The organism is Caproicibacterium lactatifermentans (assembly GCF_013315815.1).
Taxonomy (GTDB): Bacteria; Bacillota; Clostridia; order Oscillospirales; family Acutalibacteraceae; genus Caproicibacterium; species Caproicibacterium lactatifermentans.
Genome location: NZ_CP046051.1, coordinates 1,885,172 through 1,967,500, shown reverse-complemented (window position 1 = coordinate 1,967,500; position 82,329 = coordinate 1,885,172). Strand labels below are relative to the sequence as shown.

Annotated in this window: 84 protein-coding genes and 1 riboswitch (2 of these 85 only partly in view); of the genes, 53 read left to right on the top strand and 31 right to left on the bottom strand. The window is 52.9% G+C overall.

The window, feature by feature from the left end:
- The 21 genes from aroF to GJQ69_RS09480 all read left to right on the top strand — a co-directional run.
- Nucleotides 1-599 carry the 3' portion of a 3-deoxy-7-phosphoheptulonate synthase gene (gene aroF, locus GJQ69_RS09580; RefSeq protein ID WP_086036763.1) on the top strand. It extends 415 nt beyond the left edge of the window, so 599 of the gene's 1,014 nt are visible here — the last part of the coding sequence; its start codon lies beyond the left edge, outside the window; its stop codon occupies nt 597-599.
- A 130-nt stretch (nt 600-729) separates the two neighbouring features.
- Nucleotides 730-942, top strand: coding sequence for a zinc ribbon domain-containing protein (locus tag GJQ69_RS09575; protein WP_086036762.1), 213 nt, complete (start codon nt 730-732; stop codon nt 940-942).
- Between the two features lie 110 nt (nt 943-1,052).
- Nucleotides 1,053-1,622 carry a biotin transporter BioY gene (locus GJQ69_RS09570; protein WP_086036761.1) on the top strand — a complete coding sequence of 190 codons (570 nt, stop codon included), beginning with the start codon at nt 1,053-1,055 and terminating at the stop codon, nt 1,620-1,622.
- A complete protein-coding gene (locus tag GJQ69_RS09565; RefSeq protein ID WP_086036760.1) occupies nt 1,603-1,998 on the top strand; it encodes a DUF1284 domain-containing protein in 396 nt (131 codons plus the stop codon). Before GJQ69_RS09570 ends, GJQ69_RS09565 begins: the two co-directional genes overlap by 20 nt.
- A 248-nt stretch (nt 1,999-2,246) precedes the next feature.
- Entirely contained in the window at nt 2,247-2,675 is a 429-nt protein-coding gene (gene rplM, locus GJQ69_RS09560) for a 50S ribosomal protein L13 (protein WP_086036759.1), read from the top strand.
- A 20-nt stretch (nt 2,676-2,695) separates the two neighbouring features.
- Complete coding sequence (rpsI, locus tag GJQ69_RS09555) at nt 2,696-3,097, top strand: 30S ribosomal protein S9 (RefSeq protein ID WP_086036758.1); 402 nt, start codon at nt 2,696-2,698, stop codon at nt 3,095-3,097.
- A 795-nt stretch (nt 3,098-3,892) separates the two neighbouring features.
- Nucleotides 3,893-5,113 (top strand): G5 domain-containing protein, encoded by a 1,221-nt coding sequence (locus GJQ69_RS09550; RefSeq protein WP_086036757.1) that lies wholly within the window; start codon nt 3,893-3,895, stop codon nt 5,111-5,113.
- 224 nt (nt 5,114-5,337) lie between these two features.
- On the top strand, nt 5,338-5,697 hold the full coding sequence (locus GJQ69_RS09545; RefSeq protein ID WP_174193603.1) for a hypothetical protein: 360 nt from the start codon (nt 5,338-5,340) through the stop codon (nt 5,695-5,697).
- Between the two features lie 214 nt (nt 5,698-5,911).
- Nucleotides 5,912-6,550, top strand: a complete 639-nt coding sequence (gene rpe, locus GJQ69_RS09540; RefSeq protein ID WP_086036755.1) for a ribulose-phosphate 3-epimerase — start codon at nt 5,912-5,914, stop codon at nt 6,548-6,550.
- 137 nt (nt 6,551-6,687) lie between these two features.
- Nucleotides 6,688-7,221: a stage V sporulation T C-terminal domain-containing protein gene (locus tag GJQ69_RS09535; protein ID WP_086036754.1), complete on the top strand. Its 534-nt coding sequence runs from the start codon at nt 6,688-6,690 to the stop codon at nt 7,219-7,221.
- A 147-nt stretch (nt 7,222-7,368) separates the two neighbouring features.
- Nucleotides 7,369-7,872 (top strand): ribosome maturation factor RimP, encoded by a 504-nt coding sequence (locus GJQ69_RS09530; RefSeq protein ID WP_086036753.1) that lies wholly within the window; start codon nt 7,369-7,371, stop codon nt 7,870-7,872.
- Nucleotides 7,859-8,977 (top strand): transcription termination factor NusA, encoded by a 1,119-nt coding sequence (gene nusA, locus GJQ69_RS09525; RefSeq protein ID WP_086036752.1) that lies wholly within the window; start codon nt 7,859-7,861, stop codon nt 8,975-8,977. Before GJQ69_RS09530 ends, nusA begins: the two co-directional genes overlap by 14 nt.
- Nucleotides 8,978-9,091: 114 nt before the next feature.
- Nucleotides 9,092-9,367 carry an RNase P modulator RnpM gene (gene rnpM / locus GJQ69_RS09520; RefSeq protein WP_274379840.1) on the top strand — a complete coding sequence of 92 codons (276 nt, stop codon included), beginning with the start codon at nt 9,092-9,094 and terminating at the stop codon, nt 9,365-9,367.
- Nucleotides 9,354-9,662 carry a L7Ae/L30e/S12e/Gadd45 family ribosomal protein gene (locus GJQ69_RS09515; RefSeq protein WP_086036750.1) on the top strand — a complete coding sequence of 103 codons (309 nt, stop codon included), beginning with the start codon at nt 9,354-9,356 and terminating at the stop codon, nt 9,660-9,662. Before rnpM ends, GJQ69_RS09515 begins: the two co-directional genes overlap by 14 nt.
- A 21-nt stretch (nt 9,663-9,683) precedes the next feature.
- Nucleotides 9,684-12,131, top strand: coding sequence for a translation initiation factor IF-2 (gene infB / locus GJQ69_RS09510; protein WP_086036749.1), 2,448 nt, complete (start codon nt 9,684-9,686; stop codon nt 12,129-12,131).
- 111 nt (nt 12,132-12,242) lie between these two features.
- Nucleotides 12,243-12,611 (top strand): 30S ribosome-binding factor RbfA, encoded by a 369-nt coding sequence (gene rbfA, locus GJQ69_RS09505; protein WP_086036748.1) that lies wholly within the window; start codon nt 12,243-12,245, stop codon nt 12,609-12,611.
- Entirely contained in the window at nt 12,592-13,548 is a 957-nt protein-coding gene (locus GJQ69_RS09500; protein WP_174193599.1) for a DHH family phosphoesterase, read from the top strand. Before rbfA ends, GJQ69_RS09500 begins: the two co-directional genes overlap by 20 nt.
- The gene (gene truB, locus GJQ69_RS09495; protein WP_086036746.1) at nt 13,545-14,483 is read left to right on the top strand and encodes a tRNA pseudouridine(55) synthase TruB; all 939 of its coding nucleotides are present in this window, start codon (nt 13,545-13,547) and stop codon (nt 14,481-14,483) included. Before GJQ69_RS09500 ends, truB begins: the two co-directional genes overlap by 4 nt.
- A complete protein-coding gene (gene ribF / locus GJQ69_RS09490) occupies nt 14,452-15,378 on the top strand; it encodes a riboflavin biosynthesis protein RibF (protein ID WP_157659004.1) in 927 nt (308 codons plus the stop codon). Before truB ends, ribF begins: the two co-directional genes overlap by 32 nt.
- 124 nt (nt 15,379-15,502) lie before the next feature.
- Entirely contained in the window at nt 15,503-15,766 is a 264-nt protein-coding gene (rpsO, locus tag GJQ69_RS09485) for a 30S ribosomal protein S15 (RefSeq protein ID WP_086036744.1), read from the top strand.
- 188 nt (nt 15,767-15,954) lie between these two features.
- Entirely contained in the window at nt 15,955-18,126 is a 2,172-nt protein-coding gene (locus GJQ69_RS09480) for a polyribonucleotide nucleotidyltransferase (RefSeq protein WP_086036743.1), read from the top strand.
- A 55-nt stretch (nt 18,127-18,181) separates the two neighbouring features.
- Here the strand turns inward: GJQ69_RS09480 and GJQ69_RS09475 are convergent, their stop codons facing one another.
- Nucleotides 18,182-18,403 (bottom strand): DUF378 domain-containing protein, encoded by a 222-nt coding sequence (locus GJQ69_RS09475; protein WP_086036742.1) that lies wholly within the window; start codon nt 18,401-18,403, stop codon nt 18,182-18,184.
- A gap of 148 nt (nt 18,404-18,551) precedes the next feature.
- Here GJQ69_RS09475 and proB point away from each other — a divergent pair, with 148 nt between their 5' ends.
- Complete coding sequence (gene proB / locus GJQ69_RS09470; protein ID WP_174193597.1) at nt 18,552-19,358, top strand: glutamate 5-kinase; 807 nt, start codon at nt 18,552-18,554, stop codon at nt 19,356-19,358.
- A 45-nt stretch (nt 19,359-19,403) separates the two neighbouring features.
- Nucleotides 19,404-20,654, top strand: a complete 1,251-nt coding sequence (locus GJQ69_RS09465) for a glutamate-5-semialdehyde dehydrogenase (protein ID WP_086036740.1) — start codon at nt 19,404-19,406, stop codon at nt 20,652-20,654.
- Between the two features lie 7 nt (nt 20,655-20,661).
- Here the strand turns inward: GJQ69_RS09465 and GJQ69_RS09460 are convergent, their stop codons facing one another.
- From GJQ69_RS09460 to GJQ69_RS09450, 3 genes are read right to left on the bottom strand one after another with little or no spacing between them, the layout of a single operon-like run.
- Entirely contained in the window at nt 20,662-21,009 is a 348-nt protein-coding gene (locus GJQ69_RS09460) for a hypothetical protein (protein ID WP_174193595.1), read from the bottom strand.
- A 29-nt stretch (nt 21,010-21,038) separates the two neighbouring features.
- Nucleotides 21,039-21,413, bottom strand: coding sequence for a hypothetical protein (locus GJQ69_RS09455; protein WP_086036738.1), 375 nt, complete (start codon nt 21,411-21,413; stop codon nt 21,039-21,041).
- 3 nt (nt 21,414-21,416) lie between these two features.
- A complete protein-coding gene (locus GJQ69_RS09450; protein ID WP_086036737.1) occupies nt 21,417-21,629 on the bottom strand; it encodes a hypothetical protein in 213 nt (70 codons plus the stop codon).
- A 78-nt stretch (nt 21,630-21,707) separates the two neighbouring features.
- Between GJQ69_RS09450 and GJQ69_RS09445 the strand changes: the two genes are divergently transcribed.
- From GJQ69_RS09445 to GJQ69_RS09430, 4 genes are all read left to right on the top strand, one after another.
- The gene (locus tag GJQ69_RS09445; protein ID WP_086036736.1) at nt 21,708-22,175 is read left to right on the top strand and encodes a metallophosphoesterase family protein; all 468 of its coding nucleotides are present in this window, start codon (nt 21,708-21,710) and stop codon (nt 22,173-22,175) included.
- Nucleotides 22,176-22,261: 86 nt separating this feature from the next.
- Nucleotides 22,262-23,962: a phospho-sugar mutase gene (locus tag GJQ69_RS09440; RefSeq protein ID WP_086036735.1), complete on the top strand. Its 1,701-nt coding sequence runs from the start codon at nt 22,262-22,264 to the stop codon at nt 23,960-23,962.
- Nucleotides 23,963-24,294: 332 nt separating this feature from the next.
- Nucleotides 24,295-24,837 carry a GNAT family N-acetyltransferase gene (locus GJQ69_RS09435; RefSeq protein WP_174193593.1) on the top strand — a complete coding sequence of 181 codons (543 nt, stop codon included), beginning with the start codon at nt 24,295-24,297 and terminating at the stop codon, nt 24,835-24,837.
- Nucleotides 24,838-24,878: 41 nt separating this feature from the next.
- On the top strand, nt 24,879-26,156 hold the full coding sequence (locus GJQ69_RS09430) for a chloride channel protein (RefSeq protein WP_086036733.1): 1,278 nt from the start codon (nt 24,879-24,881) through the stop codon (nt 26,154-26,156).
- A 104-nt stretch (nt 26,157-26,260) separates the two neighbouring features.
- Here GJQ69_RS09430 and mnmA read toward each other — a convergent pair whose 3' ends face one another.
- Nucleotides 26,261-27,361: a tRNA 2-thiouridine(34) synthase MnmA gene (gene mnmA, locus GJQ69_RS09425; protein WP_086036732.1), complete on the bottom strand. Its 1,101-nt coding sequence runs from the start codon at nt 27,359-27,361 to the stop codon at nt 26,261-26,263.
- Entirely contained in the window at nt 27,358-27,900 is a 543-nt protein-coding gene (locus GJQ69_RS09420; protein WP_086036731.1) for a hypothetical protein, read from the bottom strand. Before GJQ69_RS09420 ends, mnmA begins: the two co-directional genes overlap by 4 nt.
- Nucleotides 27,901-28,161: 261 nt before the next feature.
- Between GJQ69_RS09420 and GJQ69_RS09415 the strand changes: the two genes are divergently transcribed.
- On the top strand, nt 28,162-28,815 hold the full coding sequence (locus tag GJQ69_RS09415; RefSeq protein WP_086036730.1) for a CpXC domain-containing protein: 654 nt from the start codon (nt 28,162-28,164) through the stop codon (nt 28,813-28,815).
- Between the two features lie 97 nt (nt 28,816-28,912).
- Here the strand turns inward: GJQ69_RS09415 and GJQ69_RS09410 are convergent, their stop codons facing one another.
- Nucleotides 28,913-29,212 carry an RNA polymerase sigma factor gene (locus GJQ69_RS09410; protein ID WP_086036729.1) on the bottom strand — a complete coding sequence of 100 codons (300 nt, stop codon included), beginning with the start codon at nt 29,210-29,212 and terminating at the stop codon, nt 28,913-28,915.
- Nucleotides 29,209-29,412, bottom strand: coding sequence for a hypothetical protein (locus GJQ69_RS09405; protein WP_157659002.1), 204 nt, complete (start codon nt 29,410-29,412; stop codon nt 29,209-29,211). The genes GJQ69_RS09410 and GJQ69_RS09405 overlap by 4 nt, the downstream gene beginning before the upstream one ends.
- 746 nt (nt 29,413-30,158) lie before the next feature.
- On the opposite strand from GJQ69_RS09405, the gene trpB reads away from it, so the two are divergent.
- The 6 genes from trpB (at nt 30,159) to pflB (ending at nt 37,077) form a co-directional block, all read left to right on the top strand.
- Entirely contained in the window at nt 30,159-31,343 is a 1,185-nt protein-coding gene (gene trpB / locus GJQ69_RS09400; protein WP_086036728.1) for a tryptophan synthase subunit beta, read from the top strand.
- Nucleotides 31,340-32,116, top strand: a complete 777-nt coding sequence (gene trpA / locus GJQ69_RS09395) for a tryptophan synthase subunit alpha (protein ID WP_086036727.1) — start codon at nt 31,340-31,342, stop codon at nt 32,114-32,116. The genes trpB and trpA overlap by 4 nt, the downstream gene beginning before the upstream one ends.
- 108 nt (nt 32,117-32,224) lie before the next feature.
- Nucleotides 32,225-32,539 (top strand): hypothetical protein, encoded by a 315-nt coding sequence (locus GJQ69_RS09390; RefSeq protein ID WP_157659001.1) that lies wholly within the window; start codon nt 32,225-32,227, stop codon nt 32,537-32,539.
- 165 nt (nt 32,540-32,704) lie between these two features.
- Entirely contained in the window at nt 32,705-33,898 is a 1,194-nt protein-coding gene (locus tag GJQ69_RS09385) for an aminotransferase class I/II-fold pyridoxal phosphate-dependent enzyme (protein ID WP_404352896.1), read from the top strand.
- Between the two features lie 51 nt (nt 33,899-33,949).
- A riboswitch (ZMP/ZTP riboswitch) is annotated at nt 33,950-34,028 on the top strand.
- Between the two features lie 59 nt (nt 34,029-34,087).
- Nucleotides 34,088-34,849, top strand: a complete 762-nt coding sequence (pflA, locus tag GJQ69_RS09380) for a pyruvate formate-lyase-activating protein (protein ID WP_086036725.1) — start codon at nt 34,088-34,090, stop codon at nt 34,847-34,849.
- Entirely contained in the window at nt 34,846-37,077 is a 2,232-nt protein-coding gene (gene pflB / locus GJQ69_RS09375; RefSeq protein ID WP_086036724.1) for a formate C-acetyltransferase, read from the top strand. Before pflA ends, pflB begins: the two co-directional genes overlap by 4 nt.
- A gap of 80 nt (nt 37,078-37,157) precedes the next feature.
- On the opposite strand, the gene GJQ69_RS09370 is transcribed toward pflB, so the two are convergent.
- The gene (locus tag GJQ69_RS09370) at nt 37,158-37,376 is read right to left on the bottom strand and encodes a hypothetical protein (RefSeq protein ID WP_086036723.1); all 219 of its coding nucleotides are present in this window, start codon (nt 37,374-37,376) and stop codon (nt 37,158-37,160) included.
- A gap of 57 nt (nt 37,377-37,433) precedes the next feature.
- Complete coding sequence (locus GJQ69_RS09365; RefSeq protein WP_174193591.1) at nt 37,434-38,489, bottom strand: hypothetical protein; 1,056 nt, start codon at nt 38,487-38,489, stop codon at nt 37,434-37,436.
- Between the two features lie 118 nt (nt 38,490-38,607).
- On the opposite strand from GJQ69_RS09365, the gene GJQ69_RS09360 reads away from it, so the two are divergent.
- The 8 genes from GJQ69_RS09360 (at nt 38,608) to GJQ69_RS09325 (ending at nt 46,770) form a co-directional block, all read left to right on the top strand.
- Nucleotides 38,608-38,898, top strand: a complete 291-nt coding sequence (locus tag GJQ69_RS09360; RefSeq protein WP_086036721.1) for a YabP/YqfC family sporulation protein — start codon at nt 38,608-38,610, stop codon at nt 38,896-38,898.
- A complete protein-coding gene (locus tag GJQ69_RS09355; protein ID WP_157659000.1) occupies nt 38,895-40,082 on the top strand; it encodes a sporulation protein YqfD in 1,188 nt (395 codons plus the stop codon). Before GJQ69_RS09360 ends, GJQ69_RS09355 begins: the two co-directional genes overlap by 4 nt.
- Before the next feature lie 223 nt (nt 40,083-40,305).
- Nucleotides 40,306-41,295: a PhoH family protein gene (locus tag GJQ69_RS09350; RefSeq protein ID WP_086036719.1), complete on the top strand. Its 990-nt coding sequence runs from the start codon at nt 40,306-40,308 to the stop codon at nt 41,293-41,295.
- A complete protein-coding gene (gene ybeY, locus GJQ69_RS09345) occupies nt 41,267-41,773 on the top strand; it encodes an rRNA maturation RNase YbeY (RefSeq protein WP_086036718.1) in 507 nt (168 codons plus the stop codon). Before GJQ69_RS09350 ends, ybeY begins: the two co-directional genes overlap by 29 nt.
- Before the next feature lie 57 nt (nt 41,774-41,830).
- Nucleotides 41,831-42,316, top strand: coding sequence for a diacylglycerol kinase family protein (locus tag GJQ69_RS09340; protein ID WP_086036717.1), 486 nt, complete (start codon nt 41,831-41,833; stop codon nt 42,314-42,316).
- A 55-nt stretch (nt 42,317-42,371) separates the two neighbouring features.
- Entirely contained in the window at nt 42,372-43,295 is a 924-nt protein-coding gene (era, locus tag GJQ69_RS09335; protein ID WP_086036907.1) for a GTPase Era, read from the top strand.
- A 270-nt stretch (nt 43,296-43,565) separates the two neighbouring features.
- Nucleotides 43,566-44,330, top strand: coding sequence for a DNA repair protein RecO (recO, locus tag GJQ69_RS09330; protein WP_086036716.1), 765 nt, complete (start codon nt 43,566-43,568; stop codon nt 44,328-44,330).
- Nucleotides 44,331-44,394: 64 nt separating this feature from the next.
- Nucleotides 44,395-46,770 carry an endonuclease MutS2 gene (locus GJQ69_RS09325; protein WP_086036715.1) on the top strand — a complete coding sequence of 792 codons (2,376 nt, stop codon included), beginning with the start codon at nt 44,395-44,397 and terminating at the stop codon, nt 46,768-46,770.
- Nucleotides 46,771-46,830: 60 nt separating this feature from the next.
- Here GJQ69_RS09325 and GJQ69_RS09320 read toward each other — a convergent pair whose 3' ends face one another.
- The 3 genes from GJQ69_RS09320 to GJQ69_RS09310 form a co-directional block, all read right to left on the bottom strand.
- Complete coding sequence (locus GJQ69_RS09320; protein WP_086036714.1) at nt 46,831-47,781, bottom strand: L-lactate dehydrogenase; 951 nt, start codon at nt 47,779-47,781, stop codon at nt 46,831-46,833.
- Between the two features lie 267 nt (nt 47,782-48,048).
- The gene (locus GJQ69_RS09315) at nt 48,049-48,258 is read right to left on the bottom strand and encodes a hypothetical protein (RefSeq protein ID WP_086036713.1); all 210 of its coding nucleotides are present in this window, start codon (nt 48,256-48,258) and stop codon (nt 48,049-48,051) included.
- A 206-nt stretch (nt 48,259-48,464) separates the two neighbouring features.
- Nucleotides 48,465-49,841: an MATE family efflux transporter gene (locus GJQ69_RS09310; RefSeq protein ID WP_174193590.1), complete on the bottom strand. Its 1,377-nt coding sequence runs from the start codon at nt 49,839-49,841 to the stop codon at nt 48,465-48,467.
- Nucleotides 49,842-50,003: 162 nt separating this feature from the next.
- Here GJQ69_RS09310 and GJQ69_RS09305 point away from each other — a divergent pair, with 162 nt between their 5' ends.
- Genes GJQ69_RS09305 through GJQ69_RS09295 form a run of 3 tightly spaced genes read left to right on the top strand, consistent with a single transcriptional unit; the run spans nt 50,004 to nt 51,975 of the window.
- Nucleotides 50,004-51,005, top strand: a complete 1,002-nt coding sequence (locus GJQ69_RS09305; RefSeq protein WP_086036712.1) for a CPBP family intramembrane glutamic endopeptidase — start codon at nt 50,004-50,006, stop codon at nt 51,003-51,005.
- Nucleotides 51,002-51,502 (top strand): tRNA adenosine(34) deaminase TadA, encoded by a 501-nt coding sequence (gene tadA / locus GJQ69_RS09300; protein ID WP_086036711.1) that lies wholly within the window; start codon nt 51,002-51,004, stop codon nt 51,500-51,502. Before GJQ69_RS09305 ends, tadA begins: the two co-directional genes overlap by 4 nt.
- On the top strand, nt 51,475-51,975 hold the full coding sequence (locus tag GJQ69_RS09295) for a VanZ family protein (RefSeq protein WP_174193588.1): 501 nt from the start codon (nt 51,475-51,477) through the stop codon (nt 51,973-51,975). The genes tadA and GJQ69_RS09295 overlap by 28 nt, the downstream gene beginning before the upstream one ends.
- 73 nt (nt 51,976-52,048) lie before the next feature.
- Here the strand turns inward: GJQ69_RS09295 and rbr are convergent, their stop codons facing one another.
- From rbr to GJQ69_RS09275, 4 genes are all read right to left on the bottom strand, one after another.
- The gene (gene rbr / locus GJQ69_RS09290; protein ID WP_086036709.1) at nt 52,049-52,591 is read right to left on the bottom strand and encodes a rubrerythrin; all 543 of its coding nucleotides are present in this window, start codon (nt 52,589-52,591) and stop codon (nt 52,049-52,051) included.
- A 111-nt stretch (nt 52,592-52,702) separates the two neighbouring features.
- Entirely contained in the window at nt 52,703-53,797 is a 1,095-nt protein-coding gene (gene ychF / locus GJQ69_RS09285; RefSeq protein WP_086036708.1) for a redox-regulated ATPase YchF, read from the bottom strand.
- 207 nt (nt 53,798-54,004) lie between these two features.
- The gene (locus GJQ69_RS09280; RefSeq protein WP_174193586.1) at nt 54,005-54,700 is read right to left on the bottom strand and encodes a TM2 domain-containing protein; all 696 of its coding nucleotides are present in this window, start codon (nt 54,698-54,700) and stop codon (nt 54,005-54,007) included.
- Nucleotides 54,701-54,727: 27 nt separating this feature from the next.
- Nucleotides 54,728-55,456, bottom strand: a complete 729-nt coding sequence (locus tag GJQ69_RS09275; protein ID WP_086036706.1) for an HAD family hydrolase — start codon at nt 55,454-55,456, stop codon at nt 54,728-54,730.
- 146 nt (nt 55,457-55,602) lie between these two features.
- On the opposite strand from GJQ69_RS09275, the gene GJQ69_RS09270 reads away from it, so the two are divergent.
- A complete protein-coding gene (locus tag GJQ69_RS09270) occupies nt 55,603-55,989 on the top strand; it encodes a thioesterase family protein (protein WP_157658997.1) in 387 nt (128 codons plus the stop codon).
- A 71-nt stretch (nt 55,990-56,060) separates the two neighbouring features.
- Here GJQ69_RS09270 and GJQ69_RS09265 read toward each other — a convergent pair whose 3' ends face one another.
- The 7 genes from GJQ69_RS09265 to GJQ69_RS09235 all read right to left on the bottom strand — a co-directional run bounded on the left by GJQ69_RS09265 (nt 56,061) and on the right by GJQ69_RS09235 (nt 64,731).
- Nucleotides 56,061-56,723 (bottom strand): DUF4230 domain-containing protein, encoded by a 663-nt coding sequence (locus GJQ69_RS09265; protein WP_086036704.1) that lies wholly within the window; start codon nt 56,721-56,723, stop codon nt 56,061-56,063.
- Nucleotides 56,724-56,881: 158 nt separating this feature from the next.
- Nucleotides 56,882-58,132 carry a polysaccharide biosynthesis tyrosine autokinase gene (locus GJQ69_RS09260; RefSeq protein WP_174193584.1) on the bottom strand — a complete coding sequence of 417 codons (1,251 nt, stop codon included), beginning with the start codon at nt 58,130-58,132 and terminating at the stop codon, nt 56,882-56,884.
- Complete coding sequence (locus GJQ69_RS09255) at nt 58,129-59,331, bottom strand: glycosyltransferase (RefSeq protein ID WP_086036702.1); 1,203 nt, start codon at nt 59,329-59,331, stop codon at nt 58,129-58,131. Before GJQ69_RS09255 ends, GJQ69_RS09260 begins: the two co-directional genes overlap by 4 nt.
- 157 nt (nt 59,332-59,488) lie before the next feature.
- A complete protein-coding gene (locus GJQ69_RS09250) occupies nt 59,489-60,745 on the bottom strand; it encodes a tyrosine-protein kinase domain-containing protein (protein WP_086036701.1) in 1,257 nt (418 codons plus the stop codon).
- Nucleotides 60,746-60,764: 19 nt separating this feature from the next.
- A complete protein-coding gene (locus tag GJQ69_RS09245; RefSeq protein WP_174193582.1) occupies nt 60,765-61,952 on the bottom strand; it encodes a glycosyltransferase in 1,188 nt (395 codons plus the stop codon).
- Nucleotides 61,949-63,178: a glycosyltransferase gene (locus tag GJQ69_RS09240; protein ID WP_086036699.1), complete on the bottom strand. Its 1,230-nt coding sequence runs from the start codon at nt 63,176-63,178 to the stop codon at nt 61,949-61,951. Before GJQ69_RS09240 ends, GJQ69_RS09245 begins: the two co-directional genes overlap by 4 nt.
- Entirely contained in the window at nt 63,175-64,731 is a 1,557-nt protein-coding gene (locus GJQ69_RS09235) for an O-antigen polysaccharide polymerase Wzy family protein (protein ID WP_086036698.1), read from the bottom strand. The genes GJQ69_RS09240 and GJQ69_RS09235 overlap by 4 nt, the downstream gene beginning before the upstream one ends.
- A 258-nt stretch (nt 64,732-64,989) precedes the next feature.
- On the opposite strand from GJQ69_RS09235, the gene GJQ69_RS09230 reads away from it, so the two are divergent.
- Nucleotides 64,990-65,508: a TIGR04002 family protein gene (locus GJQ69_RS09230; protein WP_086036697.1), complete on the top strand. Its 519-nt coding sequence runs from the start codon at nt 64,990-64,992 to the stop codon at nt 65,506-65,508.
- A gap of 83 nt (nt 65,509-65,591) precedes the next feature.
- Nucleotides 65,592-66,914: a lipopolysaccharide biosynthesis protein gene (locus tag GJQ69_RS09225; RefSeq protein WP_174193580.1), complete on the top strand. Its 1,323-nt coding sequence runs from the start codon at nt 65,592-65,594 to the stop codon at nt 66,912-66,914.
- 110 nt (nt 66,915-67,024) lie between these two features.
- Here GJQ69_RS09225 and GJQ69_RS09220 read toward each other — a convergent pair whose 3' ends face one another.
- From GJQ69_RS09220 to GJQ69_RS09200, 5 genes are all read right to left on the bottom strand, one after another.
- Nucleotides 67,025-67,816 carry a DUF975 family protein gene (locus tag GJQ69_RS09220; RefSeq protein ID WP_086036695.1) on the bottom strand — a complete coding sequence of 264 codons (792 nt, stop codon included), beginning with the start codon at nt 67,814-67,816 and terminating at the stop codon, nt 67,025-67,027.
- A 171-nt stretch (nt 67,817-67,987) separates the two neighbouring features.
- Nucleotides 67,988-69,001: a ketol-acid reductoisomerase gene (ilvC, locus tag GJQ69_RS09215; RefSeq protein ID WP_086036694.1), complete on the bottom strand. Its 1,014-nt coding sequence runs from the start codon at nt 68,999-69,001 to the stop codon at nt 67,988-67,990.
- A gap of 153 nt (nt 69,002-69,154) precedes the next feature.
- The gene (gene ilvN, locus GJQ69_RS09210; RefSeq protein WP_086036693.1) at nt 69,155-69,634 is read right to left on the bottom strand and encodes an acetolactate synthase small subunit; all 480 of its coding nucleotides are present in this window, start codon (nt 69,632-69,634) and stop codon (nt 69,155-69,157) included.
- 14 nt (nt 69,635-69,648) lie between these two features.
- A complete protein-coding gene (gene ilvB / locus GJQ69_RS09205; RefSeq protein WP_236849688.1) occupies nt 69,649-71,301 on the bottom strand; it encodes a biosynthetic-type acetolactate synthase large subunit in 1,653 nt (550 codons plus the stop codon).
- 151 nt (nt 71,302-71,452) lie between these two features.
- Nucleotides 71,453-72,730: a DUF1015 domain-containing protein gene (locus tag GJQ69_RS09200; RefSeq protein ID WP_086036691.1), complete on the bottom strand. Its 1,278-nt coding sequence runs from the start codon at nt 72,728-72,730 to the stop codon at nt 71,453-71,455.
- 344 nt (nt 72,731-73,074) lie between these two features.
- Here GJQ69_RS09200 and GJQ69_RS09195 point away from each other — a divergent pair, with 344 nt between their 5' ends.
- The 4 genes from GJQ69_RS09195 to GJQ69_RS09180 are packed head-to-tail and all read left to right on the top strand — an operon-like array spanning nt 73,075 to nt 77,990.
- Nucleotides 73,075-74,163 (top strand): ATP-binding cassette domain-containing protein, encoded by a 1,089-nt coding sequence (locus tag GJQ69_RS09195; protein WP_174193578.1) that lies wholly within the window; start codon nt 73,075-73,077, stop codon nt 74,161-74,163.
- A gap of 1 nt (nt 74,164) precedes the next feature.
- Nucleotides 74,165-74,869: an ABC transporter permease gene (locus GJQ69_RS09190; protein ID WP_086036689.1), complete on the top strand. Its 705-nt coding sequence runs from the start codon at nt 74,165-74,167 to the stop codon at nt 74,867-74,869.
- A 17-nt stretch (nt 74,870-74,886) separates the two neighbouring features.
- Nucleotides 74,887-76,518 (top strand): motility-associated ABC transporter substrate-binding family protein, encoded by a 1,632-nt coding sequence (locus GJQ69_RS09185; protein ID WP_174193570.1) that lies wholly within the window; start codon nt 74,887-74,889, stop codon nt 76,516-76,518.
- Nucleotides 76,518-77,990 carry a DUF4340 domain-containing protein gene (locus GJQ69_RS09180; protein WP_086036687.1) on the top strand — a complete coding sequence of 491 codons (1,473 nt, stop codon included), beginning with the start codon at nt 76,518-76,520 and terminating at the stop codon, nt 77,988-77,990. The genes GJQ69_RS09185 and GJQ69_RS09180 overlap by 1 nt, the downstream gene beginning before the upstream one ends.
- Before the next feature lie 83 nt (nt 77,991-78,073).
- Here the strand turns inward: GJQ69_RS09180 and GJQ69_RS09175 are convergent, their stop codons facing one another.
- The gene (locus tag GJQ69_RS09175; RefSeq protein WP_086036686.1) at nt 78,074-80,086 is read right to left on the bottom strand and encodes a PTS fructose transporter subunit IIABC; all 2,013 of its coding nucleotides are present in this window, start codon (nt 80,084-80,086) and stop codon (nt 78,074-78,076) included.
- 212 nt (nt 80,087-80,298) lie between these two features.
- Here GJQ69_RS09175 and argH point away from each other — a divergent pair, with 212 nt between their 5' ends.
- Nucleotides 80,299-81,678: an argininosuccinate lyase gene (argH, locus tag GJQ69_RS09170; RefSeq protein WP_086036685.1), complete on the top strand. Its 1,380-nt coding sequence runs from the start codon at nt 80,299-80,301 to the stop codon at nt 81,676-81,678.
- A 71-nt stretch (nt 81,679-81,749) separates the two neighbouring features.
- Here argH and hydF read toward each other — a convergent pair whose 3' ends face one another.
- A protein-coding gene (hydF, locus tag GJQ69_RS09165) for a [FeFe] hydrogenase H-cluster maturation GTPase HydF (protein WP_174193568.1) crosses the window boundary here: on the bottom strand, nt 81,750-82,329 show its 3' end. Its footprint extends 659 nt past the window's final position; the window shows 580 of its 1,239 coding nt (coding positions 660-1,239); the start codon falls outside the window, past its right edge; its stop codon occupies nt 81,750-81,752.

Here is an 82,329-nt window from a genome sequence, read left to right as displayed (position 1 = left end):
TTCAGGGGCTGGAGGACGAGGGTTACCGCCTGCTGCGTCACGCGGCGGATGCGGTGGGACTTCCCTGTATCAGTGAGGTGGTAGACCCACAGGATTTAGACGTGGCGGCAAAATACTGCGATATGGTACAGGTCGGCGCGCGGAATATGCAAAATTTCCGTCTGCTGCGGGAAATCGGCCGCTCTGGTATGCCGGTACTGCTGAAAAACGGCATTTCCTCTACCGTAGAGGAATGGCTGGACGCCGCGGAATACATACTCAGTGAAGGAAACCCCAATGTTGTGCTGTGTGAGCGCGGAATTCGGACATTCGAAACGGCAACACGAAATACACTTGACGTTTCAGCGGTACCGGTTGTCAAGGAGCGCAGCAGCCTTCCGATTATTGTAGACCCTTCCCATGCGGCAGGAAAACGCAGCTTGGTCACACCACTGGCAATGGCCGGTGTCGCTGCCGGTGCAGATGGCATTATCGTAGAAGTACACCCGAATCCGAAGACCGCTATGAGTGATGCAGCGCAGCAGCTGACGCTGCCAGATTTCCAGCAGTTCACACAAGAGGTGCGCAAAGTGGCGGAGGCTGTGGGACGCATCCTGTAGTCCTTTTGACAAAGACTTGTATTTTCTTCCGGAATCAAGTATGATAGGACTTGTTTCCACGGATTTCTCCGTTTCTATTATATATAGTATAGAGAAAAGGAATAACAGATTCCCCGCGAAAGGAGAAAATATGCAGCAAAGACAATATATTTGCCCAAAGTGCGGATGTATGCAGTACGAAACCGACCAGTTTCAGGCAACTGGCAGCAACTTTGCCAAGCTGTTTGATGTACAGAATAAACGGTTTATTACCATTACCTGCTCACAGTGCGGTTATACAGAGCTGTATCGGGCTCAGACCAGTGCCGGTATGAATATTCTGGATTTTTTGATTGGAAACTAATTTACTCTACAGGAAGAGAGCAGCGATGGGATTACTCCATCGCTGCTTTTCTGCCTGCTTTTTAATAAAGGGGATAAAAGATACATTCAAAATGCTGGAGAGGAATTCTTATGAAACAAAAAACGAAACAAATGGCACTATGCGCTCTGTGTGCGGCGCTAACTTGTGTGATGGCTCCGCTGTCCCTTCCGATTGGACAGGTGCCCATTAGTCTGGCAACTTTTGCGGTTATGTTGAGTGCAGCTCTGCTTGGCCCGAAACTGGGTGCTCTTAGTCAGGCCGTTTATTTGCTGCTGGGCTGCATCGGTATACCGGTCTTCGCTGGCTTTAATTCCGGCTTTGCCTGCATTGTAGGCCCAACAGGTGGTTATCTGTTGGGATATTTGGTACTGGCAGCGGCAGAAGGTCTGCTGTATCGCATCTTGAACGGTGGAAAACAGGCGTTGCTGAAAAAATCTGCCGCACTGGTTATTTCCATGTTGGTCGGTACGGCAGCCCTCTATACATTAGGAACCTGTTGGTTTATTCTGGTTACACATACACCGCTGCCGGCCGCGATGATGACCTGCGTAGTGCCGTTCCTGCCTGGGGATGCTGTTAAGATTGCTGCTGTTACCGTTTTGGTGCCGCAGCTGGAGCGCGCATTGGGACGCTTAAATCATGGCTGCCCGGCAGAATGAACCGCTGCCCCTGCGGCCGCATCACGGCCTGTGCCTATTACATTATATAGGAAGAGGGTACAGCGACGCTTTTACACAAAATATGAGTAAAAAAGCAGTCCATCTGCGGGAAGAACCGGACACGGAAATCGTCCTGTGTACACAGACGGACAGCCTTTGCGACAGCTGCCCCAATCGATGCGGCACGCATTGCAGCAGTGAAAAACCAAAGAGGTATGATGAGGCGGTCCTGCGTTTGTGCGGTCTGCAGGCCGCACAAACGCTTCCGTGGCGGGAACTGCGCCGTCGGTGCAGACAGCTTGCACAGAGCGGCATGGAGAGCGTCTGTGGGGACTGTCAGTGGTTTACACTCTGCCGAGAGGTAGAACGCACGTGAAAAAAATGAAATGACGCGCCAGCTACAGCAAGGAATCGGCCGATTTACCCCGAAAATGAGAGCATTCAGATAGGTAAATTACGAAAATCGGGATTCCACCCTTGACAGCAGACACTGCTTGTGGTAATATCATAACTGCAATTCCTTTGCAGTACAGGATTTTTCTGTGCTGTGCACGCTGTAAGCTAAGCGAAAGCCGCCCCGCCTGGGGCGGGGCGATTGTAATATTTATATTGGAGGTTCCGCTCATGTCCACTTATATGGCGAAGGCCCAGGAGGTCAAACGCAAGTGGTATGTCATCGACGCCGAAGGCAAGCCCCTCGGTCGTGTGGCTGCCCAGGTCGCCGTCCTGCTTCGCGGCAAAGAAAAGACAACCTATACGCCCCATGTTGACTGTGGTGACAATGTCATCGTTATCAACTGCGCCAAGGTTGTTCTGACCGGCAAAAAGCTGGAAAAGAAGCATTGGTATCATCATACAGGCTATATCGGTCATTTGAAAGATGTCCGCTATGACACCCTGATGCGGGAAGACCCCTGCGCTGCTATGAAGAAGGCAGTGAAGGGCATGCTTCCTGACAACACCCTCGGCCGCAATGCGCTCACCCGTCTTCGCACTGTCGAAGGCGCAGAACATCAGCATGCAGCCCAGCAGCCCACAGTCTGGGAACTTTGAGGGAGGAGGACTAGCAGATTATGTATGATAAAACACCTTATTTCTATGGTACTGGCAGAAGAAAAAGCTCGGTAGCCCGTGTACGTCTGTATCCTGGCACAGGAAAGGTCACCATCAACGACCGCAGCATTGATGACTATTTCGGTCTGGACACTCTGAAGTTCATCGTCCGCCAGCCGCTGGAGCTGACAGGACTGACCAGCAAATATGACGTTGTCTGCCGTGTTTCCGGCGGCGGTGTCACTGGTCAGGCTGGTGCAATCCGCCACGGTATTGCACGTGCCCTGCTGAAGGTAGACAGTGACAGCCTGCGCCCGGCGCTGAAAAAGGCCGGATTCCTCACTCGTGACCCGAGAATGAAGGAACGTAAGAAGTACGGCTTGAAGGCTGCACGTCGCGCACCGCAGTTCTCTAAGCGCTGATTTATTTATGGAAAAAATGGACTCGGAAGCAAATGCTTCCGGGCCTTTTTTTATGCAGCAGAAAATTATTCACCACTTTTCAACATGCGGGGTGGAAAGCCCTGGTAATCCTTTATATGCTTTGCACCACAATGCGGAAATATAATTATACTTTTTATGGGGAATACAAGATTGAAATGAGGAGAAAAAGTTTTCAACGTTGGTTTTCCTTACGAAAGAGAGAAGAGAATGGACATGGTCGAATTACACAAAGCAGGGATGAAGTGGGTGAAAAACAGTTACAAATATGAAACAGAATGCGACTGATTTGATACTTTTCAGGATTTAATTTTGTCATTCGGTGGGATTTCAGTGAGAAATGACAAACCCGCTGAAAGCAAAAAATCTTTGTCTACCACAGCGGGAAAAAAATACCGCTGTTTTTTTAAATTACTCACCTAAAAAGCTGTATTTTTCATCAAAATAAGGGAGTAAACGTTCATGTAATCTTTGTAACAGAATTGTAATTGTTAAAGTTCATGCATAATGTACAGAAAAGCAGCAGTATGCTGCCGCCAGCCGGCCCGAAAAGCAGGGACATTTTGAATCTTTAATTACTTTTCCGAGAATTTAGTTGTGCATAGTGTACAAAAACTTTAAATTTTACAACTTGACATAGACAGTTTGAACAGGTATCATGCAATCGTTGGCTGCAGAAAGCCAGCCGCCGACCGCATGGTTCGGTGCTGCATATGTACGCTGAAAAAAACAATGACAGAATGTTATGAAGAATTGAAGAGAGTCAGGTGAACCAGAATGCATAAGGCAAGCAGAACGTTACTTGCACTGGGCGCTGTCTTTACCTTTGGGTTGGGCACCGCCGGTACAGCCATGGCCGCCACAGAAACCGCGACCGTGACCAAAAACGGAGAAAGCAAAGCACTTTACATGCTGACGAGCAGTGACACGAACGACATCCTGAAAAAAGCAGGCGTTACCATAAACAACGGTGACTTGGTCCTGCGTTCCGCAAGTCCGGAGGGAAACATAAAGGTTGATGTCCGGACCGCTTACCCCGTGACCGTCGCGGCGGACGGCAATTACTCCATCGTTACCGCCCATTACGGTGATACTGCACGGCAGGTGCTGGCGCAGGCCGGTATAAAGCTGGGCACAGTGGATACCGTCAATGTGCCGCTGGATCAGGTGATGTCGAAAAACACCCGAATTAACGTCAACCGCAACCACATTGTTACGGTAGAAGCAGACGGGGTGAAGTCCCAGGTAATCCTGCCGGTGTCGGCTTCCGCAAAAGAATCCGTCCACAAGGCGGGTGTTGCGCTGAATACGAACGATGAAGTGCGTACCGATTCCGACAAAAAGACCGTTTCCGTTTCCCGTGTCACTTATAAGGAGACTTCCACTACGGAAGAAATTCCTTATGAAACAGTCGTCAAGGAAGACAGCAGCCTGCTGGCGGGCCACACAGAAGTGCAGTCATCCGGCCGCAATGGTACCAGAAAGATTGTGTACCGCACAAAGTACATAGATGGTAAAAAAGATAAAACCGAAAAAGTTTCCGCTTCTGTTGTAAAAGAAGCTGTGAACCGCATTGTTGTCAAGGGAACCAAAGTGAAAGAAACAGAGCAGCCGGCTGCCGAGAAGAGCAGTTCCAGCCAATCTACTGCTAAGAAGACAGCAACGGCTTCCTCCAGCAGTAAAAAGACCACAGCCAGCGGCCTTTCTTACAGCCGTATGCTGACCGGTATGTGCACAGCATATACTGGCGGCGGCACCACCGCCACCGGCTTGCCCGCGGCAGTGGGACGTGTAGCAGTCAATCCGAACGTGATTCCCTATGGCACACGTTTGTACATCACTTCCGCTGACGGCAGCTATGTGTATGGCTATGCGGTCGCGGCAGATACCGGTGGATTTGTAAACACCAGTTCTACCATGGTTGACTTGTACATGAACTCGGAATCGGAGTGCGAAAACTTCGGACGCCGCAGCATGAATATTTACATTCTCAACTGAACAGAAAAACAATAGGGCTCCGTGTCTGCAGGAAAAATCCGTGCAGATGCGGGCTTTTTTATTTTGTATGGAATTTGTTACGATTTGCGCGAATTTATGAAGGATTTGTAATGAAAGTCTTGCAAACCTGAGATAAAAATGCTATGATAATAACAATTACACAAGTTTTTTACTTTATATGGAAAATATGTTTTGCTGTTAAAAGGACACAGGAGGTTTTTTTCATGAACGGATGTATTTATGTGGGACTGCTGCTGCTGGCGGCGTCTTTGCTGCTGAACACATTTTTTCACCCGCAGGTCCAGAAAAGCCGTTCCCTGTGTCTCTTGCTTGCACTGACTGGCGGTATGTCAGTTATCCTGCAGCAGGACAGCGCCGGTTTGGCTGCGGTTGAGGCAGTACTGGGACTCGTTCTAATCGGTTGTACCGTGCTGTCCCTGCTGACAGAGCGGCATGACCGCCGGGCCGCACAAATTACCCGGCGGCGCCGTGCGGAAAGACAATGCTGGGAAGAGGAACGCCTGCAGGAGGACCTCGCCATGGTGGAACGGGAACTTGAAAACGTCACGGAAAACGTTGCTTAACCATATCCACTTTTTCCAAAAACAAAATGAACTGCAGGGCGGGCCGCACAAACAGATGCTATGTGCATAGACTGTAAGTGCGGGGCAAAGCTTTTTAACCGCTTAATCATAGATGGGACCGACGGGCGTTAGATACCCCGCCGGTCTTTTTCTTATTTTCGTGCCGGTATTTTTGTGGTACAATCAGGATAGGAAAGGCGAGGAGGAGCAAACTATGAAAATCGCAGTATCTATTTTGGGAGCGAACTTTGCAGACCTTGGCACCGAGGTCCGTCAGCTGGACCGTGCCGGTGCGGATTGGGTACATGTGGACGTCATGGATGGCCACTTTGTGCCAAATATTACATTTGGCCCGAATATGGTGCATTCCCTGCGGCCGCTGACGGAAAAGCCGCTGGACGTACATTTAATGATTTCACAGCCGCAAGCATACATTCCACAATTTATTCAGGCGGGTGCCGATGTGGTCACGTTCCATCTGGAAGCGGAGGGCGACCCGGCGCAGACCATTCAGCAAATCCATGCGGCCGGAGCGAAGGCCGGTATTTCCGTTAAGCCGGGGACACCGGTCACCGCACTACGGCCCTATCTTTCACAGGTAGACATGGTTCTCATCATGAGCGTGGAACCGGGGTTCGGCGGCCAGAAATTCAACCCAGCCATGCTGGAAAAAGTTCGCTGGCTGAAAAAAGAAGCACCGCAGCTGCCGGTGGAAATAGACGGTGGTATTAATCCGGACACTATCCATGCGGCGGCTGAGGCCGGCGTGGAAATCTTTGTCGCGGGCAGTGCTATTGTTGGAAAGGCGGACTATAAAGCCGCCGTGACGGCGCTGCACCGCGCATCTGAGTAGAGGAATCCCCCTTTTTGACAATAATCGGTATATTCTATTGCAAAATACTGGTACATAGCGTATTTTTTGAATTGCTGTAAATACTAAACCTTACCTGAAAGAATAGGGAGTAACTTTGATGAAGGGGATGTTTGGTATTGAAAGCGACCGGGATCGTAAGAAGAATAGATGACCTGGGGCGGGTGGTCATCCCGAAGGAAATCCGCCGTACACTGCGTATCCGAGAGGGCGATGCTCTGGAAATCTTTACAGACAATCAGGGTGGCGTCATTTTTAAAAAATATTCACCGATTGGAGAAATGTCGTTGTTTTCTACCCAGATGGCAGAGGTGCTCAGCAAAACCGCTGGTGTACCCGCGCTGGTGTGCGACCGGGACCATGTAGTTGCCGCTGCTGGTGTTTCAAAACGGGAATACCTGGAACGGCGCATTAGTCAGGAACTGGAAGACTGCATCAATGCCCGTCACAGCTTTGTGCAGGCAGAGGGAAAGGAACTGCACCCTGTGGAGGGTATGGGAGAATGCGCCGCTGTGGCGATAAGCCCCATTTTGGCGCAAAGTGATGTTCACGGCGCAGTGGTCCTGCTTGTCGGCGGTACCGGCGCGCCCGCGGAAGGCGGCCGATTGACACAGCTGGCGGCCGATTTTCTGGCGAAACAGCTGGAAAGCTGAAAAAGGGCGGCACGAAGCCGTTTTTTTGCGAAACGGCTTGCAATTTACCCGTGTTTATGTTAAACTGGCTAAGGTATAGACTGGAATGGTGAAAGAGTGGGGCGACCCACTCTTTTGTTTGCATTATATACTTTATGAGGTGAAACAATGGCAGCAAGAAAAAAAGGCCCTAATACCGCGCAGGCGGTGCGGGAACTGGCACAGCCGCTGGCAGAAGAACTGGGGCTTCAGCTGTGGGACGTGCGCTTTGTGAAAGAGGGCGCCGACTGGTATCTGCGTATTTATATCGACAAAGAGGGCGGCATTTCCATTGATGACTGCGTCAATATGACGCACGCGGTCGACAAACCACTGGATGCACTGGACGCGGTTGCCGGTTCCTATACGCTGGAGGTCAGTTCCCCCGGCATTAACCGTCAGCTGACTAGACCGGAGCATTTTGCCGCCTGCATAGGCAGACTGGTATGGGTGCGCTTTATCCGTCCCTTTGCAGATGGAAGCCGTGAGGTAATAGGGACTCTGGCTGCTTACAAGGATGCTGCTATGACGCTACAGAACGAACAGGGAGAAACCATGACGGTTCCCACAGCGGACACGGCCTGGGTAAAACTGTACGATGACGATGATGGAGGCAACCATGAAAACGAGTGAGGAAGACATCGGGATTGTGGAATCCCTGGAAATGCTGGAGAAAGAGCGCGGTATCCCGAAGGACTATATGGTCGAGCAGATTTGTAAGGCAATCACTACAGCCTGCAAAAACAGCTATGACAACGACAACGTTTCTGTCTATTTGAACAAAGACAAAAATGAATTTGAAGTATTCCTGCGCAAAGAAGTTGTGGACGATGTTCTGGACCCCAACAATGAGATTATGCTGGAAAAGGCGCGCAGAATTGACCCAACCTGTGTCGAGGGTGACCAGGTAAGCGTACAGCTGCACACCAAAGAGTTCGGACGCATTGCCGCGCATCAGGCACGCGGTGTCATTCGGCAGGGCATTCGTGCCGGTGAGCGCGGTTTGATGCTCAAGGAATTCCAGGCAAAGCACCAAGAACTGGTGGATGCTATAGTAGAGCGGGTGGACCCGCGCTCCGGAGCGGCGACCGTCCGCATCGGCAAAAGTGAAGCACTGCTGCCGCGCAGCGAAATGGTGGAGAACGAAACATTCCGCGACGGCGACCATATCAAAGTGTATGTTGTAGATGTGCGTGATACCGAAAAAGGCCCGCATGCGATTATCAGCCGCACGCATCCGGATCTTGTCAAACGCCTGTTTGAAACAGAAGTACCGGAAATTTACGACGGCACAGTTGAAATTAAGGCCGTTTCCCGTGAAGCCGGTTCCCGTACAAAGCTGGCAGTTTTGTCCCACGACCCAGCAGTGGACGCCGTCGGTGCCTGCATTGGTGCACGCGGCGGCCGTGTCGGCGTCATTGTCGACGAACTCGGCGGTGAAAAAATCGATATTGTCGAATACAGCGATGACCCACAGCAGTTTATTGCCAACGCATTGTCCCCGGCCAATGTCCTTTCGGTGGAGTTGGCAGAGGACGGTTCCCATGCCTGCCGTGTTACCGTACCAGATAGCCAGCTGTCCCTGGCAATCGGCAATAAGGGACAAAATGCCCGCCTGGCGGCAAAGCTGACAGGCTGGAAAATCGACATTAAGCCGGAAAGCGGTTTTTACGGCGATGGGGAAACTGAGGGGTCGGCACAGCAGCCGGAAAAGGAAATCGCTGAACCGGAGGAGTAATCCGCCCACGGCAGTCTGTGTCTGTAAAGCGGCAGTCCCTCTTTTTACATACTGCCCGCCGGCTGTGCTTCATTTATTGGAACGCTTATGTCAGTTTGGTCAGGAGGCCTGCAAGTGCACCAGAAAAAAGTTCCGCTGCGGATGTGTACCGGATGCGGTGAGATGAAACAAAAAAAAGAATTGGTCCGAGTGGTGCGTTCCCCCGAAGGGGAAATTTCACTGGATTTAACCGGCCGCAAACCGGGACGGGGCGCCTACGTGTGCCGCAGTATTGTCTGCCTGCGCCGTGCATGCAAAGCACGCCGTTTTGAAAAGGCCTTTTCCTGCCAGATACCGGAAGAAGTTTATGACCGTATGGAGAAGGAGATGGAACAGGATGCCTGTGAATAAGATACTGTCCATGCTGGGACTGTGCCGCCGGGCCGGTAGAATACAGCTAGGCCATGACCCTGTGCTGGAAAGTGTGCGCAGCGGAAAAGCCCGGCTGGTCCTGCTGGCGCGGGACCTTTCCGCACACACAGCGGGCGGCATTCAATACGCCGCCCAGCAGATGGGCATACCTGTATGTGTATTGAGCTGCACCATGGAAGAAATGGGCGCGGCGCTGGGAAAATATGCGGGTGCCGCAGCAGTGGAGGACACCGGCTTTGCCAATAAATTGAAGACGCTTTGTACGGACAGATGAGATGAGGAGGAATGTTATAATATGATGATTAAATACCGGGTGCACGAGGTAGCGAAGGATCTCAATGTCCCAAACAAGGACGTCATTGATGTCCTGCAGAAATACACTGGCGAAACAAAAAAGCACATGACTGCTTTAAATGAGGACGAACTGGATTTGGTATTTGAAACTTTTACACAGAAGAATAATAAAAAAGACCTAAATGATTACTTTGCACAGCGGGAGGAAAGAGCCGTGACGGTATCCGAAGAGGGTTCGGCAAAAGAAATTCCGCTGAAAGAAGCAGCAAAGAAACAGGAGAACAACGGCCGTCGTCCCGGCAGAAATGCCCGCGGTGCCCAAAACCAGAATCAGAACCAAAATAGGAACCAGAACAACCGACAGCCCGGAAAGCCGCAGCAGAAAGGTGCTGCAGCAAAGCCGAAAAAGGACTCTATCCGCCAAAAGGCAACGATTATTGGACATATTGGCCTTGGCAACGACAACGCTTCCCGCCATTCACACGAGCGCATTGTAGATACCCGCTCCCATGATGTTGAACTGGATAAATACAATGAGAAATATGACCGTCTGGCAAACGAAAAAGTCAAGACAGACAATGTTGTGCATAAGCAGAAACTGAATCAGAAAAGTGCCCGCTACCGCCGCGGCCGTCGGCCCAAGAGAGAAACAGAGGCTGAGCGTCTGCGCCGTATTGCGGCAGAACGCAAGGCAAAGCCGATTACCGTGCAGATTCCGGAAAGCATTACAGTCGGCGAACTGGCACTGCGTCTGAAAGCAACCGTTGCCGAAGTGATTAAAAAGCTGATGCAGAACGGTGTGTTTGCTTCCATCAACGATGAAATCGATTTTGATACGGCTTCTCTGGTCGCAATGGAATTCCACGCAAAGGTGGAAAAAGAAGTCGAAGTCACCATCGAGGAACAGATTATTGATGACAGCGAAGATAAAGAAGAAGATTTGGAAACACGTGCGCCGGTCGTCGTTGTTATGGGCCATGTTGACCATGGCAAAACAAGCCTGTTGGACGCTATCCGCCATACCAATGTGACGAGCAGCGAAGCCGGCGGCATTACACAGCATATCGGTGCATATCAGGTTAAGGTAAATGACCGCATGGTCACGTTCCTGGATACTCCAGGTCATGAGGCTTTTACAACCATGCGTGCCCGCGGTGCAATGGCAACGGATATTGCGGTCCTGGTTGTTGCGGCAGATGACGGCGTTATGCCGCAGACCATTGAGGCAATTCACCATGCAAAGGCAGCAAAGGTCAATATCATTGTTGCTGTTAATAAAATAGATAAGCCCGGCGCCAATCCTCAGATGGTTATGGAACAGCTTACAAAGTACGGCATTGTGCCGGAAGAGTGGGGCGGCAACGTGCCATGTATTCCGGTTTCCGCAAAAACAGGAACTGGTCTGAACGACTTGCTGGAAATGATTCTGCTGGTTGCAGACATGAAGGAACTGAAGGCGAACCCGAACCGTCCGGCAAAGGGCGTCATTATTGAAGCACGTCTGGACAAGGGCCGCGGTCCGATTGCCACCATGCTGGTCCAAAACGGTACCCTGCATCAGGGCGATATTGTTGTAGCAGGCACCAGCGTCGGTCGTGTACGTGCAATGACAAACGAAAGTGGCAGGGAAATTACCTCGGCAAAGCCCAGTGTACCGGTGGAAGTCACCGGTCTGGATAGTGTACCGGCCGGCGGCGATACCTTTAACGCTGTTTCGGATGAACGTCTGGCCCGTGAGCTGGTGGAACAGCGCCGCACTGCTAAGAAAGAGGAGAAGTTTAACGCACGTACCAAGGTTACCCTGGATAACCTGTTTGAGCAGATGCAGCTGGGCGATATGAAAGAGTTACAGCTGATTGTTAAGGCGGATGTGCAGGGTTCGGTTGAGGCAGTTACACAATCACTGGAGAAAATCTCCAATGATGAAGTGCGTGTCAATGTCATTCACGGCGCTGTTGGTGCCATCAGCGAAAGCGATGTCATGCTGGCAGCGGCCAGCAACGCCATTATCGTTGGCTTTAATGTGCGTCCGGACCCGGTCGCGGAGGAAAACGCCAAGCGTGATGGTGTGGATATTCGTCTGTACCGTGTCATTTATGACTGCATTCAGGAAATTGAATCCGCTATGAAAGGCATGCTGGACCCGAAGTACCGCGAAGTACAGCTTGGCCGTGCCGAATGCCGCGAGACCTACAAAATCAGCAGTGTTGGCCTTGTTATTGGCGCCCATGTGGTCTCCGGAAAGATTACCCGCGGTGCCAGTGCGCGTGTTGTGCGTGACGGCATTGTCGTGGCAGATGATACAATCGCTTCTCTGCGCCGCTTTAAGGATGACGTAAAGGAAGTTGTGGAAGGCTATGACTGCGGCATCTGCCTGGAAAAATTCTCCGATATTAAAATCGGTGATATTTTGGAAGCATATACCATGGAGGCTTATCAGCCGGAATAAAGCTGTACACTACAGAAAATGCGTTTTTTACAGGCACAGGTACGGAATCTTGTCTGCGGACAAGGACACTCCGTATGCTGCGCCTGCATTTTCCGACAGGAGGGAATTTTTATGCCGAGTTATAAGCTGGACCGCACGACAGAGGATATCCGCCGCGAACTGACAGCTGTTTTCCGTGAACTGAAAGACCCGCGTGTGAGCAACACACTGCTGAGCATCGTGCGGGTAGAAGTGAGCCGGGACCTTTCGTACTGCACAGTGTATGTCAGCGATATGGAAGGCATGGAGCGCGCCCAGCGGGCAGTGCAGGGACTGAAGTCTGCCGCCGGATTTATCCGCCACGAACTGGGAAGCCGCCTTTCCCTGCGGCATGTACCGGAACTGACCTTTAAGGCAACGGATTCCATTGAGTACAGCGCGAATATTTCCCGTATTCTGGAGGACCTGAAGGAGGAGAAACATGGAAGTAAGCCTGAATGAGGCCGCCGCATGGCTTCTGCAGCAGCAGGACATTACCATTCTGTGCCATCAATCGCCGGACGGCGACACACTTGGCAGCGGAAGTGCCCTGTGCCGTGCGCTGCGCCGTCTTGGCAAGCACGCCCAGGTGCTGTGCTGTGACCCAGTAGGCTCCCGCTTTTCCTTCCTCTTTGCGGGCATGGAAGAACAGAAATTTGAACCAAAAACCATTGTTTCGCTAGATGTGGCGGACGAGCAGCTGCTGGGGGAACTGCAGCCGGTCTACGGCGGTAAAATACAGCTCTGCATTGACCACCACCCAAGCAATACGCACTATGCACAGCGGTATCATGTGGAACCGAAGGCCGCGGCAACCTGCGAAATTTTGTGCAGCTTTCTGCCGCTGCTGGGTGTTCCGCTGGACGAGCCAATAGCAGAGGACCTGTATACTGGCATAATTACCGATACCGGCTGCTTTCAGTTCATCAACACCACACCGCATACCCTGCGAATGGCGGCGAGCCTGATGGAACTGGGAGTACCGACACATAAAATTAACCGCGCTATGTTTGCAACTAAAAGCCGCCAGCGGCTGGAGCTGGAAAAACAGGCGCTGAATCATATCGAATATTATCGAAACGGCAGAATTGCTGTCATTCCGCTGACGTACGCCATGGTACAGCAGACCGGTGCAAGCGATGATGACACGGATGGAATTGCCAACATTCCCCGTTCCATAGAGGGCGTGCAGGTGGGCATTACCGTCAAAGAAAAATCTGACGGAAAAATAAAAGTTTCGCTGCGTGCGCAGCCACCGGTGAACGCTTCAGTTATTTGCAGCCGGTTCGGCGGCGGCGGGCACCCGGGTGCCGCCGGCTGTGCGATGATTGGCTGTAATATGGAAGAGGCAATGAAGAAAATCGTTGCCGCAACAGCGGACTATTTGGAGAAATTATGACCGGAGTGCTGGTGTTGGACAAACCGGAAGGCTTTACCTCTTTTGACGCAGTAGCAGTACTGCGGGGCCTTACCGGTGAACGAAAAATTGGTCATACTGGTACACTGGACCCCATGGCAACCGGTGTGCTGCCCATGCTGCTGGGAAAGGCGACAAGAGCGCTGCCTTTTTTGGCCGAACGGCCCAAAGAATATGAAGCGTCCTTCGCGTTTGGTACGGCGACAGATACGCTGGACTGCACCGGAACGGTGCAGTCGCGGGATGATACACCTATTTCCCGGGAAAGCCTGCTGGCGGTTCTGCCGCGCTTTACTGGGGAGATTCTGCAGACACCGCCTATGTACAGCGCGCTGCGGCATAACGGCGTGCGTCTGTACGATTTGGCCCGGCAGGGAAAGACCGTGGAGCGCCCGCCACGCCGTGTGACTATTTACCGGCTAGAACTGCTTTCTTATAGGGAAACAGACCGTACCGGAACACTGCGGGTGAGGTGTTCCGGTGGTACTTATGTGCGCACACTGTGTGCGGATATAGGGGAAGCACTTGGCTCACACGGAATGATGACAGCCCTGCGCCGGACGGCTGCGGCAGGCTTTACATTGGACGATGCCGTTTCACTGACACAGGCGAAAGCTATGGGACGGGAACGGCTCCTGCAGAAGGTTCTGCCGGTGGAGCATTTGTTTGCGGACCTGCCGCAGGTGACAGTGACCATGCCGCAGGCGAAACGCTTTGCAAACGGCGGCGGACTGTCGCTGGACCGTCTGCACCTGCCAGAGGGACTTTGCGGGAACTGTCGTGTGAGGGACCCTGAGGGGAATTTCCTCGGCCTTGGCGCAGAAGAGAAGGGGAAGGGCCAGCTTTGTGTTGTGCGCCTTTTCTGCACACAGGAGGATGTACAAAATGAAAATCTACCAAGAACTGATACCCTGTGAGGAGCCGACAGCAGTGGCACTCGGTTCCTTTGACGGGCTGCACCTGGGGCACAGGGCGGTCATTTCTCAGACATTGGGTGAACCGGGACTCGTTCCCACCGTGCTCACCTTTGCCCGAAATCCCCTGTGTGATTTGGGTGGAAAAACTGGCGGCGAATTGATGACGCAGCAGCAGAAAGAACAGGTGCTGGAGAAATTTGGTATCAAGCAGCTGTACCGGCTGCAGTTCGCAAGCATTATGCACCTGACCGCAGAGCAGTTTGTGGATGAGGTTCTTATCAAAGTCTGCCACGCAAAAAAAGTGTGCTGCGGGTTTAATTTTACGTTTGGAGAGGGCGGCAGTGCGACCAGCGCGGATCTTACCCACCTGTGTACACAGCGTGGTCTGCGTGTAGCAGTCAAACCAGCCGTTATGGCTGACAATGCACCCATCAGCAGCACCCGTATTCGCGCACTGGTGCGGGCAGGCGCGGTCGGCGAGGCAGCCCGCCTGCTGGGCAGACCATACAGCTACCTTTCAACGGTACAGCACGGCCAGCAGCTGGGCCGTCGGCTTGGAACGCCGACACTGAACCAAAAAATCCCGGACAACTTTGTCCTGCCGCGGTTCGGCGTGTATGCCAGCCGTGTTACCCTGAACGGACACATCTACTGCGGTGTAACCAATGTGGGTATACGGCCCACCGTAGATGGACACTTTGTGTCTGCGGAAACATGGATGCCGGATTATACTGGGCCGGAAGTGTACGGCGCAACGGTATGCACCGATTTACTGCACTTCATTCGTCCGGAAAAGAAGTTTGCCAGTGTGGAGGCATTGGGCAAACAGATTCGGCAGGACGGCGAACACGCAAGGATCTACCTGCAACAAGAATGCAAACAGGCATTTGCGTAACGCGGAAAAATATGCTATACTTGCTTTGCCCATTTCGCGGAGGCCGGCGACTGCCCCACTGGGGGATACCACAACGACCCTCCTCTGCGTATGCGGCAAATATTATAAAAGGTGGTTTTATCTTATGACAAAGGCAGAAAAGACAGAAATTATGAAGAAGTATGCACGGCACGAGGGCGACACTGGCTCTCCGGAAGTACAGGTTGCTGTCCTGACCAAGCGCATCAATGACCTGACTGACCATCTGCGTACTCACCAGAAGGATCATCACAGCCGCCGCGGCCTGCTGAAAATGGTTGGCACCCGCCGCAGCCTGCTGAACTATCTGGAGCGCGTGGATATTGAGCGCTACCGTGCTATCATCAGCGAACTGAATCTGCGTAAGTAATCTGTTTGTGAACCCAATAGAACCGCCGCGGCCGTCTTGTGCGCCTGCGGCGATTTTTTTGCGCTTTTTTGGATTCTCTACACTATTTTTTAAGAAATGCTATAAATATCAGTAGAAATGTACTATAATTTATGCAATCTATATTAATGGGATGAGCATATGAAAAAGCGCAGAAAGGGAGGCTCACTATGTTTGAGAACAGCAGGACCTACCGAACTTCACTTGCAGGTCGTGAACTGCAGATAGAAACAGGAAAGCTTGCGCAGCTGGCAAACGGCGCCTGTATGGTGCGCTACGGTGAAACGGCGGTGCTGTGCACTGCCACAGCCAGCAGCCAGCCGCGGGAAGGTGTGGATTTTTTCCCGCTGTCGGTAGATTATGAGGAAAAAATGTACGCGGTCGGCCGCATTCCCGGTTCCTTTCTTCGACGGGAGGGAAAGCCGCCGGAAGAAGCCGTTTTGGCGGGCCGCTTAATTGACCGGTCCATTCGTCCGCTGTTCCCAAAGGATATGCGCAACGATGTGACCGTGTCCTGTATAGTTATGAGCTTGGACCCGGATTGTTCGCCGGTCATTGCGGCACTCCTCGGCGCAAGCGCGGCACTGTCCATTTCGGATATTCCGTGGGGAGGACCAGTCGCTGCCGTATGTGTGGGCCTTGCACCGGATGGAACTTTTCTCATCAATCCAACGGAAGAACAAAGAAAAGACAGCCGTATGGCTGTAACGGTCGCTTCCGCAGGGGAACGCATGGTGATGATAGAGGCAGGTGCCAAAATTGTTGCGGATGAGGAAATGTATCAGGGCATTTTGACGGGGCACCGTGCCAACATGGAGCTGTTGCCGCTTTTTCGGACTATGCGGGAAGAAATCGGGAAAGAAAAATTTACATATACAGCAGAACACGCCAGCGATGAGATGCAGGACGACGTGGCAGTGTACGCATTGGACGCTGTGCGCGCGGCGATGGATACCAGCGACAAAATGGTGCGGGACACACGTCTGCAAAAAGTGTATGCGGATGTTTTTGCGCATTTTGCGGAACAATATCCAGACAGTGAAAAACAGCTGGACGAGAGCCTGTACAAACTGCAAAAATATGTTGTGCGCCGCTGGCTGCTGGACGAGAAAAAACGGGTAGACGGCCGCGGAATGGACGAGATTCGCCCGCTGGCGGCGGAAGTAGACCTATTGCCGCGCGTCCATGGTTCCGGCCTGTTTACCCGCGGCCAGACACAGGTCCTTACAACCGTGACGCTCGGGCAGGTGAGTGATGCGCAGACACTGGACGACTTGGGTGAGACCAAAGAAAAGCGCTATATGCATCAGTATAATTTCCCGAGTTACAGCGTTGGCGAAACAAAACCCGGCCGCGGGCCAAACCGCCGTGAAATCGGACACGGCGCGCTGGCGGAGCGGGCACTTCTGCCGGTCATTCCCAGCGTGGATGAATTCCCGTATGCCATGCGGGTTGTCAGTGAGGTGCTTTCCTCCAATGGTTCCACGTCACAGGCAAGCATCTGTGGCAGCACACTGGCACTGATGGCAGCCGGCGTGCCCATTCAAGCGCCGGTGGCGGGCATTTCCTGCGGGCTGGTCACGGAGGGCGAGCACTGGATGACCATGGTGGACATACAGGGCATTGAGGATTTCTTCGGAGATATGGATTTTAAGGTGGCTGGTACCAAAGAAGGCATTACGGCTATACAGATGGACCTGAAAATACAGGGGCTGACACCGGCAATGGTGCGGGAAGCCCTGCTGAAAACGCACAAGGCACGTAACGAAATCATTGATGGGGTTCTTTTAAAGGCGATTCCCGCGCCGCGCGGAAAGCTTTCCAAATGGGCACCGAAGATGGAGACGGTGCAGATTCCAGTCGACAAGATTCGAGAAGTTATTGGCACGGGCGGAAAGGTCATTCGGCAGATATGCAGTGAGTGCAATGTACAGATGGACGTCAAAGAGGACGGCCACGTTTATGTTTCCGGCCAGGAGGAAGCGGGCACACAGCGCGCGTTGGACATTATTCACACCATTGTGGAAGGGCCAAAACCCGGCAGAATATACTGCGGCAAGGTTACCCGGCTGATAGACTTCGGCGCATTTGTGGAAATTGCCCCCGGAAAAGAGGGATTGGTACACATTTCACAGCTGGATATCAAACCTGTGAACAAGGTGACAGATGTTGTTAAAGTAGGTGATTCTGTCATGGTTAAGGTTGTGGAAATAGACAGCCGCGGCAGGCTAAACCTTTCCTGTCGGGAAGCGCGCATTGAGCTGGAAGGGCTAAATCCAGCGGATCTGCCGGCACCACAGCCGAGGGAAAATGCCCACCGCAGGCCGACAAAACCCCGTTAGGACAAAAAAACAGAACTGTAGCAAACAGTTCTGCCTTTTCATAGGGGGACGGTGGTCAGATTGCGCCGTGTTCTATATCCGATTCGGTTGTAATGCGCTTAAAGAAAATGGAAATAGACCACAGGGCAGCAATGCCGATGACGGCGTAAATGATGCGGGCAAGCATGGTGGCAGGGCCGCCGCAAATCCATGCAACTAGGTCAAACCGAAAGAATCCGACCAATCCCCAGTTGATTCCGCCGACGACGATGAAAAAAAGAGCAATTTTGTCAAGCATTTTATCATATCCCTCCTTCCCTTTCGCTTAGTATTTGTCTTTCTGCCTGAAATATGATGTTTTCCCTTTCGCAGGTAAAGTATGCTATAATTAAAAGAAAATTTGCCGATGGCGTTCTGCGCTGCGGCGCAGACGGAGGGAACAGAAAATGTCACATATCACGCAAGCAAAACGAGTGGTCATTAAGGTTGGAACCAGTACGCTGGCCTATGAAAACGGACGGCTGAACCTGCGCCGCATGGAGGAACTGTGTAAGGTCCTGTGTGGTTTACAGAATGAGGGCAGGGAGGTGGTTCTGGTCAGCAGCGGCGCCGTAGGCGTTGGTATGGCAAAGCTTGGCCTGCACAAACATCCGGAAGAAATTGAGCAGCGACAGGCAGTTGCCGCGGTTGGTCAATGTGAGCTGATGTTTATGTATGATAAATTTTTCGGCGAATATAATCATACAGTTGGTCAGGTGCTGCTTACACGGGACGTGGTACAGAATCAGGTTACGCGGAAAAATGCAGAAAATACATTTTTAACATTGCTGCACCTTGGCATTATTCCGGTTGTCAATGAAAACGACTCCGTTGCAACGGATGAGCTGGCCGGAAAAAATTTTGGTGACAACGATACCCTTTCAGCAACCGTGGCGGTGCTGTCACAGGCGGATCTGCTGGTTATTTTAACGGATATTGACGGCTTGTATGACGGCAATCCGCGCACGAACCCGCAGGCTAAGCGCATTCCTTATGTTTATGGCATTACGGATAAAATTAAAGCGCTGGCCGGCGGCGCGGGCAGTGACCTCGGCACCGGCGGCATGGCGACAAAAGTATCGGCGGCGGAAATTGCCAACCGTGCGGGAATCCCCTGTGTTGTCCTTTCAGGGGCAAACCCGCGGGATCTGTATGATTTGTTTGACGGAACTGTTTTGGGTACGACCTTTGTACCGGCGCAGGCAAAAAACTAATAATAGGTATTTTCAGGGCAGGGGTTTCTAAAGAAAGGAGCACACATGACACTCATTGAAATGGGACAGGCGGCAAAAGTAGCATCGTCACAGCTGGCAGTGGCCGGTGCGGCACAGAAGGATGCGGCACTGCGGGCAGCTGCAGATGCACTGGAGCAGGGTGAGCCAATGCTGCTGGAAGCAAACCGAAAGGACGTACAGGCGGCGGAAGCGGCGAGGATGCGCCCCGCTATGCTGGACCGCCTGACACTGGATCACACCCGTATTTCTAACATGGCGGACGGTATGCGGCAGGTAGCTGCGCAGGAGGACCCTATAGGGCAGGTCATCGAAGGACGCAACCTGCCAAATGGGCTGGAAATCCGCCGGGTACGGGTGCCGCTGGGTGTTATTGGCATTATTTTTGAGGCACGGCCGAATGTGACAGCCGATGCCGCGGCACTTTGCCTGAAAGCGGGCAATGCCGTTATTCTGCGCGGTGGAAAAGAAGCAATCCACAGCAACACCGTGTGTGCGGACCTTATGCGCGGCGCGGTCGAAAAAACGGGATTGCCGCGGGACTGCATTCAGTTGGTGCAGGATACCAGCCGCAGCTCTTCCACCGGCATGATGCAGATGACCGGCTACCTGGATGTCCTCATTCCGCGCGGCGGCCGTGGCCTGATTCAGAGTGTGGTGCAGAACGCAAAGGTACCGGTTATCCAGACTGGTGCCGGCAACTGCCATGTGTATGTGGACGACAGCGCGGATATTGAAATGGCCGCCAATATCGTTGACAACGCAAAGACCAGCCGCCCCAGTGTCTGCAACGCAATGGAAACGCTTTTGGTCCATCAGGATATTGCAGAAAAAGCCCTGCCCGTTATCGGGGCAAGGCTTTTGGAAAAGCATGTAGAACTGCGCGGCTGCCCGCGCACCCGTGCCATTTTGGGCACGGACAAAGTCGTGCCGGCAACGGAAGCGGACTGGGCAACCGAATACGATGATTATATTCTCGCCATTAAAGTGGTGGACAGTCTGGAGCAGGCGCTGACACATATTGCAAAGTACAGTACCGGACACAGCGAATGCATTGTTACCCGGAACTACCGGAATGCACGCATTTTCCAGCAGCGGGTAGACAGCGCGGCCGTATATGTGAACGCCTCCACCCGCTTTACAGACGGCGGAGAGTTTGGCCTGGGCGCAGAAATCGGCATCAGCACACAAAAGCTGCATGCCCGCGGCCCAATGGGTGTAAACCAGCTGACCAGTACGAAGTTCCTAGTCATGGGCGACGGGCAGGTACGGGCATAATGAGGCCCTACAAAAGCAAATACAAAAGCGCAAACAGCAGGGATGGGTCAGAGTGTTCTTCCTGCATCAGCAGGAGAAGAATACTTAAAATGAGATTTCGTTCGCCGTCCGCAAACAGTGCCTGAAAAAAGCTGGGCGGCTGCGGCGCTTTATCCGCTTTTGGCTGCGTGGCCGCGGGCGGTTTTGGCTGCGCGGCCACGGGCGGTTTTGGTGCAGGAGGAGGGGGAGGTCCCTTTTTAGCAAAGGCGCTGCCGCTATAGCCGGGCGGTGCCTTTGCCCGCTGATACATTTCTTGTGTGCGGCGGATTGCGTCTTTGCGCATTTGCTGCATATTTCCCGATTCTTCTGTAGCCACGGTGGAACACCCCTTTCCCTCTGTATTTTTTACAGTGAGCCCAGCAGCCCCGCCTGTTTCAGCATAGGCAGGGCACGCATCAGCTGCATCAGCCGCAGGGCTTCATCCAGTTTTTTCTGCCGTGAGGTTCCCAGCAGCGGCCGCAGGGCATGCAGAAGGCGGGTACTGTTGTCCTCCTGCTGCATGGCGGAAAACATGGGCGCAAGCTTTGTAACCAGCCCAAGCGTTTCTGTGTTCAGTCCGCCAATTCCAGCGGGCGGCGGTGCGGTTGGGGTGGGTTTTGGTTTTGACGGAGGTGCATTGGCGGCACCGCCGCCGCCCAGGGCACCCATAATGGACTGCATCTGCTGCATGGTTGACGGGTCGTTGAGCATGGCAGAAAGTTTTTGGGCAAGGTCTTCCATAGGTTATTTCCCTCCGCCGAATTTTTTCATCAGTTCTTTTGCCTGCGGTGTTGAAAGTAGCTTTTGGGTAGCTTCCTTGCTGTTCAGTACATTGTTCAGCTGTTGTTTTTCAGTTGGGGTCAGCTGCTGTATCAGCTGCTGCACCTGTTCTGGGGTGACTTTCTGCGGAACTTTGCTGGGAAAGCCCGACAGCGGACGATTAGAACGGTTTTGCATAACAGCGACACTCCTTCTGTGTAAATTATGCGTACTGTCCTTACGATATGACACGGAAAAAGAGGAGGTTCTTACAGAATGCGTATACTGGTCGTGTCTGACACACACCGTGACCGATGGGCTTTGCATCGGGCACTGGTGGCACAGCCGAAGGCGCGAACCGTGATTCACCTGGGTGACGGCGAGGAAGAAGCACGGGAAGTGCAGGCTTCCTTTCCGGAAAAGACTTTTTATATGGTGCGCGGCAACTGTGACTGGGGCAGCAAACTGCCTGCCCGCCTGATAGAAAAGATTGGCGGCGTCACTTTTTACATGACGCACGGCTACGCCGAGCACGTAAAGTACGGCATGGATGAGGTGGAGCAGGCCGCCCGTGAAAACGGCGCGCAGGTTTTGCTTTTTGGCCACACGCATGAGGCGCTCACCGCATACGACAGCGGTCTTTATATCCTCAACCCCGGCTCCCTGCACGGCAGCACGGGAACGTATGGTTATGTCGACATTACAGGGGCCGGTATTGTTACAAATATTGTGCATCTGCATTGACTTATAAATCATGAAATGGTAATCTAATGGTAAAAGTATCCGCGCCAAAAAGACGCGGCATGGAAACTGGACAGGAGGATTTTTGTATGACGGAGTATGAAAAATGGCTCGCGCAGGATTTGGCGGACCCGGACCTTATGAAGGAACTGCGGGAGATTAAAAATAAGCCGGATGAGATTAACGACCGTTTCTACCGCAGCCTTTCCTTTGGTACAGCGGGTCTGCGCGGCATCATCGGTGCCGGCACCAACCGCATGAACGTTTACACGGTGGGGCAGGCAACTCAGGGACTGGCCAATTATCTAAACAAACATGTGCAGGGCCGCCGCCCCAGGGTAGCCATTGCGTATGACAGCCGTATTAAATCCGAGGTTTTTGCCAAAGTCAGTGCCGGTGTGCTGGCGGCAAACGGCATTGCCGCCCACATTTACCCATGGCTGTCCCCAACACCGACCCTGTCCTTTGCCGTGCGGGACTTGCGCTGTGATGCGGGCATCAATGTTACAGCAAGCCATAACCCCGCGCAGTACAACGGATACAAGGCATATGGCAGTGACGGCTGTCAGATTACTGCCCAAATGGCAACGGATGTCCAGAACGAGATTGACCATACTGATATTTTTAAGGACGTTCATTTCATCAGCTTTGATGAGGGCGTGAAGCAGGGCCTGATTTCTGTCATTCCAGAGTCGGTGCTGGACGCGTTTCTGGACGCGGTTTATGCGGGGCGTATTCTGCAGAAGCCGTGCGGCAACCTGAAGGTTGTGTATACACCGCTGAACGGAACTGGCCGTGTGTGCTGTACCCGCATTATGGAACGCCTCGGTGTACAAAAAGTGGACGTAGTGCCGGAGCAGGAGTGGCCGGACGGGAACTTCCCGACCTGCCCATTCCCGAACCCGGAGATTCGGGAGGCACTGCAAAAGGGCATTGCGTTGTGTGAAAAAACCGGCGATGACCTTTTGATTGCCACGGACCCGGATTGTGACCGCTGCGGCATTGCCGTTAAGCAGGGAACCGAATACCGCCTGATGACCGGCAACGAGGTGGGTGTGCTGCTGCTCAACTTCATTGCCAGCGCGAAAAAGGAGCAAGGCCGCCTGCCGAAAGCACCGGTTGTCGTCACCAGCATTGTCAGTACAGATATGGTTGCCGCGGTTGCGGCAACCTATGGGGTGGAAGTTCGCCGTGTGTTGACCGGCTTTAAGTATATCGGCGACCAAATTGCCGCGCTGGAGGCCAAGGGCGAGGAGGACCGCTTCCTGCTTGGCTTTGAGGAAAGCTACGGTTACCTTTCTGGCGGTTATGTCCGCGACAAGGACGCTGTTGACGCCACCATGCTCATTTGCGAGATGGCAAGCTGGTATAAGAACAAGGGTATGACGCTGGCAGATGCAATGGAGGACCTGTACAAAACTTATGGATATTACCGCAATGAGGTACTGAACTTCGGCTTTGAGGGCGAGGACGGCATGGTCCAGATGCAGCAGATTATGGAACGCCTGCGTAAGCATACGCCGACCGAAGTTTCGGGGTTCCGTGTGGCCGGCTGGAGCGATTACCAGCGCAGTGTACGCAGTGACGCCGGCAAAGAAAGCAAGATTAACCTGCCGCAGTCCAATGTACTGGAATATCGGCTGGAGAACGGCTGCAAGGTCATTGTGCGGCCCTCCGGCACCGAGCCGAAAATTAAAATTTATCTGTCCGCAAAGGGTAAAAATGAGGCAGAAAGCGCCGCACTGACCGAAAAACTGGCCGCCGGCGGGAAAACACTGCTTGGCATTTAAGAAGCAGAATTTCTACATAACATAACAAATTGACGAATTGTGTCGAAAACTTTTTTGCAGAAATGCTAAAAAAATTACGATTTTCCTTGACGAACCCACAAAGATGCGGTATACTATAAACAGTACAAAGTTCGGACAAACGTGGTCCGCGCGATATATTGGAATCAGCGCCGTGCAAAAAGATGCAGTCCGCTTTGCGGGCAGGAACTTGTATAATGAGGGCAGCCTTTATGGCTGCCCTTTTTGCTGTCTGCTTGTTTTTTTCAGTGGGCTCCCTTATAATAAAAATAAATTCGGCCGAAAAGGCCTGTTTACAGAAAGCGGGGAAGGGAATGGAACACTGCGGAAATATCCGTCCGGCAGCGGCGGACGATGCGGCCCGGCTGGCGGAAATATATGCGCCTTATGCTGAGGAAACCGTCATTACCTTTGAGGAACAGGCGCCGAACGCGGCGGAGATGGCGCGCCGTGTACAGCAGACACAGCGGGAATATCCATGGCTGGTGTATGAAGAGGACGGCCATGTGCAGGGATATGCGTATGCGCACCAGCTGCAGTCCCGTGCGTCGTTCCGCTGGTCGGCGGAAGTCAGTATTTATATCAGCTGGCTGCAGCGCGGACGAGGAATAGGCCGTGCCCTGTATGAGCAGCTGGAAAACCGGCTGCAAAAAATGGGCTGCATTCAGCTGTATGCGCAGATTGCCGTGCCAAATCCGGAAAGCGTGGGATTTCACCATGCGTGCGGGTATGAGGACATCTATCTTTATCCCCATGTAGCGTACAAACTTGGAAAATGGTGTGACCTTGCCGTCCTGACAAAACAGTTGCAGCTGCTGCCGGAACATCCGGCGGACCTGACGGACTGGCGGCCGTAAAAGCGGACCGGGACCGAACAGGAAGGGGAAATCTGGCGACAATGGACGAAGAGAAAAAAGAAAATTTGAAGCAGCGTGCCAAGCATAACGGTCAACGGCTAAAGGCCTTCTTCTGCTGGGTGCTGCTCAGTGTCGGAATTGGCGCTGTCATTGGTGGCGGTGTAGGCACACTGTTTTATTATACTTTGCAGTGGTGTACGCAAATCCGTATGCAGCATAGCTGGCTATTGTATTTATTGCCGCTGGGCGGCTTGTTTATCGTGTGGCTGTACCATATCTGCGGTGTCAAAAAAAGCCGCGGTACAGATTTGGTGCTGCTGGCTATCCGCTCGCCACAGCCGCTGCCCGCGCGCATGGCACCATTGATTTTTGCGGCGACCGGCATTACACACTTGTTCGGCGGTTCCGCCGGACGCGAGGGTGCGGCCCTGCAGATTGGCGGCAGCCTTGCCTACGGCACGGGACGCCTTTTTAAGCTGGACGAAAAATCCCTGCATATAGTGACTATGTGCGGTATGGGCGCCGTCTTTTCGGCACTGTTTGGCATGCCGGTTGTAGCGGGCGTTTTTGCGCTGGAGGTTATCAGTGTAGGGGAAATGTACTATTCGGCGCTGGTGCCGGTGTGCATTTCCAGTGTGCTGGCTTCCGGCATTGCGCAGAAACTCGGTGCCAAGCCGGCGCACTTTGTGATTGCCGCTATGCCTGGCGGTATTCATTTGCAGACGGCGATGCAGACAGCACTGCTGGCGGCGCTGTGCGGGCTGGTAGCGATTCTGTTCTGTCGCGTGCTGCATCTGGCAGGAAAACTTTACACACGGTTCCTTCCCAATCAGTATATCCGGGTGCTGGTAGGCAGCGCGCTGATTATCGGTATTACACTGCTGGCGGGCACAACGGACTACGAGGGCGCCGGCGGCAATGTCATTGCGCGGGCAATCTGCGGACAAGCTCGGCCGGAAGCGTTTCTCATGAAAATACTGCTGACAGCGCTGACACTGGGTGCTGGCTTTAAGGGCGGCGAAATTGTGCCCAGCTTCTTTATCGGCGCAACGTTCGGTTGCTGGATGGGTGGCCTGCTGGGGCTAAATCCCGGGTTAGCTGCCGCCATTGGGCTTATCAGCCTGTTCTGCGGCGTAGTCAACTGCCCCATTACAGCCCTGCTGCTGGGCTGCTCGATGTTTGGCTACAGCGGTGCACCGTACTTTTTCCTAGCCTGCGCCATTTCCTATGCGCTTTCCGGATATACAGGCCTTTATGCGGAACAGACTATTTTGTACAGTAAATTTCATGCGAAATTTATCAATAAAAAAGCGGAATAAACGGCCGCTTCTGCGAACAGAACATGAAAAAAGCACAGGCGTATGGCAAAAAGCGAGGGGTGCTTTTTACCGAATGTCTGTGCTTTTATTTCAGTTTTACAAGGCTATATGTCAGCGGGCGGCAGGTCCGGAAAACCCTGCTGAATCACACCACCGCCCAGCAGCAGCGGACCATCATACAGCACAGCGGCCTGCCCGGGAGCGGCAGCACGCTGCGACGTGTCGAAAGTTAGGAGCAGGGAGCCGTCCGGCCGGGGGGAAGCCAGCGCTGCTGCCGGCTTTGCCAGGTAGCGTATTTTTACCTGTACGCGCAGGGGCCTGTCCGGTGCGGGAATGGATACCCAGTTGATTTCCTTTGCCAGCAGGGAACGGCTATACTGGCTGCCCTCCGGACCGAGGACAATGCGGTTGTTTTTGGCGTCCAGATGGGTGACGTACATGGGCTGTCCAAAGGCAATGCCCAACCCTTTGCGCTGTCCAACCGTGTAATGCGTCAGCCCGCGGTGTCGGCCGAGGATGTGGCCGCTTTGGTCGACAAAGTCGCCAGGGGCGCTGTCATGCCCACAGTGGCGGCAGAGAAAGCCCGCATAGTCGTTGTCCGGCACAAAACAGATTTCCTGGCTGTCAGGCTTGTGGGCCACCGGCAGGCCGGCTTCCTCCGCTAGGCGGCGGACCTCCGGCTTCGGGAGACTGCCAAGCGGCAGCAGCGTGTGCGCAAGCTGATCCTGTGTCAAACTGTACAGCACATAGCTTTGGTCTTTGTTGGTGGGGGAGGCCAGCAGCTGCCAGCGGCCATTTTCACCCTTTTGTATGCTGGCGTAGTGTCCGGTGGCAATCGCATCACAGCCGAGTGTTTGTGCACGCTGCAGCATGGCGCCGAATTTCAGCCAGCGGTTGCAGCGAATACAGGGGTTCGGCGTGTGGCCGGCATTATACTCTGCGACAAAATTGTCAATGACTTTTTCTGAAAACAAGTCTGTAAAATTAAATACAAAATGGTCTATGCCGAGCGCATAGCAAACACGGCGCGCGTCCTGTACATCTTTGTAGGAGCAGCAGCCGCCGTCCCGCGGGGGAAAGGCGGGGTCGTCCAGATGCAGGCGCAGTGTGCAGCCGGTAACCTGCCAGCCCTGCTGCTGCAGCAAAAGAGCAGCAACGCTGCTGTCGACGCCGCCGCTCATACCAACTAATACTTTTCCTTTCACGCCTGTGGTTCCTCCGGAGCTGCCTCTTCATCGGCAGGCGTTACAGCAGGAGCAGCGGGTTTTTCCTGCGGATGGTTAGCACTGTCGCTTTCGGATGGAACTGGTTCGTCAGCCGGTGCGGCGTTCTGTGAATTATCCGCCGGTGTTTCCGGCTCAGTGGGAGCCCAGCCTTCAGCGACATCCGAGTCCATGCCGTACTGGCAGTTACCGCAGTCACTGTCACACTCAGTACATCTGTCTTTCTGCGCAGCTTCTGCGTCATTTTCTTCGCGGATTTCTTCCAAACGCTGGAACGCGTGCTTTAGACGGCGGTCACTTTCATCGATGGAATCGCACAGGGCTTCCGCTTCGGGGTTACCCTGACCGCGCATATGCTCATAGTAATATTTCCCCAGTGCAACGTAGGCACGGGCGCGTTCCTCGCGGTCATTCCGAATGACAATGCGCAGGCGGTTTACAACAGCGGTGCGGTGGTTTTTGTCCCGCAGGCCGCCGAATGTGTCGGAAATTTGTTTTCCAAGGTCGTTAAAAAGTCCCATAATACATCCCTCCATACCGCACAGGCGGAAATGCCGTGCGGAAAATAAGCGTTGCGGTACTCATAAACGAAAAGTTACATATCTATTATACCGCATCTTCATTTTTTTGAACAGTAAAAAAATGTGCGGATACAGTGTTTTCAGTGAAGGAATAAAAATTATGTCAAAAGGGGGTTTCTGGTAGGCATTCGGCGCGAAATGTGGTATAATAAACAGAATTCATTTGGAGAATGGGAATGAACACGGGGGTGTTTTTCTTTTATGTCTACACAGGTAAACAAGGACGTATGTTGTCCGCAGTGCGGCAAGCCGGTGCGCACCAAAATGTGGACTGGAATCAGCGCGGACACAGAGCCGCTTCTGCGGCAGAAAGTACGGGATGAAACACTGTTTGATTGGCAGTGCCCGCACTGCGGCTATCAGGCAGAGCTGGTCTATCCGTGCCTTTACCACGATAAAAATCACAAATTTATGATTTACCTGGTACCGGAGGGAAACGAAAAAAGTCTGCGGAAAGTGGAAGTAGACAAACGCTTCCCGCAGCTTGCCGGTGTCAAGAAGCGTGAAGTCGCTTCCCCCATGGAGTTAAAGGAAAAAGTGCTGATTTTTGAGGCCGGTTTGGACGACATGGGCGTTGAACTGGTGAAGTCCGGTCTGGCGGGCATTGTGGAAGAGCGCCAGCACGTATCCGTGGAGGCAGGCTGTTTTTGCTTTGCCAATACGGAAGCGGACCGTATGGGTTTTGTCTTTTTCATTGACGGAAAAGAAGAGCCAATCAAAAAAGCCACCCGCTTTGCTACTTACGAAAAAGCAATGGAAATCAGCCATGACTGCGGCGGTGAGCAGGGGGATGACTTTGTCCGCGTGGACGGCGGGGCTGCTGCCCGCGTACTGGAAACCTATCAGCGCACATAACAAAAAAATAAGCCCGCCCCAAACAGGGCAGGCTGTCAAAAAGGGTTTTCCGCTGTTTTTACAGCGGAAAGCCCTTTTGCTGTCGAACAAATGGAGTTTATGGTTTTTGCAGGAACTGACAGCTGTACTGCAGGGAACGCTGCAGCCGCCGGGAGGCACGCTTTAAGTGCCCGCATACGGTGGAGGGCGCAAGACCCATATCAGCGGCAATTTCCTGTATTTTCAGACCCGCCAGACGGCGCTCCGTGCAGGCACGCTGGCGGGGGGTTAGTTCCTGCCGGATGGCCAGACGCAGCGCACGACGCATGGCGATGCGTCTGGTGTCTGGTTCTTCCCGGTTTTGTGGTGTGCCGAGTTCCTGCGGCAGCAGGTCATAGCTTAAAATGCGGTGCCTCATGGCCGGCTCTCCTGCAGATGGCGCCCGGTTGCACGGCACTCAAGGTACATCTGATACAGCATACTTTCCCGCTGGGCGAACTTTTGACTTTCTTCCACACCTAGGGTGCGACTTTTCAGTGCTTTGCGAACAGGCAACAGGTGCTTTTTCAGTACCTCCGCTTCTTGCAAATACTCTTGTCCCCATTTCCAGTTATCCATATTCTTAACCACTCACTTTCTCTGTGCAGCGGAATCCCTCTAAATTCCATCTTACAAAACTTTGGAGTGATATGCAATACTTTTATGAACAAATGTTTGAACAAAGGGGAGCTGAGGTCCATTTTTGGACCTCAGCTCCCCTTTTTACGGGTAAATTTATGCAGAACAGGAACACATGGTCCCTTGAAAGGGCAAAAAAGGGCATGCCACAGGAAATCACCCTGCCGAGAAATTTTTCAGTTCCGGTAAAAAAGTGCAAAAAGCAGTTGACAAATTCTGTTCGCTGCGTATAATGGTAGCAAATCAAATATTACTTTAAACCGATGAAGTGGAGATAAAAACTGTCCATTGCCCGTACAGAGAGCCCGGGAAGCTGAGAACCGGACCGAAAGCAGGCAGTTAAATGGACCACTGAGGGCGCGGTCAAAGGCAGCTGAAAGCTGCCAAGTATTCCGCGACGCAGGGCCAGCGTAACGGGACGGGAGTATGCTGGTACTCCCAATAAGTGTGCGGCACTTTGCCGCGAAACAAGGTGGCACCGCGAGCCGAGAATTTTTAAGGCCCGTCCTTGGCGGATAGATTATATTCTGTCTGCCCGGGACGGGCCTTTTTGCGTTCTTTCCTGGGGACAAAAACTGTGGGAGGGACAAATATGCCGAAACCATATTTGTGGGAGACGGGCCGATATACAGCTGAACGGCCGCAAAGACCCAAAAAAATAGATGGTATGATTAGGAGGCTGCGCAATGGCTAAAGGAAGATTTGGCATTCACGGCGGGCAGTATGTGCCCGAAACACTGATGAGTGAGCTGAAAAGGCTGGAAGAAGCCTATCTGTACTACAAAGAGGACCCGGCGTTTCAGGAGGAACTGCATACTCTGCTGTGCGGTTATGCAAACCGGCCGTCACTGCTTTACTATGCGGAGAAAATGACCAAGGACCTCGGCGGCGCAAAGATTTACCTGAAGCGTGAGGACCTGAACCATACCGGTTCCCATAAAATCAACAATGTGCTGGGGCAGGTACTGCTGGCAAAACGCATGGGAAAGACACGCATTATCGCCGAGACCGGCGCGGGACAGCACGGTGTCGCCGCCGCGACCGGTGCCGCCCTGTTGGGCATGGAATGTGAAGTGTTCATGGGGGAAAAGGATACCGAGCGGCAGGCGCTGAACGTGTATCGCATGGAACTGCTGGGTGCAAAGGTTCACCCGGTGACCAGCGGCACCGGCACCCTAAAAGACGCCATTAACGAGGCCATGCGGGAGTGGGCCAGCCGTGTGGACGACACTGCCTATATCATCGGTTCTGTCATGGGGCCACACCCGTACCCAACCATGGTGCGTGACTTCCAGAGCGTTATCAGCAGGGAAGCACACCGGCAAATTTTAAAAATTCAGGGCAAACTTCCGGATGCTGTGCTGGCCTGTGTGGGCGGTGGCAGCAACGCTATGGGAATGTTTTATCATTTCATTCCCGACAAAGAGGTTCGTCTCATCGGCTGTGAGGCCGCGGGGCGCGGCGTAGACACCGCACAGACTGCCGCCACCATGGGAACCGGAAAACTCGGCGTTTTTCACGGCATGAAGTCCTATTTCTGTCAGAACCGGTACGGCCAGATTTCACAGGTCTACTCCATTTCCGCTGGGCTGGACTACCCCGGCGTTGGTCCAGAGCACGCCTATCTGCGTGACATCGGCCGGGCACAGTATGTGCCGGTTACGGACGACGAGGCCGTGAACGCATTTGAGTACATTGCCCGTATCGAGGGCATTATCTGCGCGATTGAAAGTGCGCACGCGGTGGCCTACGCCATGAAGCTGGCACCCACCATGCGCAAAGACCAGAGCATGATTATCTGCCTTTCCGGCAGAGGAGATAAAGACGTGGTGTCCATTGCCCGCTATCGAGGGAGGGACTTGACAGAATGAACAGAATACACAAGGCTTTTGAAAACGGAAAAGCACTTATTGGGTTTATTACAGCAGGTGACCCGTCCCTTGAAAAAACAGAGGAATATATCCTGCAAATGGTTAGGGCCGGCTGTGACCTGGTGGAAATCGGCATCCCATTTTCGGACCCTATCGCCGAGGGAATTGTCATTCAGGAAGCTGACCTGCGCGCGCTGCAGGCCGACACGACCACGGACGGTGTTTTTGACATGGTAGAGGACCTGCGGCAAAAGACTGATGTGCCGCTGGTCTTTATGACCTACTACAATCCGGTCTTCAGCTACGGCAATGAGCGCTTCTTTGACCGGTGCCGCAAAGTCGGCATAGATGGTATCATTGTACCGGACCTGCCGTATGAGGAAAAGGGAGAGATTCAGGAAACCGCCCGTAAAAATGATGTGAAAGTGATTTCCATGATTGTACCCACTTCCCATGAGCGTATTCGCCGCATTACGGGGGATTCCGAGGGATTCTTGTATATTGTTTCCTCCATGGGTGTAACCGGTATGCGCAGCCAGATTAACACCGGCCTTGCCTCTATTCTGAAAGAGGCACGGGAAAGCACACAGACACCGGCGGCGGTCGGTTTTGACATCAATACACCGGAGCAGGTAAAGAAAATTGGCAGCATTGCGGACGGCGTCATCGTTGGCAGTGCCATTGTTAAGTTGGCAGAGAGGTATGGGGACAATGCCGGCGGGCATATCTATGCGTATGTCAAATCCATGAAGGACATTTTGAGGGAAATATGAGTATGGGAGGCTTTTCACTGTTTGTTTTCAGAATGTTCGCAATTTGTCTGTTTTCTGTCCACAGAAACTGCCTACGATAAAAAGCAAACAGGGAAGGAGGCGGCAGCTTTGAGAAAAATGCTTCTGCGAAAAACGGACGGTTCCGAAAAAGAGGTTACCGGGCGGGAGTGGCGCCGCCGCCACAGAGGTGGCAGCCGGAAGGATATGACGGCGCTGTTGTATGCCCTGCTGGCGGCTTTTTCCGGCGCCGGTGTTGGCTGCCTGACGGGGCTTGCGTTTCCAACGTATGATTTGGTCGGCCTGCCGCATATCTCTGCGGCCGCGCTGGAAATTGGATTATTGCTGGGTGCTGCGGTGGGGCTTGTTACGCTGCAGCTTGTCCGTACCCTGCTGAAAAGATGGAAAAAAGCAAAGAAACCATAAAAAAGCGGAACTGCTTCGGCGAAAATGGCCGGGTAGTCCCGCCTTTTGCATTTTAAAAAAACAAATGCTGCAAAAAGTTGACGAATGCTGTTCCTGCGTGTACAATTTCCGATAGACCTGCCATTCTTTCTTAGGCAGAACAGGAAGAGAGAATTTTTGTGGGCAATGAAAAAAGGGAGCGTGCAGGAATTGCAGTTTGCAAAGAGAATGGAACACTTCGGGGAGGGCGTCTTTTCGGAATTGCTGGCCCTGAAACAGAAAAAAGAAGCACAGGGAATGCAGGTCATTGACCTGAGCGTCGGCACACCGAATATCCCGCCGGTGGAGGCTATCCGCCGGGTGCTGGCGGAGTCCGCGCTAGACCCGACACAGTATATTTATGCCATCAGCGACACGGAAGCACTGCAGCAGGCAGTGGCGCAGTGGTACAGCCGCCGCTACCAGGTAAAGCTGGACCCGAACACACAGGTATGTTCCCTGCTGGGTTCACAGGAGGGCCTGACGCATATTGCCCTGTCCATTGCGGACCCGGGTGATACTGTGCTGGTACCGGACCCGTGCTATCCAGCTTTCAGCTGCGGGCCAATGCTGGCAGGAGCCAAGCTCTGCTGGATGCCCCTAAAAAAAGAGAACAATTACTTAATCGATTTTGACGCGATTCCGGAAGCAGATGCGAAGGCGGCCAAGCTGATGGTGGTGTCTTACCCCAATAACCCGACCACGGCACTTGCCCCCGACTGGTTTTATGAAAAGCTCATTGCTTTTGCCAAAAAGTACGATATTATTGTGCTGCATGATAACGCCTACAGTGAATTGGTGTTTGACGGCGTTCACTGCGGCAGCTTCCTGCGGTTCCCGGGTGCCGCCGATGTCGGTGTGGAATTTAACTCGCTGAGCAAGACCTACGGCATGGCCGGTGCGCGTGTGGGTTTCTGTGTCGGCAACGCGCAGATTGTTAAAATGCTGAAAACACTGAAGTCCAACCTGGATTACGGTATGTTCCTGCCGGTTCAAAAGGCTGCGGCTGCTGCCATTACCGGGGATCAGTCCTGTGTGGAGCGTACCCGTGCCGCTTACGAAAAGCGCAGGGACGTGCTATGCAGTGCGTTTGAAGCTTTGGGCTGGCACTTTGCAAAGCCGGCGGCAACCATGTTCGTTTGGGCGGAAATTCCCGCAAAGTACGGCGAGGACGATACTCGCTTCGCACTGGAGCTTGCGGACAAGGCCGGTGTGCTGGTAACGCCGGGCAGTGCGTTTGGCCCCAGCGGAAAGGGTCATGTACGCATGGCCTTGGTGCAGGACGAAGAAGCTTTGCGGCAAGCCGCTGACCGTATGCGCAAAACGGATATTTTTGCGTAAAACCGAAAAAAGTACTTGACTTTCCGGCGAAAAGCCGGTATGCTGAAGCCATAGCAGCCATACGACTGACGGAAGTGGAGTATACCACATGGAGTATGGCCAAGAAGAGCCGACCGTCTGGGCAAGCACCCGGGCGGTCGGCCCTTTTTGCTCTTTTTGACCCCCGGAAGAGAAAAGGAGGGCAGAGATTTGATACTGGGAAACGTACATTCACTGGAAACCATGGGAATGGTGGACGGCCCGGGCATTCGTGTAGTGGTTTTTTTGCAGGGCTGCCGTCTGCGGTGTCTGTTTTGTCACAACCCGGACACATGGCAGGAACAGGGCGGCACCCAGATGACGCCGGAAGAAGTGACACGGAAAGTTCTGCGCTGCCGGCCCTACTTTTCACGCGGCGGCGGTGTTACCTTTTCCGGAGGTGAGCCGCTTCTGCAGCCGGAGTTCCTGCTGGAAACGCTGCAGCTGTGCAAAAAAGCGGGCATCCACACCTGCTTGGACACTGCCGGATACGGCTGCGGCAGCTATGACGAGATTCTACAATACACCGATTTGGTCCTGTATGATGTGAAGCAGATTACAGAGGAAAGCTATCACTGCATGACCGGACAAAGCTTAACCGAAACCACGCATTTTTTGGCTGCCGTCAAAAAAGCTGGTACACCGGTGTGGGTGCGCCATGTAGTCGTGCCGGGGCTGACGGATGGTGAGGCGCATATGCAGGCGCTGCGCACATTTATTGACAAAAAAGTACCCAATGTACAGAAAGTGGAGCTGCTGCCGTACCATCTGCTGGGCGTACACAAGTACAAGGTACTGGGCATTCCGTACCGGCTGGCCGGTACGCCAGCAATGGACCCATCCTTAACGGAACAGTGGCAGCGGTGCTATTTCCCAGTAAACAAAGGAGAAAGAAATCCGACACCAGAGCAAACGGGAGGTACTGTAAAATGAACAGTGCATGGAATGGTTTTCAGGAAGGCCGCTGGCAGCGGGAAATTGATGTACGCAGCTTCATTCAGAAAAACTATACACTTTACGAGGGAGACGAATCCTTTTTAACCGGCCCCACAGAGAAAACAGAAAAGGTCTGGGGAAAATGCACGGACCTTCTGCAAAAGGAACGGGAAAACGGCGGTATGCTGGACGTAGAAACCAAGCGTATTTCCGGCATCAACAATTTTGAGCCTGGTTATATCGACCGAGAAAACGAAGTGATTGTCGGCCTGCAGACGGACGCACCTCTAAAACGCATGGTGAACCCATACGGCGGTATGCGTATGGCAAAGGAAAGTTTGGAACAGTATGGCTATCAGCTGGACCCGGAAATTGAACGTCATTTTACCGCTTACCGCAAAACACACAACGACGGTGTGTTTGACGCTTATCCCAAACGTGTGCGGACGGCACGGCACGTCGGCCTGCTGACCGGCCTGCCGGATGCCTATGGCCGCGGCCGCATTATCGGTGATTACCGCCGGGTGGCGCTTTACGGTACCGATTACCTAATTGAGCAAAAGAAAAAAGACCACGCAGAATTGGACGGCCCTATGACAGAGGAGCGTATCCGTCTGTCGGAAGAAGTCAGCGAGCAGGTCCGTGCACTGCGGGAAATGACCAAAATAGCGGCGTCCTACGGGGTGGATATTTCCAAACCGGCGGCGACGGCACAGCAGGCAGTACAGGCAGTTTACATGGGATACCTTGCCGGTATCAAAGAAAACAACGGTGCCGCGACCAGCCTGGGACGCACTTCTACATTTTTGGACGTTTACATTCAGCGGGACCTTACGAACGGCACACTGACCGAGGCGGGCGCACAGGAGCTTGTGGACCAGTTCATTATTAAGCTGCGTTTGGTGCGGCATCTGCGTACGCCGGAATACAACGAACTTTTCGGCGGCGACCCCACTTGGGTGACAGAGTCCATCGGCGGTGTCGGCATGAATGGCCGTTCGCTGGTCACCAAAAATTCATACCGCTATCTGCATACACTTATCAACCTTGGCACTGCGCCGGAGCCGAACCTTACGGTTTTGTGGAGTGAGCACCTGCCGGAAGCGTTTAAACGCTACTGTGCCAAGATTTCCATTGCAACCGATTCTATTCAATATGAAAATGACGATATCATGCGGCCAATTTACGGCGATGATTACGGCATTGCCTGCTGTGTGTCCGCTATGAAGCTGGGAAAACAAATGCAGTTTTTCGGTGCGCGCTGCAACCTTGCAAAAAGCCTGCTGCTGGCCATTAACGGCGGCGTGGACGAGCGTATGGGTGAGCTGGTGGTGCCGGGCATTGCGCCGCTGAACGGCGATGTACTGGATTACAGTAAGGTTTGGGAAAACTACAAAAAAGTAATGCAGTATGTGGCACAGCTTTATACGGACGCGAATAATATTATTCATTTCATGCATGACAAGTATGCCTATGAAGCAAGCCAGATGGCCCTGCACGACACGAATGTGGAGCGGCTAATGGCGTTTGGCATTGCGGGGCTGTCCGTTGCGGCAGACTCCCTTTCTGCAATCAAATATGCGAAGGTGCATCCGGTACGCGACGAGCAGGGAATTGCCGTGGATTTTCGTACGGAGGGAACGTTCCCCCAGTACGGCAACGACGATGACCGTGCCGACGATTTGGCGGTGGATATTGTGGAATACTTTATCGGTGAGCTGAAAAAGCATCCGCTGTACCGCGGAGCAAAGCACACTATGTCGGCGCTAACGATTACCAGCAATGTGATGTATGGCAAAAAGACCGGCACCACACCGGACGGCCGCCGCCGCGGGGAACCGCTGGCACCGGGCGCTAACCCCATGCACGGCCGTGACCACTCCGGTGCGCTGGCATCCCTGAACAGCGTGGCGAAAATCCCGTACCGCAGTGTTTGTCAGGACGGCATCTCCAACACATTTTCGATTGTGCCGGTGGCACTGGGCAAAGATGAAACACAGCGGGAAGATAATTTGACGGCCCTGCTGGAGGGGTACTTTGCGCAGGGAGCCCACCACCTGAACGTCAATGTGATGAACCGTGAAACGCTGATAGACGCCATGAATCATCCTGAAAAGTACCCGACACTTACCATTCGTGTTTCGGGCTATGCGGTTAACTTTATCCGTCTTACCCGGGAACAGCAGGAAGAAGTCATTGCCCGTACCTTCCACGAAAGCGTCTGATATTATTAAAATTAAAAAATGAAATAGAAACAGCCGCAGTATCTTTAGAGAAGACACTGTGGCTGTTTTTCTGCTTTTTGTCAGAGCTTAAAATTTTCCGCGTCCGGCTTGGGAATCGGCGGCTGTACAGTAGGAACCCGCCGCAGCGGGTCATACCGGAAAAGGCAGCATCTGCCGCTTTCCGGGAATTCTCGTCCCAGCAGGCAGGAAAGGCAGGGCTGCGTACCTGCCGCGTGGGCACAGTAATCACACCGCGGTGGAATACTGCTGCTGAAAAAGCAGCTCGTCTGCACTTTCAAGGCGATTGGCCTCCTTCCATCTTCTACCAAATCAGGAATAAGACTATTTAAACATCATTATAGCATAGAATCCTGCCTGCCGCCACCATCCATTAACAGTGCGGCACACAGCACTACCAGCGCAATGCCCGCGGCAAGGCTGCCGGACAGCGCGGGCTGGCTTTGGGCAAAGCTGCCGAAAACATCGATTGAGGGTCCAGAGGGAACGGGTACCGGGGAAAACCGATTTGCAAAGGGCAGCACCATCAGCGCGGAAAGTCCGCCGTGCAAAATCCGGCACAGCCAAAACCGGCCAGTATGTACAGGAAAGGAAAGTCCCTGCAGGACCTGCAGGTGAACGCATAAACCGCCCCAGCCCAGCACCAGCGCAAAGCACCACAGCGGCGCGTGCAGTGCGCCAAGGGAGCGGCAGCCCAGCGTCACTTCACTTACACCAGCCAGCGCCGCCAATACGGGGCCGCTTAGGAACATTTTCAGTATACACAGGAAAGTACTGAATAAAATAACGAAACAGCACATCAATAGCATAGAAGCGGCCGCATCGCGCGCGGCCGCCAGCAGCGCCTTGCCGGGGCCGGGCCATTTTCCCTGTCGAGGGGGTGGGAACGGTTCCCGGTGGTGGCGCAGGCCAACCAGAATTCCAACCAAAAGGCCAGCACAAAGGTGAACAGCCAACAAAAGCCGTCCGCTGCGTGCGCTGCCGAGGAAACCAAGCCCGACCGCTGTGCAGATGAACGCCGGACCGCCATTGACGGAGAACAGCACCAGCCGTTCTGCCTGCTGGGCGGTCAGTTCGCCGCTTTCGTACAGGGCTTCTGCCCCGCGGGAGCCGGTGGGATAGCCGCCGACCATGCCCATAAGAATGGCTGGCGCAGCGGCAGGCGGCAGAGCGAACAGCCGCGCGAACGGTCCGCCGATGCGCTGACCGATGGCAGAAGCTGCCCCGCTTTTGATTAGAAACACGGTAATGACCAAAAATGGATACAGGGATGGAATCAGCACGGTTAGGCAGGTGGAAATACCCGCCGAGGCCCCCTGCGCGGCTGCCTTTGGAAAAACCAGCAAAGCTGCCGCCAAACAGAGAGCCGCCGTGCCCGCAGCTTTTCTGTACATACACAGCCCCCCTCTTTTTAAGAATATGCAGCAGGGGGACAGAATATTTATTGCCTATGTAGAAGGAAAAGTTTTCAACAATATTCTGATAAATGGTTGAAAAAGGAGGCGGAAAGTGATGCGGCTGCCGGAAAAACCGTCACTGCTGGTGCAGTCCGGTGAGAAATTGGAACTTGCCGGGAACAGGGAAGCAACCGTGGACGGCTGCGGCGGGGTACTGGAATATACCCAAAACGTAGTATGCATTCGTTACGGACACGGGGTGCTGCGGTTTGTCGGGCGCGGGCTGACGCTGCACAGTTTGGAACAGCATTCGTTAATTGTTTCCGGATACATTACGGAAATAGCTTACGCCGCACGCGGGGAACTGCTGACGCCGCTGCCGGAGAATGGAGGGGAGCAGCCATGAAACTGATGCGCTGGCTGATGGGCTGGGTACGGTTCCGCATTGTATCTCCCCATGGAGGTGAAATTTTTTTAAACTGCTGTACGCGGGCGGGCATTCATCTTTGGCAGGTGCGTCCGGGAAAGAAGGGAATGACTGCCTGCGTGCGGGCGGGTCAGTACCGCGTGCTTCGCAAGCCGGCCCGACAGGCACATGTGCGTCTGCGGGTCCAGCGGCGGTGCGGTCTGCCGCTGAAAATTGCACATCTGCGCGGCCGGCCGGGGCTGGCGGCGGGTGCGGCGCTGTTTTGTGTGGTGCTGCTGGGGCTGGGACAATTTTTTTGGACTGTGGAAATCTCCGGCTGCAAAAGCATTCCGGAAAAAGATATTCGGTCGGCGCTGCAGCAGCAGGGTATTGCGCCCGGCTGTGCAAAACGCGGATTTTCCGCGCGGGCGGTGCAGACGCGCCTAATGGAGAAGTTCCCAAACATCAGCTGGGTTAGTGTCAACGACCATGGCGGAGATGTGTATGTACAGCTGACGGAAAAAGATGAACAGCCGCCGGTTACGGACCAAAGGGGTTGGTATCAGCTGCAGGCGGTGCAAAGCGGCGTTGTTGTAGAAATGCATATCCATGCGGGGACTGCCAAAGTGCAGGTAGGTGACGGCGTTTCCCCGGGACAGCTGCTGGTTTCGCCGGTGGTGGAAAATAAAGATGAAAAATTTATGGCATTGTATCATGCTGCCGGCACCGTTATCGCGCAGACATCGCATACATTGACGGTGCAGATGCCGTTTGCCATACAGCACTGGGAGCCTGCCGGCCCGTCTGTTGAGCGGCGGGCACTGTCGGTTTTTGGGGTACAGCTGCCGCTTTCCATGCAGCTGCCGCCGAAAGGGAAAGTGCAGCGTTCCGGTGAGCGGACCGCCGTTCATCTGTGCGGAAAGGAACTGCCGCTCACTGTAACACGGGAGGTGCTGACACCGGTCCGACAGACAGTAGAAAAGCGTACGCGCCGGCAGGCGGAGGCGGAAGCGGTAAAAATGCTGGCCGTAAAAGAGAAAACAGACCTGCCCGGTGCCAAGGTGGTACAGCACCGCGATACCGTGAAAGAGGACAAAACAGGCATCACGGTTATACGAAAGCTGACCTGTCGGGAAAATATCGCTAAAGAAGTAAAAATCGCCGCGGATGGTTCGCCCGCGTAGGGGGAAAATGCAGGCGTGGAATTTTCTGCTCCGGTACAGCGGAAAAATTTGTTTTTTTGGCATTTTACACACAAAAAACTTGCAGAAAACCTAGTGACGCGGCTTGTGTTCTGTGGTATGATAATATAAATGTATTTTAACAGCTATTTTGTTTGATTATACTAAAAAATGCGGCTTTTTGAGATACCGCATTTGATTATTCGATAAGCATCAGGTGAAGTATTTGTTTGAAAAAAGGATACCTATAGACCGGATGGAACAGGCGTCCGCGCTGTTTGGCAGCATGGACGAAAACATCCGGCTTCTCGAAAAAGAATATGGTGTGTCGGTTGTTGCGCGGGACAGTGAAATTAAGGTTTCCGGCGAGCCGGAGGGTGTGGAGCGTGCTGTGCGTGCGGTCAACAGCCTTTTGTCACTGATTAACCGTGGAGAAACGCTGACCGAACAGAATGTGCGTTACTGCATGAGTTTAGTCAATGACGGCGCAGAGGAAAAAGTGCAGGCGCTGGCGGGGGACTGCATCTGCGTTACCTGCAAGGGAAAACCCATTAAGCCGAAAACACTGGGGCAGAAACGCTACTGCGCCGCGATTGCAAAGAACACAATTACCATTGGTGTAGGGCCTGCCGGTACCGGAAAGACCTATTTGGCGGTGGCAATGGCGGTCACGGCTTTCCGTGCACAGCAGGTTCAGCGCATCATTCTGACACGCCCCGCGGTGGAGGCCGGCGAAAAGCTAGGCTTCCTGCCGGGTGACCTTCAGCAGAAGGTAGACCCCTACCTGCGGCCGCTGTATGATGCCCTGTTCGATATGCTGGGGACGGAAACGTATCAGCGCTATGTGGAGCGCGGCAATATCGAAGTTGCGCCGCTCGCCTATATGCGCGGGCGTACGCTGGACGACAGCTTTATTATTCTGGACGAAGCACAGAACACAACGTCGGAGCAAATGAAAATGTTCCTCACGCGTCTTGGCTTTAACAGCCGCATGGTCATTACCGGTGATATTACACAGATAGACCTGCCGGACGGCCAAAAAAGCGGCCTGAAACAGGTTACAAAAATTCTGCGCGGTGTACCGGACATTGCGCAGGTCCAGTTTACCGGCCGCGATGTTGTGCGCCATAAATTGGTACAGGAAATTATAAAGGCATACGAAAAATATGAGGAGGCCAATACGAATCATGGAAAAAATTCGAGTCATGATAGATAATCGTCAAAAGGCAGTCAAAATTCCGACCGGGCTGCGTATGCTGGTGCGCCGCTGCTGCAATGCAGTCCTGCGTATGGAACATTTTACAGAGTCCGCTGAAATCAGTGTAATCTTTGTTGATAACGACCAGATACACAAGCTGAACAAACAGTACCGCGACGTGGACGCACCGACCGATGTGCTCAGTTTTCCGATGGGCGAGGACGGCGTATATGATACAGATTACTCCAATGGGGCAAAGGTCCTCGGGGATATTGTTATCTCCATGGAAAAAGCAGTGGAGCAGGCGGAGCGCTATGGTCACGGTTTGGAACGGGAGGTCGGCTATCTGACTGCCCACAGCATGCTGCACCTTCTGGGTTATGACCATGAAGAGGGTATTCAGCGTGTGCATATGCGTGAAAAAGAAGAGCAGGTCATGGCGGAGCTGGGGCTGCCAAGCAGCAGCAGCTATGTGCTGGACGAGGACGATATCTAACTCCCCGTACGGGCAGCCGGCCTGCTGGAGGGAAGAAGAAAGCGTGGGAATGACAAAGTGCATTTACTGAAAAGCCTGCGCGCTGCCGGGCGGGGAATCCTTTTCTGCATCAATCAGGAACGTCACATGCGGTTTCACACGGTAGCCGCTTTTTATACACTTCTGTTTTCACCGTTCTTTCAGTTTGGGTGGATGGAATATGCGGTGCTGCTGTTGGCGATTGGCAGTGTCTGTGCGGCCGAGGTTTTTAATACAGCGGTCGAGGCTGCCTGTGACGCGGAAAACACCGCCTATAGCAGCAGCGTGCGCCGTGTTAAGGATATTGCGGCGGGAGCGGTGCTGATCAATGCCTGCTTTGCCGCCGGAGTGGGCATTTTTCTGTTTGGAAAGCCCACCTGCATCGCGGCAGGGTTCTGGTGGCTGTGCGGCCGACCGCTGCTACTGGTACTGCTGGCGCTTTCGGCAGCCGCGGCTGTCCTTTATGTGCACCTTGGCCCGAAACTGCTGGCGGACAAGCTGCGTGCATTTTTCCGCAGAAAATAGCAGGGTGGAAACGAAATTTTCCTGCCGGAATACGGCAGACAACAAGAGGTACTTTATGCCAAAAAACAAGAAAAATGAAAAATCAGCTTTTTTCGCCATTGTCGGCAGACCAAATGTCGGCAAAAGTTCGCTGATGAACCGGATGCTTGGCCAGAAAGTGGCTATTGTCAGCCGAAAGCCGCAGACAACACGCACCCGTATTATGGGCGTGCTGACAGAAGGGCCGGACCAGCTGGTCTTTCTGGACACCCCCGGGCTTTTAAAGCCACGGGACAGGCTGGGCGAATACATGGTGAAAAGCGTGACTTCCTCCGTTGCGGGTGTGGATGCGGCTTTGCTGGTGGTGGAAGCCGGTACCGGCATTTCTCCGGCGGACAAGGACCTGCTGGAACGGTTTCGGGGGCTGAAGCTGCCGGCGGTTTTATGCATCAATAAAATTGACCTGCTGCAGGATAAGACACGGTTAATTCCGCAGATTACCGAGCTGAGCGGAAAGTACCCCTTTGCGGCGGTCGTGCCGGTTTCGGCGCGCACCGGCGATGGTGTACAGGACCTAAAGGCTGAATTGAAAAAACTGAGCCAGCCGGGCGGACACCTGTTCCCGGACGATACCCTGACGGACCAGCCGGAACGTGTGCTGGCCGGCGAATTTGTGCGGGAGAAAATGCTGCGTCTGTTGGACAAAGAAGTGCCGCACGGCGTTGCTGTCGTGGTCACACATCTGAAAGAACGGGAAGACGGTTCCTGCCTGGACGTTGACGCGGACATTTACTGTGAGCGTGAAAACCATAAGGGAATCATCATCGGCAAAGGTGGCCGCATGATTCGGGAAATCGGCACGCAGGCTCGCCAGGAACTGGAACATTTTTACGGCATTAAAGTAAACCTGCAGCTGCAGGTGCAGGTAAAGCCAAATTGGCGCAACAAAGAGGCTGCGCTGCGCAGCTTTGGTTTTAATACCAAGGACCTTCTGCAGTAAACTTTTGCAGCGTATTTTACCATAAACGGCGGGCGAATGTCTGCCGAAAGGTGTCGAAAATTCTTTTATTTGCCACTCATAACCGTTCCCGCTGGTGCGCATACTGGTGATAAGCGTATGTGCTTGAAAATCAGAGCACACGGGAAAAGGAGTGAGCCGCAATGGACGAAAATACAGCCTGGTCCTGCTTTGTACAAACGGGCAGCGTACAGGATTATCTACGCTATGCCCAGTGCAGGGCAGAGAACAGCAAAGGAGAGGAGCAGCCGGATGCGGGTACAGACACAGGGAGTTGTCATCCGGGTCTCCAATGTAGGGGAGCGTGACCGTCTGGTAACGGTCCTGACGCGCGACCGCGGGGTCGTGCGCGCCTTTGCACGCAACAGCCGCGCGGCAAAAAGCAGCCTGGTTTCGGCCACTCAGCTTTTCTGCTATGCGCGGATTTTGCTATTCTGCGGAAAAGATAAATATATCATAGATGACGCCCAGCCGCTGGAAGTTTTTTTTGAGCTGCGGCAGGATATCGGCCGTCTTTCGTTGGCACAGTATTTTTGCGAACTAGCGGGAGAGCTGGCTCCGCAGGAGGACAGCGAAAAAGCGGCGGATTTTCTGCGGCTGCTGCTGTGTGCGTTCCGGCGGCTGTGCCGCGGCGGACGGCCGCTGCCGGTTGTAAAGGCCGCCACCGAGATGCGTATGCTGAGCCTGGCGGGCTATATGCCGGACCTTATCGGCTGTGCCCAGTGCCGGAAGTATGAGGACAGCATCATGTACTTTTACCCGCTGCAGGGCGAACTGCTGTGCCCCAGCTGCCGGCAGAAAAACGGACGGCAGGACGGGATAGCCCTGCACAAAGGGGCACTGACCGCTCTGCGCCACACCGTGTATGCCGACCTTCCGAAACTCTTTTCGTTTACATTGGGGGAGCAGGGGCAGCAGGAGCTGGCGCGCGCCAGTGAGGAATACCTATTGGATCGGATTGAATATCACTTCCGTACATTGGACTTTTACCATACCGTGGTGCAGCCTCCCGCGTAACGACAGAAAATTTTTTGTATTTCACATAGAATAAAAATCAATATCATAGAAACAGAGGGAAGACATGGACCAACAGACGAAACACCACTTTCATGCGTTGGAATTGGACAAGATTCTGCATCTGTTGAAGCAGGAAACCGCCAGCGACGCGGCGGCAGATATGGCGGAGCAGCTGTGCCCGCTGGAGGACCTTTCCAGTGTGCAGCGCCTGCTGCAGGAAACATGGGATGCGTACGGACTGATGGCAAAGTTCGGTTCACCGGCTTTCGGCGGACTGCACGATGTGGCCAATCCGCTGCGCCGCGCCTCCTCCGGCGGTGTGCTGAACATGGGGGAATTGCTGCGCATAGCGGGCGTTCTGCGCTGCCTGCGTGCCGTGAGTGACTGGCGCAGCAAAAGCGCAGGAATCAAAACGACACTGGATGACCGCTTTAACTGCATTGTTACCAATAAATATTTGGAAGAAAAAATTTACGGTGCCATTGCGACCGAAGAAGAAATGAACGACAATGCTTCACCGGCATTGGCCGCCATTCGCCGCAAAATCCGCGCGGCAAGCACCCGTGCCCGTGAAAAACTGGACAAAATGGTCCACTCGCCATATTATCAGAAGTTTTTGCAGGACCCAATCGTTACCCAGCGTTCTGGCCGGTATGTTGTGCCGGTGAAGGCGGAGTTCCGCGGTGAAGTGTCCGGGCTGGTGCATGATTCATCCAGCAGCGGTGCCACCGTATTTGTGGAGCCAATGGCGGTTGTGGAAGCCAACAATGAAGTACGTGTCCTGCAAAACGACGAAAAGAACGAAATTGACCGCATTTTGCAGGAACTTTCGGCGGAAGCCGGCTCTTTTGCGGACAGCATCATTCACAGCTGCCAGTATGCCGCGGAGCTGGACCTGATTTTTGCGAAAGCCAGCCTCGGCTATAAGATGAAAGCAACACTGCCGGAGATGAACGACTGCGGGGAATTGGATCTGAAGCACGCCCGCCATCCGTTGATTGATCCCAAAAAGGTGGTTGCTACGGACATACGGCTCGGCACAGATTTTGATACATTGGTTATTACTGGCCCCAATACCGGCGGCAAAACCGTTACGCTGAAAACCATCGGTCTGCTGACGCTTATGGCAGAGTGTGGCTTGCTGGTGCCGGTTTCGGACGGCAGCAGACTTTCAGTTTTTGACCGTGTATTGGCGGACATCGGCGATGAACAGTCTATTGAACAGAACCTGTCCACATTTTCCGCGCATATGACCAATATTATCCGCATTATGCAGGAGGCAGACGGGAAAAGTTTGGTGCTGCTGGACGAACTGGGCGCCGGCACGGACCCGGTAGAGGGTGCGGCACTGGCGACCTCTATTTTGGAACAACTGCGACAGCAGGGTGCCCGCATTGCCGCGACAACGCATTATGCGGAGCTGAAAGCGTATGCGCTGGATACCCCCGGGGTACAGAATGGCTCCTGCGAGTTTGACGTGGCGACACTGCAGCCAACCTATCGGTTGCTGATTGGCGTGCCGGGACGCAGCAACGCGTTTGCCATTTCCCGCCGCTTAGGGATGAAAGCGTCCGTTGTGGAGAATGCGCAGCAGCTGGTTTCGCAGGAAAACACCCGTTTTGAGGATGTTGTCAGCAAGCTGGAGGAATCCCGCCGTTCACTGGAAGATGAGCGGGCAGAGGTACAGCGTGACCTGCTGGAGGCAAAGAAGGCACTGGAAAGCGCCGAAAAAGAAAAAGCGGAGCTGGAAGAAAACGCACAGAAGGAAATGGACCGTGCCCGTGAACAGGCCAGCCTTCTGGTTTCCCGCACGCGCGGACAGTCAGACCTTCTCCTCAATGAGCTGGAAGAACTGAAGAAACAGAAGAACAAACAAATTACCGCAGAACAGAAGGCAAAGCTGAACGCGGATTTACGCAAAATGGAAGAAACCGCGGACCCGGTGCAGAAGCGCCGCCGCCGTGGCGGTCAGCTGCCGCGGCCGCTGCGGGTAGGTGACACAGTACGGTTGGTGGATTTAGACCGTCCGGCATCTGTGGTGGAGGTTTCTGCGGATGGCAAGCATGTGGTGGTACAGGCCGGTGTCATCAAGACCAAAACAGATGTGGAAAATTTGCAGCTGGTCAGCGACGCGGAAAAGCGGAAGGCGGAACGCCGCCGCACCCGTACGGTATCCCATCGCTTTTCCAGCGCAGCGGCGCCTTCAGAGCTTGACTTGCGTGGGCAAACGGCGGACGAGGCCATTGCCAATGTGGACCTGTTTCTGGACCACGCCGCCCGCAGCAATTTGACACAGGTCACGATTATCCATGGCAAAGGGACAGGTGTCCTGCGCAAAGCGGTGCAGGAGCATCTGAAACGTCACCCCAATGTAAAACGCTATCGGCTGGGTACTTACGGCGAGGGCGAAAGCGGTGTAACCATTGCCGAACTGAAATAAAACACGAGGGAAGAAAAAAGGGCTGTCCACACTGAGGACAGTCCTTTTTGTTGCTTTTTATCAGCAAAGGTCTTTTAGCTGTTCCATATTTTTACGGATACCGTTGCAGCATTCGTGGAAAGTCGCTTTTTCAGCATCGGTCAGCGGCAACTCTAAAATCTGCTCAATGCCGTCCTTGCCGATGACGGCCGGTACACCGGCAAACAGGCCGCTTTCGCCGTACTCACCGCACAGCTCACAGCTGGCCGGCATAATCGCTTTCTCGTCGTGCAGGACAATGCTTGCCATGCGCGCGGCAGTGGTGGCGATGGCATATTCAGTGCACCATTTTCCGGAGAATGTAACCCAGCCGGAATGAATGGCGGCCTGCTGCATGGCGTCACGGTCAAAGCGGAAACGTTCGTCTTCTTTTGCCCAGTCGTCCAGCGAACGGCCGCGGAACGATACACAGGACCACGGCGAAAACTGTTTGACACCATGCTCGCCCATCATATAGGCGGTAATGGATTTTTGGTCGATGCCTGTCTGCTGTGCAAGAACGGACAGCAGGCGGGAAGTGTCCAGCCCGGTGCCGGTGCCAAAAACATGGCCGCGGGGCAGACCAAGACCAAGCGCAAGCTGACGTGTGACAATGTCGCAGGGGTTCGTAATGTTGATAAGAATGCCGTTAAAGCCGGATGCTTTCATTTTGTCCACATAACCGTTGACAGCGGGAATGGTGAAGCCCATTTCCAGTACACGGTTCATGCTGCCGTGCAGCAGTTCAATTTTACCGATACAGTTAATAATGAGGTCGCAGTCGCCAAGGTCACTGAAATCTCCAACGGAAGCACGTACACGGTGGGGCAGATAGGCAATGCTGTCCGTCAAATCCTGGCATTCGCTGGTGGCTTTCTTCTGGTCTGCATCCACCAGCACCAGATCGTCCGCAATTCCCTGCACGGCTAGGCTGTACATTACGTGTGCGCCCACATGACCAAGGCCGATGACGCCGATTTTTCTTGTTTTCAATGTAATACCCTCCCATAAAAACAAACTCTAATATGCCTTATCATAGCTTGTCTTTTTGTAAAGTGCAAGCTGTAGACACAAAAAATTCATGAAAGCGAAAAATCAGCGAATAGCAGTCAATACCCATATCAGCAATCTGAGGCGAAAATTAAAATCCGTCTGCCCGGATCGGGAATTTATGAAATGGCTAAACCGTGGGCAAGGTATCACCATTCTCGTGTCAAGCCATATCCTAAGTGAACTGTATCAGACGGCTGCCCGCTATATTTACTGCACAAAGGCCATGTGCTGGAGGAATTGACTCAGCAGGAGCTGGACGAAAAATGCAGATGCCATATTTCCATTCAAACGGACGATGCAGCCGAAGCCGCCGAGCGGAGTGCGGCTGCCGTGCATGGAGTTGACGGTGCCGGTGGTGGCGGCTGTATTGATTTTGGCGCTAATACTGACGTTGGCGCCGACCGCCATGGGTTTCACCAACGAAACTTCCTAAGAACTGCTAAAGTTTTAAATGATGCGCCGCCAATCAGACACAAGGAAAGAACAAGGTTCGATGGAATGGCCAGCTGAAGCGTATCCTGCAGAACAGTACTTTTTGCTGCTTAACAGTGTAGCAAAGAAATCCATTCTCTGCAAAAAAAAGCGGCACCGCCCGTTTACAGGCGATGCGTCAAATAAAGAACTTATTTTTTACAGGCCGGCGCTTTTTCAAATGTGTGCCGGAACCAGGTGAAGAAAGTGAAGAATGTAATGCATGCGGCGAGTGTGTCGGACACTGGCTCCGCCAGAAAGACAGCAAAAACTTTGTCAGTAAAGAAATGCGGCAGAATATAGATAAATGGAATTAAGAGAATGATTTTCCGCAGCAGTGCCAGCAGCAGGCTCTGTTTTGCCTGCCCCAGTGCCAGAAAACTTTGCTGGCAGGACATCTGAATGCCCACCATAAAAAGGGCGGCAAGGTAGATATGGGAAGCCCATATGGTTGTTTTGGTCAGTATCTGGTCATTTGTAAATATTCCAACAAAAACCGATGGGAAAAGCTGCATGCATGCCCAGCACGCCGTCGTAAAAATGATAGAAGAAACAAGCAGCATGCGGAGCGCCTTGCGTACGCGGTCGTATTTCTGTGCGCCGTAGTTGTAGCTGATGATTGGCTGTGCACCTATGGTCAGCCCCTGCAGCGGCAGGCATACCATCTGCATCAGTGTGGAGAGAATGGACATGGCACCAACGGCCGTGTCGCCCCCAAAATGCTGCAGCGATGAATTGAAGCAGATGTTCAGAAGGCTTTCAGTAGACTGCATAATAAATGGCGACAAGCCCAGCGCTAGAACCGGCATGAGAACCTTGCGCTGAAGTTTAAAGTTTTCACGCCGCAGGCGCAGGGCCGTTTTTTCGCCGAACAGAAAGCGCAGCACCCATACCGCGCTGACTGCCTGAGAAATGACGGTTGCCACCGCAGCACCCTGTACACCCATACCGAAGGTAAAGATAAACAGCGGGTCCAGGATAATATTCAGTACTGCGCCAATCAGAGTGGTTTTCATGGCAACGGCTGCTGCGCCCTGCGCGGAGATGAAAGCATTCAGGCCTACTGAAATGAGGACAAATACTGTGCCCAGAACGTAAATGTGCAGATAGCTTAGGCCATAAGGCAGGGTGATGTCGCTGGCGCCAAACAGTAGCAGCAGAGGGCGGCTGAAGAAAAAGAATACAACCGTCAGCACGGCAGCGCACATAAGGAGCATAATAAAACAGTTGCCAAGAATCTTTTCCGCGTTTTCGCGGTTACCTCTTCCCATTTCAATGGAGGCACGGGGTGCGCCGCCAAGGCCAATGAGCGCACTGAAGGCGGCAATTAAAATCAGAATAGGGAAACTGACGCCGACACCCGTTAGGGCGGCCGCGCCAATGTTGGGAATGTGACCGATATACACGCGGTCCACCATATTGTAAAGCATATTGACGACCTGCGCGGCGATGGCGGGCAGGGACAGGCGCAGCATCAGTTTGCCGACGCTGTCGTTACCAAGGTCAGCAGTGGATTGTTTCTGGGACATGATAACATTTCTTTCCGGAGGTTTTGCAGAAATTAACGTTTTTCTTTCTTGGATTATCATAAACAAACAAAAGTTGAAAGCTGGATTTTCAAACACAGGTGGATATGGTATACTAAAATAAAGTTACGCCTTTGCGGCGGAGCAGAAAGGAATCAAATATTTATGGACTATCGTTATCAAATGCCTGTACAAAATGATCCCCGCTGGATGCTTGTGTGGCAGGAGCGCCGCGGTGCTGGCAGGGCGGTGAATACAGCCAGCTGGCTGACGCTTGGCTCTATCAGCGTTACGGCAGTGGTGCAGGTCCTTTTAGCTTTTTCTTTGCCCGCTGGAGCCAGTATGTCACTGCAGTATTTGGGTGACTGCGTTGGGTATTTGCTGCTGGCGCTGGTACCGATATTGTACGTATGCTTTTGTGGGCGGCCAACGGAGGAGTTCCTGCCTTTCCGTCGACCCGCTCAGGCCGGTCTGAGCGGCAGAGATATGCTGTTTTTGTATGTTTTTGGCATGGGGTTGATGCTGGCCTGCAATCTTCCTGTTTCTTTGGTGGAAGCGCTGGAACAGGTCTTTGGCTTTTCCGGTGAAATCCCCAATATGCCGCTGGACCACACTGCTTTTACACAGGTGCTGTACTTCCTGTATGGGACACTCATTCCGCCGCTGGTAGAAGAGGTTCTGTTCCGCGGTGCGGTGCTGGGATGCCTGCGCCGCTGGGGTAACTGGTTTGCCATTGTGGTATCTGCCCTGTTGTTTGGGCTGTACCACGGGAATGTGGCGCAGTTTGTGTTTGCTGTGCTGATTGGCATTTTGTTCGGTTATCTGCGGGTGCGTACAGAAAGCATTTTACCGTGCATTGTGCTGCATATGTTCAATAATGGCATGGCTTCGGTCGGTGCCTTATTGCAGGAAAATATGGGGCAGACGGTCCAGCAGCAGTTTACTATTGCTTATTTTGTGATATGTTTTGTGGCGGCAGTGGCTGCAGTTGTGGTCCGCCTGGCGGTGGAAGGAAAAGGTTCCATGAAAAAGCTGCGGATTCCGGCGGACCGGATGCTGACTTCCCAGTGGCAGCGAATGCGCGGAATGGTTACCACAGCCGGAGGCCTATTGATGCTGCTGTACGGTGTAGGGAGCAGCATTTATGTGCTGATGCAGTCCAGATGACAGATGAAGAATGTATGCGCCGTGCTCTGCAGCTGGCACAGGAGGCCGCCGATGAGGGAGAAGTGCCGGTTGGTGCTGTGCTGACGAAGGATGGCGAAATTATCGCCGAGGGAAAAAACCGGCGGGAAACGGGGAAAAATGCGCTGTACCATGCGGAACTGGCGGCGATTGACAAGGGCTGCCGGGTGCTGGGTGGCTGGCGGCTGTGGCAGTGTACGCTTTATGTTACGCTGGAGCCGTGTCCCATGTGTGCCGGTGCCATCATTAACGCCCGTATTCCACGGCTGGTATATGGCGCAAAGGACCCGAAGACCGGTTCCTGCGGCTCTGTTATCGATTTGTTTTCCTGTCCGTACAATCATCACCCAAAGGTGGAACAGGGCCTTTTGGGGGAAGAATGCGCAGAGGTGCTGCGCGGCTTTTTTCGCTGTATGCGTGCTGCCCGAAAAGAAAAGAAAGCAGGGAAACAATGGAAAACCGAAAACAAAGGACACTGACAAAAGTTCTATTGGTCATTTATTTGGCAATGCTGACGTGGCTGGTTCTATTTAAGCTGTCGTTTTCTCTTTCAATGTTTTACCGTTACCAGCACATCAATCTTATTCCGTTTGGAGCGTCTTTTTTGCCTGACGGCAGGTTAAATCTTGCTGAAATTTTGGGGAATGTTTTTATCTTTATTCCACTGGGAATCTTTTTAAAAATGCTGAAGCCGTCATGGTCATTTGCAAAAAAGACGGCGCTGTGTTTTTCGCTCAGTCTGGTATATGAAGTGCTGCAGTATGTTTTTGCTCTGGGGACAACCGATGTAACGGATCTGCTGGACAACACAGTGGGCGGTATGCTGGGGATAGGGCTATATATCCTCTTCAAAAAATGGTGGAAAGGAAAAACAGACCGTGTGATGAATATTTTTATGCTGGTTTTTATGGCGCTTATTCTGGCGGCAGTGTTGTATCTGAATATGGAATAGCTCGTATATATATACGGACACAAAAAGAACGGCGGGAATTTTCCCGCCTCTCTTTTTTGTATGAACTTTGTTTTTAGTAATTTTCTGCGCGGCGCTCGAAGTAAGCCTGCGGATGTTTGCACGCAGGGCAAACCTTCGGTGCCTGCTTGCCGACATAGATGTAACCGCAGTTGCGGCATACCCACACGGTATTCTCGTCGTCATCCTGAAAGACAATATCCTCTTTCAGGTTGGCAAGCAGTTTGCGGTAGCGCTCTTCGTGGGATTTTTCAACACTGGCAATACGGCGCATGGTGGCGGCAATCGCCTTAAAGCCTTCCGCGTCGGCGGTGTCGGCAAATTCCTTATACATTTCGGTCCATTCATAATGTTCACCATCTGCGGCGTCCGCAAGGTTGGCGACAGTGTCGGGGACGTTGTCATCATGGAGCAGCTTAAACCAGAGCTTTGCGTGTTCCTTTTCATTGTTTGCCGTTTCCTCGAAAATAGCGGCAATTTGTTCGTATCCATCTTTTTTAGCCTTGCTGGCATAGTAGGTATACTTGTTGCGGGCCTGACTTTCGCCGGCGAATGCGGCGGCGAGATTTGCTTCGGTTTTGCTTCCCTTGAATTCCATGACGATTTCCTCCTTTAATAATGAATGAAAGTAGATAGACGTACGGTTTTGTGTATGGGAAAAGGGGAATATCAAAATCATCCCCATTTTACGGCAGAATATGAAAGCCGGTTAGACATTGAAGCGGAACAGCACCACGTCGCCGTCCTGCATGACATAATCTTTGCCCTCACTGCGGACCAGTCCCTTTTCGCGGGCGGCGGCCATACTGCCGCAGTCAATCAACTGCGTATAGGGAACGACTTCGGCGCGGATAAAGCCGCGCTCAAAGTCAGAGTGTATCTTGCCGGCGGCTTGCGGTGCTTTGGTGCCTTTCTGAATGGTCCATGCGCGCACTTCCGGCTCCCCGGCAGTCAGGAAGCTGATGAGGCCCAGCAGAGAATAGGACGCACGGATAAAGCGGTCCAGGCCGGATTCTTCCAGTCCCATATCAGAGAGGAATAGTGCCTTTTCGTCCGGTTCCATACCGGCAATTTCCGCTTCTGTTTCGGCGCAGATGGGCAGTACACCGGCATGCTCTTTAGCGGCGACTTCCTCTACAGCTTTGTAGTAATGGTTGTTTTCAATGCCATTTTTAAAGTCGTCTTCACTCATGTTGGCGGCATACAGGACGGGCTTGCTGGTCAGCAGGTTTACAGTGGACAGCAGGGCGGCTTCATCCTCGGTGCAGTCTATGCTGCGGGCAGGCAGACCGTCATTCAGGGCTTTTTTCACACGCTCAAAGAAGTCCAGATCCTCCTGGAACTTTTTGTCGGCCTTCAGCTGCTTTTTCGTCTTGTCAATGCGGCGATCCAGCACTTCGATATCCGAGAGAATCAGCTCCACATTGACGGTGTCGATGTCGCGGACGGGGTCAATGCTGCCGTCCACATGGACGATGTCATCGTTATCGAAACAGCGTACCACATGGACAATGGCGTCCACTTCACGAATATTTGCAAGAAATTTGTTGCCTAAGCCCTCGCCTTTGCTGGCGCCCTTGACCAGACCGGCGATATCTACGAACTCTACGGTCGCAGGGGTGTATTTCTGCGGGTGGTACATTTCCGCCAGCTTGTCCAGACGCTTGTCCGGCACTGCGACAATGCCAACGTTTGGCTCAATGGTGCAGAAAGGGTAGTTTGCGCTTTGTGCACCTGCATTGGTGATTGCGTTGAAAAGGGTGCTTTTGCCAACATTCGGCAGCCCCACAATACCTAATTTCATACAGTTTTGTCCTTCTTTTTCGTATTCTAATAATATTCAAAGTATACCATTATCCGGAAGGAAACGCAAGGTACACGCAGGTGCCCTCCGCGCGGCTTTTTCCGCTGAAAGAATAAACCGCTTTCCTGCAGGACAGCTTACTTATGGAAACGGAGGCATCAAAAAAACCTGTCCTAAAGAGGGCAGGCTTTTTTGAAAACATACGGACTACTGTGCCCGCATATGATATTTATTCTGGAATTCCTCATTGGACATGGTAAAAAGCAAAATAGATTCAGCAAGCGAAACAGCGTAGAGAATGCCCCATATCCAGCCGGTCCAGCCGAGGGTTATCAGCAGGAACAGCGAAACAAGGCCCCAGCCCCACTGGCCGGTATAGAATTTATGAATGCCGAATGGACCCAAAAGCAGGCAGAGAACGGCAGTTGCGGTACGGCTGCGGATAGGTGTGGCACTACCCGGTATAAAACAGCCGTCAAAATAACCAAACGGCCGGCCAACTTGTCCGAAGGGAAACTGCGGTTTGTTGACCATGGTACCATTGAATTGTCCGCCGTAAGTGTAGGGCGGGTGATATCTGTCCTGTGGGTTTGGCTGACCGCAGGTGCAGTTCCCGGCCTGCTGGTCCGGTGTGCCCTGTGGGTTCGGCTGACCGCAGGTGCAGTTCCCGGCCTGCTGGTCCGGTGTGCCCTGTGGGTTCGGCTGACCGCAGGTGCAGTTCCCGGCCTGCTGGCCCGGTGTGCCCTGTGGGTTCGGCTGACCACAGGTGCAGTTCCCGGCCTGCTGGCCCGGTGTGCCCTGTGGGTTCGGCTGACCACAGGTGCAGTTCCCGGCCTGTTGATCCGACGTATTCGACTGCGCGTGTTCGACAAATTCCGGATTATTTTCTTTATCGGTTTCCATGTCGTTTGGCTCCTTTCGTCGTGGGTGTTAGGGATTGGATGCGTTCAGCAGTGCGGCAAAACGGCGCCAATCCGTCAGGCGGTTGCAGGGGTGTTTCGGCTGAATACAGGTGTCAAAGTCATTGTGAACACGATACCAAAACGCCCGCATTCCAGCGCCTGCGGCACCATCCATATCGCAGACGGGGTTATCGCCGCAGAACCAGGTTTCGTCGGCGGATGTCCCTATTTTATGCAGTGCAAGCTCAAAAAAACGCCGCTGTGGCTTGCGGAAGGCATATTCACTGCTGGCTAAAATGAAGCGGAACGGGTCCTGCGGAAAGCAGGCGTGCAGGCGGCGTTCCAATGTAGCGCCGGTAAAACAAAGGTTGCTTACGACGCCGAAAGGAATGCCATGCTGCTGCAGGGCGGAAAAGGCCTGTTCTATGTAGGGGGAGGGAGTAGCGGGGGAACAGACATCCCAGTATAGCTGCTCCGCCTGCAGGTCATTAATATCCAGCTGAATATCGAAAGATTCCAGCAAATAGCGCTGCAGGGATAAGTACCAAGTTTCCAGCGGCTGTGCGTCTTCCGGCACTTCCCAGTTGAGGTCCGCCTTGGCTTTCTGCGCGAATGCAAACAGCTGCGGCACAGTAACATGGTGTGGGTTGTAAACCGCGTGCTGCAGAACGGCGGTGTAGCCTTCTTTTATACGGGGGGAGGGCTCTGTACAGAGAGTCATACCATAATCGAACAGAACTGCTTTTGGATACTGCATAAAAACCTCCTAAAACGACCGGTTCGAAAAACCAATCAACAAACGCTGTCCGCAAAAGCGTTCCCTATTGCCTTTTTACAGAATTCTGGTAAAATGAAGATATGCAAAAACGAATTCATCATAGCATATTCATGGAGGAAATTCAAATGAATGAAAAAGCCATTATCAAAAAGGAAGTAACAAAGGATATGCTGGCAGTCAATGTCGGCAGCGGTTCCCTGTCTGTACTGGCAACGCCGTCCATCTGCGCGCTGTTTGAGAACGCCTCCGCACAGCTGGCCCAGCGGTATCTTGCTCCCAACAAAACGACTGTGGGATGCTCCCTTTCTATTGACCACACTGCACCGACACCTCTGGGCATGACGATCACCGTTACAGCGGAACTTGTAGAGCATGAGGGACGCTCCTTCCGTTTTCACTTGACAGCGGAAGATGAAAAGGGCGTTTGTGCAACAGGCGACCATACCCGCGTGGAAGTCAGCAGCCGCCGTTTTCAGCAGAAAGCGGACGACAAAAAGAACGCGGATAACTAAAACGATATGGCGTGAAAAAGAATGACAGCCGTCATACAGGAGCCTTGAACCACTTTTTGTGGCTCGGGGCTTTATTTTTTGCTGGACGCGGCCGACGACGCAGAGGACGTGGACTGCTGGCGGAAGGCAATTTTACGGTTTCCAGCTGTTGCCTGCAAAAGCTGTGTCAGGCTGGTTTTTGCCTTTGCATCAGCCTCTTTTAGAAGGCCCTGCTGGGCGGCTTTCTGCTCCATTTTGTGTTTTTCCCCTGCGGCGAAGGTCGTGTAGTCTTTTACATGAATGGGGTTAAAAATATTGTTTGTTTCATCGTAAACCTCAATGCTGTTCTCATCAATTTCATGGGACAGGACTTTTGCCTGCGGCAGGGTGAGGGTGACGGCGTTGTCCGAAACCTGCACCTGTACAGCGCTTAAATCCAGTCCGGCCTTAATCGTACCATCATAGGTAATCAAAAAACTTTTGGTAGTAAAAGGAACGGTGTAGCCGTAAAGAGCATTGGATTGTGAAAATTTCCCGACATTGGTGTACATATATTTAACCGTGGAAAGCTCCTGAATTCCGAGTACCTTTTCTTTTACAACCGTGCTGGTTACCTGCGGCTGGCTGCTGCCGCTGCGGGAAGCACGGCCGATGTTGATAAACAATAGGGATACGATACCAGCAGTGATGGCTGCGGTCAGAAGCAGCAGTTTTGTGGTACGTCCCAGGTGCAGTGTCTTCTTTTTAGAGTCCATAGATACCTCCAGTTCGGCGGCTCTGCTGCCGCCGGAAAAGCAGAAATTTGTCTGATTGCAGTTTATTATACTGGATATTGACGAAGAAAGCCAGAAAAAACATCCGCAGAAAACGTGAAACCTTTCTGCGGATGTCTGTGTATTCTGTGGAAGGTCCTTTATGCATCCATTACAATGAAGCCGCCGGTTTTGCCGCCGACACCGGCGGTGCGCTGCAAAACACGGTTCATGGTTTTGTAAGACGTCACATTGTATTTTGCAGTGAGCAGGACAGCTTGCGGGCAGGCGGCGATACTGTCTGCGTCTGGGTAATCCAGCTGAGATGGCGCACAGATAATGATGTTGTCATATTTGCTTTCAGCCGCTTTTAGTACGGCGGGAAAACTGCGGGCCAGCAGGTCAGCCGGATTTTCATCACCGGCTGCACCGGCCAGCAGAAACAGGCCATCCTGATTCGGCACGGCTGCAACGGCTTCTGCCATTGTGCAGCGGCCAGCTAAAACATCACGCAGGTTCTGTGTCGGGCTGACGCCCAGCAGGCCGGCCATCTGCGGGTTGCGCAGGTCAGCATCTATCGCCAGCACACGGCGGCCGGCTTGTGACAGAGAAACAGCAAGGCCCACCGCGGTTTGCGCGGTGCCGCCGTCCTTGGCGCCTTCTATCAGAAGACTGTTTGCAGGTTCTGCCTGATTCAGCAGAACGGTGCGGATTCGGCGGAAAGCGTCCGCCTGTTTGCCGTCACCGTGCGGGATTTCACCCAGACATTTCACACCCAGCAGGGCGGCGGCCTTTTTACCGTCACACACAGAACGGCGGGAAAGGACACGGATAAATCCATAGCATACAAACAGAATAAAACCAAGCACCAGGCCGAGGACACCGGCCTTGATTGTTGTGGCAAGTTTGGGGGTTTCCGGCATATCCGCGGCCGGGTCGCTGATGAAAGCGGTCAGCTTCGGCGACGGATACTGCTGAACCAGTTCGTCGCACAAAATCTCCGCAGCTGTATCAGAAATCTTCTCGGCCATGTCGGCGTTTGTTGTTTCCAGTGTCAGTTTCACGGCCGGTGCGCCCTGCTGCTGCTCACCGGTAATTTTGAGGATTTCCCCTTCCTGCAGGCCAAGACGTTTGGTTGTCTTTTCAATCAGGTCATGGGAGCTGGCCTGCGCCACGGCGGAAGTTATCCGATAGCTGACAATGCCGTTGTACTGCAGGCGGTAGTCTGAGCTGGCGTTTTCCGGAAGCTCGCAGTTCAGCATAATGGTGGTGTTGACTGTGCTGGACATGGAGTGCAGCTTCAGTGGCAGTAGGGCACACAAAACGCCGCACAGCAAAACAACCAGCAGAAACTTTATCCAGTTTCGTTTGTAAAAATGTAAAACATCCGAAAAGCGAAAATACGGCTTCATTGGTGTGGGTCCTCCTTATGGTTTGAGTCATCGGCAACACCCGCAAAGCGGAGTACCTTTTCCATAATCATTTTCCAATCAAAATGGTCCATGGCAAACTGACGTTCCTGGGCAGTAATTTCCGGATGCTGCCGACAGTTCAGCACAAATTTGACGACCATATTCATATCTACGGGGGAAGGGTCATTTGGTACCTGCAGGGCAAAAGCGGAGTTTCCCTTTTCCAGGGAATCCTCACAGGTGTAGATGAAAGGCAGACCCTGCGCGCAGTATTCGCGTGCCTTTAGGGAAGAGCAGGCCTGCAGGCCCCGCCGGTAGCAGCCCAGTTTGGAAACCCCAAGGTCAGCCCTTGCGTATAGGTTTTCCAACTCTTTTCCCGTTTTAAAGCCGGGGCATTCCACATCTTCCTGCAGGCCGTATTTCCTGATTTGCGCACGGAAGTCCGGCATTTCCTTGGGGTCGCCGCCCACCATGATAAACCGAATATGCGGTTTGCGGTGTGGTTCCGCCTTTTTATAGCGATACATCCCTTCCAGAATGCGGTCATATGCCTGCCACCAAAGAGTACCTGCCACTCCAATCAAAACAATTTCGTCCGGGCTGGACTTCAGTGGCACCGGCTTCATGGCATTCACATCAATCCCATTGCTGATATTGATTGCCTTTACACCAAAGAAATGGTCGCTTGGGTTGCCAATCAGGGCAACGGCATCCACAAGCCCTTTCAGTCCCAAGGCGGAAAGACGGTCCTCCGCGGCAAAGGCAAGGACATGGGCTTTGGCGGAAACACGCTTTGTCAGAGGATGCACATGGTCGACGCTGCTGATGTAGTCCGCAATATAGGGGTAATTTGGCAGCTCGATAATAATGCGTCTAGTGCCGTTCCGGCGCGTAATTCTGCAGATTTCCAGAACATCAAAACTGATGCGGTCCAACCTCATGTACAAAACGTCAAAGGAATGCTGCGACAAATACTCTTTTGCAGCATCCGCAAGCTGATGCATCATTCCGCTGCCGCCGGTAAGCTTTTTTATTTGAGTCCCGTTTTCTGTAACAAAGCGGTATTCACAGCCTTTCCAAAGGGAGTAGGTAACATGATACCCCAACTGCTGGAAGGCGTGGACCTGTGAACGTATCTTACGGGTGACGCCGACATAGAGAAGGGCATCTTCCTGAAAAGTTAGATACATGAGTTCCATTTGCTGATCTCCTCGTAAAGCCTTTATCGTTTTCTCTGCAGGGAAAGAACTGCCTGTTGTTTTGGAACCTTAACTGCAGAGTTTCCTGCCCGTTCCTTCGGTGGTGCCGCAGGGGAACAAACTCCTTGTGTAACTAGGGAAGGCAAGTTGGCTGCAGTCAGGCGCCTACTACGACAAAACCAGCCACTTTGCCGCCGACGTCTGCGGAAGCGCTGACAGCGCTGCGTGCTGTGGAAAAGGAGGTCTGTCCATATTTTGCAGTGCAAAGGACGGCCTGCGGGAAGGCGGCAATGCTGTCTGCGTCCGGGTAGTCCGGCTGGGACGGCGCGCAGATAATCACACTGTCATACTGCGTTTCAGCTTCCTTCAGCACGGCGGGAAAACTGCGGGCCAAAAGGTCAGCTGGGTCGTCTTTTCCAGAAGCACCTGCCAGAAGGAACAGACCGTCATGATCCGGAACCGCCTCTGCGGCTTCTGCCAGGGTACTGCGGCCTATCAGAACGTCCCGCAGGTTCTGTGCGGGCTTTACGCCCAAAAGGTCAGCCATCTGTGGGCTGCGCAGGTCAGCGTCCACAGCCAAAACACGGCGTCCGGCTTGGGCCAAAGAAACTGCAAGACCAGCTGCGGTCTGCGGTGCACCGCTGTCCTTTCCGGTGTCCTCTATCAGCAGGCTCCTGGAAGTTTTTGTCTGGTTCAGCAGCACAGTGCGCAGTTCACGGAAAGCATCCGCCTGTTTTCTGCCGTCACCGTGTGGAATCTCACCCAGGCATTTGGCGCCGACCAGTTCGGCAGAACCTTTGCCGCTGCGGATAGAGTGGTTGGAAAGAACACGGATAAGTCCGTAACAGAGGAAGACAATAAAACCAAAGGCAAGGCCCAGAATGCCGGATTTTATCATAGCAGATTTTTTGGAGTGGCTGACGACCAGAACTGCCCTATCGCTGATGAAAGCGGAAAGCTTCGGCGAGGGGAACCGCTGAACTACTTCTTCTCCCAGAATATCGGCGGCAGTGTCGGCAATTTTTGCGGCCATGTCCGCGTTGGTGGTCTGCACGGTCAGCTTTACGGCCGGCGCACTTCTCATCTGTTCACCGGTAATCTTGCTGATTTCGCCCTTTTTCAGGCCAAGACGCTGGGTCGTTTTTTCCACAAGGCTGTTGGAATTGGACTGTACCAGAACGGACTGCACACGGTTGTAGAGAATGCCGGTGTACTGCTCACGAAAATCAGTGGAAGCATTTCCTGGCAGCTGGCAGTTGATAGTCAGGGTGCTGTTGGTGGTATAAGTGTACTTGGCCAGCTTTAGGGGAAGCAATCCACACACAACACCAAACAGAAGGATGACCAGAAGAAATTTGACCCAGTTTCGCTTAAAGAAATGCATGACGTCAGAAAAACTTGCATACAGCTCCATTGTGGGGCCTCCTTATTGTTTAAGATTTATCCGCGGCGCCCGCAAAGCGGAGCACCTTTTCCATAATGATTTTCCAGTCGAAGTGGTCAGCCGCGTACTGCCTTTCCTGCCGGGAGATGTCTGGATTCTGTCGGCAGCGCTCGACAAAGCGGACCACGGCGGCAATGTTTACCGGGGAAGAGTCATTTGGAATTTTCATCGCAAATGCTACATCTTTCGGCAGGGTATCCTCATAAGCATACAGGAAGGGAATGCCGGCGGCACAGTATTCGCGTGATTTCAGGGGTGACAGCCATGTCAGGCCAATCTGATAAACGCCCAGGGAGGAAACCGCCGCGTCACACTGGTTGTAAAGAACGGAAAGTTCCTTCGCGTTTTTATAACCGAGAAAGGCAGAGGAACTGCCGAGGGAAAGTGATTCCGCACGGGCCTTCATGGCTTCAATCGTCTCATTTGCACCGACGATTTCAAAGCAGACTTCCGGGTCCTGCGGTGCTTTTTCCTTTTTATACTGTGCCAATCCTTCCAGCACACGGGAATAGCCGTGCGCAACGGAGGTTCCCGCTACACCCAGCAGGCGAATGGTGCCGTCGGAGCTGCTGACCTGTTTTGGAGCAATTTTGCCGACTGCTACGCCATTGTCAATGGTAATGGCCGGAATTCCCCACAAACGGGAAATCGGTGCGCCGAAAACAGCCAGTGCATCTACATACTGTTTCATATGCGGTACAGTGGTGGCGTGCTGCCAAATTTCCAGCAAATGACCGGCCATTGAGCGCCGGTCTTTTTTCTGCAGGTCCACATGCAGAAAGCGCTTGTACTCACCCCAATAGGGGTAAGTGGCAATCTCAAAAATAACGCGGCAGGCAGGGTTCACATTCTTTGCAGAAGCCGCCGTCTGTAGCGCATAGGGATTTGCCAGAAAGCCTTTAATGTATACGGCATCATAGCAGCCGTCCGCGGCAAATTCACTGATGCACCGGGCAATGGACTGCTGCTGTTCGTGCCAGCGCAGGCCGGAAGGGAAATCCTTCCGCTGTAGCTTGCTGCCGTCCGCACTGCAAAGCAAAACGCTGCTGCCATCTACGCAGGTATAGTGCGCTTCCCAGCCCAGCTGGGCAACGCCCTCTGTCTGTCCGGCGACTTTTTTGAGGATGCCAGCATATTGTTTTGCTTTGCTGACATTGCTTACATATAGAAATTTCATAATGTATTCCCACCATTCAAGGCCGAATAAAATGCATGGTAATTTTTTTCTGCACTGAATTTTTCCGCCCAGATTTTACGGGCATTGCGGCAAAATCCGTCATAGGCTTCCGCGTCCATATTCCGCATTTTCTGCAGAGCGGCCAGCAGTGCCTGCGGTGTAAAGTCCGCCGGCAGGAGGAACCCGTTTTCCCCGTTTTTTACAATTTCATGAGTGCCGCCGACATCGGTGGCGACCACCGGTGTGCCGAAAGAAGCGGCCTCCATAATGGTTACAGGAATTCCCTCACTGGAACTGACATTGACAAACACAGATACCGCATGTTCCCGGTAATAGGCCAGAACTTCCGCGTTCGTTTTCTGCCCGAGGAACTGAACGGTGACATTTGGAGGCAGTTTTTCAGCCTCTGCCTGCAGTTCGTTTTCCAGCGGACCAGAGCCGATGTGCGTCCAGACAACAGGAAAATCGGTCTGCTGCAGCGCGGCAATCAAAAGATGAATCCGCTTAACTGGAACCAGATAGGAACAGGACAGCAGGCGAAAAGGCTCCCGACTGTGCTGCCCAATGCCGTTGTCGTTTGTGCCGAGGTAGGCACAGGCGATTTTTCCGGCGTCCGGGCCTGCCTGTTGCCGCAGGACCACCGCGCCGTCCTCTGAACAGGGACAGATGCGGTCAAGATGATGGAACAGATAGCGGCGCATGGGCAGGTAGCCGCTTTTTCGCCGTTCCGGGTGAATATCAAACCCATGAGCACGGGAAATTTGACGAACCGTGACGCCCTGTTTCCGCAGTGAGTCGGCAAAACGCACGCCGGCCGCCGCCGCGTCGTACAGCCAGTAGCTGTACAGCACCACTTCGTCACCCGGCCGAACGGAAATTGTTTCTGTCAGTGCCGCGGCAATTTCTACCGCGTTTTTCGCGAAAAACAATAACTCATGCGTGCGCTCTCCGTTTAACTGCCCTTCCTTTGCCAGCAGGGAAATTTCAGCCCGCACATCGGAACGCAGCAGCAGACGCATATAAGCGGATCGGCCAAGGCTGCGGCGCGGCAGCTGCACCAGCTCGCAGCCTTCCGGCAGAGACTTTGTCTGTACCGCACCTTTCTGCGGGCTGCACGGGCAGACCAGAATACGGTCAAAACCGAAAGCCCGCGCCAGCTCGGCGGGGATAAAATCCTCTCCGCTGCCCAACGGAAAAGAAGTCGTCAGCAGAATTAATAGCTTCAAGTGGGATCAGCACCTCCTGCAGAGAAGGGAACAATGCCGCCCCGTGACCGGCGCAGGTGCGCGCCAATTCCGGAAACCAGCAGTGCCGCCAGATAAATGAGGATAAAGTAAAGCAGGTAGGTAATGCTGAATACATTGAAAACCCAGGATAAGGCAAAGTTGCGAGGCACATAAACCAGGTTCTTTATGGCAATTAAGCTAAGGGCAAGAACTGGCCAGGAGCGGGTGAGCATGGTGGCAAAGAAACGGAACGCAACACCAAAGAAACCGCTGACGATGGCAACGCCCGCCATGCCGAAAGAAACGTAGGCTTCTGCAACAAAAGAGGTCCCAAAGCCGCCGCCGTTTAGGTACCGGGACGGGTCCGCCATAAAGGTCAGCACATGACCAAAGTTGTAATTGGTCATAACATACGGAATATTCTGAGTGCTCGTTAAGGAAGAAAGGCCCAAAATAGAACTGAGCAGGCCGTTGTTGTGTACAAATTCAGTGCAGGGATAGAACAAAAACTGCCAGGAAGTCTGGTGGTTAAAATAATCCCAATAGTTGACCATCTGTTGAACAACCCGATAAGTCGCTCCCTGTGAATACAGGAAATTAGAAAGGGCAGTGAACAAATTGCGGTGTCCGCTTCCACCTGCGCGCCGTTCTGCTACCATCTCCAGGAAGTATATCATCAATGCGATGACAATGAGGACCGGCACAATGTGTTTTTTCTGGAAAATACGCTGTTCTTTCGGAATGATTCTGTCCCGCAGGAAAAAGTAAATCAAAAGCATCAGCGCTTCGCAGACAAAAGTGTTGCGCCGGCCGGTCATCAGGGAGGAGAGCATATAAATCCCGTAAACAAAAAGCGGCAGCCTCAGCTGGCAGCGGTCCGGCAGCGTGGCCAGAAATACGGCAAAAGACGGCACAAAGAACATGGAAAGCCGGCTGATAACCGACGGCACGCTTCTGTCTAAGTCTTTTGTATAGGAACCGAGGTACCCGTACCGCAGCACAACCAGAATGCTCTGCAGCAGGACATAGAAAAATGCCAGCGAGCTGATAATCAGCATAATGATGCTGATTTGACGAATCAGTGGTGTAAGCTGGCTGCGGTGGAATACAGAGGGGTCATGTTTTTCCAGTGCTTTTTCCCGATGGAAAAACAACGGTGCCGACAGCTTGTACCCGGCGTAGACAAAAAGAAGTGCGAAGGTAACAATCTGCAGCGCCGAAAAGAGATTTTCGTAAGAATTCGCTTCCAAATTATAAAGCAGATAATCGGGGTCCTTTGCCAAGAAAGCAATATAAACACGCCCCAGCAGCAGAATATCAAAGGAAATGACAAAGACCAGCATGGGGAAGTCCCGCCGGATATGGCTGCAGAGGTCCCAAAGAATAGCAACATTTAGAGCGACATTTGCGGCGAAAAGCAGATATACTGCACCAGTTGAGTACGAATTGCCGGACAGCCGCAGCAGATTCGCCAGGATAAGAAGAATACTGCCCGAGCCAAACAGCAGCGTATTGCGCCATGTGCTGCGCGCATTCAGCTGTTCTGCTGTCATGGGTCCACCTCCTGTTTTGTTCAAGTTCAAAATATTATAATTATCTTATTATAGCATGGAATCTTTTCAGTGACAAATTTTTTAAAAATCGGAAGCACAAGATATTTTCAGAACGGTATATGTAAACTGTACCTCTTATTTTTTTATAGACTGTCTATTTTAAACATTCCAGTTTTCCGCTATGATAAGGAAAATCCTGTTCCCACGAAAAGTGCGGGAGACTGAAACAGGCCTGTAGAGAAAGGAAAGTGGTTCCCTGTGAAAAACAAATCCCTGCATCTTGGTGTTATGGCTGCGCTGTTTGGCGCACTCATTTTTGTAGTGACGGCTTATATTCTGCATATTCCAACGCCGGCAACCGGCGGCTATATCCATCTGGGTGACGCTTTCGTCTATTTGGCGGCCAGTATGCTGCCCGCACCGTATGCGGTGGCAGCCGCCGGAATAGGGGAGGCAATGTCGGATGCACTGACGGGCAGCCTAGTGTATGCCCTGCCGACACTGCTGATTAAATCGGCGATGGCGCTGTGCTTTTCCACGGCCGGTGCCAAGCTGCTGACACGGCGCAATGCCCTTGCTACCATTGCGGCTGGCGCCATTTGTGTTGGCGGCTACTACCTGACAGAGGCGTTCCTGATGCACAGCATGGTTTCACCGCTGGTGGAAATTCCGGCAAACTTGGTGCAGGCAGCTGCCAGTGCGGTTATTTATCTGCTGGCGGCACGTGCACTGGACCGTCTGCAGATGAAAAAGAAAGTGGCGGCTTTCGTTCAGTAAACATCATTGTTATCTGACCAAAAGAATGGTATAATATTCTCCATGTTCTTTATGAAACAGCGAATATGGAGTATGAAGACAATATGAAGAAAAAAGACAGAAGAATTCACAGCGATGTGGTGCGGGATTCTCTCAACACGTTTGGAACCAATGCATTTGGTGCGGTGCTGGCACTCATTTCCTCTATTGTAGTGCTTCGCCGGGTGGACCCAACCATAAAAGGTTACTACAATGCGGTGCAGAACTGGGGCGGCGGCTTTTATACCATCATTGGGTTAAGCGTAGCGGCCTCTATTATTTATTTCGTCGCGCGATATAAGATTGAAAATACCCGGAAGCCCATTGTAAAACTGGGAGCAGTCATTTTCGTGGTGATTGCGGTTATTGGCACGGCAATTTTGATTGCACTGCGAAAAAGTTCGTTTTTCAACAAGACACCGTCGCCGTTTTTGGTGGCGATTGTAGTCTATGCGCTGAGTTCCCTGGTGCTGAACCTGTGTACCGGTGTGCTGCGCGGTGAAAATAAGTTTAAGTCCTTTAATATGATTAACCTGCTGCAGCGAATTTTGGCAATGATTTTAGCCCTTTACATTGCATTCCGACCATCGGCAAGCATTTGGATTTGGGGAACCGTAGCCATTTCCTGCGGAATGATTGTATTTGGTCTAGTGTGTATCCGCCGCTGGAACGGTCCGCGGCCTAAGCCTGCACCGGACGATGATTATCCGGTACCGGCTAACTCCATGATTAAGTACAGCCTGAAAGCCCATGTCAGCAACGTCCTGACCTACATCAATACATTCCTCGGTACCTATATTGTACAAGGAAAGTTTGGCATTAAAAACCTTGGCGTCTACTCTACGGCATTTACCATTATGCAGCAGGTGTGGATTCTGCCGGATGCGGTCAGCCAGGTCATTATGAGCCGCATTGCGGCTATGAGTGAGCAGAAAGACAAACTGCACCTAACATTGATATCTACGAAGATGGTTACCTATGTAACAACGGTGGCGGCACTGCTGATTCTGTGGATGGCAAATGTTTTTGTGCCGTGGCTGTTTCCAATGTATACGGGAGCGCTGGCACCGCTGTCATACCTCATTGTCGGCTCCATCTTTATTTCCTATTCCAAGGTGCTGGGCAATTCCATAGCTGCCTACGGTCGGCCGGAGCTTAATATCCTGCCCACTGCGCTGGGTGTCGCTTCCAACTGTGTAGCGTGCCTGATTTTTATTCCGTTGCTTGGCATTAACGGCGTGGCACTGTCCACCTCTATTTCTCTGACGGTGCAGGGGCTTTCCAGTATCGTTATTTTTTGCAGATACTCCCATACACCGTTTGTTCGTCTGCTGGTACCAAGCCGTGAAGAGCTGAATGCTGTAAAACAAATATTCAAACATAAATAATCCGTTGAAATGACAGAACGCTGCTCCGTGTTCCGCACGCTTTCAAAGGTGCGGGATACGGAGCAGTTTCTCATAGCTGTATGTCAGTCAGAATAAGGAATACTTTTTGTTTACTGCGGCTGGCTGTTCGCCGGCTGCAGGCAGAGCTCGGCGGGATTCAGCTGGTTCATTTGAATCGCGCGGTCACGTACATAAATGTACAGTTCTGCACGGGCGCTTTCCACATAAGGCATCAGGAAAGATACGCTCAGGCCCAGCGTTATCAGGCTGGTCAACCCCACCAGTATATACCACCAGAAAAAGGAAAGGTCAAACAGGAAAAGGCGCCCTTTTTCACCGTCTGACAGCATCCAACTGATTTCCCGTGCGCGTTTTCCGGTCAAGCTGGGATTGTCTGCCAGCAGAAAATCTACATAATAATACTGATAGCGCTTTACAATGCCCGGAACGATAAACAATAGGCTCCACAAAAAAATAAAAAGATTGGTCGTGAAAAGAACGCCGACGGTGTTCCCCCAGCTCTGCTGAAAGCCGCTGAACAGAGTGGAGAAGTGGGTGTCACCAAAGCGTTTGTGCAGGTAGTAGCGGCTGGCACCTACCATCATAGCTGCGCCGATAAAAATGGCGACCAGCAGTGTCAGCAGGGCCAGAATGGAAGAAATCGTTGGGAAGAAGCCGAAGCTGTGGTGCCATGAAAAGTCAGCCCCACTCCATTCATTCCGCAAGAAAAGGCCGTCTTGGAAGTCGTGCAGCTTTTTAACTAGATGCTGAAAAGAGCTGTATATGGAAAAAATACCGCCGCTCAGCAGCGTTGCCACCAACGAAACAGCAAAGCTTACCCAGTAACAGTTGTGTAGGGAAATTTTTGCGTTGTCCTTCAGAATGGAACGTTGCCAGTTCATAATGATTTCTCCTTTCGTGTGGGAAAACTGTAAAAAGGAACAATGCTCTTTTATATTTTATTATTCTATATATTCTATATGAAACAAATGGAAAATATAGAAAAAATAAGGGAATACAGAGAAAAACCGTACAGGGAAACAGTTCCCCGTACGGCCTTTTTGTAAAACCGATTAGTCGGCGTATTTGTCGTTCTTGTTGTTCCAGGAATACATCTTGCGCAGCTCGGAACCAACTTTCTCCAGCTGATGTTCTGCGCTCATCTTGCGGCATGCGTTGAAGTGGCAGCGGCCGTTCTTGTTTTCGGCAATCCACTTGGAAGCAAATGTACCATCCTGGATTTCATTGAGGACCTGTTTCATGGAAGCTTTCACTTCAGGGGTGATGATGCGTTTGCCAGTCTCATAATCGCCATATTCAGCGGTGTCAGAGATGGAGTAGCGCATGAAGCTGAAGCCGCCTGTATAAATCAGGTCAACAATCAATTTCATTTCATGAATGCACTCGAAGTAAGCATTCTCCGGCGGATAACCAGCCTCTACCAGAGTTTCAAAGCCGGCCTTCATCAGGGCAGTTACACCGCCGCAAAGGACAGCCTGCTCGCCGAACAGGTCTGTTTCGGTTTCAATTTTAAAGGTTGTTTCCATCAGAGCAGCGCGTGCGGCGCCCAGTGCTGCGCCGTAAGCCAGCGCGATGTCTTGGCAGTGACCGGAAGCGTCCTGATAGACGGCAATCAGTGCCGGGGTGCCCTTGCCTTCGACGAACTCACTGCGCACAGTGTGACCCGGAGCCTTCGGGGCAATCATAAAGACATCTACATCCTTCGGCGGAACGATTTGGCCGTAATGAATGTTAAAGCCATGTGCGAAGGCAAGTGCCTTGCCAGAGGTCAGATACGGTGCAATGTCGTCCTTATAAATCTGAGACTGTTTCTCATCCGGGGCCAGAACCATAATAATGTCAGCAGCCTTTGTAGCTTCTGCAGTGGTCATAACCTTGAATCCCATGTCTTTTTCCACATGTCCCCAGCGCTTGCTGCCCTTATACAGACCAACAATGACGTTGACACCGCTGTCGCGCAGGTTAAGCGCGTGTGCATGGCCTTGGCTACCGAAGCCAATGACGGCCACAGTCTTTCCTTTCAGTACGTTGATGTCGCAGTCTGCGTCGTAATAGATCTTTGGCATTATTCTGTTCCTCCTTATCTTACTGTTGTAAGAAAATGTAGTATATAACGGAACTCCTGGAGCACTTAAACCAAGACTTGCCCCCGTCAGAGCTGGGTGCTCCCCCTCAGCTTGAGAAGCTCTGGAAAGAGTTGGGTTGACAAAAGGAATGATTTATTTGCTGCCTTTTTCAACGGCAATGGCACCGGCCCGTACGACTTCTTTAAAGCCGAAGGGCCGCAATAGGGCCAGCAGGGTAGCGGTGCGTTCGTCTGTATCGCAAAACTCCAGTGTCAGCGTTGTGGTGGTTACGTCCACAATGCGTGCCTGCATAAGCTCCGCAATCTTCATGACGTCGCCGCGGTCCGGGGTACGGCAGTTTACCTTTACTAAGGAAAGCTCCCGTGAAATGAAATGGCCGGGTTCCAGCACGCGTACCTTAATGACCTGAATCAGCTTATTTAGCTGCTTTTCTACCTGCTCAACCATGTGCTCGTCACCGTTCACCACAATGGTCATGCGGGAAACGGCAGGGTCCTCTGTCACACCGACTGCAAGAGAGTCGATGTTGAAGCCGCGCCGGGAAAAAAGCCCTGCCACTTTGGAAAGGGTGCCCGGCTGGTTTTCCACCAAAACAGAAAGCGTATGTTTCATTGTTTCCGCCCTCCCTAAATGCTGGGTGTGGAGGGGTCTACCCTGCACACCAGAATGTAAGGCGCGTCACAGGAAAGCATTTGTGCAGCCTGCGCTTTGGCCTCAGCATTGCTGCTGGCCAGAGAAGCGCGGATACCGTAGCTTTCTGCAAGTTTGACAAAATCGGGCACACCGCCTTCCAGCACAGTGCCAATATGATGTCCGCCATACAGCCTGTCCTGAAATTCTTTTACCATGCCGAGCATACCGTTCTGCATGATAATGATTTTAATATTTATACCGGTTTGTATCAGCGTACCCAGTTCACACATGGACATTTGGAAGGAGCCGTCGCCGCACACCGCCACAACCTGCCGGTGGGGCTTGGCCATTTTGGAACCGACAGCGGCCGGAATGGCATACCCCATGGTGCCGAGGCCGCCGCTGGTTAAAAAGCGGCCCTCTTTCACGTTGAAGTTGCGTGCCGCCCAGATTTGGTTTTGGCCAACATCGGCAACCAGAATCGCTTTTTCTTCCATCATCGCGGATAAGTCACGGATAAACACACGGGGCTCAACAAAGTCATCCCGCGGTTCACCGCGCGGCGGAAACTGCTTTTTGTAGTCCACCACTTTTTGCTTCCACGCTTCCGGAACTGTGTCGGTTACCTGTTCGGTCAAACTTTTGAGAACCTGCCGGACATCGCCGACAATGGGAACATCCACCGGCATATTTTTTCCGATTTCCGCCGGGTCAATATCAATATGAATAATTTTTGCCTGTTCTGCAATTTGCTTCGGAGCGGAAACCGCGCGGTCGCCCACACGGGCACCGCACAGAATCACCAGGTCGGCCTGCTGCATGGTCAGGTTGGCGTTTTCCCGTCCGTGCATTCCAATCATGCCGAGGTACAGGTCACTGTCCATCGGCATCACGCCGATTCCCATCATAGTGGCGCATACCGGAATTCCGCTTTTGCGGGCGAAGGCAATCATCTCATCACGGGCATTCGCCGACACCACGCCTCCGCCGCAGCAGATAATGGGACGTTCCGCATCGGCAATGGCTTTCAGTGCTTTTTTTACCTGCAGGGCGTGGCCCTGCGTGCTCGGTTTATAGCCGCGGATAATGGCTTTCTCAGGATAGTGCCACTCGGACACTTCCTGATTTTGTATATCGGTAGGTACATCAATGAGCACCGGACCAGGCCGGCCGGTGGAGGCAATATGGAACGCCTCCTTAAAAATGCGCGGCAGCTCGGCGGCATCTTTCACAAGGTAGCTATGCTTGGCGAAGCTTTCACATGCGCCTGTAATATCTGCTTCCTGAAACACGTCACGGCCCAGCAGCCAGGAGTTGACCTGTCCCGTAATGACCACCAGCGGAACAGAGTCCATGTAAGCAGTGGCAATGCCGGTGATGAGGTTTGTTGCACCGGGGCCGGAGGTTGCTACGCATACGCCTGTTTTTCCGCAGGAGCGTGCATAGCCGCTGGCCATATGAGCGGCGTCCTGTTCTTCCCGTACTAAAACATGGCGGAGGGAAGACGAACCGAGACAGTCATAAAATGGACAGATTGCCGCACCCGGATAACCGAAAACCACGTGGATGTTTTCTTTCTCCAGGCACCGTACCATGATTTCTGCACCGCTGGCCACTGCAAACACCCCCTTGTGCTGCATTGTCATACATGTACATTCCGTGTGCATCAACTGATGATGTTTGAAACTGATTATATTATGAAAAAATCAAAACGTCAATATCCTTTTGCAATTTAGTGACATAAAACCATAAAATTTTTGCAGGCCATACACAAAATGCCTGCAAAAATAGGCGCATTCAGCACAGAATGTCCATTTGATTCATAACAAGGCCGGTAATCAGCTTGGGATAAAAGTAAGTGGATTTCTGTGGCATCTTTTCACCGGCGGCCGCTACGTCGCGGATTTCAGTGACGCGCGTGGGGTTCATCAGGAAGGCACACTGGCTTTCGCCCTTCTGTACGCTGGAAATCGCTTCGTCCATATCGCGGGTGTAGGAAAGGTTGATTTGCTTTGCCATGTTTTCCTTGTCAATGCCCAGTACTTTCTGCAGAATCAGGGTATGCAGAACGCTGACGTCCAACCCGCGGCTGGCAGCGGATTTGTCTGGCAGGGCTGCGTCCATATCGGCAAGGTCCTTGAGGACCAGCAGGTCCCATTCATCGCCGCCGCAGTAGCAGGCGAAGGCTTTCTGACCGGAAGCGTAACAGTCGGCGAGCTTTTCGGAGATTGCCTGTACGCCGGGGATATGTACAATTTGGAACTGGTCGCGACAGCCGTCCAGCAGTGCTTCCCGATTGAAGCCGGGAAGTCCATGGATGAGGCGGTGTGTCGGAAATACGACCAGACCGGGGTCTTCCATATCCGCAAGCATCATCATGCAGTAGTCCGGTTCATTGGAAATGACACCTTGGTCGCGGCACCAGTTGCGGAAATTCAGGGCAGTTTCATAGCGGTGGTGGCCGTCGGCAATATACAGGCGGCGCCTTTCAAAATCCGCACAGATAGCGGAAATGGCGACCGGGTCATTTACCAGCCACAGGCGGTGTGTGACAGTGCCGTCCGAAAATTCATAGCGGGGCGTGTCGCGGCTCAGGGCATCCAGCCGGGCGCGGGTAGTATGCTGCGGGTCCATATACAGGGAATAAATCTGGCTGAAGTTGCAGTAAGTGGTCTGCATGAGGTGGAAACGGTCTTCTTTTGCCTTGCTGAGGGTTTCCTCGTGCGGCAGAATGACACCGCGCTCAAAAGGTTCCAGCTTTACGCGACAGATGACACCCTTAATGCGGTAGGTCTTTTCACTAGCTTTAAATTCTTCCTCATAAATATAAAGGCCGGGCTGCGTATCTTCCTGCAGAATGCCGCCGGCCTCCCAGTTTTTCAGCAGAGCGCCGGCCGCGGCATAAGGATTTTCGCCGCGGGGCAGTTCCAGCCGGATGATGTTGTACGGGCTTTCGGCAAGAAACGAGCTGTGCTGCTCTTCGCTGATGATATCATAGGGCGGGCAGGTGAGCTTTGCGATGTCGCCGGCTTTTTGGGTATAGCGCAGCGCACGGAACGGTTTGACAACGGCCATAAGAATATACCTCCTCTAAATATAAGACACTGAAAAGAAACACAGCCTGCGGCAGCCGCCGGTAGGGGACGTCTTTGGCGGGTTTGTATCATTGTAACCGCAAAGGTGCAGTTTCGTCAAGCAAAGTGATAAAATTTGCAGGACTTTATAAATTTTAATGCACTTTTCATGCCTATACCTGCCGCCTATCCCAAAGAAACCCTGCGTAAAAAGGACTGCCGCATCCGCCGTAAACTTCACACAAAGTTCAGAAACCAAAGATATACTAAACAGATACTGCAAAAATGACAGCAGAATGCCCGCCGGCAGGCGTGCAGAACAACAGCAAAAGGAGTTGGGAACAGATGATCGAAGTCAGCCACCTCACTAAACGGTACGGCCGGAACACAGCTTTGTCGGACATGAGCTTTACGGTGGAGGGCAGCGGCGTTGTGGGGTTCCTGGGGCCGAACGGCGCCGGAAAGTCCACCACAATGAATATTTTAACAGGCTACCTTTCGGCCACCAGCGGTACCGTTTCCATAGAGGGACATGATGTGCTGGACGATGCCGATGCGGCGAAAAGCTGCATTGGGTATCTGCCAGAACTGCCCCCGCTGTATATGGATATGACCGTGGAGGAATATCTGGACTTTATTTACGACCTAAAAAAAGTAAAGCGGTCCAAAAAAGAGCATATCGGAAAAATATGCCGGCTAACGGGCATTGACCATGTTTATACGCGCCTGATTGGCAACCTGAGCAAGGGCTACCGCCAGCGTGTTGGGCTGGCACAGGCACTGCTGGGCGACCCGCCGGTGCTGATTTTGGACGAACCCACCGTTGGACTGGACCCCAAACAGATTATTGAAATACGCAATTTAGTTAAAACTTTGGGGAAAAGCCACACCGTGATTCTTTCGTCCCACATTCTGCAGGAAGTGGAGGCTACCTGCGGACGCATTCTCATTATTAACAACGGCCGTCTGGCAGCAGACGGCACACAGGAAGAACTGGCCAAAAGCGTGGAGCCGCAGCGGCTGATGACCGAGATAGAAGCGCCCGAAAAAGAAGCGAAAAAAGCGCTGCAGGCGCTGCCGCATGTGGAAACCGTGCGGGCGGAAGGGGAAAGCGAACCCGGTGTACAGAAATACTCACTGGATGAAAGCGATGATGTCCGCCGCGAGGTGTTTCAGCTGTGCTGTGACAAACACTGGCCAATGCTGGCCATGTCGCCGCGGCGCAATACCCTGGAGGATATCTTCCTGCGGGTAACGTCCGGTGCGGACAAGCAGGCCGAAAAAGAGGACGCAGACCACAGTCGCCGCATGCGTGCGGCTGCAGCCGATGTTGTGGACTGCAGGGTACCCGAAACAAACGACGAACTTTCCCGCAAAGAAGAAAAGGCCGCGGAAAAAGCGGACGATGCAGATACCCGGAAGGGGGAGAATTGAGATGGGCGCAGTAACCAAAAAAGAACTGAAACAATATTTCCATTCTCCGGTTGCATATGTCTGCCTGGGAGTCATTTTGGCGCTGTTCGGCTTTTTCTACACGCAGGTGTTCCTTTCCGGCAGCTCTGCCAATATTTCGTATGTATACGGCAATATGTTCATCTGGTGTATGCTGATTATCCCGATTTTGACTATGCGGACCTTCAGTGAAGAGCGCCGCACGAAAACAGACCAGGCGCTGCTGACTGCACCGGTCAGTACCATGGGCATTGTCATGGGCAAGTTTGTCGGGGCATTTTTCATCTTTTTCCTGGCAATGACATTGTCACTCATTCCAGCAGTAGTGCTGACCTTTTCCGGTTCACCGAACTGGGCCATGATTTTCGGCGAATACATAGGGGCACTGCTGTATGGGGCGGCTATGACGGCAATCGGCATTTTCATTTCGTCTTTGACAGAAAACCCCATTATTGCGGCAATCGGCAGCCTGGGAATTGCAGTTCTGCTGATGGTCATTGATTCCGTGGCCAGCGCGGTGAACAATACGGCTTTTTCCGCCGTCGTTTCGTGGATTTCTTTTTCCAGCCGGTATAAACAGTTTACGTCCGGCATATTTGACATCAGCGCAGTGGTGTTCTTTGTTTCTGTGACAGCGGCGCTGCTGTTTCTGACCGCCCGGCGGCTTGAGAGCCGCCGCTGGAACTGAGGGGAGGCACACAGCAGATGAAAGAAGAAAAACAGAACAAACCTGTTGAGCTGAAAAAATCAGTGTATGTGAAGGATAAAGAAAAGCAGACGGCGGAACAGGCAAAGGAAAACAAGCGCCGCACCGCAAAAGAAGAGAAAAAGGAACAGAAGAAGAACCGTGTCCCGCTGCGGCAGCAAATGCGTTCCCAGCGGTTCCGGCACGGCACAGTGGCCAGCGCCATTACGGCGCTGGGGCTGGTAGTGCTGGTTCTTGTAAATGTCTTGATGTCATCGCTGAGCGGCCGTTATCCCAGCATGAATATTGACCTGTCCACCGGTAGTGTCAATTCCCTGAGTACCAGCGTGAAAAAAGTGGTGGACGGCATGCAGCAGGACACCAAACTCATTATTCTTGGTACGGAGGAACAGGTCAAGAATAACGAGATTCTCTCTTCCTACAATATTAAGTACAGCCAGGTAGGGGTTATCGCGGGCAAGATGGCCGAGCGCAACCATAAAATTTCGGTTACCTACAAGGATTTGGACAAGGACCCCACGTTTGTGAACCAGTTCACCAGCGAGCAGATTACCTCCGGCGATGTGGTAGTGCAGACAGCGAAACGTTCCTATGTTGTCAAGCTAACGGATATGTTTGATATTCAAAGTGACAGCACCAGCGGTGCCCAGCAGGTGTACACACAGGTGGGTGACGCGCTGGCCGCTGGTCTCAGCAATGCAGGCGCCGAAACACTGCCAATCGTTGCGTTTGCAACCGGCCATGAGGAACAGCTGGATACTACAGCGGTTAAGAAGGTCTGCACCAGCAACAACTTCCAGACAAAGGAATTCAACCTTTTGACGGACAAAATTCCGGACAGCGCCCGCCTTATCTTTATCGGTGCGCCGAAAACGGACTATACCGATGCGGAAATCGAAAAGCTGGACGCGTTCCTGTCCTCTTCCAGCAGCACCAGTGACCGAGGTCTGCTGTTGACAACCAACGTTATAGACCCAACACAGATGCCAAAGCTGGCTTCTTTCCTCAAAGAATGGGGCATTACCCTGCAGCACCGCGTGGTAATGGAATCAGACGACAGCAAGTATGTCATGGAACAACCGTCTTATCTGTTGGCGGAGGCCCAGACCGGCGTCACGCTGAATAAGGCGAACACTACTTACAATGACCTTCTAATGCCAATTTCGCAGAGCATGACGCTTTCTGAGGTGAGCGGTGTCACCACCAGTGCGCTGGTTAAGTCCGGCAGCACTTCCTATTCGGTGGGTACGTCGGATACCAGTGCTTCTGCTTCCGGCAAAACACAGGAAGCCTCGGTCCTCGCCGCCGCTGCACAGAAGAATTTAACAGTGAAAGGCAAAAAGGTCAATGCCAATGTCGCCGTATGCGGCAGCTCCGCTTTCTTTGCCGATGGCATTATCAACACGAATACCTATTCAAACGGAAACTGGTGCGCGGACCTTGCCCGGTATCTGACCGGAACAAACGGCACCGGCGCGGTAACGGTTACACCGGTGCAGACCAATGCGATGGACATTAAGCTGTCCAGTGCTTCCAGCCTGCTGCTTGGCTTTGGCGTCTTTACTGTTATCATTCCGGTCTGCCTGTTTGTGGCGGGAATCGTGGTGTATCGTAAAAGGAGGAAACTGTAATGAGGCACCCCAAGCGTGTACTGATTGTTCTGCTGATTTGTGTGGCAGGGCTTGCCGGAGCACTGGCATGGCTGCATTTTTCACCTTCCAGCAGCAGCTCCTCCTCCGATTCTTCGGACAACACAGCTACGCTTTACAGTTACAAGGACAGTGACCTTGTCAGCATGTCCGTAAAGAATACGGCGGGCGGCTACACCATTGTTCCGGATAAAGAGGCCACCGCAAAAGCAGCTAGCTCCGCGGCGGCAGCTCCTTCCGGCAGCAGCACTTCTTCCACAGCCTCTTCCAAGGTCGTTTTCCGCATTCAGGAGCTGAGCGGTATGTCTACAACTGCCGATACTATCAGTACAGCGGCACAGGACGGCTACAGCCTGACCGCGGTGAAGAACCTCGGTGCATCCAGCGGTTCCTTGGCGGACTATGGCCTAAAAAATCCGACAGCGACAATTACCAGCACATTTAAGGACGGCAAAAAAATCACCCTGCTGGTCGGCAGCGCAACACCGCTGGACTCCTCGGCACACTATGTCATGCTGCAGGGGAAAGACACCGTCTATACGGCGGGCATTGCGGATGAGCTGTTGCAGGGGCTTCCAGCTTACCTTTCCAAACAGGTGACCAGCGTTTCCCTGCCTTCCGCTTCCTCTGATACTTCTTCAGACACGGCGGACATGAGTGCGGCATTCCAAAAAATTGATGTGACCAACCAGAACGGCGCGTTCCATCTGGTTCGTTCCGGCAGTGGGTGGCAGGTAAACGGCTGCCCGGCGGACAGCGGCAAAGTGGAAATCCTCGCCAATGCCGCAGCTGCGGTCAGCGCTTCCAGCGCGGAGGCGCTGGACCCAACTGCCGCGCAGCTGAAGACTTACGGACTGGATAAGCCAATTTCACAACTTGCCTATACGTCCACTTCCGGAAGCGGGACACTGCTGGTCGGTGCGGAAAAGACCAGCGGAACCTATTATGTTATGATGAAGGGCGGCCGTGTGGTTTATCTGGTGGAAAGCAGCAACCTGACGTGGCTGACACAAAAGGCTTTTGACCTGCAGCGTACTACGGTTTTGGAAAACGAGCGGAACGATTTGGCCGGCGTTACGCTGAAAGGCGGCAGCGCGGTTTACAGTATGGTTATTTCCCGCACGAAGAACGAAAGCTCCTCCACGGAGGACGTTCCTTCCTATACCTATTCTACCGTGTGCAACGGCAAAAAGGTGAAAACGGAAAGCACTTACAGCAGCTTCTTTGATAAAGCGGCCGCGCTGAAAGTGCTGGAGGCCAGCAGTGCGAAGCCTTCCGGTACACCGGCGTGGATGCTGACGGTCAGCGGCTTTGACACGAAGGTACACCATACCTATGCGTTCTACGCTTCCGGCAGCCGGCGGTATCTGGTTACAGCGGATGGTGTGACGCTGGGACTGGCAAACAGCACGGATGTAGATGCGGTGGTTACGGCCGCAAAGGCAGTCCAGTAAAATATCCAAACAAAAAAATACCGCGGAACCTTTTCCAGTGAGGGAAGGCTCTGCGGTATTTTCGTATAGGGACAAAAATGTATTTAAGATTTTGCTTCCGCAGAAGAACAGGAAACGGCGAGTGCTGCATCCTTTCGTTTTGCGAAGTGAGCACTTTTGAGAAAAGCCAGCAAGAACATACCGGCAGCGCTGCCAATGCCCAGCGCCAGCAAGAACTGTGGTGCCCCCTGCATCAGTGGCACCACAAAGATGCCGCCGTATGGCGCAGAAAGGCGGCAGCGGAACAGCATACACAGTGCGCCTGCCAGTGCCGAGCCCGCCATACAAGAGGGCAGTACCCGCAGCGGGTCCGCCGCCGCGAAGGGAATAGCCCCTTCTGTAAGGAAACAGGCACCGGTCAAATAGGAAGAAAGGCGTAGCTGCTGCTCTTTTTTCGTAAAGAGACGGGGGAAGAAAGTGGTGCACAGCCCCATCATCAGCGGCGGTACCATGCCGCCGGCCATAACGGCTGCCATAATACTGCTGGGGGCGGCACTTCCGTTGGAGATAAGTGCCGCCGTGCCAAATAAATAAGCGGCTTTGTTGATAGGACCGCCTAAGTCTGCCGCCATCATGCAGGCCAGCAGAGCGCCTACCCATATATCCACCGAGGGGTTTGTGCTGAGGTTCAGTTCTGCTAAAAATCCACTGGCCCACAGATTCAGCTGCGAACACATCGGGTCCAGTACCAGCAGACAAACAAGCCCAATCCCCAGCGTACCGAGCAGCGGGTAAAGAAGCATCGGCCATACGACCGTACTGACGGTATCGGAAAGATGAGAACTTAGTTTTTTTAGCCCCAGTACCATCAGCCCGCCGACGAACCCGGCGGCGATGACACCGACAAATCCAGAACTGGTAATGGCAAGGCCGCTGGTTTGGCTGCTGACCAGCCGGCCGTCCTGCCAGCAGTATCCGAAGGCGGCCAGATACCCGCCAACCAGCCCCGGCATCAGCCCCGGCCGGTCGGCAATGCCGATTGCGGTAAAGGCCGAAAGGACGGGCAGCATCAGGGAAAGCGAAATCTGTCCCAAAAGCCGGAACAGGGGACCTACGGCGGAATGGCTGCCAATGCCGCTGTATCCGGCGGCGCCGGGTGTAAAAACGCTGTCCAGCAGGAAAGAGAGTGCCATTAAAACACCGCCGCAGAAAACAAAGGGCAGCATATGCGACACACCGCTCATCAGGGCACTATAAAGCCAGTGCCCAATGTGATGGTGGGGCGAGGGCAGTGAAGCGGATGCGGCATCGTCCGGGTGGTAAACCGGAGCCTTGCCTTTGGAGGCCAGTGCCAACAGCTGTTTTGGCCGGTGAATACCATCCGAAACCGGAACCCGCAGCAGAGGCTTTCCAGCGAAGCGGGTGAGATTTAGGGCGCGGTCGGCGGCAACAATGACACCGCGGCAGCCGGCGATTTCCGCTTCCGTCAGTTTACTTTCCACACCGCACGCACCGTGCGTTTCCACTTTTAGGGAAATACCCATCTTATCCGCAGTGGCACAAAGTTTGCGCTTGGCCATATAGGTATGGGCTACGCCCAGTGGACAGGCGGTTACAGCGACAACCGTATAACTGCCGCTATGCTTTGTTTCGGCGGACCGCTGCTCATCGGCCGTTTCCGCAAGGTCCAGTGTATGGCAGAATGCGGCATAGTCCGGTGCGGCCAGCAGGCTCTGTACAAGGGACTTGTCCATCAAAAGCTGCGCCAAACGGCTTAAAAGCTGCATATGCGCACTGCCGTCCGGTGCGGCAATCAGGAAAAAAAGGTATACGGGTTTTTGGTCCAGTGCATCAAAAGGACAGCCTTCTTTTACACGCATGACCGCCAGAGCGGGATGCAGAACTGCCGCACAGCGGCCGTGCGGAATGGCCAGCCCCTCACAGCCGGTGGAAACCGAAGATTCCCGCTCCAATACATTTTCACGAAAAGCTTTTTCATCAGCAATGCAGCCGGTATGCTCCATCAGCCGCAGCAGGTGTTCCAGCGCAGCCCGCTTTGTGCTTACATGGGCTTCCAGGTCACAGGCAGCCGGGCTCAGCAGGTCTTGTATGCGCATGGTATAACTCCTCCTTTTTCTGCTGTTTCTTTAGCAGAATAGAATTAAATTCAGCATAACATGATTTTTCATGAAGGTCAAATTTTTGCGAAATTGCATTTTTAATGAGAACATGGTAAACTCAAAGCATAAATATACAAAATGGGAAGAGTCGATTTCCAGCCGATAAGGGGAAACTGTTTCTTTCCTGAAAAAAGCAGGGGGCAGGCAGTATGGCACAGTTATGGGGCGGCAGATTTACCCGCCAAACAGACAAGCTCGCTTATGCGTTCAACGCATCTTTTTCTTTTGACCGGCGGCTGCTGCCGCAGGACATTCAAGGAAGCTGCGCACACGCCAAAATGCTGGAGAAGCAGGGCATCCTGACACAGCAGGAGTGCACCGACATCCTGCGGGGACTGCAAAGCATTCTGGCCGATGCGGAAAACAGCACGCTACCTATGACCGACGAGTATGAGGACGTGCACAGCTTTGTGGAGGCGAACCTCATTGCGCGTATCGGTGACACCGGCAAAAAACTGCACACCGGCCGCAGCCGCAACGACCAGGTTGCACTGGATATGAAGCTGTATGTGCGCGACGAAATCGGCAATATTGACAGCGAACTAAAAGAATTGCTGGAAACGCTTTTAAAGCTGATGAAAGAAAATGCCGATACCTTTATGCCTGGCTTTACGCATCTGCAAAAGGCACAGCCGACCACGCTGGCCCACCACATGGGCGCCTACTTCGAGATGTTCCGCCGCGACCGCGGCCGTCTGTCGGATGTGAAAAAGCGGCTGAACCTGTGCCCGCTGGGTGCCGGTGCGCTGGCAGGGACTACCTACCCGCTGGACCGTGCCTACACGGCCGAACTGCTGGCCTTTGACGGCCCAACCCGCAACAGCATGGATTCCGTTTCAGACCGGGATTATCTGCTGGAATTTCTTTCGGCGCTGTCCATGGTCATGATGCACCTGAGCCGCTTTTGCGAGGAAGTCATTTTGTGGAACTCCAACGAGTACCGCTTCGTCGAGATTGACGACCGTTACAGTACCGGCAGCAGCATCATGCCGCAGAAGAAAAATCCGGATATTGCGGAACTGGTACGAGGCAAGACAGGGCGGGTGTACGGGGCCTTATCCGCACTGATGACGACCATGAAGGGCATTCCGCTGGCATACGACAAAGATATGCAGGAAGACAAGGAACTGACGTTTGACGCGGCTGATACCGTAAAGGGATGCGTGCGTCTGTTTGCGGATATGCTGCGCACCATGCATTTTAACAAGGAACGCATGGCGGACAGCGCCCGTCACGGCTTTACCAACGCAACCGACGCGGCGGACTATCTGGTCAAGCATGGTGTGCCGTTTCGTGACGCGCACAGCATGGTGGGCAAACTGGTCCTATACGGCATTCAGCACCAAAAGGCGCTGGACGACTTTACACTAGAGGAGTTTCAAGCCGTCAGCCCCGTTTTTCAGGATGACATTTACGATGCAATCAGCCTGACAACCTGTGTGGAGAAACGCAACACCGCAGGTGCCCCCGGGCAGAAAGCAATGGCAGAAGAAATCGCCGAAGCGGAAAGCTACCTACAGGCAAATTGATTTTCTATATTGTATTTACGGATAAAAGAAACCGCTGGCCCATGTGAAATGCGTGGGCGGCGGCTTTTTGTCTATGAAAGCGATTCAATACTTTTGGGGGATTCGGCCGTATCCAGAAGAGTTAGAATATCCGGAAACAGACCGAGGCTGCGCCGCAGGATTCCATTCATGTAGGCAATGGCAACGCCGTAATTTGTAATAGGAACGCCTTGGTCAGCGGCGCATTTCATACGGTATCTTACTTCCCGCGCATTCAGCATACAGCCGCCGCAGTGCAGCACCAACGCGTAGGGGGAAAGGTCCTCCGGAAAAGTGGTGCCGGAACTGGTAACAATTTTTATCTCTTTGCCAGTGAATTTTTCCAACCAGCGCGGCAGCTTCACCGTGCCGATATCATTGCACTGACGGTGATGTGTGCAGCCCTCTGAGATAAGCACGGTATCGCCGTCCTGCAGGCGGCTGATGGCGGAAGCACCCTGTACGGCAATTTTCAAGAAGCCTTTGTACCGTGCCATTAGAATGGAAAAAGAGGTCAGCGGAATGTCCTGCGGCACAGCCGCTGCGACCGCGTGGAAAGCCTGGCTGTCCGTGATGACCACAGCCGGTTTTTGGGAAAGCGACTGCAGTGCCTGTGACAGGGAATTCTCTTTA

Excerpts from the sequence above, each read along its gene's own strand:
- GJQ69_RS09575 (WP_086036762.1), top strand. The coding sequence starts at position 730 with ATGCAGCAAAGACAATATATTTGCCCAAAGTGCGGATGTATGCAGTAC.
- GJQ69_RS09570 (WP_086036761.1), top strand. The coding sequence starts at position 1,053 with ATGAAACAAAAAACGAAACAAATGGCACTATGCGCTCTGTGTGCGGCG.
- GJQ69_RS09565 (WP_086036760.1), top strand. The coding sequence starts at position 1,603 with ATGGCTGCCCGGCAGAATGAACCGCTGCCCCTGCGGCCGCATCACGGC.
- rplM (WP_086036759.1), top strand. The coding sequence starts at position 2,247 with ATGTCCACTTATATGGCGAAGGCCCAGGAGGTCAAACGCAAGTGGTAT.
- rpsI (WP_086036758.1), top strand. The coding sequence starts at position 2,696 with ATGTATGATAAAACACCTTATTTCTATGGTACTGGCAGAAGAAAAAGC.
- GJQ69_RS09550 (WP_086036757.1), top strand. The coding sequence starts at position 3,893 with ATGCATAAGGCAAGCAGAACGTTACTTGCACTGGGCGCTGTCTTTACC.
- GJQ69_RS09545 (WP_174193603.1), top strand. The coding sequence starts at position 5,338 with ATGAACGGATGTATTTATGTGGGACTGCTGCTGCTGGCGGCGTCTTTG.
- rpe (WP_086036755.1), top strand. The coding sequence starts at position 5,912 with ATGAAAATCGCAGTATCTATTTTGGGAGCGAACTTTGCAGACCTTGGC.
- GJQ69_RS09530 (WP_086036753.1), top strand. The coding sequence starts at position 7,369 with ATGGCAGCAAGAAAAAAAGGCCCTAATACCGCGCAGGCGGTGCGGGAA.
- nusA (WP_086036752.1), top strand. The coding sequence starts at position 7,859 with ATGAAAACGAGTGAGGAAGACATCGGGATTGTGGAATCCCTGGAAATG.
- GJQ69_RS09515 (WP_086036750.1), top strand. The coding sequence starts at position 9,354 with ATGCCTGTGAATAAGATACTGTCCATGCTGGGACTGTGCCGCCGGGCC.
- infB (WP_086036749.1), top strand. The coding sequence starts at position 9,684 with ATGATGATTAAATACCGGGTGCACGAGGTAGCGAAGGATCTCAATGTC.
- rbfA (WP_086036748.1), top strand. The coding sequence starts at position 12,243 with ATGCCGAGTTATAAGCTGGACCGCACGACAGAGGATATCCGCCGCGAA.
- GJQ69_RS09500 (WP_174193599.1), top strand. The coding sequence starts at position 12,592 with ATGGAAGTAAGCCTGAATGAGGCCGCCGCATGGCTTCTGCAGCAGCAG.
- truB (WP_086036746.1), top strand. The coding sequence starts at position 13,545 with ATGACCGGAGTGCTGGTGTTGGACAAACCGGAAGGCTTTACCTCTTTT.
- ribF (WP_157659004.1), top strand. The coding sequence starts at position 14,452 with ATGAAAATCTACCAAGAACTGATACCCTGTGAGGAGCCGACAGCAGTG.
- rpsO (WP_086036744.1), top strand. The coding sequence starts at position 15,503 with ATGACAAAGGCAGAAAAGACAGAAATTATGAAGAAGTATGCACGGCAC.
- GJQ69_RS09480 (WP_086036743.1), top strand. The coding sequence starts at position 15,955 with ATGTTTGAGAACAGCAGGACCTACCGAACTTCACTTGCAGGTCGTGAA.
- GJQ69_RS09475 (WP_086036742.1), bottom strand. The coding sequence starts at position 18,403 with ATGCTTGACAAAATTGCTCTTTTTTTCATCGTCGTCGGCGGAATCAAC.
- proB (WP_174193597.1), top strand. The coding sequence starts at position 18,552 with ATGTCACATATCACGCAAGCAAAACGAGTGGTCATTAAGGTTGGAACC.
- GJQ69_RS09465 (WP_086036740.1), top strand. The coding sequence starts at position 19,404 with ATGACACTCATTGAAATGGGACAGGCGGCAAAAGTAGCATCGTCACAG.
- GJQ69_RS09455 (WP_086036738.1), bottom strand. The coding sequence starts at position 21,413 with ATGGAAGACCTTGCCCAAAAACTTTCTGCCATGCTCAACGACCCGTCA.
- GJQ69_RS09450 (WP_086036737.1), bottom strand. The coding sequence starts at position 21,629 with ATGCAAAACCGTTCTAATCGTCCGCTGTCGGGCTTTCCCAGCAAAGTT.
- GJQ69_RS09445 (WP_086036736.1), top strand. The coding sequence starts at position 21,708 with ATGCGTATACTGGTCGTGTCTGACACACACCGTGACCGATGGGCTTTG.
- GJQ69_RS09440 (WP_086036735.1), top strand. The coding sequence starts at position 22,262 with ATGACGGAGTATGAAAAATGGCTCGCGCAGGATTTGGCGGACCCGGAC.
- GJQ69_RS09435 (WP_174193593.1), top strand. The coding sequence starts at position 24,295 with ATGGAACACTGCGGAAATATCCGTCCGGCAGCGGCGGACGATGCGGCC.
- GJQ69_RS09430 (WP_086036733.1), top strand. The coding sequence starts at position 24,879 with ATGGACGAAGAGAAAAAAGAAAATTTGAAGCAGCGTGCCAAGCATAAC.
- GJQ69_RS09420 (WP_086036731.1), bottom strand. The coding sequence starts at position 27,900 with ATGGGACTTTTTAACGACCTTGGAAAACAAATTTCCGACACATTCGGC.
- GJQ69_RS09415 (WP_086036730.1), top strand. The coding sequence starts at position 28,162 with ATGTCTACACAGGTAAACAAGGACGTATGTTGTCCGCAGTGCGGCAAG.
- GJQ69_RS09410 (WP_086036729.1), bottom strand. The coding sequence starts at position 29,212 with ATGAGGCACCGCATTTTAAGCTATGACCTGCTGCCGCAGGAACTCGGC.
- GJQ69_RS09405 (WP_157659002.1), bottom strand. The coding sequence starts at position 29,412 with ATGGATAACTGGAAATGGGGACAAGAGTATTTGCAAGAAGCGGAGGTA.
- trpB (WP_086036728.1), top strand. The coding sequence starts at position 30,159 with ATGGCTAAAGGAAGATTTGGCATTCACGGCGGGCAGTATGTGCCCGAA.
- trpA (WP_086036727.1), top strand. The coding sequence starts at position 31,340 with ATGAACAGAATACACAAGGCTTTTGAAAACGGAAAAGCACTTATTGGG.
- GJQ69_RS09385 (WP_404352896.1), top strand. The coding sequence starts at position 32,705 with ATGAAAAAAGGGAGCGTGCAGGAATTGCAGTTTGCAAAGAGAATGGAA.
- pflB (WP_086036724.1), top strand. The coding sequence starts at position 34,846 with ATGAACAGTGCATGGAATGGTTTTCAGGAAGGCCGCTGGCAGCGGGAA.
- GJQ69_RS09365 (WP_174193591.1), bottom strand. The coding sequence starts at position 38,489 with ATGTACAGAAAAGCTGCGGGCACGGCGGCTCTCTGTTTGGCGGCAGCT.
- GJQ69_RS09360 (WP_086036721.1), top strand. The coding sequence starts at position 38,608 with ATGCGGCTGCCGGAAAAACCGTCACTGCTGGTGCAGTCCGGTGAGAAA.
- GJQ69_RS09355 (WP_157659000.1), top strand. The coding sequence starts at position 38,895 with ATGAAACTGATGCGCTGGCTGATGGGCTGGGTACGGTTCCGCATTGTA.
- ybeY (WP_086036718.1), top strand. The coding sequence starts at position 41,267 with ATGGAAAAAATTCGAGTCATGATAGATAATCGTCAAAAGGCAGTCAAA.
- era (WP_086036907.1), top strand. The coding sequence starts at position 42,372 with ATGCCAAAAAACAAGAAAAATGAAAAATCAGCTTTTTTCGCCATTGTC.
- recO (WP_086036716.1), top strand. The coding sequence starts at position 43,566 with ATGCGGGTACAGACACAGGGAGTTGTCATCCGGGTCTCCAATGTAGGG.
- GJQ69_RS09325 (WP_086036715.1), top strand. The coding sequence starts at position 44,395 with ATGGACCAACAGACGAAACACCACTTTCATGCGTTGGAATTGGACAAG.
- GJQ69_RS09310 (WP_174193590.1), bottom strand. The coding sequence starts at position 49,841 with ATGTCCCAGAAACAATCCACTGCTGACCTTGGTAACGACAGCGTCGGC.
- GJQ69_RS09305 (WP_086036712.1), top strand. The coding sequence starts at position 50,004 with ATGGACTATCGTTATCAAATGCCTGTACAAAATGATCCCCGCTGGATG.
- tadA (WP_086036711.1), top strand. The coding sequence starts at position 51,002 with ATGACAGATGAAGAATGTATGCGCCGTGCTCTGCAGCTGGCACAGGAG.
- GJQ69_RS09295 (WP_174193588.1), top strand. The coding sequence starts at position 51,475 with ATGGAAAACCGAAAACAAAGGACACTGACAAAAGTTCTATTGGTCATT.
- rbr (WP_086036709.1), bottom strand. The coding sequence starts at position 52,591 with ATGGAATTCAAGGGAAGCAAAACCGAAGCAAATCTCGCCGCCGCATTC.
- ychF (WP_086036708.1), bottom strand. The coding sequence starts at position 53,797 with ATGAAATTAGGTATTGTGGGGCTGCCGAATGTTGGCAAAAGCACCCTT.
- GJQ69_RS09280 (WP_174193586.1), bottom strand. The coding sequence starts at position 54,700 with ATGGAAACCGATAAAGAAAATAATCCGGAATTTGTCGAACACGCGCAG.
- GJQ69_RS09275 (WP_086036706.1), bottom strand. The coding sequence starts at position 55,456 with ATGCAGTATCCAAAAGCAGTTCTGTTCGATTATGGTATGACTCTCTGT.
- GJQ69_RS09270 (WP_157658997.1), top strand. The coding sequence starts at position 55,603 with ATGAATGAAAAAGCCATTATCAAAAAGGAAGTAACAAAGGATATGCTG.
- GJQ69_RS09265 (WP_086036704.1), bottom strand. The coding sequence starts at position 56,723 with ATGGACTCTAAAAAGAAGACACTGCACCTGGGACGTACCACAAAACTG.
- GJQ69_RS09260 (WP_174193584.1), bottom strand. The coding sequence starts at position 58,132 with ATGAAGCCGTATTTTCGCTTTTCGGATGTTTTACATTTTTACAAACGA.
- GJQ69_RS09255 (WP_086036702.1), bottom strand. The coding sequence starts at position 59,331 with ATGGAACTCATGTATCTAACTTTTCAGGAAGATGCCCTTCTCTATGTC.
- GJQ69_RS09250 (WP_086036701.1), bottom strand. The coding sequence starts at position 60,745 with ATGGAGCTGTATGCAAGTTTTTCTGACGTCATGCATTTCTTTAAGCGA.
- GJQ69_RS09245 (WP_174193582.1), bottom strand. The coding sequence starts at position 61,952 with ATGAAATTTCTATATGTAAGCAATGTCAGCAAAGCAAAACAATATGCT.
- GJQ69_RS09235 (WP_086036698.1), bottom strand. The coding sequence starts at position 64,731 with ATGACAGCAGAACAGCTGAATGCGCGCAGCACATGGCGCAATACGCTG.
- GJQ69_RS09225 (WP_174193580.1), top strand. The coding sequence starts at position 65,592 with ATGAAGAAAAAAGACAGAAGAATTCACAGCGATGTGGTGCGGGATTCT.
- GJQ69_RS09220 (WP_086036695.1), bottom strand. The coding sequence starts at position 67,816 with ATGAACTGGCAACGTTCCATTCTGAAGGACAACGCAAAAATTTCCCTA.
- ilvC (WP_086036694.1), bottom strand. The coding sequence starts at position 69,001 with ATGCCAAAGATCTATTACGACGCAGACTGCGACATCAACGTACTGAAA.
- ilvN (WP_086036693.1), bottom strand. The coding sequence starts at position 69,634 with ATGAAACATACGCTTTCTGTTTTGGTGGAAAACCAGCCGGGCACCCTT.
- ilvB (WP_236849688.1), bottom strand. The coding sequence starts at position 71,301 with ATGACAATGCAGCACAAGGGGGTGTTTGCAGTGGCCAGCGGTGCAGAA.
- GJQ69_RS09200 (WP_086036691.1), bottom strand. The coding sequence starts at position 72,730 with ATGGCCGTTGTCAAACCGTTCCGTGCGCTGCGCTATACCCAAAAAGCC.
- GJQ69_RS09195 (WP_174193578.1), top strand. The coding sequence starts at position 73,075 with ATGATCGAAGTCAGCCACCTCACTAAACGGTACGGCCGGAACACAGCT.
- GJQ69_RS09190 (WP_086036689.1), top strand. The coding sequence starts at position 74,165 with ATGGGCGCAGTAACCAAAAAAGAACTGAAACAATATTTCCATTCTCCG.
- GJQ69_RS09185 (WP_174193570.1), top strand. The coding sequence starts at position 74,887 with ATGAAAGAAGAAAAACAGAACAAACCTGTTGAGCTGAAAAAATCAGTG.
- GJQ69_RS09180 (WP_086036687.1), top strand. The coding sequence starts at position 76,518 with ATGAGGCACCCCAAGCGTGTACTGATTGTTCTGCTGATTTGTGTGGCA.
- GJQ69_RS09175 (WP_086036686.1), bottom strand. The coding sequence starts at position 80,086 with ATGCGCATACAAGACCTGCTGAGCCCGGCTGCCTGTGACCTGGAAGCC.
- argH (WP_086036685.1), top strand. The coding sequence starts at position 80,299 with ATGGCACAGTTATGGGGCGGCAGATTTACCCGCCAAACAGACAAGCTC.